Consider the following 109,469-nt stretch of genomic DNA (forward strand, 5'->3'; position numbering starts at 1 on the left):
GAAGACCTATCCCTACTGCAAGACCAATTCCTTTGCCACGAAGATGCTTTCGAGAGCCGTGCTGCTCGCGCCCGGTGTGCGCGACTGATTTTCATTCATTTGTGGAGATTTGCCGTGCGCGCGCCAGCCATACTTTGCGCCTTTCTGCTCGCAACTATTGTGTCATGCACCGGCGCGGAAGCGCAGAGCGCATTCTGCTTCAACTCCCCGGGCAAGCTTAATGCACGCGACACCGCCCAGGGCGATGCCGACCGGACCGTGCGCCTCGCCGGCATGGCATTTCCGCTGAAGGTCGGACCGCAGGCCGCCAATTTCGAGGCCCATCTCAACTCGCAGATCTTCGGCTATGGCGGACAATATGGCCCGGGAGGTTCGCTGAGCGATCCACGAAACTACCAGGGCTGCTGGCAGGACACGTTCTGCGAAGGCAAGCGGACGTGGCCGATGCCGCTGTGCCCGATGAAGAAGGGACACCAGGGCGACGACATCCGACCGAGCGGGCCCGAAGAGGACAAATACGAAGCCGTCGCCTTCCAGGACGGCACCGTCCGCCTCGTCACCAAGAACACCACGCTCATCATGGCGATGGACGATGGCACCGAATGTCGCTACCTGCACATGGATCCAGCCTCCATTCCCGCCGGAATTGTCGGCAAGCGCGTCCAGAAGGGCGTGACCGTGCTCGGGCGGGTTTCGAACTGGATGGGCGGCGTGCACCACGGAACGTCCACACACCTGCACTTCGATTGCAGCCAGACGGTTCGGTTCGGAAGCGGCAAGGCTGCCTTTATCCATATCCCGATCTATCCCTCGCTGATCGTCTCCTACGCGGACGTTTGGCAACTCACCGGGCTGACCGTGCAGAACCACGTGCTGCTTCCCGGAAGCCCATTTGAAAAGTGAGACGCATCATGCGCCGAAGCACAATTGGCCCAACGACGCTCACGCGCCGCGATGCGCTGTTCGGATGCCTTGCCGCCTCGGCATTCGGCCACCTTGCAACGGCCGCGACGGCGGCTGCCGCAAAGCTTCAGCTTCCAGCCATCGCCGACTCGTCGGAGGACGTCACGAGAGCCCTTCCCGCCATCAAGCAAAGCGGCGTCAAGGCGATCGTCAGATACTATGCAGCGGGCTACCAGCCCAGTCTGCCGACCAAGCGCATTACAAAACCGGAGGCCGACGCGATCCTGGGTGCCGGTCTCGCATTGGGCATCGCGTATCAATATAACAACAGCAGCCTTCAGACCTTCACCGCCGATCGCGGCAGATCGGACGCCTTGTTCTCGCTCGATGAGGCCGGCCGGATCGGCCAGCCTGCGCAAACCGCGGTCTATTTCGGTGTCGATGGCGATTGGCCGGACGCGCGCAGCGTCGCAAAGGTGCTGAGCTATTTCGAGGCGGTCAACGACGCATTCCGGCAGCGCGGGACGCTCCGCGTCGGCGTCTACGGCTCCGGCAGGATTTGCAACGAGCTGGGACAGCGCGGGCTCGCCACGCAGTTCTGGCTTCCCGGCTCCATCGGATGGGCCGACACAAGGAGCTTCTACAACAACGCAGGCTGGACGCTCTATCAGCATGCGCTGGAGCTGCCGTGCGGCAATGTTGCACTCGACGTCAATCTGGTCCGGACCGACGCCGCCAGCCTCGGCTTCTTCGATCGCGCGGGACCGTGGACCGCCGCGGACGACCTCACCAGGATCAATCAGTCGCGCATGTTCGTCGTGCAGCCAGGAGCCGGTCTGTTCGCGCAGCCGTCGGCAGGGTCCAACGTGCTCAAATCATTGCGGCGCGGATCGACGGTGACGGTCCTTGAGAGCAAGTCGAGCTGGGTGCGCGTCGCGGCGACCGAAGGGCGCGATGGCTCGGGCTTCTGCCAGGCTGGCCAACTCGCCCCGATCAATCGAATGCCTTGATCGGCCATGAGCGCCCCGCAGTCATCGCGGGACGCGATCAGTTTCCGAACAGACCGCCGAACAACCCGCCCGGCCGCTGCTGCTGGGGCGGCGGAGGTGGCGGCTGCTGCTGGTACTGCGGCAGCGGCTGCGGCGGCGGACGCGGCGCGGCCTGCTTCGGCGGCGCGCGCTTCTGGGCCGGCGGCGGAGGCGGCGTCGGCGCCTTCGGCGGATCGGGCGCGGCGGTCACGATGGTCTGGTCCGGCCCTTTGCAGTCGGTCAGCCAGATGTCGTAGATCGGATGCTCGACGCCGTGCAGGCCGGGGCTCGCCGCGAACATCCAGCCGGAGAAGATCCGCTTCACCTCGCCCTGCAAGGTGATCTCGTCGACCTCGACAAAGGCGTCGGTGTTGGCGGCTTCCGTCGACGGCCTGGTGTAGCAGGCATCGGTCTTCACCCGCAGCGCGCCGAACTGCACGGTCTCGCCGATATCCTCGTCGAAATTGATGATGCGGCCGGTGATCTTGTCGAGGCCGGAGAAGCTCGCCTTCTTGTTGGTGATCTTGGTCGAGGGCGGCTCCTGCACCACCTCGTCACCCGGCTGCAACGTGGCAGGCGTCTGCTGCGGGGCGCCCTGGGGTGCACCCTGCGGCGCGCCCTTGGGACGCTGCCCCGGCGGCAGCGGGTTGGCGCCGGGCGGCGTGTTGGCAACGGCCGGACCGCCGGGCTGCGGCGGCTGCACGGCAACACCGGGCGGAGCGACCGTCGAGCCCGGCGGCGGCGCCAAAGGCTGCGACTGCACGCTGCCGGGCGGCGGCACCGCCTGGCCGGGCGGCAACGCCCGGGGCTGCGTCGGCAGAAGGCGGCCGCGCGGCAATTCCGGCACTTCCTCGTCGTCGTCGCTGGGAGGGGCCACCTGGCCACGCGGGATCGAGCCGGGCGGACGCGGCGCGGGATCGGAGAAAATCGTTCCGATCTGCGCGCGCGCGGGCGGCGCAAGCGAGATGGTTGAGGCGGCAATCAGGGCCGCAAAGCCAGTCAGGGCAACGGTTCGAAGCATCTCGCGCGGCTTTAAAGGGCGAATCGGGCGCGCGACAGTCTACCTTGATATCGGCCGCTCGCAGGCCACCGGTTAACACGCCGAATACGGCGGGGAAAGGGCACCCGGCCACCTCTCCCCCCGCCCTCTGGTCACCCACTGGCTACCCACTGGCTACCCACTGGCCACCCTTGGGAACACGTGTGATAGTCCTCACGCTGAAGGCGCGCCGCAACGCGTGAAAACCAGGAAAATCCGGATCGAACCGGACCAGCCAGAGGAAATCCAACATGCCCGATCGCATCAGGCTCGACGGCCGGGTTGCCGTCGTCACCGAGGCTGCCGGCGTCATCGGAACCGCCACGCTCCATCTGCTCGCCGAACGCGGTGCGCGGATTGTCGCAGTCGACCGTAAGGGGGCCGATCTTGCCGCCGCGATCAAGGACCTGCCCGCCTCGGCCGAGGCCCTGTCGATCACCGCCGACGTCACCGATGAGGACGAGGTCAGGGACTATGTGCGCGCCGCGGTGGACCGCTTCGGCACCATCGACGCCTTCTACAACAATGCCGGCATCGAGGGCGACATCAGGCCGATCTCTGAATATTCATTGGAGAGCTTTCGCCGGGTGCTCGACGTCAATGTCGTCGGCGTCTTCCTCGGCATGAAGCATGTGCTGCCGGTCATGCTGAAGCAGAACAAGGGCAGCATCATCAACACCGCCTCGATCGCCGGCCTCATGGGATCGCCGATGATCGCGGCCTATAGCGCCAGCAAGCATGCGGTGATCGGATTGACCAAGAGCGCGGCCTGGGAATGCACCGGCACCGGCGTGCGCGTCAATTGCGTCTGCCCCGGCATGATCGAGAGCCGGATGTTGAGCACGATCCTGCAGGGCCGCTCCGGCGGCAACGCGCCGCCGCCGGTCGAGAAGGTCGTCGACCGCATCCCGGCGCGCCGGCTCGGGCTCGCAAGCGAGGTCGCCTCCATCGTCGCGTTCCTCGCCTCCGACGAGGCGAGCTACGTCTCCGGCTCCGCCTACACCGTCGACGGCGGCCGCACCGCCGCCTGACGCAACTGTCATTCCGGGATGGTGCGTGAGCACCAGACCCGGAATCTCGAGATTCCGGGTTCGATGCTTTCGCATCGCCCCGGAATGACACCATCAAGCATCACAACAAGGTTTGTCGTCCATGCCCGTCGTTCTCGATCCCGATGCCGCCGCCGTCTACAAGGCCTTCCAGGAGGCCGGCCGTCCCGCCTACGAGACGCTGACCGCACCGGAAGCGCGCGAATATTACCGCGCCGCCCGCATCGTCTCCAATCCCGAGCCGCCCGCGCTTGAATCGAGCAAGGAGCTCGCGATCCCGGCGCCGCACGGCAGCATCCCGGCCCGCATCTACACGCCGAAGACATTGCGCAAGACGGGCGGGCTCGCGCCGTGCCTGGTGTTCTTCCACGGCGGCGGCTGGGTAATCGGCGATCTCGATACCCATGAGGTGGTTTGCCAGAAGATGGCCCATGAGGGCGAGCTGATCGTGATCTCGGTCGATTACCGCCTTGCGCCCGAACATCGCTTCCCCGCCGCGGTCGATGATGCCGTGACCGCGACCCGATGGGTCGCCGCCAACGCAAAAGATCTCGGCATCGACGCCACGCGGCTGATCGTCGGCGGCGACAGCGCCGGCGGCAATCTCGCGGCCGTGGTTGCGCTCACCGCCCGCGACGGCGGACCGAAGCTCGCCGCCCAGCTCTTGATCTATCCCGGCACAGATTTCTCGCGGAAGCATGCCTCGCACCGCGAGCCCGAGACCAGCATCCTGCTGACGCATTCGGTGATCGGCTGGTTCGCCAACCATTATCTGGGCGGCGCCGACAGCACCGACTGGCGCGCCTCGCCCGCACGCGCGAAGAGCTTCGCCGGACTGCCGCCGGCCTATGTGCTGACCGCCGGCGCCGATCCGCTGCGCGACGAAGGCGACGAGTATGCGAAATTCCTGAAAGACGCCGGCGTGCCCGTGACCTACCGGCATTTCCCCGGCCAGTTCCATGGCTTCTTCACCATGGGCAAGCTGCTCAATCAGGCCAATGTCGCGGTGACCGAGATCAGCACGTGGTTGAAGGGACTTGGCTGAAGTCGCTGGGCTGAGCGATCCGATCAAGGACGACGTACGCAGCGACGTCCCGTGGTCGAGGCTCGGGCGCGCATGGTGCGCACAGCTTGCGGCGTTAGCGCGCCTTGCAGTTCTCCGCGCCGCGCGATAGTGCGGCCGGACGCGCCTCACGCCGCCGAGCACTCCAGCCAGCGAGGATCATCTTGCTCACGCCCATCCTCGTCTACGGCATCCCGTTCGACTTCATCCTGTTCGCGCTGACGCTGCTCGGCGTCGCGATCTTCCATCACCATACGCTCGCCGTGGCGTTGACGGGTCTTGCCGCGATCGTTGCCTACAAGCTGATCTTCGCCGGCTTTGCGAAATTCGGCGCGGGCCTGCCCGGTCTCGTGCACCACATGGAGCATGAGTGGGTCACGCTCGCGAACCTGTTCCTGCTCTTGATGGGATTTGCGCTGCTGTCGCGGCATTTCGAGGAGAGCCGCATCCCGGACGAGATGCCGGCGCTACTGCCCGATGACTGGAAGGGCGGACTGATCCTGCTGGTGATCGTGTTCGTGCTGTCGGCCTTCCTCGACAACATCGCAGCCGCGCTGATCGGCGGCACCGTCGCGCGCCACGTGTTCCGCGGCCGCGTCCATATCGGCTATCTCGCGGCCATCGTCGCCGCATCGAATGCCGGCGGTGCCGGCAGCGTCGTCGGCGACACCACGACGACGATGATGTGGATCGACGGCGTCAGTCCGCTCACCGTCGTCGACGCCTATGTTGCCGCCATCGTCGCGATGCTGGTGTTCGCGGTACCGGCCTCGCTGCAGCAGCATCGCTTCTCCCCGATTGTGAAGAAAGCGCCATCCGGCCTGAGCATCGACTGGGCGCGGGTCGCAATCGTCGCGGTGATCCTGCTCGCCGCGCTGACCGCCAACGTCACGGCCAATCTGAAATTCCCCGCGCTGCTTGACGCGCTGCCGGTGCTCGGGCTCGCGGTCTGGGCCGCGATCCTCGTCACCGCGCTGCTGCGGCGGCCGGACTGGCCTGTCATGCCCGAGACGCTCAAGGGCACCGTGTTCCTGCTCGCGCTGGTGACGGCGGCATCGATGATGCCGGTGGAGACGCTGCCGGCCGCATCGTGGCAGACCGCGCTCGGGCTCGGCTTCGTCTCGGCGGTGTTCGACAACATCCCGCTGACCGCGCTGGCGCTGAAGCAAGGCGGCTACGATTGGGGTTTCCTCGCCTATGCGGTCGGATTCGGCGGATCAATGGTCTGGTTCGGCTCGTCCGCGGGCGTCGCGGTGTCCAACCTCTATCCGGAGGCCAAGTCGGTGGTCCGATGGATCACCCAGGGCTGGCCGATCATGGTGGCCTACGTCGTCGGCTTCTTCGTGATGCTGGCCCTCCTCGGCTGGCATCCCGACGCGCCGCATTGACGGAAATGCGGAACTGACCATGTTGCGACGCAACAATCGCGTTGTCTCAAACTTGTGGAAAAGCGAGACAAATCCGTTGACATTGCTAAACTCCATTCGCCGTAACAACTTATGGAGCGTCGCATGAGTGTTAGTGCAGAAGTCCTCGCCCGCGCCCCGTTGGAGAAGACGGAAGGCGAAATCGAAACGGTGAATTCGCATCGACCACGCAGCAATGTCCGGCCTCTCTCACCGATGCCGGACTACGTCGAACACCGCAACGGCGTCAACGAAGTGGGCATGCTGTCGGCCGAGGCGGTCGTGCGCGAATATGAAGCGGCGGTGAAAGAGATCGAGGCCCTCGGATCGGAACTGCAATTGGCCGCCAAGAACTGCGAGGTCATGGTGGCAGGCGTCCACGACATGATCGCGGAGATCAAGGAGTTCGCTGCGGGTTACCGCGATCAGGGCAAGCGCTTTTTCCTGCAGATCGAAGCCGTCTCGTTGATGACTACGGAGGTCAGGGATACCTGCGAAGCACTCAAGAAGAAGATCGCGACCGACACATTGACCCGGTGATCGTTCGGCTCGGGCGCGTTTCGTGCTCCGAGTATCTGTGGATTTTCGACGTGTATTGGTGAATGGCCGCGCCATTCCGGCGCGGCGGAACCGTTAGTTTCTATTCGAGACCAAGTCGCTGGAGACCAAGTCGTTCAACATCCTGCCCCGCTTCGGCGGGGGTTTTGTGCTGCAGCAAACTCTGCGGGCCTCGAATGGCCGGACCGGCGCCAATCATCACTTAACGCACGTCAGGTGCACGCTCAGCCGTGTCCGTTGGCGAAGCCAAAGCGGATATCGGCGACCAGCGGTCGCTAAAATCCTTGGCCGGGAGCGCGTCCATGTCGGAGACGACAACGCCCGCGGTCCGGGGCAAGTGCGACCTCACCGTCGCGGCAGTTGCAGTGACAGCTAGCAGGGCGACGGCGACGAACCCGGTAATCGTTCGATGCTTTGTCATTAGAACCTCCTCGGGTCCCCAACGCCCACTTGACGTGGGTCACGGGAACCGTCGCGCCGGTTCACTACAAAGACAGCATGGATCGGATGAGTTTGGACAATGAACTTGTCCCAAACTCAAATTGCCTCCACCGGCAGTGCCGATGAGTTTGGCGACCGCCCCTCATCGGCGGCAATGTTCGCTTCGCCGTTTTCCAAGGAACTCGCCGGCGTTTCTGCGGCCCACGACCTAGCCCGCGCGCGATGCCCGGCGCAGCGATTGCGGCGGCTGGCCGAAGGCACGGATGAAGGCGCGGCGCATCCGCTCGGGATCGCGGAACCCGGTGATCTCGGCGACGCGCTCGATCGCCTCGCCCGACGACTGCACGCGCTGCCGCGCCACCTCGATCCTCAGCCGCTCCACTGCTTTCGACGGCGTGGTGCCGGTCTCGGCGATGAAGGCGCGGGTGAAATGCCGCGAGCTCATCCCGGCCTTGTCGGCGAGGTCCTCGACCGTCAGCGGCGCGTCGAGATTTTCCCGCGCCCAGGCGAGCAGCGGGCCGAACCTTCCGTTCGGCGTCTTCAATTCCAGGAGCGAGGAGAACTGCGACTGCCCGCCGCTGCGACGGTGATACAGCACGAGCTGACGCGCGGTGTTCTGCGCAACCTCGTCGCCATAGTCCTCGGTGATCATGGCGAGCGCGAGATCGATGCCGGCGGTGATGCCGGCCGAGCTCCAGATGTTGCCGTCGCGGACGAAGATCTGGTCCGGCTCGAGCTTGATCTTCGGATAGCTCTTCACGAAATGCGGCGTGCGCTGCCAATGCGTGGTGGCGCGGCGACCGTCGAGCAGGCCGGCCTCGGCCAGCACATAAGCCCCGGAGCAGACGCTGGCGACGCGGACGCCGCGGCCCGCCATCCGCCGCACGAATGACAGCGTGGTCGGACAGCTCGCAGGCGTCCGCACGCCGTTGCCGCCCGCGATGATCAGCGTCGTGATCGCCGCCGACGGCTTGAGGCCGCGCGCCAGCATCTCGACGCCGGACGAAGAGCGGACCGGCCCGGCCTTGACCGCAATGGTCTTGATACCGGGCGGGTTGTTGGCGAAGCGTGCCGCGATCTCGAACGCCGCGATCGGGCCGGCCGCGTCGAGCAGCTGGAAGTCGGGAAAGATCAGGATGCCGATCATCGCCAAATCCTTTGCGGCAGCCACCTCGTCCGAAAACGAGGGAAATACGCCATTCTTGACAAGAGGCCATCATGGCATCCTGGTTCCGTCAAGCGCTATTTGGAGGCCTCCGATGTCCGAACCCCTGCAGATTGGATTGCTCGTCTTCCCGAAGGTGACCCAGCTCGACCTGACCGGTCCGCTGCAGGTGTTCTCGTCGGTGCCCGGTGCGAAGGTGCATCTGATCTGGAAGCGGATCGAACCGGTTCCGAGCGACTCCGTCATGGTGCTGACGCCGACCACGACCTTTGCCGATTGCCCGCAGCTCGACGTGATCTGCGTGCCCGGCGGCTTCGGCACCGACGACATGGTGGACGACGAGGAGATGCTCGGCTTCCTGCGCAAGCAGGCCGCGGGCGCGAAATACGTCACGTCGGTCTGCACGGGCTCGCTGGTGCTCGGCGCAGCGGGCTTGCTCAAGGGCTATCGCGCCACCACGCATTGGAGCGCGATCGATTTCCTTGCGGGCTTCGGCGCGATTCCGACCAAAACCCGTGTCTGCGTCGACCGCAACCGCTTCACCGGCGGCGGCGTCACCGCCGGCATCGATTTCGCGCTGACGTTGGTGTCCGAGCTGGTCGACCGCAAGACCGCGGAAGCGATCCAGCTCAGGCTCGAATACAATCCGGCGCCGCCGTTCAATGCCGGGTCGCCCGACACCGCGCCGGCCGAGATCCTCGCGTTGATGAAGGAACGGATGGGACCGGCGCACGCGCGCCGCGGCGAATTGATGGGCCGCGCGGCGGCGCGCCTCGCCCAAAGCGGGCCCTCGTGATCGCCCCCGCCGATTGCACCCGTGAGCCAAGACAGAGCTTCAGGGAGCAATCGGCTCCAGTCCCTTGCTCCGTATCGCAGCGGCAGCCGCCGGCGAGTGCAGGAATGCGATCAATTGCGCGACCGCCTTCGGCTCGCCGGCATTGGCGCTGATGCCGACACTGAAGGTGGTGTAGTTCTGCAACTCGTCCGGAAGAACGCCCGCGAGAGTGACGCCCTCGACGCCGATGATGTTCGGCACGGTGATCACCGTCAGCTCCGCCTCGCCGCGCGCGACGGCCTCCACCGGGTTCCGTCCTGCCACGGCCAGGAGCTTCGGCTTCACGTCGTCCGCGATCCCGAGGCGATCGAGCAGATGAAGGAAATAGCTTCCGCTCACGCTCTCGCTTGAATAGGAGATCGATCTCGCCGCCAGCAGCGTTCGCTTCAGGTCCTCGCTGGAGGCGACCTTGGGCGTCGGTGCACCGGTGCGGATCGCGACGCCAGCGGCCGTGCGGGCGATGTCCGATCGAGAGCCCGCGGCTATCTTGCCGAGCCGCGCAAGATCATCGACCGCCGCCGGCAGCAAGACGGCGGCATCGAACTTCTCGCCCGCCTCGATCTGCCGCTTGAGCACTGGCATGCCCTCAAAGGTGAAGGCAAGCGTATGGCCGGTCGCGCGTGCGAACGCGGGCGCAAGCTCGTTGAAGACGCCTTTCATGGTCGGCGTGCTGAGAACCGTGACCTCGGCCGCACCGCCGGCCGTCACGCTCATCGCCAGTACAAGCGCCGTGACCGCGACGCGAATGCCCCTCATCGACGTCTCCTGCATCTCTGGTCCAGGCCGACAGTTCAGCCGGAGCTGGAGTCAGCGCCAGAACAGGAGTATCCACAAGGTCGATTATTCGACAGGCCGGTAGCCGTTTAGGTACGTCATATGCGCTGGGCTGACAGGGTTGGGCGTTTTCTCAAGCCTCGCGACCTCCACGTCTTCATGACGGTGGTCGAAGAGCGCAGCATGGCGAAGGCCGCCGAGCGTCTGGCGATCTCGCGGCCGGTGATCTCGCGCACCATCGCCAATCTCGAACACATGCTCGGCGTGACGCTGCTCGACCGCACGGCGCGCGGCATCGCGCCGACCCTGTTCGGCAAGGCGCTGCTCAGGCGCGGCACCGCGGTGTTCGACGAACTTCGGCAGAGCGTCGAGGAGATCGCGTATCTTGCCGATCCCAAGGCGGGCGAGTTGCGCATCGCCTGCACCGAGGTGTGGGCCGCCGGCCTCGTGCCGGCAGCGATCGAGCGGCTGTCGAAGCGACTGCCGCGGCTGCGCGTCAGGCTGGAGCAAGGCACCGCGCAGCATCAGTTCAACCTGCTGCGGGAGCGTCGATGCGAGATCGTGATCTCGCGGCTGCTGACCGAGACACCGGACTCCGACATCGACATGCAGCCGCTGTTCTACGAGCCGCTGGCCGTCGTCGCCGGCCCGCAAAGCTCCTGGTCGCGCCGCCGCAAACTGACGCTTTCTGACCTCGTCGACGCACCGTGGATCCTGTCGACGCTGGAAGCGGAAGCCGGCTCGCCTTTCGTCGAAGCATTCCGTGTCGCGAAGCTGCCGGTCCCCACCGCAACGATCTTCAGCAACTCGCTCCACCTGCGTATCAGCCTGCTCGCCACCGGACGCTATCTCACACTCGTTCCGGGCTCGGCGCTGCGGTTCGGCCCCGGCGCCGGCCTGCTCAAGGCGCTGCCCGTGGCGTTGCCGCGATGGCATCTGCCGACGGCGATCTTCACCCTGAAGGGCCGCATGCTGAGCCCGGTGGCGCAGGTGTTTGCCGATTGCGTTCGCGAGGTTGCGAGGCCGCTGGCGCAGGGTAAGGCCGAGGCAAGGTAGCGCCCTGACGCTTCGCCTGCCTTGCTACAGAACTTGCCAACAGAAAAAGGCCGCCCGGTTTCCCGAGCGGCCCTTCCTGTCTCACGGTGGCCTCACATTTGCGGGCGATTTCAGGACATCTGTACCGGGGGCCTATCTCCCGGCCGCATCCAACTCGGAGGCCGCTGCTCATCGGGACAGTCGCGATCTGGAGCCCGATCCGACGCGATGGTTTCCCATCTCCGTAAGATGGCTTCATTGAGCCGCGAAGACGTCCGCAACGCAAGCGGGCAGCATCGGCAACGGCCGACCTGTCCCCGCTGTTACCGTTGTCCACAGGCGCGCACTTGCGCTGCCACAGGCAGGCGTGCGCCGCACGCGCGCGATTGCGCACGTGCACGTCAGAAACCGCCATGCGTGAAGGTCAGCTTCCGGGGGTCCAGGCGTGGTAGTCGCCGGTCGCCTTCGGGCGGCGGCCGCTCGCCAGCGTCGAGCCGGACGGACGGTAAGCCTGCGCAGTGCCGGTCATATTCGGCAGATGCGGCTTTTCCCATTCCCGGGCGACGTATTTCTCGTCGGTCGGGGGCACGTCGACCGTGTGGTGCAGCCAGCCGTGCCAGCCGGCCGGGATCCGCGAGGCTTCGGCATAGCCGTTATAGACCACCCAGCGGCGCTCGAAATGCAGCGTCGGGTCGATCTCGCCACCCTTGGTGCGATAGTAGCGGTTGCCCTGCTCGTCCTCGCCGACCAGCTCGCCGAATCGCGAGGTCCACAATTGCGTGCCAAAGGTCTGGCCGTTCCACCAGGTGAAGAATTTCAGCAGGAATTGTTTCATGCGTGGCCGGTCACGGGTTCGAGGCTGTCCGGCTCTGATGCCACCTGAATCCGCAAATGTCCAGCCGCCGCCAAGGTAGCCCGGCACTCCCGGCACGGGTCCCGATCACGAGCCCGTTTGGCGACCAAATGACGCGGTCACGGAGAGTTTTGTTCACCTGCCATACATGCGCCGCCGGCCAAATCAACATGACGGACAATCAATGTCGCGCGCGGGAACGTCCAACCGCAGAAATGGTTAGACATTGTCCGTTTTGATGGAGTCCAAAATGATCAATATGAAGGTTCTGAGCTCCGCCGCGGCGCTGGCGCTTGCGCTGCCGTTGGCTGTGGCGCCGACCGTTTCGTTCGCCCAGTCTGCCGCGCAGATGGGCGCGATGGGCGGTGGCGGTGGTGCACGCGGCGGTGGCGGCGGTGGTGGTGGCTTTGGCGGCGGCCGCGGTGCTGCGATGGGCGGTGGCGGCGGTTGGACCGGCGGTGGTGGCGGCGGCCACTGGGCCGGTGGCGGCGGCGGTGGATGGCGCGGCGGCGGCGGAGGCTGGCACGGCGGCTATCACCGTGGCGGCGGCTTCTGGCCGGGCGCGGTTGCCGGTGCAGTCGTCGGCGGAGCCCTCGCCTCGGGCGCCTATTACGGCTCCGGCTATTACGGCTACGGCCCCGGATACTATGACGACAGCTACGGCTATTACGACGACAGCGCGCCTGTCGCCGTGGAGGCCGCGCCGGGCGGCGACGCGAGCTACTGCGCGCAGCGCTACAGGTCCTACGATCCGGCTTCGGGCACCTATCTCGGCTTTGACGGCCTGCGGCACCCCTGCCCGTAATCACGGCCTGAATTGCTAAAATTGGCGAAGGGCGGCGGCAACGCCGCCCTTTTTCATGTCCGCAACGCCACCGCGACGGCTGCGAAGGTCACAACCAGCGCCGCGATGTCGCTCGCGCTGAGCGGCTCGCGCAGCATGGCCGCTGCGGCCAACACGCCGACCACGGGCACCAGCAGGGTGCCGATCGACGCGGTCGCGGCCGGCAGCCGCTCGAGCGCCGCGAACCAGCAGACATAGCAAAGACAGAACTGGATCAGCGTCATGTAGATCATCGACGCCCAGCCGAGCTGCGACAGCGCGGCGAGCTGCGGCTGCTCGATCAGGACGCCGGCGATCGCGATCGGCACGCAACCGATCGCAAGCTGCCAGGCCGCGAGCGACAGCGGCGGCATAGCGAGCTTATAGAACTTGGTCAGCACCGTGCCGAGCCCGACGCAAAGCGCGCCCGCAAGGGCGAACAGAATGCCCGGCAACTTGCCGAGGCTGGCATCGATCCCGCCGCCGCCGATCAGCGCCGCGATCCCGGCGAGCGCCACCGCGAGTGCGAGCGCACGCGGCAGCGAGACACGCTCGCCGAGCACCCGCCAGGCCACCAGCGCGACCCACACCGGGATCGATATGCCGAGCACGGCCGCCTCGCTGGCGCGCAGCCAGATCAGCGCCAGGCCCATCGAGGCGACCCAGCCGCCGATCGACAGCGTTGATACCAGGGCCAGCCGCAACCACATGCCATCAGGGACGCGCAGCGTCTGCCCTCGCGCGAGCGCCACCAGAGCGAGCCCAAGCGCGCCGACCACGCCGCAGAGCCCGCGCGACGACAACGGCGGCCACTCCGTGAGGAGGAATTTCATGATCGGGAAATTGAGGCCCCAGCCGATCGAGGCGACGACCAGGAATCCGAGGCCGAGCGGTGACAGCGGGGGGCGCGGCCGGCGACGGGAACTGCGGTCATGGACCTGTCGTAATGTGGGCGGACAAATACAGGTGATGGTATCAGGGCTAGCTGGAAATCTGCTTGTCAGCAAACAGCATATGCATTCTATGATACAGACTTTCCATCCAGGTTCCGCCTTAATTGACGGACGGGCCAAGCGAGTCGTCGGCACGCGAGGCCGCAGCAAGAGGATGCATCGTGCCGAGCGTTCTCGTGGTCGATGACGACCCGATGGTGTGCGTTGCCATCGAGGTGTGTTTGCAGCGCCAGGGCTTCGACGTCACCGTCGCGGACGGCGGCGAAGCGGGTATGCGCGCGCTGGACCAGGCCACGTTCGACGTCATGCTGGTCGATGTCTTTATGCCGCATATGCGCGGTTTCGAGGCGATCCGCGTCTTCCACGAGCGCGCCCCCGAGATTCCGGTCATCGCGATGTCGGGTTACGCCTTCGCCAATGCCGACCGCGCACCGGACTTCCTGCGGATGACGATCGAGCTCGGGGCGTCCGCCTGCCTGCGCAAGCCGTTTACCCCGCAGGCGCTGGTTGCCGCCGTTAACGAATGTCTTGCGAAGTCTGCTCCTTCCGCTCGTCTTTCGAAATAATTGCTCGTACTAATCGTCGATGGCTTCCCAGCGTCTCATCCTCGGCAGTGGCCTTGCGATCCTCCTCGTCATCAGCGCGGCGTCGATCGGGCTGGACGTCAAGTCGCGCAGCGAGATTGATTCGGTCGATCGCACGCTCCGAATCCTGAAATGCATTTCGGATGCGCGTCCGCTGCCGCGGGGCGTCGAGAGCGCGGCGCGCGGCTTCGCGCTGACGGGCGATACATCCTTCGCCGACGAGTTTCGCGAGCAGAGCGCCGCCCTCACCGCCGCGTTCGACGAGCTGACGAACGCGGTGAAGTCGGCGCCCGAGGAAGCGCGGCTGATCTCGGGCACCAGGGGACAGGTCGATCGCGCCATCGCGCTCGGCGCCGAACTGATCAGGTTGCGCACGGCGGGCGACACGGCCGGCGCCGCGGCGCTGACCTCAGCCGACGAGAGCCGCTCGCTGATGGAAAAGGTCGGGACCGCGCTCGACCGGCTGGTCACCGAGGAGCGCCGCCTGCTCGGGATCCGCACCGACCAGTCCAAGACCAACGGGCGGCTGCTGCTGGCCATCGACCTCGCGGGCGTCGCGATGATTCTGCTGCTCGCAGTCGCGCTGACGGTGACGGCCCGGCGCGCCAGCCGCGAACTGCAGGGCGCGCTCAGCGCGACCAAGGCGACCAATCTGTCGCTCGAGGGCAAGGTGGCCGAGCGCACCAAGGATCTCGGCGCCGCGCTCGAAGGGCTGCGCCGTTCCACCTCGGTGATGGAAACCACCTTCCGCAGCATGGCGGAAGCGGTGCTGGTGATCGACACCGAAGGCATCGTGCTGCTGTCGAACCCGGCCGCCGAGAAGATGCTGCGCTACAAGCCGGGCATGACGGTCCGGCAGCTGCGCGCCATGAGCAACGTGTTCCAGTCCGACGGCGTCACACCGATGCAGGCGGACGACATGCCCTCGGCCAGGGCGCTGCGCGGTGAGGAATTCGACGGGCTGGAATTCATCGCCAAGCCGATCCGGGGCGCGCCCGTGATGCACCTCGTGGTGTCGGGCCGGCCGCTGCGCGATGGCGACAGCACCATCACCGGCGCGGCGCTGATCTATCACGACATCACCGCCTCGCGCGAAACCGAGCACAAGCTGCAGCAGGCGCAGAAGCTCGACGCCATCGGCAAGCTGACCGGCGGCGTCGCGCACGACTTCAACAACATGCTGACGGTCATCACCGGCACCACCGAGACGCTGGTCGACAGCCTGCGCAGCCAGCCGAAGCTTGCGCAGACCGCCGAGCTGATCGACCGCGCCGCCGAGCGCTGCCGCGAGTTGATCCAGCATCTGCTCGCCTTCGCCCGCCGCCAGCCGCTGGAGCCGCGCACCGTCGACATCAACGGCACCGTGGTCGACATCTCCAAGCTGCTGCGGCCGACGCTCGGCGAGCAGATCGAGATCAATTCGGTGCTCGCGCCCGACGTCGCGAGCGTCCATATCGATCCGTCGCAGCTTGCCAACTCGCTGCTCAACATGGCGATCAACGCCCGCGACGCGATGCCGAACGGCGGCAAGCTGCTGTTCGAGACCAGCAACATCGTGCTCGACGACGCCTATGCTGCTGTTAATCCCGACATCACGCCGGGCCGCTACGTGCTGCTCGCGGTCAGCGACACCGGCACCGGCATGTCGCACGCGGTGCAGGACAAGGTGTTCGAGCCGTTCTTCACCACCAAGGAGGTCGGCAAGGGCTCCGGTCTCGGCATGAGCATGGTCTATGGCTTCGTCAAGCAGTCCGGCGGCCACATCAAGATCTACAGCGAGGAAGGCCACGGCACCACGATCAAGCTCTATCTGCCCCCTACCCGCGGCCAGGTCGAGGTGGAAGCGCCCGCACCGGAGCCGCCGCGGCGCGGCAGCGAAGTCATCCTGGTGGTGGAAGACGACCAGCTGGTGCGCAACTACGTCGTCACGCAGCTCGGCAGCCTCGGCTACAAGACCATCGCGGTGCCCGACGCCCGTGCCGCGCTGGCGCTGGTCGACAAGGGCGAGAAGTTCGACTTGCTGTTCACCGACGTCATCATGCCCGGCGGCATGAACGGCCGCCAGCTCGCCGACGAGGTCGCAAAGCGGCGGCCCGGCATCAAGGTGCTCTACACCTCGGGCTACACCGAGAACGCGATCGTGCATCACGGCCGCCTCGACGAAGGCGTGCTGCTGCTGGCAAAGCCCTACCGCAAGGCCCAGCTCGCCAGCATGCTGCAGCAGGCGCTCGGCGAGTGATATGAGCGCTCGGTAGCGCGCTTGGCGTCTCGCGCAGACGGCCGCGCTGCGCTCTCCCCCGTCATTGCGAGCGAAGCGAAGCAATCCATTTCGCCGCTTGTGGAGACAGTGGATTGCCGCGGCGCTGCGCGCCTCGCAATGACGCGGTGAAGGAAGAAAGAACTTACCTTGTCGCCAGCGCGACGCCGGCCAGCGTGAACAGCAGCGCTGTGATCTGGATCGGCCCGAGCGGCTCGTGCAGCGCGACCGCGGAGGCGATCACGCCGATGACAGGCACCGCCATGGTCCCGATCGCCGCGACTGAAGCCGGCAGCCGCGCAAGCGCGGCGAACCACGCGACATAGGCGACGCAGAACTGGATCAGCGTCGAATAGACCAAGAGCCACCAGCCCACCGTCGTGATGCGGTCGATATGCGTGGTCTCGATCAGGAGGCCGACGATTGCGATCGGCACGCAGCCGAGGCCGATCTGCCAGGCCGCGGCCGGGATCGGCGGCATCACCAGCGGGTATTTCTTCGCCAGCACCGTGCCAAGCGCAAAGCCGAACGCACCGCCGAGCGCCATGATGATTCCCGGCAGCTTCTCCTCGCTCGCGGAAATCCCGTTGCCGCCCATGATCGCGGCAAGCCCCGCGAACGCCATCACAAGCGCGATGGTCCGCAGCAGCGTCGGCCGCTCGCCGAGCACCGGCCAGGCCAGGAGCGAGGCCCACACCGGCATGGTGTAGGCGATCAGCGCGGTCTCGCTCGCCGGCAGCCAGAGCAGCGCCAGCCCCATCAGCACCATCCAGCCGGTGACGTTGAGCGCCGCATATAGCACAAGGCGCGGCCACAGCTTCGCCTCGACATGCAGGCTCTGGGAACGGATCAGCGCCAGCGCGGCGAGCAGCGCGGCGCCGATCACCCCGGTGGTGCCGCGCAGGGTCAGCGGCGGCAGCTCGCTGAGCAGGAATTTGGTGGACGGCCAGTTGAACCCCCAGCCCACCGAGGTGATGGCGAGGAACATCAGGCCGGCGGGCGCAAGGCGCGGCCGCGCGTGAGGCTTCTTATCTGTCATGGAACCCGGCAAGGGGACGAAATGGGTATGAAAAGGAAGTGAGTCGGCCGCACCTTGCCCGCGATTTTGTCGCCCGACCATCACGGCTCTGACATGCCTGATCCGTAGTTTGCCCGTAGGCCTACGTGAGTCCCAAAAATTCAATCCGGGACGGCGAATAAAAACTTCGCCTGTGAACAGCGGGGCGAAACTCCAATCCACAGGTGGAGCGAATTTTTTTGGCTTGGGAATCCCTGAGGACTCACCGATAGTTGGCTCGATCACAGGCGCGGCATCGACCCCTGTTATCCCCCTCCTTCCACCATATTTAGTGTTTGATTCAGAAACTCGTACTAGTCCTTGACGGGCGTGACGGACATGGCCTAGCTTTCAACCTGTTCGGCGCGAGTGTGTTTGGGTCCCCGCCGGTCGCTCCCACAAGGGTTCCAAAATGACCACTCCGCCAGGCCTTCGGGCCGCGGGTGAAGGGCTTTTCTGCCCTGATTTTGGGCCGGTCTTTTAGGCCAGGCTGGGGGACGACAAACGGGCCGAGAAGGACCCGGAAACAGAGGCCGTAACCGGCCCGCGAGAAGCGTACGCGTGATGTGTCGCGTGAAGCGTTTTGGGGCGTTGAATGCATGACCCGGAGGACCCGACCCAGTCGGGCACCCCCCAGGGATTGTGCCGCCGCAGGGCCGGGCCAAACCGGCGCCGAGCGGACGAGAGAACAGGCCGGATCCACCGGCTGAGCTGCGGATGACGGGAGGCGTGCACGCGTGTTCCGAAGTCCGCGAACAGATAACATTCCGGCAACCTGCGGGGAAACGTGGGACCGGGCAGAAGAAGTGACGGGGCTCGACCATGCGAATCGAACGACGCAACACCACCAGCGGACAATCCCCCTACGCAGGGATCAATTTCCGCCTGACCACCTCAGAGATCCGCAATCCGGACGGCTCGGTCGTGTTCCGCGCCGAGAACGTCGAGGTTCCGGAGTTCTGGTCGCAGGTCGCCTCCGACGTGCTGGCGCAGAAGTATTTCCGCAAAGCCGGCGTTGCCGCGCGCCTGAAGAAGGTCGAGGAAGAGACCGTGCCGTCGTGGCTGTGGCGCTCGGTGCCGGACACCGAGGCCCTGGCGTCGCTGCCGGAGAACGAGCGCATCGTCGGTGAGACCAGCGCGAAACAGGTGTTCGATCGCCTCGCCGGCTGCTGGACCTATTGGGGCTGGAAGGGCGGCTACTTCTCCACGGAAGAAGATGCCCTCGCCTTCTTCGACGAGCTGCGCTTCCAACTCGCCAAGCAGATGGTCGCGCCGAACTCGCCGCAGTGGTTCAACACCGGCCTGCATTGGGCCTATGGCGTCGATGGTCCCGGCCAGGGCCACTATTACGTCGACTGGAAGACCGGCAAGCTGACCAAGTCCAAGTCGGCCTATGAGCATCCGCAGCCGCATGCCTGCTTCATCCAGGGCGTCGGCGACGACCTCGTCAACGAGGGCGGCATCATGGACCTCTGGGTGCGTGAGGCGCGCCTGTTCAAGTATGGCTCCGGCACCGGCTCCAACTTCTCGAGCCTGCGCGGCGAAGGCGAAAAGCTGTCCGGCGGCGGCCGCTCGTCCGGCCTGATGAGCTTCCTCAAGATCGGCGACCGCGCCGCCGGCGCGATCAAGTCGGGCGGCACCACGCGCCGCGCCGCCAAGATGGTCGTGGTCGATGCCGATCACCCCGATATCGAGACCTATATCGACTGGAAGGTGAAGGAGGAGCAGAAGGTCGCCGCCCTCGTCACCGGCTCCAAGATCAACCAGAAGCACCTCAAGGCCGTGATGAAGGCCTGCGTCAACTGCGAAGGCTCTGGCGACGACTGCTTCGATCCCGAGAAGAACCCGGCGCTCCGCCGCGAGATCAAGCTCGCGCGTCGCGCGCTGGTGCCCGACAACTACATCAAGCGCGTCATCCAGTTCGCCAAGCAGGGCTACAAGGAGATCTCGTTCGACACCTACGACACCGACTGGGATTCGGAGGCCTACCTCACCGTCTCCGGCCAGAACTCCAACAACTCGGTGTCGCTGAAGGATGACTTCCTCCGCGCAGTGGAAACCGACGGCGACTGGAATCTCGTCGGACGCACCACCAGGAAGGTGACCAAGACGCTGAAGGCCCGCGACCTCTGGGAGAAGATCGGTTACGCCGCCTGGGCCTCCGCCGATCCCGGCCTGCACTTCAACACCACGATGAACGACTGGCACACCTGCAAGGCGTCCGGCGACATCCGCGCGTCCAATCCGTGCTCGGAATACATGTTCCTGGACGACACGGCGTGCAACCTCGCCTCCGCCAACCTGCTGACCTTCTACAGCACCACGACCAAGCGGTTCGACGTCGAGTCCTACGAGCATCTGTGCCGGCTCTGGACCATCGTGCTCGAAATCTCCGTGATGATGGCCCAGTTCCCGTCGAAGGCGATCGCGGAGCTCTCCTACGAGTTCCGCACCCTCGGCCTCGGTTTTGCAAATATCGGCGGCCTGCTCATGACCATGGGCTTGCCTTATGACTCCAGGGAAGGCCGTGCACTGTGCGGCGCGCTGACCGCTGTGATGACCGGCATCTCCTACAAGACTTCGGCGGAGATGGCGGCGGAGCTCGGCACCTTCCCGGGCTACAAGAAGAATGCCGCGCACATGCTGCGCGTGATCCGCAACCACCGCCGCGCCGCCCACGGCAACGCGGGTGGTTATGAAGCACTCGCGGTCAACCCGGTGCCGCTCGATCACGCCTCCTGCCCGCAGGCTGACATCGTCGCGCATGCCAAGCTGGCGTGGGACGACGCGCTCGCGCTCGGTGAAGTGAACGGCTATCGCAACGCCCAGACCACGGTCGTGGCGCCGACCGGCACCATTGGCCTGGTGATGGATTGCGACACCACCGGCATCGAACCCGACTTCGCACTGGTCAAGTTCAAGAAGCTCGCCGGCGGCGGCTACTTCAAGATCATCAACCAGGCGGTGCCGTCTGCGCTGCGCGCGCTCGGCTATCGCGAGAGCGAGATCGCCGAGATCGAGGCCTACGCCGTCGGCCACGGCTCGCTGTCGAATGCACCCGGGATCAACGCCTCGACGCTGAAGGCAAAAGGCTTCACCGATGAAGCCATCGCCAAGGTCGAGAAGGCGCTGCCGACCGCGTTCGACATCAAGTTCGCCTTCAACAAGTGGACCTTTGGCGAAGACTTCATCCGCGACCAGCTCGGCATCGGCGCGGAGGCGATCGCAGCCCCCGGCTTCGACCTGCTCCAGGCCGTCGGCTTCACCAAGCGAGAGATCGAAGCCGCCAACGTGCACATCTGCGGCGCGATGACGGTCGAAGGTGCCCCGCATCTGAAGGCCGAGCACTATCCCGTGTTCGACTGCGCCAATCCCTGCGGCAAGATCGGCAAGCGTTATCTCTCGGTCGAGAGCCACATAAGGATGATGGCGGCGTCCCAGCCGTTCATATCGGGCGCGATCTCAAAGACCATCAACATGCCGAACGACGCCACGGTGGAGGACTGCAAGTCCGCCTACCTGCTGTCGTGGAAGCTGGCGCTGAAGGCCAACGCGCTGTACCGCGACGGCTCGAAACTGTCGCAGCCGCTCAACTCGCAGCTCATCGCCGACGATGAGGACGAGGACGATGCGGTGGAAGCGCTCTACGACAAGCCGATGGCGGCGCGCGCCACCCAGGTCTCGGAGAAGATCGTCGAGAAGCTGGTCGAGCGCATCGTCGTGATGCGCGAGCGCGAGAAGATGCCGGATCGCCGCAAGGGTTACACCCAGAAGGCGGTTGTCGGCGGCCACAAGGTCTATCTGCGCACCGGCGAATATGACGACGGAAGGCTCGGCGAGATCTTCATCGACATGCACAAGGAAGGCGCGGCGCTGCGCTCCTTCATCAACAATTTCGCGATCGCGGTGTCCCTCGGTCTGCAATACGGCGTGCCGCTGGAAGAGTATGTCGACGCCTTCACCTTCACCCGCTTCGAGCCCGCGGGTCCCGTCCAGGGCAACGACTCGATCAAGTACGCGACCTCGATCCTCGACTATGTCTTCCGCGAGCTCGCGGTGAGCTACATGTCGCGCTTCGACCTCGCCCATGTCGATCCGAACGAAAGTGGCTTCGACGCGCTCGGCAAGGGCGTCGAGGAAGGCAAGGAGCCGGATGAGGCCCCCGCCCAGCACCAGGCGACAAAGTACCTGTCGAAGGGCCTGACCCGGTCGCGCACCGACAACCTCGTCGTCATGCGCGGCGGCTCGACCGCAGTCACCGGCAACGCCGACAACGCCCCCGCCGGCGGCAGCCGCGTCACCGCGCTCGCCTCCCACGGCGCAACCGCGCGCGGCGCCTCCGACACCGTCGAAGGCGCAGTCGCCCTGAAGCAGGAAGTCAGCCACGACCTCTCGCCCACCGAGAAGCTCGAGGCCCTGCAACAGTGGAGCAAGCCCGGCACCGCCGCAGCCGTCGCCCCCAGCAAGGCCGAGCGCCGCGCCGAAGCGAAGGCCAAAGGCTACGAAGGCGAGATGTGCTCGGAGTGCGGCAACTTCACGCTGGTGCGGAATGGCACCTGCATGAAGTGCGATACGTGCGGCAGCACGACGGGGTGTTCGTGAGGCGGTAGATCGGAAGACTATCACAAATTAAGAATGAGGGCCGCCCAACGAATGGGCGGCCCTTTTGCTTTCTGCTCGACGCAACCAATACTAACGGTTGTAGTATCCGCCCGTAACCACTCCGATTCGATCCAGCAAGCCGAAACGACACCGGACGACATGACATTTCGCTTCTCAATCCCGACGCCAACTGCTCCGATGAACCTTCAAGTTGATCCGGGCACTTCTATTCTATTCGTCGGTGCAAATGGCGCCGGCAAGACTAGGCTGGCCGTCAACATCGAAAAGAATCTAAACGACAAGGCCCATCGCATCTCCGCGCATCGAGCTCTTAACCTGAATCCTTCAGTACCGAAGCTCAGCGAGCGAGTAGCTACCATGGGACTCAGGACCGGTCACGCCCACGAAGGATCTACTATCGATAACCGCGAAAACGTACGCTGGAACGGCAGCGCAGCGACTTTCTTACTGAATGACTACGATCTCTTAGTGCAAGTTCTCTTTGCCGATCAGGCCAACGTAGCACTTCAAACACATAAGAACGCACGCGCTGGCTCTAACCAACCAGCCTCCCCTACCAAGTTGGAACGGCTCGTCGAAATTTGGGATCGTGTCCTTCCCAATCGAAAACTCGATATTACCGGTGATGATATCCAAGCCATCGTCACCGGAACCGCTCAAAAGTACAGAGCGGGCGACATGAGTGACGGGGAGCGCGCAGTTTTCTATTTGGTTGGACAGACGCTCACGGCAGCTCCATGCAGTGTTCTGATTTTTGATGAGCCTGAACTGCATATCCACCGCTCGATTATGTCCCGCCTTTGGGATGAGCTCGAGGCGGCGCGCCCTGACTGTGCGATGGTTTTCATATCGCACGATCTCGAATTTGTGGCATCGCGTGAAGGCCAAAAGTTTGTCTTGCGGGACTACAGTCCGACGAATGGCTGGACGATTGATGCGGTGCCTGAAGACACAGGGTTTAGCGAAGATATCACGACCCTGATCCTTGGTAGCCGCAAGCCCGTGCTCTTTGTCGAAGGACGGGGACGGAGTCTTGATCAAGCCATTTACCGAGCCTGCTATCCCGATTGGACTGTCATTCCTCGCGGCTCATGTGAAGAAGTCATTCACGCGGTAACCACCATGCGGGCCAACGCCGCACTCACACGCGTAACTTGTGGAGGCATAGTCGATTCCGACGCCTACGACTCCTCGGAGGTTGAGCTGTTGGGAGATAAGGGCATCGCGATTCTGCCCGTTTCGGAAATCGAAAACCTATTTCTTCTGCCCAGCGTCCTTGAGGCGATAGCAAAGGCCGAGGGTTACGCCGATGCGGCCTTACAGACCAAGATGTCCAATGTTCTAGACGAACTATTCGCGCATGCTGCAGACCTCAAAAATCAGGCTCCGATAGTGATGCGATACTGTCGGCGAAGGATCGATCGCATTCTAAAAAAAATCGACCTCAGCGACGCTTCAGACGTGACAGCGCTTTCAGAAGACTACACGGTAAAGACAAGCACGCTAGACGTAACAGGTTTAGCAAGACTGGCGTCTGAAAGCCTTCAAAAAGCCATTGCGGAAAGAAATGCACCCGAACTGCTCAAATGGTACGACAATAAGGGAATATTGAGTATCGCTTGTAAAGCGAAAGACACTTCCAAGGCCTTATTCGAGCAATGGATCGTGCGAGCATTGCGAAACAACATCGCGCCAGACGTCTCAAGTGCGATTCGAACGGTGCTGCCACCGATTGCGGCCAAGTAGCAAGCGTAGCCCGCGTGAGCGAAGCAATATCCGGGCCTTCCCTGGCAACAGTTTCGGCGGGTTCCGCCTTCGCTCAATGAGCTACGGCGGATAATTCGCTAGCCCGCCCTACTCGCTGACAATCAAAACAGCACCGTCTACCGCGAGGCGTGGGCGCGCCTTTCAAGCAGCAGCGTGCGGTCGGCGATGTCCTTCAATTCGAACGCCTGGGAGTCGAGGAACGCGACGGACCCGTTGTTGGGGTCCGCGGCGAGGCGATGGGTTTCGCTGAGATGATGCTTCAGCCAGGCCCGCTGCTCGCCGAGCAATTGCGCGTGAGCTTCGCCCTTCGAGCTGGCGAGAAGGGCCTGATAGGCGGTGTTGAGCCTCGTGTCCCACTGGTCGATTTCGGCCTTGCCGCAATCGAGCATCTTGGCTGACACACCTTCTGCCTTGTCCATGCACGCATCATACGCGGCGCTCTGCTGCGCGCGGACCGGTAAAGTCCCGAGCACGAGCATCGAAGCAACATTGACAAGCCTTCGCGAAAGCATCACCACGTCCAAATCCGCGTTGCGTCTTTCGACAACCATCGCCGCACAAAAGCGTCCGAAATGAGATCAAGGAAATGATGCGCTGGCTATCTGGCGGGGGCTGCTCGGCAAGCGTGGGGCGGATGAGCACTGCTCTCTCCCCGTCATTGCGAGGAGCGACAGCGACGAAGCAATCCATCTATCCGCGTTTGCGGCCCAATGGATTGCTTCGCTTCGCTCGCAATGACGGCTGGCAGCCTCCCAAAAAGAGGAAAGAGCGACTGTGACGCGGTAGAATTGGCCGTGAGCGTAATCCGCCGTTTCGCTGGCAACAGTCGCGGCGAGTTGCGCTTCCGCCTTCGCTCAAACGAGCTACGGCGGACAAGTCGCTAACCCGACCGGCGCAAATAGACGACGCGGCGAGCCAAGCCTACGCCTCCACCAACGCGGCAGCGGACGAAATCCCGCCCGCCTCAACCCGCCGGTTGTTCTCGTCAACGATCACCACACGCGGACGAAACCTGCGCGCTTCCTCGGCGTCGAAGCCGGCATAGGCGACGATGATGACCTTGTCGCCCGCCAGCGCCAGGCGCGCGGCGGCGCCGTTGAGTCCAATGGTGCCGGAGCCCGCTTGCGCCTCGATCACATAGGTCGAGAACCGCGCGCCGGTGTCGATGTTGTAGATGTCGACGCGTTCGTTGATCAGGAAGCCCGCGGCATCGATCAGGTTGCGGTCGATCGAGATCGAGCCCTCGTAGTGCAAGTCCGCTTCGGTGACACGCGCGCGATGAATCTTGCCCTTCATCAAAGTCACTTGCATCGAGGCCATCCCGTATCGTTGCATCGGAATTTTCCGCGCTCGCCAATAAGGATCGCGCGGCTCGCGGTCAATACGCGTCGTGCGGAAGGCGCATCGCGGTGCTTCCGTGCGTCGATAGGTTTATTCTGGGATCGCCGATTGCATTGGATGGATTATGTGGCTGTCGCGGCGCTTCTGAAATAATCGCGCTGCAATTCGCCTTTCAGGGAGCATGACATTATCTTGCCATTGACTGGCCAGCAGCGGGCGCAGGGCGGCTTAAGGCTCTCCGGCGTAATCCGCCATTTCGCCCAGTCGCGGCGGGTTACGCTTCCGCCTTCGCTCAATGAGATCAGGCGGACAAGTCGCTAATCCGCCCTACTCCCTGGTTGCTGATGGAAGCGCACGACGCGCCTCCGCAAACCTCACGCCGCCTTGGCGGTCTTGTCTTCTGCCGGCGCGGTTTCCATCGCTCGCATGTAGAGATCGAGCAAGCTCTCACGCTCGTCGCGCTCGTCCTGGTCCTGCTTGCGCAGCTTGATGATCTCCTTGAGGATCTTCACGTCGAAACCTTCGCCCTTCGCCTCGGAGAAGACTTCCTTCTTCTGCTCGCTGAGTTCCTGCATTTCGGTGTCGAGGTTCTCGATCCGCTCGACGAAGGAACGAATTTTTCCGCCGGGAATGGTGATGTCAGACATGGTGCCTCCTGCTGAATGAGGTCGTGAAAATGAGAGCAAAGAGATGACCAATGTCTTAACCGTGCGGCATCCGCGGCGACTTGTTCATAACTTGAACCATGCATTGCTTCGCTTCGTCGCAACGCGACGAGGAGCACAGCTCGGACAAATCATGGCGCGAGAGCGCGAAGCTGCGCCTCACCCACACCGTCATCGCCCGGCCATGTGCGCAATTGCGCACTAGGACCGGGCGATCCAGTACGCCGCGGCCTTTCGGCTCCAGCACCGGCGTCTCTGGAATACTGGATCACCCGCTTTCGCGGGTGATGACACCGGCCTAGCCGTTTGACAGGGAAATCAGGTCGATCCGTCATCCCCGGGAGCATTGCGCCACACGGCTGAGGTATTTTTGACAACCTCGCAATGGCATCATCGCATCCGTCACACATCACTCAGGCATCGCCCGCCACACGCAGCGTGATCCGCGTCAATTCGGACGGCCGGCCGAGCCGCAAGGCGAAACCCGGCCACAGCGCGGTGCCGTTGTTGACGTAGAGCGTCATCCCGTCGACGTCGTAGCGGCCCGAGACGAAGCCGGCATTGGCGCGCGCGGCCAGGCGGTCGATCCCCAGGATCAATCCGCCATGGGTGTGGCCGGAGAGTTGCAGGGCGACGCCGAGCCGAGCCGCCTTTCGTGCGTCGCTCGGCTGGTGGTCGAGCAGGATGATTGGCGCACCTTTGGGGGCGCCTTCGAGAACCGCGGCAAGGTCGCGGATCGAATGCCCCCGGTGGCGCGACGCGCGGTCGGTGATCCCCGCGATCACCAGGCGGCCGCCGCCGCGCTCGAGCACGATGTGCCTGTTCTCGAGCGAGCGCAGGCCCAACGCCTCATAGTGCGCCATCCAGCCGTCATAGCCGAAGATATATTCGTGATTGCCCGAGATCACGTAGACGCCGTCGGCGGCCACGAGGTCGCGCAGCGGCGCGATGTCGCTCCGCCGCGCATCGATGGTGCCGTCGATCAGATCGCCGGTGATCGCGATCAGGTCGGCGCCGCGCTTGTTCGACCGCGCGACGACCTCGCGCGCCCAGGGCGCGGGAAACAGCCGGCTGATGTGAAGATCGGTCAGTTGCAGGATGGTGTAGCCGTCGAACTCTCGCGGCAGTCCGCGGATGGCGACTTCGATATCGTTCAGCGGCGGAATGCGCATCGCCTGATGGACGCCGATCGCTGCGGCTATGGCCGCCAGCGCTGCAATCGCGTAGCGGACGCCGTCAGGCGCGCCGACGACGCCGCCGTGGATCACCGCGGCAACGACCAGTCCGGCATCGAGCGCCAGTTGCAGCAGCGCCAGCAGCATGATCGCGCCGAACGCCCAGTTGAACAGCGCGACCACCGGACGCGGAAACTCCGGCGAGAATTCCGATCCCGACGACAGCCTGTTCCAGCGGTGAAACTGCAAGGCGACCAGCACCAGCAACGCTGCGACAATCTTTGCCGGGAGCGGCCAATCGAGCGGCCAGATGAAGCGGGCCAGGATCAAGAGGCTGGTCAGGCCGAAAATGAGTTGGGGAATGGGTCTCGCTCCGGATCGGATCGGTTAAGGCTGTGCAGGGCGAAGGTAGGGTGGATCGGCCGCAGGTGTAAGCCGCTTTCATCAGCACATTTTCGGCATGTGGCGGTTCGCCAAGAAGCCCTGCGGAATCGCCGATCAATCTTCGATATCGGCAATGCGCCTGAGCACGATCACGACGCCGAGGACCAAGCCAAGGGCGCCTCCAGCAACTCCGGCCAGACCAGACCCAAAGGCGCCACTCACATCCCGGTCGGATAGAGCGTACGCAACCACTTCAGCGACAAAACCCATGCCCAGCGTCAGGGCAACGATGATGGCGACGGATTTGGAAAATTCGATCGCAAATCGAACTGCGATATCTTCCAACGCGTCGAGCGCGCGGGTCATACGACCGTTCGGACGAGGCGCGGCCGGGCGACGCGCGCTCCAATGCGCTCGGATTGAGGCGCTGGCGGAGGTATTGCCGATCAATCGGTTCGCACGGGGATTGTCGTTGGGATCATCGAGGGCTCTGATGTCCAGTTTGAGCTCTCGCCGCAGAATCAGCGTGACAAACAGCGCAAGACATAAAAGGACGGCCAGGCCAGCCCAGATATTGAAGCTACCTGCCAACAAGACCAGAAAGACGCCGGCCCACCCCAACGCCTCGCCGCAAAAGTAACCCACCGCCCATGTGACGACATCGGCGAAGGACTGCTTTCCCTTGGGGACGAAATCCGTCGGCCTCATCGGTTGCCTCTCAACGCTCCGCTACCTGCACGATCAGCCACTCAATCCACCAAGATGTGGAGCGCCGGCCGCCGGGCGCAATCCTTTCGCACGCCGCGCCGGCTGAGATCACAAAAGTTCTTGCAACGAAACGGCCGTTGCCCATGGCTGAGATGAGGCCCGCCTCGCCTGTCCAGGACGGTCAAAAGCCCCTACGAAATAGAACTTGAACATTGCTCATTTCTCTGTCTATTATTGAACAATGTTCATTTTTCATTGGAGCCGACGATGCAAACCACCTTCCGGATGAACGGTTTGACCGGGTCCGAGCGGCCCGTGAAACCGTGGATGAAAGTCACCCCGGCGATCATCACCGTCGGCATCATCGCGGCATTCGCGGTGCATGGACGCGTCGCACAGCCGGCGCACTACAACGATTTCGCCGACCACTCGGCCCTGTTCGGGATCCCTCATGCAGGCGACGTGCTTTCCAACATCGGCTTCGCGCTGGTCGCGATCTGGGGCTGGCTGACGCTCTGGCCTCACCGCGACGGCGATCAGCTCCGCGCCGGGTGGCCGGGTTATCGCCTGTTCCTGATCGGCCTGTTCCTGACCGCGTTCGGCTCCGCGTTCTTTCACCTCGCCCCCGGCAATGACCGGCTGACCTGGGACATGCTGCCGATCGCGCTCGCCGGCGCGGGCCTGCTCGTCGGCGTCCGCGGCGACACCCAGGGCGGATCAAAGGCGAACATCGAAGCGATCATTCTCGGGCTTTACGCCGCGGCCAGCGTCGCGTGGTGGGTTTATACCGACAGCCATGGTGCGGGCGACCTGCGGCCGTATCTGCTGCTGCAGGTCCTCCCGCTGATCCTGATCCCGCTCTGGCAGTCGATCGATCGCGCGCCGCGCACTGAGCGCATCGCGTTCGCCGCCGCGATGGGGCTGTACGTCGTGGCCAAGGTCACTGAGGTGCTCGACCATCAGATCGCAGACACGCTTGGCTTCGTCAGCGGACACACCTTGAAGCATCTGCTCGCGACGGCAGCCACCGCCGCAATCGTCTGGGGCGTGACGCGACGCTTCGCCGGCGATGGACGGCGAAAGGCGGGCACTCGCACAATTTCGGAATAATGGAAATGTATCGCTGAGTTGCCCGACGGGTCAAGTCGCTTTTTTGGATGCCGGCGGCCGCCTGCTCCTTTGCATGGGGTTGTTTTCGATATTTTGGGGTGACTACCGCTGCTCGTCGCTTCAGCGAGCGTAGGGCAGGGTGCAAAGCCAATTCCGTCATCCTGAGGTGCGAGCGCAGCGAGCCTCGAAGGATGCACGGGCACCAGCCGGGCCGTCGACCCTTCGAGACGCGCTTCGCGCTCCTCCAGCGCAAAGGCAAAGCCTTTGCGCGGGGGTGACGGTGATAGAGCGGTCGGGCCGAACTACGCTTCTGGTCGGCGGATTGACTGGCATGTCGACCGTATCCATATGCATCTGCATGAATCGGCTGCTCCCCGCCGTTTCGCCTCACCAGGACACAGCCTGATACGGCTGCGTCCTTGATGTCCCTCCTCTCGTTCCGGAGCCGCCGTGGCCGCCCTCTCCATCCTCGACCTCGTCCGCGTCACCGAAGAGACCGATGCGCGCGGCGCGCTGTACAATGCGCGCGATGTCGCCCGTCACGCCGAGGCGCTCGGCTATCGCCGCATCTGGGTGGCGGAGCACCACAACATGGCGGGGATCGCCAGCGCCGCGACGTCGGTGGTGATCGGGCATATCGCGGCGGGCACCAACACCATCCGGGTCGGCGCCGGCGGCATCATGCTGCCGAACCACGCGCCTTACGTGATCGCCGAGCAGTTCGGCACGTTGGCGCGGCTGTTTCCCGATCGGATCGACCTCGGCCTCGGCCGGGCGCCGGGCACCGATCAACTGACGCTGCGCGCGCTCCGCCGCACGCCTGAATCAGCCGAGAACTTTCCGCAGGACGTGCTCGAGGTGCAGGCCTTCCTCGCCGCAGCCGGTCCCAACCAGCGCATCCAGGCGGTGCCGGCCGCAGGCACCGACGTGCCGCTGTGGATTCTCGGCTCGAGCAATTTTGGCGCGATGCTGGCCGGCGAGCTCGGCCTGCCCTACGCCTTCGCCTCGCACTTCGCCCCCGAGCTGCTGAACCAGGCGCTGCAGATCTATCGCGCCCGCTTCAAGCCGTCGGAGCAGCTCGCGCAGCCCTACACCATGGTCGGCGTCAACATCATCGCCGCCGACACCGACGCGGAAGCGCGCCGGCTCGCCACCACGCAGCAGATGTCGTTCACCAACATCTTCCGCGGCGCGCGCGGCCTCAGCCAGCCGCCGATCGACGACATCGAGACCTATTGGTCGCCGCAGGAGAAGGTCCAGGCGATGCGGATGCTGGAGCGCTCCATCATCGGCTCGCCCGAGACGGTGCGCGCCGGCATCGATGCACTGGTCGCGGAGACCGGCGCCGACGAATTGATGATCGTGTCCGACGTCTACGATCACCAGAAGCGGCTGCGCTCGTTCGAGCTGATCGCGAAGGCCGGCGGGATCACGCCGTATATGTAGCGACGATCACTTGGGCAGACCCGCAGGCGCCTGCGACTGCGCGAGCTTGCCCACCGTCACGTTGAGCGAGTTCTGTGCATTGTCGCGCACCATCGACAGCTTGACCGATGTGCCCGGGGCCGCCGCATGGACCTTCTTCGTCAGCTCGTTCGCGCTCTTGATCGGCTCGTCATTGACCGAGGTGATCACGTCGCCGCGTTTCAATCCGGCCTTCGCCGCCGGGCCGCCGTTCTGAACGCCGACCACGACCGCGCCGCGCCGATTGTTCGCGCCCAGGCTCTCGGCAACGTCGGGGGTGACTGATTGAACCTCGGCCCCCATCCAGCCGCGCGTCACCGCGCCCTTCTCCTTCAGCTGTGGCACCACCATCTTCACGGTATCGGCGGGGATCGCAAAGGCAACACCGACCGAACCGCCCGATGGCGAGACGATCATGCTGTTCACACCGATCACCTCGCCATTCACGTTGAAGCTCGGCCCGCCGGAATCGCCGCGGTTGATCCGCGCATCGATCTGGACGAAATCCTCCGACGGACCCGTCTCGAGGTCCCGCGCACGCGCGGAGACGATGCCGGCGTTGAAGGTGTTTCCGAGACCGAATGAATTGCCCGCCGCGAGCACCCAATCGCCGGCGCGCGGCGATTGGTCGGCGAGTTTGACATAGGTGAAGTCGGTCCGCCCATCGACCTTGAGCAGCGCCAGATCGCTGACGGAGTCCTTGCCGAGGACTTTCGCCTTGTAGACCTTGTTGTCGCTGGTGCGGATATCGGCCGTATCGCTGCCCGCCAGCAGGTGATTGTTGGTCACCGCATAGCCGTCCGCGGAGATGAAGAAGCCCGAACCGATCGACGTCATCTCGGTCGGCTTCGGCATGTTGCCGCGCCGGCCGGGCCCAGGAACAACCTGCCCCGGCATGTCCTGATCGGATCCGTCCGGCCCAAGCGACCGGTCCGGCGAATCGTCATCATCAGCCGCAACCACCTTGGCGGCAACGCCGATCACGGCCGGCCCGACCTTCTCTGCGAGGTCGGCAAACCCTCCGGGCCCGGCATCGCCATGGTCCGCACCTGAATGCACCGGCTGCGCGTGGGCGAGACTTGTCATCGCCAGCAGTGCCGACGCGAAGGCGGCGCTGGTGACCGACGTGCGAAGCCTGACGAGAGTCGAGTTTCCGTGCATCATCTTCCGCGTCCATGGTTTGGATCAGCCGTCTGCGGGCCGCTCCCCGCAGGCGTGGGGCTGCAATGCCGAGTGACGAATGGCAACAGATAGCCGGGCCGACCGTTCCACCGGCATCTGCGCTCGGCAGCAAACTCGCCAGCCCTGCATTCGATCTGCCGTTTTTCGCGACGAATCGCCGGGTTTTCCCTTGCGTTCCCCGTCTACGACCCTACGGTGCGCCCGGTCACGATGGAGACGATGTCGAGCAATGGACGCCGCAATGAACTGCCCGAAATGCAATTCCGAGCATGCCTATCAGGACGGCGCGCTCTGGGTTTGCCCGGAATGCGCCCATGAATGGAGCGCGGAGGCGATTGCAACTGCCGCGACCTCGCAGGATGCGGGCGTGCGCGATGCGCATGGCAACCCGCTGACCGACGGCGACAGCGTCATCGTCATCAAGGACCTCAAGGTCAAGGGCTCGTCGTCGGTCGTCAAGGGCGGCACCAAGGTCAGGAACATCCGTCTCACCGAGGGGAACGACGGACACAACATCGCCTGCAAGATCGACGGCATCGGCGCCATGAACCTGAAGTCCGAATTCGTCAAGAAAGCCTAGCACGCGCCGAGCCCACCCGCCGACCGCCCGCCTACTTGCTCGCGATCTCGCTCGCCGAGACCAAGATCACATCGCCATCGAGGATCGGCTTCGCCACCTCAAAGAACCGCGCCACGGCCGGCGAATTGTTGTGCCGGTCCATGGCGGCCTGATCGGCGTATCGCTCATAGGTCGCGAACACGCAAGCGTCGGCGGCATCCTGCGAGACGTGATAGCCGACGGTCGACGGCTCGTTGGCCCGGACATGCGCGACGACGTCGAGCAATGCCTGCCGCATCGTGGCCTCGTGGCCCTTCTTGACGCGGATGACCGCGGTGATCGTCAACATGCCGCTTCTCCTGCCCTACGCCTTCACTCACACCCTGCTCAACGCCTGCGCGATGTCCGCCACGAGATCGGATGGATGCTCGATCCCGATCGACAGCCGGATCGTCGTATCGAGCACGCCGATCTTCTTCCTGATATCCGCCGGCACGCCGGAATGCGTCATCGTCGCCGGCAGGCTCGCAAGCGACTCGGTGCCACCGAGGCTCACCGCGAGCTTGAAGATCTGCAGGCTGTTGAGGAATCTTTCCGCGGCCTCTTGCCCGCCGACGATGTCGAACGAGAAGGTCGAACCGGCGCCGCTGCTCTGGCTGGCGAACACACGCCCCGCCGGCGAGGCCGCATCGTGATGCCCGAGATAATGCACCGTCGCTACCTTGGGATGGTCGCGCAGATAGTCGGCGACGATCCGCGCATTGCGGTCGGCCTTTTCCATGCGCAGGCTGAGCGTCTCCAGCGAACGGCTGATCATCCAGCAGGAATGCGGATCGAGCTGGGTGCCGATCGCACCGCGCAGCGCCTTGACGTCCTTCATCAGCTTCTTGGAGCCGAGTGCCGCGCCCGCGATCAGGTCGGAATGGCCGCCGACATATTTGGTCAGCGAGTACAGCGACAGATCGGCGCCGTGCTCGATCGGGCGCTGAAACACCGGCCCGAGCAGCGTGTTGTCGCAGGCGATGATCGGGGTAAAGCCCTGCGCCTTGCCGATCGCGTCGGCGACGCGCCTGGTCAGCGCGATATCGACCAGGCCGTTGGTCGGATTGGCCGGCGTCTCGATGAAGATCATCGCGACGCGGCCCTTCTTCATCGCCTCGTCGGCGGCGGCGCGCACGACGCTTTCGTCGAGACCGTCGGCAAAGCCCACGGCACCAATCGAGAACGCCGCCAGCGTCTTGGTGAACAGCGTCTCGGTGCCGCCATAGAGCGGCTGCGAATGCAGGATCACGTCGCCGGGCCGCGCGAAGGCGAGCACCGTGGTCGAGATCGCCGACATGCCGGAGGAAAACAGCGCACAGCTCTCGGTGCGCTCATAGATCGCAAGCCGGTCCTCGACGATCTCGCTATTCGGATGATTGAAGCGCGAATAGACCAGCCCCGCCCCCATGCCTTCCGGAGGCTCGCGCCGGCCCGCGACGAAATCGAAGAAGTCCTTGCCGTCCTCGGCGGTCCGGAACACGAAGGTCGAGGTCAGGAATACCGGAGGCTTGACCGCGCCCTCCGACAATTGCGGATCGTAGCCGTAGTTCAGCATCTGGGTTTCCGGATGCAGCAGATGGTTGCCGATGTGGGTTTTGGACGGAAACGGTTTTGTCATGGCCGGTCTCCTGTTCGCGAGACCGCCGCGCCGGCGGCGATTCCCGAAAATGATGCGACCGAGCATACCCCAGCTTTATGCCATTCTGCCAAAGCACGGCATCACGCAGTTCTGGATAACGGACGGCCGGCGTGCGCCCTGCGCCGCCGGCCGTCCAGAAATCTCACGCCGCGGTGAAGACGCGGGCTACCAGCCGCGATCCACGTTGCGCACCTCGCCGGTTCGCGCGTCGACATCGACCTGCATCCAGCGGCCGAGCCGGTCGCGGCCCTCGACCTCCCACTCGTCGCCGAGGAATTGGGTGTTGGACACGGTCACGATGCCGATACTGGTCGCGACGTCGAGGGCAGCCTCCATCGAGATCTGGCTGCCGGAATCATAGGCCATCGCCGGCGTCGCTGCGCCGATCGCCAACGCCGCAATGGCGGGAATAATGAATCTTCGCATCAGTCACTCCTCATGGAACGGGATGTCATGCCGCATAAAACGAGCGGCAGACCCGATCAGTTCCAGGAACAGCAACGAGGGAACAGCACGAAACTTCGGCAGTCGCGGCAATTTGGTGGCAGTTCCAATTTCATCGACGCGTGCTCGCCTTGCGCGCTGCCTTCTTCCACATCCGGAAACCGCCCTCGAATGCGTTGGCGTTGTCGCCGAACCTCACCTTGGGCGGCGGGTTGTCGACCTTGTCGGCATTGCCGCCGCCGAGCACGATGTAGTCGGGCTCCAATGCAGCCGACAGCCGCGCGATGACGTCGTCGACGCTCTTGCGCCATTTCTTCCGGCCGCGACGCTCGAGGCCCGCGGTGCCGACATAGTCCTCGAATGTCGCGTCCTTGCGGTAGGGCAAATGACCGAGCTCCATCGGCTCATACACGCCCTCCACGATCATCGCGGAGCCGAGCCCGGTGCCGAGGCCGAGAAACAGCATCCGCCCGCCCTGATAGCTGCCGATCGCCTGCATCAGCGCATCGTTGACGACCTTCACCGGCCGGCCGAACGCGCTGTGGAAGTCGAATCCGGCCCAGCCGCGGCCGAGATTGTGCGGCTCGGCCAGCGGACGGTTGTGAACCACCGGTCCGGGATAGCCGATCGAGATCACGTCATAAGACCAGTCCCGGGTCAACGCCTTGACCTGCCGCACCATCTCGACGGCGGACAGAGTTGGACCTGACTCGAATTCGCGTTTGATGCGCTCCCTGTCGGTCATCACCTTCACATGCGTGCCGCCGATGTCGATCGCCAGCACCGTCCGGCGCGCCGCGGGCCTTTTTACATTCTTGCTCGCTTTCTTTGTCTTGCCGGCCATCGATCCGCTCGCTCATGTGCGCTCCGAGTGGAGCAGAGAAACGTGCTGCGCGCTACAACCGCGTTCATTGTCTGACTCCAATTTGTTCGCGAAGAACGAATCGGAATCAAGAAAATCGGCGCGACTCAGGCGTTAACAATGTGCGTGCACGGACGGCATCCGAGCGATCGATGTTGTGCCATGGTGGGATTATTGCGCTCACTACGCAATGTCGCCGCGCCGTTCAGGCCATTCGGCATGTGCCGACTTCCCGGATCGAGCGCAAAGCAGCACCATCGCCGCGTTCTCCGTTCGATTCCATTTCGTTCGCAGAGAACGAATCGGAATCGAAGAATCGGCGCAAAGCGATTCTTAACAACACGTTTGCACGGATCGAGCGAAGCGCCTGCATGTCGTTTTTGTTGGCCCGCGCGCCGGGCTCCGCGCGTCGCGATCCGTTCCTCATTCGACTCCATTCTGTTCGCAAAGAACGAATCGGAATCGGACAAATCAGCGCAGCGCAATCCTTAACAACACGTTTGCGATTTCGATGCTGAGGAACGCCGCGGCGAATTAGCCGCAAGCGTCATCCGCCATTGTCGGCAAGATGCGACTTCGCATACGCAAGCTCCGGCCGCAGCGCCCGCATCTTCTCCGCGAGCCTGTGGCTTGCCGTCTCCTCCGCGCAGGCGAGGCGGTTGACGAGCGCGACATAGTCGGCATCGCTCTTGTGCTGGTTGAGTTTCGATTGCCCTTCGATCTCGTCGACGACGAGATCGATCACCCTGATCGACGCCAGCATCTGTTCGCGCTTGCCGGGCTCCATCTGCGTGAGGTCCCAGGGCTGCTTCGGCAGCCGCGCCTCGGAGACCGCGAGCAGCGCATCGCCATGGCCGCGGTTGTCGTCGAGCGCGCGCAGATGCGCGACGCCGGACAGATGCACCGCCTCGTAGAGCCAGGTCGAGACGTTGTCGCGCGAGACGTACCAGTCGTTCGAGATGTAGGCGTCGTCACCCGAGACGATCAGCAGGAAGCGCCTGATGCCGTCAGCGAGCTCGACCAGCGGATTCTTCGCGGTCAGATGGAGCTGCACGATTACACGATCGTCGCGCCACACGATCACGAAGGGAACATGGGACGCCCGCGGGCCGCGCGCATCGGCGGCGACGATGGCGCCAAAGCCGCGCGCCGCCGCAAACGCCAGCGCGTGGTCGTCCTCGATGCGAAACTGGGGACGGAGGATGTGCATGGCGGCGGCGCTCGCGGCTGGAGGGAGACGACCCAGCGAAGCTAGCGCAACTTTTGCCGGAGATCACCGCCATGCACCGTCCGGCTCAGCAGATCATGGCGTTGTCGCCGTGATCGCAAACGCCGCCGGGCTGGTCGCGCGGCAGCGTTTCGAACTCGCCGAAGCGCGGCGCCGCCATGCGCGGCGGCCCACCGCCCCAGCGGCCGGTGGCCGCGGCATGTCCTTTCACGAGCGCGGATGGGCCCGCCGCGTGGACCTCGCGCGCCATGGCCGATGCCGTCAGCATGACGAGCGCAACCAGCCCCGCCTCGACACACTTGATCGTGGTCATCGAGCTTCTCCTGTTGGATTCAACAGGATCGGACCATCGCGCCGGCCTGTTGAAGTATTTTCGCTGTAACCATGACGGACGGCACCATCAGATTATTCCACTGCGACCCAGCCAAATTTCGTGTCCTACCGCTCCGTTCGACACATTCGGTTGATCTGAGCGTGACCGGCGCTTGGAAAACCAGGTCGCGAGAATGCGGAACTGCGTCCGACCCACACCTGTCATCGCCCGGCTCGACCGGGCGATCCAGTACGCCGCGGCCTTTCGGCTCAAGCACTGCTGTCTCTGGAATACTGGATCACCCGCTTTCGCGGGTGATGACAGCGGTGGTGTGTGGCAGTGGAATCGAGAACCGCCGTCGTCCTGGGGAACGCAGGGACCCATTACCCCGAATCTCAATTGTTTCGCGACGCTGGGGCCACAGCGCGTTTCAACAATGTAGCCCGGTGGTTATGGGTCCCTGCTTTCGCAGGGACGACGGTGCGGAGGGAGGCTCACTTCGATCTTAGCAGCGGTGTTCGGCCCGTTGAACTGGCGGCACACGGCGGGTTACGCTGTGGCCAATCTCCCGCCCTCCCGCTGGAAGGATCACCATGAACGGCAATCGGTATTACGGCGTCCGCGTCGAGGGTGCGAAATACGGCGTGGGGTTCGGCTCGGCGCTGGCGATTGCGATCTCCTACACCAAGAACCATTCGATCCTGTGGGCGATCATCCACGGTATCTTGGGCTGGCTCTACGTGATCTACGCCGCGCTGTTCGGATGATGCGCACACCATGACCGTCATCTCGATCCAGTCACAGGTCGCCTGGGGCCATGTTGGCAACAGCGCCGCCACCTTTCCGATCCAGCTGCACGGCATCGACGTCGTCGCCGTGCCGACCACGCTGCTCAGCAACCGGCCGGGCTATCCGACCATCCGCGGCCGTGTGCTCGACGTGCAGCTGGTCGCCGACCTCCTGCAAGGCGTCGAGGAGCGCGGCGCGGTCGAGAGCGCCCGGATGATCCTGTCGGGCTATCTCGGCTCGGCCGATATCGGCTTTGATGTCGCCGACTTCGTCGCCCGCGCGAAAGCGGCGAACCCGGCCCTGCTCTATTGCTGCGATCCGGTGCTCGGCGACCGCGACCGCGGCATGTTCGTGCGGCCGGACATCCCGCCGCTGGTGCGCGACCAGCTCTGTCCGCTGGCCGATATCGTCACGCCCAATCATTTCGAGTTCGAGTTCCTCTGCGGCGTGCCCGTGACGACGATCGATGACGTCGTCGCGCGGGCCCGCGCGCTGATGGCGCGAGGTCCCGCGACCATCGTCATCACCAGCGCCGAGCTTGCCGGCACGCCAGCGGCCGAGATCGAGACGCTGGCAATCGAGCGCGCTGCATCCGATGGCATTCGCGCCTGGCGGGTACGCACCCCGCGGGTACCGATCAGCCCGTCCGGCACCGGCGACCTGTTCGCAGGGCTGTTCACTGCCGCGCGCGTGCGCGGCCTGGCGACGCCGGACGCGCTCAGCCACGCCGCATCAGGCATCCACGGCGTGCTGGTGCGCACGGCGGAGAGCGGAACCGAGGAAATGCGCATCGTCGAAAGCGCTGGCGTGATGCTGGATCCGAAGCCGCGTTTCGCGGCGGTCGCGATCCCTGCATCCTGACATCCGGACAGGTTTCATGATCGATACCACCACCCTCCTCACCTACGCCGCCGTCGTGCTCGGCCTGTTCCTGATCCCCGGACCCGCGGTGCTGCTGGTGCTCGCGCGCTCGGTGACCGGCGGACCGCGTGTCGGCGTTGCCACCGGGTTCGGCATCGCGCTTGGCGATCTCGTCCACGCCGCGATGGCGACGTTCGGCCTGTCGGCCGTGCTGATGACCTCAGCGCTGGCATTCTCGATCGTCAAATATGCCGGCGTCATTTACCTGATCGTGCTCGGCGTCCGTGCCCTGTTCGAGAAGAATGACGACCTGCATCTGCCCACGGCGCAGCCGGTCGATCCGAGGCGCGCGTTCCGGCAGGCGATCTGGGCGGAAATGCTCAATCCGAAGACCGCGCTGTTCTTCCTCGCCTTCCTGCCGCAATTCGTGCATCCCGGTCATGGCTCGGCCGTCGCGCAATTCGCGACGCTGGGCCTGATCTTCGTGGTGATGAGCGCGGCCTACACCTCGCTGCTCGCGCTCGCTGCCGGCCAGATCAGCCCGTGGATCCGGCGGAATCGCCGCATCGGGCAGTGGCAGGGCCGCGTGGTCGGCGCGATCTACATCGCGCTCGGCATCCGCCTCGCATTTCAGGAGCGCTGATGTCTCTGCTCAAGCCGCAAGCCACGTATGACGACTTCGCCCGCCTTGACATCAGGATCGGCAAGGTCGTCGAGGTACAGCCATTTCCGCGCGCCCGTAATCCGTCCTACAAGGTCGGCGTCGATGTCGACGCCGGGCGGATCATGTGGTCGAGCGCGCAGATCACGAATTACGAGCCGGCGGCGCTGGTCGGCGCGCTGGTGGTGTGCGTCTGCAATCTGGGTCCGAAGAACATCGCCGGTTTCACCTCGGAACTGTTGATCCTCGGCGCCAGGGACGCCGGCGGCCAGGTAATCGTGCTTGGCCCGCGCAGCGAGGTTGCGATCGGCGAACCGATCTTCTAACGGCCCGCGCTCATCACGGCCGCGTGATTCAAATTGTCTGAAATCCCCGTAGTTTACCGATGGGGGATGATCCGGATTCTCTATGCCCGCGCGCGCTGCTATTCCATCGCGCGAGAATCGCTTCGGCATGGGAATCGGAAGATGTCCGCAGTTTTCTTTCACTGCTCCGACGACAAGCACGTCATCCTGGATCGCATCGGCGTCGCAATGGACCTTTCGGAAGCAAGGGTGCATGCGGAGCAACTGGCGCGCAGCTTTGTCATGACACCGAGCGCGGAGGACTGGCGCAACTGGGCGGTCCACGTCACCGACGACATCGGGACCGAGATCTTCGAGCTGCCGTTCACCGCCGTCCTCGGCGAATTGCACTGAGGGCGTGCCATGAATGCGATGGAACTCGCCCTGCAGCCCCTGCGCCGCCTCCTCGCCCGCCTTGTTGCGTGCTGCGTCGCGCTGCTCGACGGCGTCGTCAACCCCTATCGCCCCGAGCTGTATTACATGCGCGGGCCCGGCCCGAAATGCCGCGCAAGGCGCCAGGCCGTACTGCGCGACTAGCGCCCAAGGAGCCGCCAGGGAGCGCCAAGGAGCACCAAGTGCGTCCGCAGACGAGAAAAGGCCGGCGGGCGTTACGCCACCGGCCTTCTCCTGCAGCTGCCGGTTCCCGGAGTCCGGTTCCGCCGCGATCCACTTGGTCTCAAGCTTGCGCCGACAGTTTTAATCAAATCTTAACGGCATGGCGGTGAGCTGGATCAAAGACTTCTTCGCCGTGCCGCGCGTGTTTGATCGTTCATCGTGCCTGACGCGCTGCACATCGTTTTGTGCGGATCGCTCGACGATTGTGCGCCATGCATCTTAGGGAACGCACGACTCAGTGTTACCCTGTGATGCAAACCGAAAGGGAGATCTTCGGAATGCCGTACTACACCTTCGATCTCGTGGTGGGGGACGAGTTCCGTAATCAAGGAACGATCATCCTCGAAGACATCAGTCTCGCCTCCGATCGCGCCGATCAGCTCGCCAATGAGCTGTCGCAGGTCAAGCCGGAGCTCAAGGCGCGCGGTTGCGCCGTGCGCGTCACCGACATCGACCGGCGCGAACTCTACAGGACGCCGCTCGATCCCGTGCCGCGGTGGCACAGGATCGGCTAGCGTCGGCAAGCCTCAGGTTCTGACGATCGCGCTTGTTGCCGCGCGCTCCTGGTTTTGCTGCGCGCGGCGACCGGTTACTTCTTCAGGTTCAAGCGGCCGATGAAGTCGCGCTTGCCAAGCGGCGCGCCCTTGTGGCGCAGGATGTCGTAGGCCGTTGTCGAATGAAAGAAGAAGTTCGGCAATGAGAACGACATCAGGAATCCTACGGCCGTGAACGGCATCGACCGATCCCCGACCTTGAATGTCACTTCGCGCCCGAGTAGCGCATTGACCGCATCCGGCGTCAGGGCCGACAATTCACTGTGCGCGTCCTTCACCAGCGCCTGCAGTGCGGCATAATCCAGATCGGGCTTGCCGGACGGCGGGACAAACACGCCGTTCTTCGCCGCCTCCATCGCGCCGCGGGAGTGATGCGCGAGCGAGACGACCTGAAAGCGGAACGGCAGCATGTCCGGAAACAGCCGGGTCTCGACGATCTCGGCCGGATCGATGCCGTTGTCCTTGAAATGCGCGAGGCTCTTCTCGAGAAAGCCCGAGGCGGAGCCGAGGATCTGCAGATAGTTGGCAACGGTTGCGTCGTAGAGTGAAAAGGTCATGGCGAATTCCCCCAGATAGAATTTGTCTGCTGCCCGAACAGAGTTCCCGGAATTTCCGGCGAAGGCAAGCGGCTCCGGGGAGTTCGCAAATCGAATGATCCGGCGCACGGCACCGGACTCATTCGATCAGACATAGTGGTTGACGCAATCAGCTCTGATGCGGTCCGCGCATCATCTTCAGGGCGTCCTCGATATGGCGCCAGTCGCGGGCGTCTTCGGTCTCGCCTTTGCGCTCGCAGGCCACCGCGTTCTGCGCCGCCTGCGCAATCGCCTCCGGGCCGTGCTTCAGCAGCATCTGCCGCGCGATGGTGTGGATTTGCATCTCGGCTATCATGGCGCTCTCCTCGGCTGTCGACCGCCGCCGGACGGGCGAATGCGCATCCCGCGGCGCTGACATCAGAAACCGCCGAATGCCGACTCTGGTTCCCGTGCGCGATACAATCAGCGGTTCCCACGCGCTGCGGCGACGGTTACAGAGACGAACTTCATCCCTTTGCCGAGTTGGCGTGCCATGGCGCAAAACATCTATGACGATCCCGGCTTCTTCGCCGGCTACAGCCAGCTCCCGCGGCAGGTCCGTGGGCTGCTCGGCGCGCCCGAATGGCCCGCGATCCGCGCCATGCTGCCTGATGTCGTGGGCAAGCGCGTGGTCGATCTCGGCTGCGGCTTCGGCTGGGTGGCGCGCTGGATGCGCGAGCAAGGCGCCTCCGACGTGCTCGGCGTCGACCTGTCGCAGAACATGATCGCCCGCGCCACCGCCATGACGCAGGATCCGGCGATTACGTACGAGATCGCTGACCTCGAAACGCTGGAGCTGCCGAAGGCCACGTTCGATCTCGCCTACAGCGCCCTCACCTTCCATTACATCAGGGACTTCGATCGGCTGGCGCGCATGCTGTATCGCACGCTCGTCGCGGACGGGCATCTGGTCTTCACCATCGAGCACCCGATCTACATGGCGGCCGCCCATCCTGACTGGGGACAGGATCAGGACGGCCGCAAGACCTGGCCGGTCAACCGCTACTTCATCGAAGGCGAACGGCGGACCGATTGGTATGTGAAGGGCGTGCTGAAATATCACCGCACCATCGGCACCACGCTCAATGCGCTGATAGGTGCCGGCTTCACGCTGCGCCGTGTCGAGGAATTCTCCCCGACGCGCGAGCAGATCAAGGCCATGCCCGAGCTCGCCGACGAACTCGAACGGCCGATGATGCTGCTGGTGTCAGCGCAGCGGTAAAGCATGATCCGAAAAAGTGCGAAGCGGTTTTCCCTCGCGACAAACGCAACACGTTTGCGCTGAGATCATGCTCAAACCACGAGTCTCACGCCGCGAGCAGCTTGTCGAATTCCTCGGGCGGGTATGATTTTCCGTCCTTGTCGGTGATCACCACCTGCCATCCCTCGCTGGCCCAGACCTTGGCCTTGGCGATGATGATGAAGGTGCTCTCCCGCTCGATCCTGACCGTTTCGTTGTCGCGTTCTGCGATCATCTTGTAGGCCAACGCTTGTCCCTCGCCGACATAGTCCATCCGGCGGTGTGTTGGCAGCGGCTTTGGGCCGCATTTCGCTGGGAGTGTGACAATTTGGTGGAAGCCCGCCGCAAGATGCGGCAGAGCGCAATTTGCGGGCGGCTACGCCAACTTGCCCATCAAGGTCGGCATATCCAGCGCCGACGAGTTGACATTGACGCTGCGCGCGAATCGCATCTGCGGTCCCTCGAAGGTGCAGGTCACGGTGTCGCGGAACGCCGATTCGACGAACGTCCAGGTCATCACGAAGGTGCGCAGGTCGCGCGAGCTGCCGCTCGCGACCACGCGCATCACATCGGGCTGGTATTCGTGATGCAGCTTGTTGCCGGTCATCGTCGTGGTGCCCTCGCGCGGCGCGTCGAGACCGACCTCGACCTTGTGCGTGCCTCTGCCATCCTCGAGCGTGAAGGTGCAGGTCTTGTCGGCGAAGCTGAGACTGACCGATTTGATCGCGTCGGCATTCTCGGGCATCTGCCAGGTCTTGCTGGAAATCTGCGCCGCGACCGGCGACGATGCTGGCACCAATGGCGGTAGCAGCTGCAACGCCGCGGTCCGCGCCTTCAGCTTCTCGGCATCGGCATCGTTCTTCGCCGCCGTGGCAGCGAACATTGCCGGAAAATGCCGGAACACCAGCTTGTTGAACCCACTGCGCTGCGGAATGCTGGTCTTGATCGGCCGCCACGCCGACCCCGAGGTCATCGACGCGTGGCCGGTGCGCATGGTCAGAAGATCCTCGAACGGATCGGCCACGCATGGCCGCAAGCAAAAAATCCCGCCTTGGCGGGACAATCCAAGGCGGGGAAAGGTTCGTTGGGTAGAAATCCACGCACCTGCAACATGCCAGCGCGGGGAAGTAGCGGCACCAATTCTATTGGGCTGGGTGGTTCGGACAACAGGATTAAAGCGCGCTCAACGCCGGGACTTTTTCCCGATCGAGCCGGCAAAAATCCCGGACCTGGTCTGCGCGAGGCAGCTCACTGCAGCACGTCGAGCCTGACATTCGCGACGCCTTTGCCGATCATGCCGAGCGACTGTGCCGCGGAATACGAGACGTCGACGATACGCCCGGGGACATAAGGCCCGCGGTCGTTGACGCGCACGGTCACCGAGCGGCCGGTCTTGACGTCGGTGACGCGCAGCTTGGTGCCGAACGGCAATGTCGGATGGGCGGCGGTCAGTTCGCGCGCGTTGAACTTCTCGCCGCTCGCGGTCTCCTGCTCGTCGCTGTAGAAGCTCGCAACGCCCTGCGATGCGATCTTGCTGTCGGTAGTCTTGCGCGCGGCGTAGGGCGCATGACGGTGCGCGGTTGCGAGATGTGTTCGCGTCGCCGATGACGCGGCCCGCGTCGGCTCGGCCGACGCCGGCCGGCTCGCGAGCGCCTGCGAGCGCTGGCTGACGACCGATGACTGTGCGCAGGCCGCAAGCGAAGCTGCGCCGACCGCGAGCGCAAACAGCCGCAGCGGCTTTCGCCCATGAGCCACCACAGCGGCGGGCACTGCACCGCGCGCACGGCCGATAACGTCGACGTACGAAATGACTGCATCGTCGCGTGACATGTTGCATCCCCAACTCGCGCCCCAGCCCAAGCCGAAAATCCAACACCCGCCTAATGAGCCGAATCCAATCGGGGCAGAACGGTGGCGGACCGCAGTCAGACCCGCCGCGCACTGCGCGATTTCCCCTCGGGTGTGGTGGATGCGCCACACAACTCAGGAGATTCCTCCGAAATACAGCCCTGGAGGTTCCTGCCTGTGCGTCCATTCCCGCGGCCTCTGCAGCCGGCTCCGGTTCCCGAAACTCCCCAACCTCTCCACCCTCTCGCCTTGCTTTGGTCAAACCCGGCTGGAGTTGTGGGGACAGGGCCAGGGGTCGATACAGAGCGAAATTTGCCGGCCGCCCATTTGCGGTTTGACCTTGGACTGAAACGGGGACCGCCATGCAATCCACACTGAAAGACGCTGATCCGCACGATATTTTCGCGATCGAACCCAGCTTCGCTCCGGCCCGCCCGGACAATGCCGCTGCACCGGCACCTGCCGGCAAGGCAGCATCGGGGCAGCGCGAGCCCTATTTCGGGTCGAGTCTCGCGCCCGCATCCACGCCATCCATCGCATACGCGGCGGCGGCCGCCTCTGTGCCGCCGGCTGCGCCGATCCCGGTGACGCCGGTGCCGCCGGCCGCGCCGGAATATAGCGCCGCAAGCCATGACGGCAGGCTGGACGACATCCGGCTGGAGCGCGCGCCGCGCCCCACCAACAAATGGGCGATCCGCGCCTTCTGGTTCGTGTTCGCGATCGCCGGCGCCATGGGTACCGCGGCGTGGCAACACTACGGACATCGCGTCAAGCAGCTGGCGGCCGAGTATGTGCCGCAGGTCGAGGCGCTGACGTCACTGCTGCCCGGCAAATCGACCGCCGCTCCCGATCAGGCGAGCCCGCCGGCCGCGCAGGCGGCAACCACCGAGCAGCCCGCTGAGGCCGCTCCGGCCGCTGCGCCACAGGACGTCGCCACGGCCGCGCCCGCTCCTGCCGCCGCAGCACCGGCAGCCGCCGCGGCGCCGGTTGCGCCCGCCATGCCCGCGGCGCCAGCCGCAGCCGCACCTGACCAGACGCAATTGTTGCAGTCGATGGCGCGCGATCTCGCGTCGATGGGACAACAGATCGAGCAGCTCAAGACCAGCATCGATCAGCTCAAGGCCAGCCAGGATCAGCTGGCGCAGCGTGTTGCACGGACGACCGAGACCAGGGCCGTCGAACCTCGGCCGGTCGCGCCGCGCCCGCGCGCCGCAGTCACGCCGCAGGCAATGCCGCATGCGGCCGTTGCTCCCCCGCCGATCCGTCGGCCGGCGCAGGCCTATATCCCGCCGCCGCCTCCGTCGGCATCAGCAGCACCGCTGCCGGCGCCCGTTGCGGCCGCGCCGCAGGCTGCCGCACCGCGCCCGGTGCAACCGCAGCAACAGTCGAACATCGTCGATGCCGATGATGGCGGCCCCGTGGTTCGGCCGCCGATGCCGCTGCGCTAACGGCTAACCAAAGGCCAAAGAAAAAGCGGCCGGTCGCGATGGCGCGATCGGCCGCTTTGCATTTCGAGTGCGAATTACGCGCTCTGTCCCGGCGGCAGCACGACCACCGTCGCGCCCGGCTTGACGTGCTGGTAGAGGTCGATGACGTCGGCATTGTTCATGCGGATGCAGCCCGACGAGATCGCCTGCCCGATATATTCGGGCTGGTTGGTGCCGTGGATGCGGTACAGCGTGTCCTTGTTGCCCTGGTAGAGGTAGATGCCCCGGGCACCCAGCGGATTGGCCGGCCCGCCGGCGACCCGCTTCGGATACGGTCCGAGCCGCTCCTGGATGTCCTGGGTCGGAACCCAATCGGGCCACTCGGCCAGACGGCCGACCGTGGCCACCCCGGAGAAGGCCATCGCCTCCTCGCCGACGGCGACGCCGTAGCGGATCGCCTTGCCGCCGGGCAGCACATAATAGAGGTAGCGCGCGTCGGTATCGACCAGGATCGAACCCGGCTGTTCCTTGCGCCTGTAATCGACAATGTGGCGCTGGAACTGATCCGGGATCCTGGCCTCCGCATAGGGCGGATGCGCCAGCAATTGCCGATCGCGCGGCGTCATCGCGGCATCCGTCACCGGCGACAGCGTCGCCTGCATGCAGCCGCCAAGTGCAAGCGAACCCACCAGCACCGCAGCAAGCCCCAACTTCGACACGATAATTCTCCCCTGCGTCAACTTGTGGCACTTGCTGCCGAAATCGTGCTGAAATCGTGGCAGCCCAGATTGGAACACGGCTGTTTGATCGGTTCCTTCGGGAAGTGTGTCCTTACGGTTGCAGTCGGTTCCCGCGGACGCTAGCCTTGCGGCAAAATGTCTAAAACCTCGGGAGGAATTCGATGCGTTACGCTCTGCTGATCGGCGGCCTGATCGTCGCGGCAACACCGGCCCACGCCGATCCGCGCGCGGCCTATGTGACGATGGTGCTGCAGGCCTTCGCCGCAAAGGTCGAGTGCCCCGGCACCGATCTGGTCTATCAGGACCTCGTGCAGCGGGCGCAGGACATGCACCTGCCCGACGGCACCACCGAGCAGGTGCGCAAGGCGATCGCTTACATGCACACTGGCGGCAAGATGGGCGAGAAGCAGCCCGACGATCTGATGACCGAAGTTGCGATCGCAACGCAGACCACCGACCTCGACCAGCGCCGCGCCGGCAGCATGACGACCTGGTGCCAGGACCAGAAGTCGCGGCTCGCGGGCTACATCAGGACCAAGTAATCGACTTCAATTCTCAATCGAGCTCCGGCGGCGCGAACCAGTTGGTCAGCGACAATCCGCCGTCGACCACGATCGCTGCGCCGGTGACGTAGCCGGAGAGCTTGTGCGAAAGCACGGCGAGCGCCAGCGGCGCAAGATCATCCGCCTGGCCAAGCCGGCCGAGCGGGATGTGCTTTGCCAGCGCGGGATCGGCCACGAAGCCGCCGGCCGCGATCGCGCCGGGCACCAGCGCATTGACCCGGATGCCATGGCGGCCCCAGCTCTTGGCAAGCTCCTTCACCAGCATCGCCATGCCGGCCTTCGCCGTCGAGTAATGCGGCAGGTTGCGCGGCGTGCCGGCATGCAGCGAGGTGAGCAGCAGGAACGAGCCCGGCGTCTTTGCCGCGATCAGCTTGCGCGCCAGTTCGCGCGACAGATGAAAGCCGGCATCGAGATTGACCGCGTGCATCTGCTGCCAGGTCTCTTCGTCGACCGCCATCGCATGATCGGCCTCGCGGCGCGGCGGCGAAGCGCTGTGGACGAAGTGCGTGACCTGTCCGACCGTGTCTTGCGCATGCGCCAGCAGAGCGTCGCACGCATCACGCTGCGCGAGATCGCCGACCCAAGGGACCGCTAACTCGGGACGCGGGGCGGCCTTGATCGCGGCCAGCACCCGATCCTCATGTAGGTCTGCGAACACCGTGCGGACGCCTTCGCCGACCAGGGCCTGCGCGATGGCGCGGCCGATGCCGTTGCCGGCGCCGGTCACCACGGCCGCCTCGCGCGCGGGATCGAAGGGCGATGTGAAGAGGCTCATGGCTCCGAACTCCCGAGCTGGCGGACTTGCGCTCAGTATGGCGGCGCCTTACGCGCCCGCTGTGCCTTGGCGGCTTCGATCCACCAGGTGAAGTCGTCAGCAAAACGTGGAAAGGCGCGTTCGAGCGACTTGCCGCCCTCGCCGATCGGCTTGCCTTCGGCCGACAGCGTCTGCGCGATCGGCCCCGCGCTGATCGTGCTCGACACCACCACCATGCCCATCTCCGACAGCGTGCCGTGCCAGGCAGTCGCGGCGCGCGCGCCGGCAAACCGTCCGGCCGAATAGCTCGCGATCGCCGCCGGGCGCCAGAACCATTCCTCGAGGAAATGATCGGTCAGGTTCTTCAGCCCGGGCTGGATGCCCCAATTGTACTCGCCGGTGACGAACAGGAAGCCGTCGGCGTCGCGGATCTTGCCGGCGAGCGTTTCCAGCACGGCCGGCGCCTGCCCCTTGGGATGCTCCTTGTACATGCGGTCGAGCATCGGCAGGCCGACTTCCTTGGCGTCGATCAGCTCGACGTCGTCGCCGCGCCCACGAAGGCCGTCGATGACGAAGTGGGCCAGCCGGATGCCCATGCGATCCGAGCGATAGGAGCCGTAGAGAACGAGAATGCGGTGGGTCATGGCGCGATGCTACCACGGCGCTGCGACAGCCGTCCTGCAGTCGGCGCGCAGAAGTTAACCGGCATTGCGGCCCGTTTTCACGGCATTAAGCAATTGGTCGCAGGCGCTTCGCCGCGGCCCAAAATCGCCAGATTTCTTTTCTGGATATGGCTCTGCTTCGAGAAGGAGAACCCGACATGCGGATCGCAAAGCTGGTTTTCGCAGGCTCGCTTGCAGCCATCGCTGCCCTGGCCACGCCAGCGCTGGCGAAGAGCGCCGAGCGGCAGAAAGCCGAAGAGAAATCCACCGCCACGACTTCGGCCGGCTGCCAGGCCTACCAGCAGGCCGCCGACGGCACCTGGAACCAGCTGCCCTGCGGCGAAGCGGGCTCGGGTGGCGCCACGCAACACCGCGCCGCGACCAAGGGCGCTGACGACGACGAGCACTGATCGTCGCGCCGCGCGGCTGAGCGACGCGGCGTCTTCGACTTTCGGATAATACGAATGAGCGGGGCCCGTCACGGGTCCCGTATCATAAACCCTGGCTTAATGCGCTCCCGGTACGGTTGAGGCCTCTCCCTCTCCCGTCAAGAAATGGCGCGCATCCCATGAAAATCGGTACTCTCCTGACGGCCGCGATCGTCTCATTGTCCGCGGTCGGCGGCGGCCTCGCGGCCTATGTCGCGGTCACGAAGTACCAGACCATGGACAAGGTCTCGACCGCACAGAGCCGGCTCGAGATCGTCCGCGCCGTCGGCGATATCCCGCGCTACATGAACCCCGAGCGTGGCTACGCCACCAACCTGCTGCTTGGGGGAGCCACGATCGAACCAAAGCAGATCGCCGAGCTCGACCGCCAGCGGAAGCTGACCGACGGGGCCCTCGCCAAGGTCAACCAGGTCCGCGCCACCCTGCCGGGTTCGCTCGATGACGGCGAGGCGGTCGCGCGCGAGATCGACACGCTGAAGGTGAAGTTTGCCGGGCTGCGCGACGCCATTGCCGCTGCGATCGCCGGTCCGGCGGAGGCCCGCCGCGCCGCCGCCGGCAAGATCGTCGCCGACAATTCCGTGTTCAACGCCGGTGTCACCACGCTGCTCGACGAGCAGGTGCGCCGCCTCGCCGGCCTCGACGGCAATGCCTATCGCCAGGCCAGCTACGCCAACGTCGCCTGGATGCTGCGCGATACCGGCGGCCTCAATGCCAGCCTGCACAAGGCGCTGGTCGGCGCCAAGCGCGTCGCGACCGAGCCGGAGAAGATGGAACTCTATCGCTCGACCGGCCGCACCGAGCAGATCCTCTCGACCTTGCAGGAGTTGCGCAACAATCCGGCGACGCCCGCGAACGTCATGACGGCGCTCGGCAAGATGCAGGCCGATTACGTCGAGCGCTTCGGCAAGGCGCTGAAGTTCGCCAAGGAAGGCGCCGTGACCGGCAAGTACGAGCAGGATCTCGACACCTACTATCCGGAATCGCAGATCGGCCTCGCCGCCATCATCACGGTGCGCGACGCGTTCTACGAGAATGCCGAGCAGGTGCTTGCCAGCGCCTATTCGGCGGCGCGCTTCAGCTTCGTGATCGCAATGATCGGGCTGCTCGCGGTCATCGCCGTCAGCGCCGGTCTCATCGTCATGGTCCGCCGCCGTATCCTGAACCCGATCGCCGCCCTCACCGGCCGGATGTCGCGTCTCGCCGCCGGCGAAGTCGCCGAGGCGATCCCGGGCGCCGCGCGCAACGACGAGATCGGCGCGATGGCCGCCGCCGTGCAGGTGTTCAAGGACAACAGGATCGAGGCCGACCGTCTCGCGACCGAGAAGGAAGCCGAGAACGACGTCAAGATGCGGCGCGCCCGGGTGCTCGACGACCTGACCCGCGCCTTCGAGGCCAAGGTCACCGAACTGGTCGGCGGCTTGTCCGCGGCCTCCTCTGTCATGGAGGACACCGCGCAATCGATGTCCGCAACGGCGGCAGCCACCAACCGTCAGGCCGCGGTCGTCGCCGCCGCCTCGGACCAGACCTCGACCAACGTGCAGACGGTCGCGAGCGCGACGGAGGAGCTGACCTCCTCGATCTCGGAGATCGCCCGCCAGGTCGCGACCTCGACCGAGATCGCCGCGCGTGCGGTCGACCATGCCCGCCGCACCGGCGACACCGCGCGCTCGCTGGCCGAGGGCGCGCAGAAGATCGGCGACGTCGTGACGCTGATCCAGAGCATCGCGGCACAGACCAATCTGCTCGCGCTCAACGCCACCATCGAGGCGGCCCGCGCCGGCGAGGCCGGCCGCGGCTTTGCCGTGGTCGCCTCGGAGGTGAAGTCGCTGGCCGGTCAGACCGCCAAGGCGACCACCGAGATTTCCGAGCAGATCACCGCGATCCAGACCGCCAGCGACGAGACCGTGACCGCGATCCGCAGCGTCGTCGACGTCATCACCGAGATCGACCAGATCGGCACCGCGATTGCCGCCGCGATCGAGGAACAGGGCTCGGCGACCAAGGAGATCTCCCGCAGCGTTCAGGAAGCCGCGCGCGGCACGCAAGAGGTCAATTCCAACATCTCCGGCGTGCAGCGCGCCGCCGACGACACCGGTGCCGCCGCGAACCAGGTGCTGGGCGCGGCCGAACAGCTCTCGACGCAGTCCAAGGACCTCGCCGGCCAGGTCAATCGCTTCCTCTCCGACGTGCGGGCGGCTTGAGCGGCCACGTGCCGTCGTCACGGCGTGACGACGGCTCTATCCACGTCATTACAAGCGCAGCGAAGCAATCCATCGTTCCGCAAGTGGAGAGATGGATTGCTTGGTCGCTATCGCTCCTCGCAATGACGCGGATCGCTTAGGGGCTCCGTAGCCCCCTAACCTCCCCGCAGGCCGAGCACGCGGCGGGCGATGGCCTGGCGATGAACCTCGCTCGGGCCCTCATAGACCCGCATCAGGCGGGCCTTCTGCCAGAGCGCGTTGAGCGGCAATTCCAGCGTCACGCCGAGCGCGCCGAGCGTCTGCATGGCGTGGTCGCAGGCGTCATAGGCCATCTCGGTCGCGAACACCTTGATCATCGAGGCTTCGTGGCGGATGTCCTCGCCGCGGTCGGTCTTGTCGGCGGCCTCGCGCACCATCAGCCGGCACGCATGCATGCGCGTGGAGATATCGGCGATCCACCACTGGATTGCCTGGCGCTCGGCGAGCCTGACGCCGAAGGTTTCGCGCTGCTTGGCGTGCTCGCACATCATGTCGAGCGCGCGCTTGGTGATGCCGACGCAGGTCGATCCCATCTCGAGCCGCCGCGTGCGCAGGCGGAGCTGCATCGGTGCGTAGCCCTTGCCGACCTCGCCCAGCACCGAGTCCTTCGGGATGCGGCAATCCTCGAACACGATCTCGTAGGTCGAGCCGCCGCCGACCATCGGGATTTCGCGCTCGATGATGAAGCCGGGCGTACCCTTCTCGACGATGAAGGAGGTGATGCCGCCCTGACGCTGGTCGTTGCCGACGCGCGCCATCACGATGATGAAGTCGGCGGCGCGTGCATTGCTGATCCAGATCTTGCGGCCGTTCAGCACCCATTGCTCGCCCTCGAGCATCGCCCGCGTCTTCATGCCTGCGGGATCGCCGCCGGCGCCGGGCTCGGAGATCGCGATCGCCGACGCCATCCGGCCCTCGATATAGGGCTGCAGGTATTTCTTCTTCTGCGCGTCGGTGCCGACCGCCTGCAGCATGCGCAGGTTCGGCGAGTCCGGCGGCAGCACGAACGGCACGCAGCTGCGGCCGAGCTCTTCATGCACCGCCGCCATCGTGCGCGTCGGCAAATCGTGGCCGCCGAGATCCTCGGGCGCATCGAGGCCCCAGAGGCCGAGCTCCTTGGAGACGTCGCGCAGCCGCTTGCGATGCTCCGGCGTGAGCTCGGGATGATCGCTGCCGGGCAGTTTCGATTTCAGATATTGCGGCTCGAGCGGGATCAGTTCGCGATCGACGAACTTCGCGACGGTCTCGCGGATCATGGCTGTCTGTTCATCATCGCTCATCTGTGATTCCTCGCCTGTGCTGTTTCGTTTCACAAAACAAGTAGCGCATTTTTCATCGGCAGGAATAGCGGAAACGCGCGCTTACGCTCACTGTCGCGCGATGGTTTCACTACGCGGAATTCAATATCCCGCAGCGCGGTCAGCGTACTCAAATGCGCGAGACGTGGCGGCGCGCCAGGCAATCGATCGCGCCGCGAAATCGTTGTCGGCGAGGAAGCGATCGACAATCAGCACTCCGATCGCCGTCGCTTGCTCGCGAAACGGCGCGCAGTCGCGCCTGCAAATGCAGGTGCGCGCGATCCTGCCCCCTACGCTAGTCGGCAAAGCCGACGTAGCGGACGAAGTCGCTGTTGGCCTCGCGGTCCGACCGCACCGCATTGGCGGCAAAGCTGTCGTCGGGGTAGCCCATCGCAACGCAGGTCATGATCGCCTGGTCTTCCGGGATGTTGGCGACCTCGCGCACGATGTCGGAGCGCATGATGCCCTGGCCGTTGATCACGCTGCCAAGGCCGCGATCCCAGGCGGCCAGCACGATGCCGTAGCAGAGCGCGCCGAGATCGAAATGGCAAACCGCGCCGGGATCGAGGATCCGGTCGTAGGCCAGCACCAGCGAGACCGGGGCGTCGAACTGGCGGAAGCCGCGCAGCACCCAATCCTGCCGCATCGGCTTGTCGTCGCGGGCGATGCCCATGGCTCCGAACAGCTTCTTGGCGATGTCGACCTGGCGGCCGCGGTGCACGCCCTGGTACTCGCCATGGCTGACGATGTCGCGCTTGGCCTTCGCTCCGGCGATCATCTCCTCCATGTTGCGGCGGCGGACTTCCTCCAGCGGCTCCCCGGTCAGGACGTGGACGTGCCAGGGCTGGGTGTTCATCGAGGACGGCGCCCGCTTGGCCACCTCGATGATCTCCTCGACGGTCGCCCGGGACACCGGCTGCTTCTTGAACCCGCGCACGCTTTTGCGTGTCTGTACCAGCGTCTCGAATTCCATTCCGCGTTTCCCCCATTTTGTTCCGCGCCGCACACGGAATTTTCCCGCGGCTATCCGGGTATTTTATAGACAAAATCGGCTGTGGGAACTTGATCGGGCCAAGAATCCGATATCCAATCCGGCCACTGGTTTGGTTTAGGGAGAACCCAGATGAAGCGGATTTTCTTGGCGGCCGTGATCGCGACCTTTGCCGCCGGTTCGGCATTTGCACAGGACGCCTCCTGCGAGACTAAGGCGGTCGGCAAGGACGGCAAGGCGCTGGCCGGCGCGGCCAAGACCTCGTTCATGAAGAAGTGCACGATGGACGCCTGCGAAAGCAAGGCGGTCGGCTCCGACGGCAAGAAGCTCGCCGGCGCGGCCAAGACCTCGTTCATGAAGAAGTGCCAGAGCGGCGCCTGAGCCCTTCGCCGGCGCTTATCCAGCCCGCTCTATCGGGACAGACCATCGGGTCGCGCAGGGCGCGGCCCGTTGATTATTGACGGGTCGCGCAGGGCGCGGCCCGAATGGCTATTGATGGGTGGATCGACCTTGATCAGGGCCCAGGGCGCTCAGAACGAGACGCCGACCCGGACGCCCTTGCTCCAGACCCGCCGGCAGCGCTTCCTGGTATTGCCGTGAAACATTTCGAAGCGCTCGGGCAACTGGACCGGTTTTGAAAATTCCAGGCAGGCCCCACCGGCGGAATAGTCCACCAGCCGGCATTCGATCAGCGGCGCCTTCGGTTCGAGCTGAAGCTTGACCACGCTGGACACGCATCCTGACGGACGAACACGGGCAAATCGTCGGGGATGCATTAACGCCGCCTCTGGTGGAATCGTACCAACAGATTCACCGCCGGCCGTTAAGATTCCGTTCAGACCGACTGTTACGAATCATGTCTGGCATCTGACGGATCGGCGCGCATGACGCCAGCCCGGCGCGAGGTCGCCAGCGTCTCCGACGGCGCTTCCCCGAAGTGCGACCGGTAGCTCCGCGAGAAATCGCTGAGGTGCCAAAACCCGTAGGCCAGTGCGCAGGCCTTGACGCTCGGCGCCCCGGCAAGCAGTTGCTGGCGCACCAGCCAGAGCCGGCGCAGCCGCAAATAGCGATGCAGGCTCATGCCCCGGTAGCGCTGGATCGCGTCGTGCAGCGTGCGCACGGACACGCCGATCTGCCTCGCGAGCTCGCCGCTGTAGATCGGATGAGCGACGTCGCCGGCGAGGATGGCGCGCGCGTCGTTGAAGACCTTGAACTGGCGTGTCGTGTTGGCCCGCGTCGCCCACTTCGCCGGCACGATCTCGGCGAACGCGTTGTCGATCGCCGCGAGCAGTGTCTCCTTGATCGACGCACCCGTGGCGAACTCGGCAATCGTCACCTGGTCCGACGTCACGAGCAACACCTGCCTCACAACTTCGCGCAGCCGATCCTGCGCGCGTTGAGAGATCTCGTGGATGCTGAAATGCAGACCGGGGTTCGGCCAACCGCGGTCGACAATCCCGGGCGTGAAGATCACCGAGGCATATTGGCGGGGTGTCTGCTCCACGGAGGTGTAGAACGCACCACCGCCGCCAAGCACGATCACCGCACGATCGCGCTCGACGCCGTTGAACCGCATCGGAACGCCGTCGTCCATCGTGAAGCCGACCGCGGTGCTATGCGGCGCAAGCTGCGCGTCGACGATCCTCGGAAACGACTGCGTGTAATTGAGCTCGCATCCCGGCAAACTCAGGATGACCTGCTCGGCCGAAATCTTCCGCGCAAGCGGCGTGAAATCAACATCCAGATTTCGGATCGAACTCCGGAATGCATCAACATCGTCAAAACGAAAGACTCTCGGCACCAGCAATGGCGCCGTCAAATGACCGCTCCTATGAATTGCTCTTTAAATTTCTTGCAGGGCGTCGCGCCTGGCGCGCCCGCCTCATCGATAATGTCCATGCACCAAATGCGAATCGACTGATGAATTCAATCAGGAAAAATGCGGGCCGTTCGTCGAACCGGACAATCAGGCAAATGATCCCTGCTGCCGAATTTCGATAGTGTTTGCCGGGATATCCACCGTTGGGACCGGCGATCCCATCAAACTCTATACCCCTATTAAAGATTCGGGGAGCAGATTGGCATTGGGAACGATGACGTTCCTCGTCGCGGAACACTTTAGGACCGCAATGACAGTCATTGCCTCGCCCGATCTTATTGCCAAGCTCGACCACGTCTTGAAAGCCGGCTCCCCCGACCTCCGTACGCGCATGCTGCAGGAGGTGGCTGGGCTGTTTCTCGAGGACGCGCATCGCCTCAGCGAACGCCACGTCGAGGTGTTCGACGACATCCTGATCCGCCTGAGCGAGAGCGTCGAGTTGCGGACCCTGACCACGCTCAGCCGCTCGCTCGCCGACCTCCATCTGGTGCCGCGCGAACTCGCACGTCGTCTCGCCAACCATGACGACGCCGACGTCGCCGCTCCGATCCTGCGCGGCTGCGAATGTATCCCGGAGACCGATCTGATCGACATTGCCTGGATGCGCGCCGAGGGACACCTCAGCGCGATCGCAGGACGTAAGGCCGTCAGCCAGGAGCTCACGGATATTCTGCTGATGCGCGGCGACAGCAGTGTGCTTCGCGCGCTCGCGGGCAACCCCGGCGCCGACATGACCAGCGCAGGCCTTGCCATGATGATCGATGCCGCCGAACGCGACGAAGACATCGCCGGCGCGCTGGTGTCGCGCAAGGACCTGCCTCACCGTGCGCTTGCCGACCTCGTGATGCGATCCGCGCCGCGCCAGCAGGCCCGGCTGCTCAAGATCGCACGTCCCGACATCCAGGACGTGATCCGCACCGCCATCGATGCCGCCGCCGCCCGCGCCGCCGCAAGCCCGCCAGCCACGATCGATCCTGCAGAGGCGCGGGCCACGGTGGTTGCGAAGCGATTTCAAGCAGTGTGAGCAGCGTCATGACGTATGGTGACCGCAGGGCGGAGCGCGTCAAGCTCGAGACGCGCCATCCGGTCAATCTGATGGGCGTCGATGGCACGTGGCGACGAGGCTGCATCCTGCTCGACGTCTCGCAGAGCGGCGCCCGGCTCGAGGTCGACGGAACGCTCGATGTGCTGAAGGCCCAGGAGTTCTTCCTGGTGCTGTCGTCACGAGGACTGGCGTTCCGGCGCTGCGAGTTGGTTCGCGTCGACGGCACCGAGATCGGTGTGCGATTCATCGAAGAACGCAAGCGAAAGGGACGCCCCGTCATTCCGAGATGAGGATTGGCGGCAAAACCGGCCCGAGGGGAAGTTGACGACATGACCATGCAGAGAGCCACCAACATCGCGGTATCGACCGTGTCCGCCGTGCCGCTTCGCGGGACGATCGAAATCGACTGCGCGGGGACGGTCGCGACGTTCGAGATCGATGAAGAGCTCGCCCATCGCCTGTGCGCCGATCTCGAACGCTTTCTGACCCAGGTCCCGCGCCGGACCCGCACGGCGCGGTTCTGACACCACTGAGCTCCCGGCTGCCCGCGCCGCCTACTCGCGTTTGAAGCGATAGTCGAAGCGGTCGCCGTCCGCCTTGATCAGGCCGACGGTCGGGGCCGGAAAATGGATCGGCAGGATCAGCGTGTCGGTGCCGGCGACGGAGGCAAAGAACTTCCGTCGCGACACCGCCGATTGCTTCGGATCCCAATCGGGCTTTGCCGACCATTCCGGCTCGCGGCACTGGATCGCGTGGTGCATCAGATCGCCGGCGACCACCGCGCGCTGTCCCTTCGAGAAGATGTTGACGCAGCAATGGCAGGGCGAATGGCCCGGCGTCGGCGTCAGCGTGACGGTGTCGTCGAGCGCATAGTCGTCGTCGACCAGCAGCGCCTGCCCGGCCTCGACGATCGGCAGGCAATTGTCGCGAAACACCGTGCCGGGCGGATTGGCGCCCTTGGCATTCTCCGCCTCCCAGGCCGCATACTCGCCCTTGTGGAAGACGTATTTCGCGTTCGGGAAGGTCGGCACCCAGCGCCCGTCGCGCAACGTGGTGTTCCAGCCGGTGTGGTCGATATGCAGATGGGTGCAGAACACGTAGTCGACCTGCTCAAAGGAGATGCCGAGCGCGAACAGCTCGTTGCGCCAGCGCTCCTTGCCCGGGAAGTCGAACGGCGGCGGGTGCCCCTTGTCCTCGCCGGTGCAGGTGTCGACCAGGATGGTGTAGCGCGGCGTCCGCACCACGAAGGTCTGATAGGTGATCATCATCATGCCGCGCGCGGCGTCGAAGACCTCCGGCTCCATCGCCTTGAGGTGATGCTTGAACACGGCATCGTCATAGGTCGGGAAGAAATCCTGCGGCCGTCGCCACGGCCCCTCGCGCTCGATCACCGCGTCGATCGTGATGTCGCCGATCCTGATCTGTTTCATGCCGTTTCACTCCCGCCTTTTTTTGAAGCGTAGCGGCCGGCGCTGGGCGTCACAAGCCGAGCACCGCGCAGCGTGCCATGCGGCTTTGCATCGCTGGGAACGCGGATGCCGCAAGGCGCGGCGAATTCTCGACCGGGGTCGACGATGCCGACACGTTCCGGCGCCTGCCGGAACGCTATTCCGGCGGCATCTGGACCAACGAGATCGAAACCATCGCCCGCCTCACCGGCCGGTAGATCCGGCGCCGCCTGTCATCTGGCCGTAATAGAAATCGTGCGACTGGAACCGCCCGCCGCATCGAGGACAGATTCATGACTGAACCGAACCCGACCCGCCCCAAGCTTGCCGAAACCGTCATCGAGCCGACGGTCAAGCTGCGGGAAGTGACGGTCGGACGTTGCTGCGAAGTCCTCGGCGACACCGCGATCGAATACACCGAGCTCGGCGACTACTCCTATCTCGGCAGCGGCTGCATCGTCGCCGACGCCGTGATCGGCCGGTTCTGCGCGATCGCGGCGCAAGTCCGGATCGGCGCGCCGAACCATCCGGTCGAGCGCCCGTCGCAGCATCGCTTCACTTATTGCCCCGAATACTACTCGGCCTCCGCCGAGCGCGATCACGGCTTCTTCAGTGATCGGCGCGCGGACCGCGTCGTGATCGGCAACGACGTCTGGATCGGCCATGGCGTGATCGTGCTGCCCGGCGTCACCGTCGGAGACGGCGCGGTGCTCGCAGCCGGTGCGGTGGTCTCGCGCGATGTCGCACCCTACACCATCGTCGGCGGCGTGCCGGCCCGGCCGATCAAGGAACGGTTCAGCCGCAAGATCGCGGCCGAGCTGTCGCAGATCGCCTGGTGGAATTGGCCGGCTGAGATCATCTGGGAGCGCCTGCCGGAGTTTCAGTCCGGCGACGTCGAAGCGTTCTGCGCGCGGTGGCGGGCTTGAGCTAGCCCCGCAGCCCCGGCGCTTCCTGCCCGGTGCGTGCGACGTATTCGGTGTAGCCGCCGCCATATTGATGGATCCCGTCAGGCGTCAGCTCCAACACGCGGTTGGACAGCGCGGCGAGGAAGTGGCGGTCATGCGAGACGAACAGCATGGTGCCCTCGAACTCGGAGAGCGCATTGATCAGCATCTCCTTGGTGGCGAGATCGAGATGGTTGGTCGGCTCGTCCAGCACCAGGAAGTTCGGCGGATCGAACAGCATCTTGGCCATCACGAGCCGCGCCTTCTCGCCGCCCGAGAGCACCCGGCACTTCTTCTCGACATCGTCGCCGCAGAAGCCGAAGCAGCCGGCGAGCGCGCGCAACGAGCCCTGCCCGGCCTGCGGAAACGCATCCTCCAGCGACTGGAACACGGTACGCTCGCCATCGAGCAGGTCCATCGCATGCTGGGCGAAATAGCCCATCTTGACGCTGCCGCCGATCGCGACCGCGCCGTCGTCGGGCTCGGTTGAGCCGGCGACGAGCTTCAGCAGCGTCGACTTGCCGGCGCCGTTGATGCCCATCACGCACCAGCGCTCCCGGCGGCGGATCATGAAGTCCAGCCCGTCATAGATGCGCTTGCTGCCGTAAGCCTTGTGCACGTTCTTCAGGCTGACGACGTCCTCGCCCGAGCGCGGCGCCGGCTGGAATTCGAACGCAACGGTCTGGCGCCGCCGCGGCGGCTCGACCCGCTCGATCTTGTCGAGCTTCTTGACCCGGCTCTGCACCTGAGCTGCGTGCGAGGCCCGCGCCTTGAAGCGCTCGATGAACTTGATCTCCTTGGCGAGCATCGCCTGCTGCCGCTCGAACTGTGCCTGCTGCTGCTTGTCGGAGAGCGCGCGCTGCTGTTCGTAGAACTCGTAATTGCCGGAATAGGTGGTGAGCTGGCCGGCGTCGATCTCGACCACCTTGTTGATGATGCGGTTGATGAACTCGCGGTCATGCGAGGTCATCAGCAGCGCGCCTTCATAGCCCTTCAGGAACTGCTCGAGCCAGATCAGGCTTTCCAAATCAAGGTGGTTGCTCGGTTCGTCGAGCAGCATGACGTCGGGCCGCATCAGGAGGATGCGGGCCAGCGCCACCCGCATCTTCCAGCCGCCGGAGAGCTTGCCGACGTCACCGTCCATCATCTCCTGGCTGAAGCCGAGACCGGCCAGCGCCTCGCGCGCGCGGCCGTCGAGCGCGTATCCGTCGAGCTCCTCGAACTGGTGCTGCACCTCGCCATAGCGCGCGATGATGTCGTCCATCTCGTCGGCCTTGTCGGGGTCGGCCATCGCGGCCTCGAGTTCCCGGAGTTCGGCCGCCACCACGCTGACCGGTCCCGCCCCGTCCATCACCTCGGCGACCGCGCTGCGGCCGGACATTTCGCCGACATCCTGGCTGAAATAGCCGATCGAGATGCCGCGATCGAGCGACACCTGGCCTTCATCGGGGATTTCGCGGCCCGAGATCATGCGGAACAGCGTGGTCTTGCCGGCGCCGTTGGGGCCGACGAGGCCGATCTTCTCGCCCTTCTGGAGCGCCGCGGAGGCTTCGATGAAGAGGATCTGGTGGCCGACTTGCTTGGAGACGTTATCGAGGCGGATCATGCTTTAATGCTGGGGAACTGAGGGTTTGCGGCCTCTTATTCGATCTGGGACGTGGGTGGAAGCCCATTCCGCAGGTTTCGCGCCGTGCTCCCATGCATGCCACGCTCGTTGCCAATCGAATATGACATGAAATAGTCCGGCGATCGGTTTTGGGGCGTCACATGCAAATCTGGTTTCTGTATCTCCTCGCGCTCGGCGCCGGCATCAGCGTCGCCACCCAGCAGGTCCTGAACGGCAATCTCAGGTCCGCCCTCAACTCACCGGCCTGGGCCGGGTTGGTCAGCTATCTCGGCGGGCTCGTCACGATGGCGGTCGTGCTGGTCGCGACGCGCGAACCGGTGCCATCCTGGAAACTGGTGACGGCCGTGCCCTGGTGGGCCTGGAGCGGCGGCATCCTCGGCGGCGTGTTCATCCTGCTGATGATCCTGCTGCTGCCGTCGCTCGGCGCCGCGACCCTGCTGGCGCTGGTGGTCGCAGGTCAGATGATCGCGGGCATCGCGATGGACCATTTTGGCTTATTCGGGCTGGCGCAGCATCCCGTGTCGATTTCACGACTGGCCGGCATCGCGCTGATCATCGGCGGCGTGCTGCTGATCAAGGATTGAGGCAGCTTTCCAGGTCTACGCCCGGCGCATCAGGCGCAATTCGGCTGACAGGCGGAGGCTGCGCTTGCCGGCCAGCGCGATGCCTTCGAGCCCCGCGCCGTCGTCGCGGCAGGTCCCAGCGAAACCGATGCCGATTTCATAGCCGCCGAACACCGGATACTCGCCCTTCGCCGGCGTGTGCTCCTGGTTGACGATCTCGCCCCTCCAGCGGCCATCCGCGGACGAATACGAGCCGAGATAGTAGAAGAACGCGTCGCCGCCGAGGATGCGGCCATCCATCAGCAGCATCACCCCGGTGAGGCCGGCGTCGACACCGTCGAGCGCGCGAAGCTGGATCGCATAGAGCCCGTTGGCGATGCCGCCCGGTCCGACCTCCCCGCGCGGTGGCAAGGCCTCGTCGTCGAGCGGCGCCAGATTCGCCCAGAACACGCCGTCCGGCATGGCATCCGCCTTGCCCTCGAGCAGAATGGTCGAGCCTTCGGTTCGGCCGCGCACCTTGATGACGGCGACGTCGGCGCCCATCAGCGGCTTGAAATTAGGATCGTCGTTGTGACGCTCGGTGATCACGTCGGCGATGATCTCGCCCTTGCTCACCTGATACGTGCCGAGATGGGCGAAGGCCGAATTGCCGCCCATCATCTTGCCGTCGTGCAGGCACATGATGCTGCGCCCGAATGCGCCGTTGATGCCGTACTCGACCTTGTAAAGTCCGTTGAGCACGCAAATAATCCAATAAATAAAATTGATTCTGTTCGCCAGATAGCACCGGGCCGAAAACCGCACCATTGGGTGTTTTGGCGCAGGCAAGCCCGGCAATGTCCGGGTGTCGACACCGGCCGATTCGTCGCTTAGCTGTAGGCGTCCGCCCGCGTCGTGCCGCGTCGCGCGGGATCTACACTCCCTGTTCACTTCTCTCCAGTTCATTGCGTGCAAGCATTTGCGCACTCCGCCAATGATCGCGCGGCCGCATCCGGCCGCGACGTTGGCGCGAGGCTTCGAGGAGCATCACATGATCAATCGATTTCGCCTGGCCGCCGCGCTGGGATTGCTGCTCGCCAGCGGCGGCGCATCGCTGGCCCAGTCGCTGCCCGACTACATGGCACCGATCTCGGGCAAGACGACGTCGACGCCGGCCGATATCGCGACCAAGGACGTGCTCGCGCTCAACACCGGCATGTTCGAGCTCTATGGCGATGCGGCGCGGATCTTCCAGAAGAACGTGCTCGACAAGCACCCGGTGATCCTCGGCCTGTTCTCCGGCGCCGGCGGCCGCCTGATCCTGTACCGGCCGGGCAAGCCGCCGACCGAGGCGCCGCAGGTGCCGGTCGTCTATCAGCTGCTCAAATCGGTCGGCCACAGCACGATGGCGCTGGCCGAGGTGGTCGGCCCCTATGTCAACAATCCCGACGAAAAATCATGGCGCGGGTCGATGCAGGCCTATCGCAGCCGGATGCAATCGGCGCTCGACGGGCTCGATGCCACGCCGATGCAGGCCGACTGGCGCGACAACAACCGCGCCATCCTCACCAACAACATCGCCTTCATGGACGAATGCCTCGCCGCCGGCGCCATCCCGTTCGCAAAGCTCGAAGCATTCGGCAAGAAGCAGGCGCCGCTGCTCGCCAGGAACGTCGCCTGGGCCGCGCAGACCCAGGTCGCGCACTGGATGACCGTGATGGCCGACTGGAAGACCCAGCTCGGCCCCGACTGGGACAAGACCTACGGCGCGAGCAACACGATCTATGTGGCGCGGCAGAACAACGTGATATTCAGCGTGCTGGCGCAATTCTTCGGACCTGACGCCATCAACAGCCGACTGATGCTGATCGAGACCATCTCCTTCACCACGACGCCATCGGACATGCTGGAATCCCTGACCCGGATCATCGCCGATCGCTCGGTCGGCGCGCTGTTCTTCGGCAGCTACCATTTGATGGACTATGAACTGATGGGGGGCGATGCGCGCGAGGCGATCATCGCCGAGACCAAGAAGCGCGGCATGACGGCCTTCCTGCCGCCGCTGGTGCCGTTCGGTTCCAAGCAATGGCCGACCCTGATCACGCCGGGTCCGGGACCGGCCACCATCGCCGACCTCAAGTGAGGCCAAAGCCACGCGTGAGAAGGCTACGACCTATTGCGGCATTGCCGTCGCGCTCGCTTTGCCGCAATACTCCCACGTGCATTGCACAAACTATTAAACCCCGGCGCGATATGCCGTCGAGGTGTCGATGAAAGATCAGACCATGCGGCCTTCGCGACGCGAATTCGTGAAGTGGTTCTCGGCGGGCGGCATCTCGGTCAGCCTGTCGCATCTGGCGCTGGCGAAGGAGCCGGCTTTCGCCAGTCGCGAGACGCTTCCCGGGCGCGGCCATTTCAATCCGGCGGCCAAGGGCGCCGGCCGCGTCGACGGCGTGGCCAAGGTCACCGGCGCAAAGCTCTACGCCTCCGACTTTCGTGCGGCCGACATGCCGGGCTGGCCCGCGACCACCTCGCACGCCATCCTGGTGCGCGCCAATGACGCCACGCATGTCTATGCCGGCATGGACCTTGCCCGCCTCGATGGACCGGCGAAGCCCTCGGTCGTCGTGACCGCTGCCGATCTCGACCGGATCGGCACAAGGGTGCCGGAGTTCTACACCGGGGACCTGTTCTGTCCGGTCGGCAAGACACCGCTCTATCTCGGACAACCGGTCGCGCTATTGATCTTCGAGCAGTTCGACGCCTTCGACCGCGCGCGCCTCGCGCTGCGCGATGTCGGCTTCGTCAAGTTCGGCGACGAGACCGGCCCGGTGAACTTGCCTCACTTTGGCGCGTATCGCTTCACGCGCGTCGCCGGCGCGACGCCCGACGCGCCCGACATCTATTCGCCGGTCCTGGCCGGCTGGGTTTCGCCGAGCCGGATCCAGAACGCGGCGCTGCCGGTCTGGCTGCCGCTCGCCAAGGAGACCAAGGCCGACTACGCCAAGGCCGCGATCCATGGCGAAGCAATCCGCGCCCAACTCGCCAAGGACGAGCCGTCGCAGCTAGTGCTCGACCGCGAGTTCGAGACCCAGTCGGTCGATCCGATGTTCCTCGAACCGGAAAGCGGTCTCGCCTGGTACAGCGACAACAGCGGCAACCTCGAACTGGTGCTCGGCGTGCAGTCGCCTTATGAGGCGACCGAGTCGATCGCTTTCATGCTCGGCAAGGCCAGGCCCCCGTTCCGCCCCTCGCACATCAACGCACAGTTCGCCCATATCGGCGGCGGCTTCGGCGGCCGCGACCACACCCCGTTCGTGCTCTACGTGGCGCTGGCGGCGATGTTCTTTCCGGGACGGCCGGTGCGGCTGGCACACGACCGCTACCAGCAATTCCAGGGCGGCATCAAACGTCACCCGATCAAGATGCGCTCAAAGATCGGCATCGATCGCGCCAGCGGCAAGATCACGGCATTCGTCGCCGATCATGTGCTCGACGGCGGCGGGCTCGCCAACTTCTCCGCCAATGTCGCTACCGTCGCTGCGACCGCCGCGATCGGGATCTACGATGTCCCGAAGGTCGACGTCACCACCGTGGCGGTGCATTCGCGCGGCGTCACCGCCGGCTCGATGCGCGGCTACGGCACGCTGCAGACCATGACCGCGCTGGAAGTCTTGATCGATGAGGCGGCGAGCGAGCTCAAGGTCGATCCGATCGCGTTCCGCCGCAACAACGCGTTGAAGCAGAACGGCCGGACCATGACCGGCAATCCCTACATCGTCTCGGTGCGCACGCCTGAGATCCTCGACAGGCTCGAGAAACATCCGATCTGGCAGCAGCGCGCCGCGTTCAAGCAACAAGCGCCGGAGGGACGGCTGGTCGGCACCGGAGTGGCCTGCGTCACCAAGGATTACGGCGCCGGCGCGGATTGCTCGCTCGGCCGGGTCGAGATCGATCAGGAGGGACGGATCGCGATCCATTGCGATCACGTCGAGATGGGTAATGGCGTCGGCACCGCGCTCGCCAACCGGGTCGCGGGCCATCTCGGCACTGTGGCCGATGAGGTCGCGGTCTCCCGGGTCGACAGCTATGACGCGCTCGGACTCGTCACCTCCGGCGATCCCTACACGATGGATCAGAAGACCCAGGATCTCGCCGAGAAGAACCCGCGCTGGGTGCCGGCGATCAGCTCGGCCACCAGCGCCTCGATCGGCGCCCATGTCGGCACACACTCCGCGGCTGAGGCCGCCCGCGTCATCTACCGCTTCGGCATGTGGCCAGCCGCGCTCGAGCTCTGGAATATCACCAAGGCCGATCCTCGCGCCCGGCAATGGGACAGAGCGCGCTGGCAGGACGGCCAGCTCGTGCTCGACGAGCTCGCACCGCTGCCGTTGCCGCAGCTTGCTGCGACCGCCCATGCGCGCGGCTTCGTCACCGGCGCGGTCGCGCACAGCTTCTCGCGCTGGGCCTGGTCGCGTGCGCGCTTCCCCCTGCACGGCGAGCAGTACCGCGCTGAGATCGATGCACTGGCGATCCGCCGTGGCCGCGGCAGGTTCGAGCGGATCGATCGCGTCAGCGTCAAGTTTCCGCCGACCGACAACAATCGGATCGGCACCGCCTATACCTCGATGTGCGGCACGCTGGTGCGTGTCGAGATCGAGCGCGCGACCGGCATCCTGCGCATCGCCAAGGCCTACAGCGTGTTCGAATGCGGCCAGGCGCTGGTGCCCGAAGTCGTGCTCGGCCAGTCCCATGGCGGTTTCGCCATGGGCGTCGGCTACGCGCTGCTGGAAACCCTGCCGCCATTTGAAGGCGGGCCCGGCAACGGGCAGTGGAATCTCGGCCAGTACCTGATTGCGCGCGGCTCCGATCTGCCGCTGCACCACCTCGAGATCGAGATGCTGCCGCCGCTGACACCGGACGAGCCGCCCAAGGGCATGGCCGAGGTGGTGATGATCCCGATCGTGCCGGCGCTGCTCAACGCCATCAACGATGCCACCGGCCACCGCTTCCGGTCATTGCCGGTGACAACGAGCCTGCTCAAGGGAGCGCTAGCGTGACCACGCTCAACCTCACCATCAACGGCCAGAAGCACGGCCCGATCGAGGTCCGCGACGACCTCTCGATGAACGATTTCCTGCGCGAAATGCTCGGCATGACCGGCACCAAGTTCGGCTGCGGCGCCGCGCAGTGCCTGAGCTGCGCTGTGATCATCGATAATCCCGACGGCACGAGCTACACCACTCCGACCTGCGTGGTGCCGGCGGCGAATTTCGACGGCAAGGCAATCCGCACCGTCGAGGGCCATGCCAAGGACGGCGAACTCTCGGCGTTGCAGCGGGCCTTCATCGACCATTTCGCGTTCCAGTGCGGCTACTGCACGGCAGGCTTCCTCAACGAGGGCCAGGTGCTGCTCGAACTGCTCGCAAGAGAGCCGGTGGCGCGGGACCAGCTCGAGACCGTCATCGCGGACGCGCTCGACGGCCATCTGTGCCGCTGCACCGGCTACATCAAATATCATCAAGCCGTGCGCGACGTGATCCTCGCCGATTCCAAGCGCTATCTGACCGCCAACAAGTGAGCCCGCGCGCGATGACATCGGACACGCGGTTTCGGATCATGGCAGTCGTGACGGCGCTCGCGACCAGCCTGTGCGCCGGCTACGCAGCGTCGGAGAGCGCAAGCCACGCCCTCGCCTCGCCGGAAAGCTTTGCCGGCATCGAGAATGTCGAGCAGCGCTCCGCGGCGATCTTCACCGAGCTCGGCAAGGTGCTGACCCATCCGCGCTGCACCAATTGCCATCCCGCCGGCGACAGCCCGCGTCAGGGCGACATCAGCCGCATTCACCAGCCGCCGGTCACGCGCGGCGCCGATGGCCACGGCACCAACGCGATGCGCTGCTCGATCTGCCACCAGCACGCCAATTTCGATCCGGGCCGCGTACCGGGCCACCCGGAATGGCACCTCGCGCCGCGCGAGATGGCGTGGGCCGGCAAGACGGTCGGCGAAATCTGCGCCCAGATCCAGGACCCCGCGCGCAATGGCGGCCGCAAGGTCGAGGAGCTGATCGAGCATATCGGCAAGGACACGCTGGTCGGCTGGGCCTGGCATCCCGGCTTCGGCCGCGCGCCTGCGCCGGGCACGCAGGCGCAGGCCGGCGCGCTGGTCGAGGCCTGGGTGAAGACCGGCGCGGCCTGCCCGGCGCCGTGAGCGTCCGGGAACGCTATCGCTCTTTGGCTTTTTGTTTGAGCATGATCTTTTCGGAAAACCGCTTCACACTTTTCCGGATCATGCTCTAGTGGCGCTTGAAATACTGCACGTCGCGCTCGTGCTTCTCGGCCGCCGCGCGCGACTTGAAGGTGCCGAGATTGCGGCGCTTGCCGGTCTTCGGATTGACCTTGCGGGAATACAGGCGGTACTCGCCGGAACGCAGCTTGCGGATCATGACATCGCCTCGCCAGTGCCTTTCGCACGTCAACGACACGCGTGCGCGAGCGTTCCTAGAAGCAGAGGTTGGTCACGGCGTTGCCGCGCTTGTCCTTGATGACATACGGACAGCGGGCGCGCTCCAGCGCCTTCTTGGCGTCCTCATCGCCGAGTGCGGCAGCCCGCTCGTAATAGGCCTTGGCCGCATCGCTGTCCTTCGGTCCGCCGCGGCCGGCCTGCGCGAAGGCGCCCATCCGCTCCAGCGCACCGGGATGGTTCTGCGCCGCAGCCTTCTCGAACAGCGCCCGCGCGCCGGCATCGTCCTGCGCGCCGCCCTTGCCTTCCGCTAGCATCAGACCGAGCTGGTACTGCGCTTCGGCGTTGGTCTCGGCGGATTTGGCAAGCAGTTCACGCGCGCGTGCCGGATCGGATGCCGTGCTGCCGCCGAGCGCTGCAAGATTGCTGACGCCGCGCGCATTGCCGGCCTGCGCCGCACGCTCGAACAATTTGCGTGCCTGCGCCTCGTCCTTGGCGACGCCGGTGCCGTTGCCATAGAGCACGCCGAGTTCGACCATCGCCGATGTCGAGCCCTTGTCGGCCGCCTTGCGCCAGGCGGCTGCCGCTTCCGCGGTCTGCCGATTGGCGGCATAGGTGCGGCCGAGCTCATACATTGCGCGGCGCGACGACTTTGCCGCCACCGCGCAATACTTGATCGCGGTCGCGATATCGGCCGCCGCAATATCGCCCACGCCCTTCACGTCGGCCGGCTTGTCGGGATCAGAGGGATCGGCGGCGAGCCGATCGCACAGCACGAGGTCGGCCGATTGCGCGTGGGCGAGCACGGGCGCGGCCAGCGCTGCGATGACGACAAAGGCTTGGAGAGATTTGGACATGACCAGCAGGTTGCGTCGCGGTGCAGGCAAATTCAAGGCTCGAGCCCGGTCTCGCGCAGCACTGGCGCGACCTCGGGTGACGACAGATAGCGCAGCAGATGCTCGGCGGCCGCGGCACGCTGCGAGGCCGTCATGCGGCCTGCCGAGAACACCGCCGGCGTCTGCAAATTGAGAGGAATTGGCCCGACCACCTCGATGCCGTCGACCTGCTTCAACTCGCTGATCTGCTGGATCGCAAGGTCAGCCTCGCCGGTGACGAGCTTTTCCGCGGTGAAACCCATGGGAATGATCACTGCGCGCGCGGTGATCGCCTCCGCGATGCCGAGCCGCGCGATCAGCTGCGCGAACAGGATGCCGCTGGCGCCGAGCCGCGAATAGGCCACCGCGCGAGCACCGAGCAAGGCCTCACGCAATGCGGCTTCGCTCGCGATGTCAGGATGCGCAGCGCCCGCCTTCACCGCGACGCCGACATAGGAGCGCGCCAGATTGACTGCACTTTGCTGCGCCACGCGCACCTCGCCGATCATCTCCTCGAGGCCTTCGCGGGTCAGGATCACCACATCGGCTACCTCGCCCTCGCGCAGGCGTTCGAGCAGCGCCAGCGTCGGCGCAAAATCGGCATCGATCGCAACGCCGCTTGCCGCCTGGTAGGCCGCTGCAAGGCGCGCGACCGCGCCCTTCAGCGCCAGCGTCGAGAGCACGCGAACCGAATGGTCCATCCCGCTTACGCCCGCCGCATCAGCTTGAGCGCGGCGGTCAGCCGGAGGCTGCGCTTGCCGGCAAGTGCAGTCGCTTCGAGCACGGCGCCCTCCGCATCGCAGGTGCCGGCGAAGCCGATACCGACCTCATGGCCGCCGAAGATCGGGTTCTCGCTCATCGCCGAGGTGTGCTCCTGGTTGAGGATCTGGCCCTTCCAGCGGCCCTTCTCGGAGGTGTAGGTGCCGAGGTAGTAAAAGAACGCATCGCCGCCGAGGATGCGGCCGTTGTTCAGCAGCATCACGCCGGTGAGGCCGCCGTCGACCCCGTCGAGCACGCGGATGTCGATCGAATAGAGCCCGTCGATAATGCCGCCCTCGCCGACGCCGCCGGCGATCGGGACTTCGTCCTCGGTGATCGGCGTCATCACCGACTGGAACGGCACGCCGGGCAATTCCTTCAGCTCGCCCTTGAAGCGATAGAGCTCGCCATCGGGCGCACCCTTTGCAATGAGCGTCGCGTCATCGGTGCCGGCCATCGCGCGGTAGTTCGGATCGGGGTTGTGGCGGACGGTCTGGATCTCGACCGCGACCTCGTCACCGTGCTTTTCGTAGGTGCCGATATGGGCGAAGGCCGAGTTGCCGCCGAGCATCTTGCCGTCGCCGACATACATCACGCTGCGGCCGACAGCGCCGCCCAGTTCGAACCGGACCTTGTAAAACCCTTCAAACAAGCGCCGTGTCCCCGGCAGCCAAGATGCAATCGTTATCTAGCGCGGTTCATAACGCAGCGAAACCGCTTTCGGCGGCAAGCTGCCCGCAAACACTTTGGCTAAAAAGCAAGGGTCCGCCAAGGCAGTCGCCCTGGCGGACCCGATTGCGGGACCGGATGGCTCCATCCGGATCCGGAAGCTGCTTAGGCCGCAGCCGCTTAAGCTGCAGCCTTGGCGCCGGTCGGCACCTCGGCGATCGTCTTCAGGATCTGCGAAGCGATCTGGTAGGGGTCGCCTTGGGAGTTCGGGCGGCGGTCTTCCAGATAGCCCTTGTAGCCATTGTTGACGAAGGAGTGCGGAACGCGGATCGAAGCACCACGATCAGCCACGCCGTAGCTGAACTTGTTCCACGGCGCGGTCTCGTGCTTGCCGGTCAGACGCTTGTCATTGTCCGGGCCGTAGACTGCGATGTGGTCCATCAGGTTCTTGTCGAAGGCCTTCATCAGGCTTTCGAAATAGTCCTTACCGCCGACTTCGCGCATGTACTTGGTCGAGAAGTTGGCGTGCATGCCCGAGCCGTTCCAGTCGGTGTCGCCGAGCGGCTTGCAGTGGAATTCGATGTCGATGCCGTAGCTCTCGGTGAGACGCAGCATCAGATAGCGGGCCATCCACATCTGGTCAGCGGCGGTCTTGGAGCCCTTGCCGAAGATCTGGAATTCCCACTGGCCCTTCGCCACCTCGGCGTTGATGCCTTCGTGGTTGATGCCGGCGTGCAGGCAGAGATTCAGATGCTCTTCCACGATCTTGCGGGCAACGCTGCCGACGTTCTTGTAGCCGACGCCGGTGTAGTACGGACCCTGCGGAGCCGGATAACCCTGCTCCGGGAAGCCGAGCGGGCGGCCGTCCTTGTAGAAGAAGTATTCCTGCTCGAAGCCGAACCAGGCGCCTTCGTCGTCCAGGATGGTGGCGCGCTTGTTGGACACATGCGGGGTCTTGCCATCGGGCATCATGACTTCGCACATCACCAGCACGCCGTTCTCGCGCGCACCGTCGGGATAGCAGGCGACCGGCTTCAGCACGCAGTCAGAGCTGTGGCCTTCAGCCTGCTGGGTGGACGAACCGTCAAAGCCCCACAGCGGAAGCTGTTCGAGGGTCGGGAACGACGCGAATTCCTTGATCTGCGTCTTACCGCGCAGGCTCGGCGTCGGCGTATATCCGTCGAGCCAGATATACTCGAGCTTGTACTTGGTCATTGAACCTCTCTGTTGATGATGCAAAACCGTGAGGAACCGAAAGCCAGTCGGCCGCCGCACGCGTACCCGGCCACCATCGGCCGGCTCTTACTAAGCAATTAAAATGCCAGTCGCTGCACTGCGGCACCGCCGAGCCTGCGGATGTCCACAGCGGACATCGCATTTTTAGCTGCGACAAAGCAGCGCGGCTGGCATGCGCCGCCGTCAGCCAAAATCTTCTCTCCGCCCCCTCCGCCGCCCGTTTCTGCAGCAAATTTGGCTACGGCAAGCATCCACCGATTAATGCGGCGGCAGCGCCATGTGACAGTTCGTGCCCAAGCATCGGGTGCCCGGCAACCATTGCCTCGGCCCAAGCGTTGGTCAGCCGCCCCCTGCCTCACAGGAAGCAAACCCGGATTTGCCTACTAATTAGACAACACCTGACTATTTCTTAGTCACTTGCACCCTGCCAGGCCCGGACCGATGTTGAAAGCACGGTAACCGCACACGAATGAGTCGGGCGCACCATGGAGGCTCGCACCGGCCAAAGGAGACTTTGACATGATCACCACCGGCCAAAATCAGGGATCGGCAACGATCTATCAATTCCCGGCAGGGGGCCGCGCGGCTCTCGGCGGACGTCGCTATGGCGAGGCGCGGACGGTGCGCGATCTTGCCGCTGAGGTCGAGACCTCGGCATGCAGCGAGAGCTGGTACCACCAGGCCGCCATCGACGACGCCAAGCCGAGCCGCGATCACTGATGTCGATCGGGCGGAGAGGCGTGACGCACAAGCGTCAGACAACAGCAGGATCGTAAGAGAGGGTCGGAACGAAGCGTTTCGGCCCTTTTTCATGCCAGCTCGCAGGCCGTCACCGGCCGCTTCGCATGCCGCAGCCTGGTCAGCCCGGACCGCGTGATCTCGAGCGTGACGCCACCGCCTTTGTAACGCGTCCCCGTCAGCGACAGCCGCTTCGTCAACGTCACCGCCTTGCCGTCGACCTGCAGATGCGCGCGCGTGTCGCCATTGAAGAACGCCGCGATGAACTGCGTGCCGTCGGCACAACGATAATTCCGGAACGCGGACTGCGCCGGCGCCGCCGAGGAACCAAAAACCTCGAAAAGAATTGCGCCGATGAGAATGGCGCCCCCGCGATAAGTCATATTCTCCCCCCGAGAGGCCGGTTATAGACCTGTCTGCGCCGATACTCCCGCGCCAGGACGTGCTGAATCAAGACGTCATGAATCAAGACCGCAACAGCTGCAACAGGCCCGCCGATGTCAGAAGCCCCTGCCCGTCACCTCAATCTCGCCGGCGCCAGCAATTTCCGCGACCTCGGCGGCTACCAGACGCGTGACGGCCGGACGGTGCGCTGGCGGCAGATCTTCCGCTCCAACCATCTTGCGCATCTCACCGAGCAGGACGTGGCCGTGGTGCGCGGCCTCGGGGTCAGAAGCGCGTTCGATTTCCGCGGCGTAGCCGAGCGCGCCGAGGCGCTGTGCGGCATGAGCGACGTGACCGTGCATTCGCTCCCGGTCGAGCCGACGGTGGTGGCCGCGCTGCGTGAGATCGCCAGCAACCGTCACCTCTCGGAAGCCGATGCGATCGACGTGATGCGGGATTCCTATCGCGGCTACGTGCAGGACAACACGCCGCGTTATCGCACGTTGTTTGCCCATCTGCTCGAAGACCGCGCGCCGCTGGTGATCCACTGCACCGCAGGCAAGGATCGCACCGGCTTTGCCTGCGCGCTGATCCTCCACGCGCTCGGCGTATCCGATCAGGTGATCGCGGACGACTATCTCCTGACCAACCAGTACTACAAGCGCGATCCGGCCCACAGCACCGAGCTGCCCGATGACGTCAAGCAGGTGCTCGGCACCGTGCGCGCGGCGTTTCTGGAAGCGTCGTTCGCTGCGATCGATGCCGACTATGGCGGCCTCGACGGTTATTTCCGCGAAGGCCTCGGGCTCGGCCCGGCCGAGCGCAAGGCGCTTGAAGGCCGCTATCTGCAGGCCTGATCCGTTCGCTTGATCAGTACACTTGGCTCAGGCCGCAGCGGCCTCGAGCTCGAGCTCCGCGTCGAGATCGGCGATCACGTCCTCGAAGGCCGAGATGGCCTGCTGGATCGCCGCGATCTGCATCAATTCCCAGCTGCCCACCGGCCCCTTGCGATTCTGTAGTGCTACGACGAGATCGCGCCGCTGTTCCTTAAGCTGAACGAGCGGTAAACCGTGATCCGGAAGATTTCCCATTGCAAAAACCCCTACCTTGGCTGGTGTTCCGCTTCTACGGAAAGGGTTCTGCAAACGACTTACGGAACTGCCGCAAATTTTATCCAACTGGCCCTCCCCCGTAGTCTTACGTAGTCAAGACGACGAGTTCGCGCTGCGTGCCACCGCATCGTTGATCGCACCGAGCAATGCTTGAGTGACGCAATCGGTCGCCCACTCGCTCGTATGGAGATGCTCCTGCGCACCATCGTCGAGTTCGGAGAGCGGAATTCCGGCATCGACCCATTGCTTCATCAGCGCAAAGCGGCGGAACAGGTTGACTTTCCTGCTTACGGCAACGTCGGCGATCATCGGCATGAACTGGTTGGCGAGCTTGAGCACGTCTGGCGTGCCGATGATGGCCTGGGTGTACTGCGAATCCATCACCACGACGTCCAGCGGCAGCCCGGCAAGCACATCGAGTCCTGCCTCGAATGTCGCTTGCACCTGATCGAAGTTGTAGTTCCTGTACACGGCGTTGGTGCCGACCTGCCAAATCACCATCGCCGGTGCTTCGGCGATGACATCGGATTCGATGCGCGAGAACTCTTCCGGCGCCTCTTGCCCGCCGATCCCCCGGTTGATGATATCGATCATCCGGCCGAAGGACTGCTTCTGGCTTCGCCACAGGATCTCCAGCCGCGGCGGAAATGGGAGAACTCTATCGGCTCCCGCGGTCGATGATGATCCGAGGGCAACGATCTTGACCTTGCGTTCGCGCGCGAGCGCTTGCGCAAGATGCGGCAATCCGTAACTGAACTTGACGAGCTCGAGATGGGTTTCGCACGGCCTTGGTGTCGGCATCGCAAACATCCTTGAGGCGAATGAACTGATGAATACGCGCAGTAGGAGATGAAATCGGCGGCATTGCAAATGAAATCCGCCTGATCATAGTGGGTGGCAGCCTGTTGCTGATACGGAGACCGCCATGAACGGAAAAGCCATCGTCATCACCGGCGCCCTTGGCGCGCTTGGCAAGGTGGTCGCCGAAGAAGCCCTCGCGCGTGGTGCGCGCGTCGCCGGCATCGATCATGCGTCATCGCAGTTCGCGGCAACGGCCGACCGTATCGAGCTCGGCGGCGTCGACCTCACCGACACCACGCACGCGACAGCTGCGATCGACAAGGCGGCGGCGCATTTCGGCCGGCTCGACGCACTGATCAACATTGCCGGCGGCTTCACCTTCGAGGCGGTCAGCGACGGCGATCCCGCGACCTGGCAGCGCATGTATGCGATGAACGTGATGACCGCCTTCAACACCTCGCGCGCGGCGATCCCGCATCTCGCAAAGTCCGGCGCCGGACGCATCATCAATATCGGCGCACTTGGCGCCTTGCAGGCCGCCTCGGGCATGGGCCCCTACGCCGCCTCGAAGGCCGGTGTGCACCGCCTCACCGAGTCTCTCGCTGCCGAGTTGAAGGGCAAGGTCACGGTCAACGCAGTGCTGCCCTCGATCATCGACACCGCCGCCAATCGCGCCGCGATGCCGAAGGCCGATATCTCCAAATGGGTGACGCCGAAGGAACTGGCCGAGGTCATCCTGTTCCTCGCCAGCGACGCCGCAAGCGCCGTCACCGGCGCGCTGCTGCCGGTCAACGGGCGGGTTTAGACACGCCACCACTTTTTCGACGCCTTTCCGGTCGATCTGGCCGGTGTTATATGTTGGTCATGACGACTGCAGAAGACATCGAAAAGGCCGTCGAACAGCTACCTCCTCGTGAGCTGGCCCGTTTTCGCGCCTGGTTCGAAACGTTCGATGCCGAGCGTTTCGATGCAGCGATCGAACGGGACGCAAAGGCCGGGAAACTCGACGCGTTGGCGGACGAAGCGCTGGCAGCGCATCGCGCCGGGCAGTCGCGCGACTTGTGAAGCACTCAGCCTCCCCCAAATTCTGGGCAGCGTACGAGCAATTGCCGGTTCCAATCCGGGACCTTGCAGACGCGAACTTTGCGCTGTTAAAGCGCAATCCACGTCATCCATCTCTCCAGTTCAAGAAAATCGGACGATTTTGGTCGGTTCGGGTCGGTCTGCGTTATCGCGCGCTCGCTGTCGAAACGGACGAAGGATACCTCTGGTTCTGGATCGGCTCTCACGCAGAGTACGATCGCCTGATCGGCTGACGCTGCAATCCGGCCGGCATCGGTCAGTTTAGTCCGCAACCAGGAGCCGCAGCTTCGACCGGAAGCGGATGCTCTGCTTGCCGGCGAGCGCCATGCCGTCGCCCTCGGCGGTCTGATCGGTGTAGGTGCCGGTGAAGCCGATGGTGACCACCTTGCGTTCCCAGACCGGGCGCTCGCCATAGGTCGGCGAATGCTCCTCGTTGGTGACCTCGCCCTTCCACTTGCCGCCCGCCGCGGTGTAGCTGCCATAGGCGTAGAAGAACGAGTCGCCGCCGCGCATCTGGCCGTCGCGCAGCACCATGACGCCCTGGTTGCCGCCAGAGACGCCGTCGAGAAATTCGACGGTGATGTGATAGAGCCCGTTCCGGATCATGCAAATGGTCGCGCCGTTGTCCCCGGCCCAACATAACCGCTTGGCCCCGCATTGGGCAAATTCGATCCGCCTCGATGGGGGCAATTCCGCGCTATGCTGGCGCACCGAGTCGCGGCCGGATGCCGCAGGAGCCTGCCCGTTGGAAACCGCGCTTTATCTGCCCGTCAAACGCTTCCTCGAAAAGCTCGGCTTCACGGTGAAGGGCGAGATCGGCGGCTGCGACCTGGTGGCGCTGAGCGGCGATGATCCACCGGTCGTCGTGATCGGTGAACTCAAGCTCGCCTTCAATCTCGAACTGATCCTGCAGGCGGTCGACCGCGCCGGCGCCGCCGATGAGGTGTGGATCGCGGCCAAGGTCTCGGCCCGCGGCAAGGGCCGCGAGAGCGACGCGCGCTATCGCAATCTGTGCCGGCGGCTCGGCTTCGGCATGCTCGGCGTCACCGACCGCGGCGACGTCGAGGTGCTGGTGCCGCCGCCGACCGCGGCACCGCGCCGCAATCCGAAGAAGCGCTCGCGTCTGATCACCGAGCATCAGAAGCGCAAGGGCGATCCCGCCATGGGCGGATCGACACGCGCGCCGATCATGACGGCCTACCGGCAGCAGGCGCTGGCCTGCGCCTGCGCGCTCTCGGATGGACCCCGGCGCGTCAAGGACCTGCGGGCCGAGTGCCCCGACGCCGGCAAGATCCTGCAGCATAATGTCTACGGCTGGTTCGATCGCGCCGAGCGCGGCATCTATGTGCTGACCGATGCCGGTCGTGCGGCGCTGAAGCGCTGGCCGCAGCAGCCGAATGGTGCGTCAGGGGCACAAGCTGCCCGTAACTAACCAACTGGGGGAGATCATGATCGTCGTCACCGGCAGTGTCACCGCCCGCCCCGACTCTTTCGAAGAGGTGCGGCGATTGAGCCTCGAGCATGTCCATCGCTCGCGCACCGAGCCCGGCTGCATCTCGCACACGGTCCATGTCGACTGCGAGAATCCGCTCAGGCTGGTGTTTTTCGAGCAATGGGCCGACCGCGCCGCGCTGGCGGCGCATTTCGCCGTCCCCGCGTCACGCGATTTCGTCCGCTCCTTGCAATCTCTGGCGGCCGCAGCGACCACCATCGAACTTTATGATGCTCACAAGATTGAGAGACTCTAGCTGCATGGCTGGATTGCCATCTCATATTCATATTGCAATGCAACATTGGGGACCTTACGTATCTCCCGCGATTCAAAGATGAGGCGGCGATGAGCGGAGACTGGAATACCAAGTATGGCACCCGGCGCGTGCGGCATGATCCGCCGACGCTGGAGGAGGCAATCTTCGCGGCCATCGGCATCACCGATGACGTGGAGGCCCAGGCCGAGATCGCATCGTCCCTGATGGGGCTGCCTTTTGACGAGGTGCTGGCCGAGGTGAAGAAGACCGCGCGCGTCAGCGCCCGCACCGGCACGGCAACCCGCGTGATCGCCGGCGAACAGGGCGCGCAGCGTTCTGTCGTGGTCGAGCGCCGCGTGGTCCGCCGTCTCGCGCCGGCCAAGCGCACCGGCACCTGAACAACGACATCCAGCTACTTAAAGAAAAAGGGCAATCCGCTGAGCGGATTGCCCTTTTTGTCTTTGAAGTGAGTTCTGAGCTTAGGCGGCCCGGCCCCAGCCGGACATCTGCATCACCATTCGCCAATAGGCGCGGTTCATGTCGACGATCGCGCGCGCCGCCGCGATCGGCGTCACCGGAGCGATCGGCGGCGAAGCCGTAGCCGGCGCCTGTTTTAGCTGGTGCTGCTCGGTCAGGTCGATACTGCCGGTGGACTCACCATGACGGAAGGTCAGCTGCGCACCGAACTTGGTGGCGAGCGCACGCATCGCGTCGTTCTGTGCGCCGGTGGTGATGCGCAGGCTGCCGTAGCCCTTGGCATGCGCCTCGGTGATCAGCTTGCGGAACAGCGTGCTGCCGACGCCCTTGCGCCGCGCCGACCGCTCGACGCTGAAGGCGATCTCGGGCTGCGCATCCGGCGACTGCTCCGGCGGATGCAGCTCGGCGGCGCCGCGGACCATGCCATCCTCGAAATAGGCGATGATGACCGTGCCGTCGTTGGCGCAGCGCTCGGCGTAGCGGCGGATGAAGCTGTCGTCGATGAAGCCATGAAAACGATCATGACGGCTGGTTCGATCCAGCCTCAGCAGATGATCGCGCAGCAGAGGAAGCTCCTCTTGCTGGCTCAACGTCCGCACGGTGCCCCGGGCAGATGTCGAACTGATGGAATCGTGGTTCATTTCATAACTCCTCTTGGTAGCCCTCGAGGAGGCGTCGACTCCCTAACGGTCCCTATATTGTGCGACGCACCATATAATTCAAGTACTGAGATTCATTTAAGTAAACAATGATGTGATCGGAAAATCACATCATCGCCCCATCATAATACCAGCTGGGTTTGAGTGACGACGGCAACCAGCTTCCCGTCCTCCGTTTCCAGCCGGGTCTGCCAGACCTGGGTGCGTCGACCCCGGTGAACCGGCGTCGCCGTGGCGATCACGGTGCTCCCCTCCTTGGCGCCGCCGATGAAGTTGGTCTTGCTCTCCAGCGTCGTGGTGCCCTTGGCGTCCTCGGGCAGGTTGATCACGGTGGCGGCGGCACCGACCGAGTCCGCAAAGGCCATCACCGCGCCGCCGTGGATCGTGTTCCGCAGGGTACAGAGGTCCGGCCGCACCACCATCTTCGCGACCACGCGATCCTGGCCGGCCTCGGTGAAGGTGACGCCCTTCAGTTCCGCAAACGGCATCTTCATCGACTGGATCTTTTCGAGCGGCGTCATGGGCACTCCCTGGCTTGTGCGGGCTTCTTTGAGGTTGGTGCCGGCATGATGGATTGCCTGACCGGGCCCGGCAATGACCTCCGAGGTAATCAAGCGGATGACGTCATGGCGCCGTGACAACCCTTGGCGAGTCTGCATACCGTCTGTGATGCGTGACTTCCCTCCCCGCCGGATCGTCTGCCTGACCGAGGAGACGGTCGAGACGCTCTATCTGCTCGGCGAGCAGGACCGCATTGTCGGTGTCTCCGGCTACGCCGTGCGGCCGCCGCAGGTCCGCCGCGAGAAGCCGCGGGTGTCTGCCTTCATCTCCGCCGACATCCCGAAGATCCTGGCGCTCGATCCCGATCTGGTGCTCGCCTTCTCCGACCTGCAAGCGGACATCGTTGCCGATCTCGTCCGCGCCAGTGTCACGGTCCATGTCTTCAATCAGCGCGATGTCGCCGGCATTCTTGCGATGATCCGCAGCCTTGGTGCGATGGTCGGCGCCCCCGATCGCGCTGAACGGCTCGCGCAAAGCCTCGAACAACGGCTGGCCGCGATCGCGGCTACGCCGCGCCCGGGGCCGCGGCCGAAGGTCTATTTCGAGGAATGGGACGATCCGCTGATCAGCGGCATCGGCTGGGTGTCCGAACTGATCGAGATCGCCGGCGGCGAAGACGCGCTGCCGCATCTGCGCGCGCATAAAGCTGCTAGGGATCGCATCGTCACGCCTGGTGCCGTGCGCGCGGCGATGCCCGACGTGATCCTGGCATCCTGGTGCGGCAAGAAGGTCGTGACCGACCGCATCAGGGCCCGTGACGGCTGGAGCGACATTCCGGCTGTCCGCAACGATCGCATCGTCGAGATCAAGTCGCCGATCATTTTGCAGCCCGGCCCCGCCGCGCTGACTGATGGGCTCGATGCGATCGTCAATGCGTTGTGGTCGCGACACCCATGATTGCTCGCCGCAGTCACCATGAGGCTTCGGGATAACGCCCGTTGCTCACGTCACCGCATTCACGACCTGATATTCTGGCCGGCGCCACACCTCGCCATTGATCACCTCCTCGATGATCTCGGCGGCCTTCAGCACCTCGGGTTCGCCGATATACAGCGGCGTGATCCCGAACCGAATGATATCCGGCGCCCGGAAGTCACCGATCACGCCGCGGGCAATCAGCGCCTGCATGGCGGCATATCCGCCGGCGAAGGCGAACGACACTTGCGACCCGCGCTGCGCATGCGCCCGCGGCGTCATCAGTCGCAGCGACGGACAGCGTCGCGCGATCTCAGCGATCAGCAAATCGCCGAGCGCGAGTGAGCGTGAGCGGACTTCGCCGATATCGACACGATCCCAGATGTCGAGCGATGCCTCCAGCGCGGCCATCGCCAGCACCGGCGGTGTGCCGACACGCATGCGCTCGACGCCATGAGCAGGTCGATAACCGAGATCGAAGGCGAACGGCTTGGCGTGCCCCATCCAGCCCGACAACGCGGCGCGCGCCTGATCAGCATGCCGCGGCGCGACGTAAAGGAAGGCCGGCGCGCCGGGGCCCGCGTTAAGATATTTATAGGTGCAGCCGGCGGCGAAATCGGCGCCGACGCCGGCAAGATCGACCGGCAGCGCGCCGGCCGAATGGGCGAGATCCCAGACCGTGACGATGCCGAGCGCATGCGCCTTCGCGGTCAGGCTCCGCATGTCGTGGCGACGGCCGGTGCGGTAGTCGACCTCCGTCAAATAGAGCACCGCAATGTCGTCCGACAGCGATGACTCGACCTCCTCCGGGGCCGCCAGCCGCAATTGATGGCCGCGCCCGAGCGTCGCGATCAGCCCTTCCGCCATATAGAGATCGGTCGGGAAATTACCGGTATCGGACAGAACGACCTTGCGCTCCTGGTTCATCTCGAGCGCGGCCGCAAGCGCCTGATAAACCTTGAGCGACAGCGTGTCGCCGATCATCACCGTGCCAGGCGCGGCGCCGATCAGGCGAGCGAGGCGGTCGCCCACGCGGCGCGGCTGCACGTACCAGCCGGCGCTGTTCCAGGCGCGAATGAGCTCATCGCCCCACTCGGCCGTGATGACATGCGCAACGCGTTCGGCAACGCCCAGTGGCAGCGCACCAAGCGAGTTGCCGTCAAGATAGATGACATCCGCGGGCAGATGGAACATTGCCTTGGTGTCGTCGTAGACGCGCAGTTGCGATTTGGCTTCGATCATGACACCTCGCCTAGAGGACGGTGCGGACACGCCACAGTTCGGGAAACAGCTCGACCTCGAGCATCCGCTTGAGATAGCTGACCCCACCAGTACCGCCGGTGCCGCGCTTGAAGCCGATGACGCGCTCCACCGTCGTCACGTGATTGAAGCGCCAGCGGCGAAAATAATCCTCGAAGTCGACCAGTTTCTCGGCGAGCTCGTAGAGCGTCCAGTTGGCTTCGGGAGCTTCGTAGACGCGGCACCAGGCTTGCATCACGCCCTCGTCGAAGTGATGGGTCTCGTGGACGTCGCGTGACAGGACGGCCGCGGGCATGGTGAGCCCCTTGCGGTCGGCAAGCCGGAGCACCTCGTCATAGAGGCTCGGCGTCGCAAGCTCGGTCTTGAGCAAGGCCGTCACCTCGGGGTCATGGGCGTGCGGTTTCAACATCGCGCCATTGCGATTGCCGAGCAGATATTCGATCAGCCGGTATTGATAGGACTGGAGGCCCGAGGATTGTCCGAGCCGCGAGCGGAAATGGGTGTATTCGCTGGGCGTCATGGTGCGCAGCACGTCCCAGGCGTTGTTCAACTGCTCGAAGATGCGGGAAACGCGCGCGAGCATCTTCATCGCCGGCGACACCTCTTCGCGTGCGATGGCATGACGGGCGGCGCGGAGCTCGTGGATGGCGAGCCGCATCCACAGTTCGGAAGTTTGATGCTGGATGATGAAGAGCATCTCGTCATGCGCGTCCGAAATCGGGTGCTGGGCGCCGAGCAGCGCATCGAGTTGCAGATAGTCGCTATACGACATTTTCCGGGCGAAATCGGTCTCGGCGCCCTCGACCGCGGGATCGTAGTCGTTGCTGCTCATGACACATCCTCTCGATCGATCCCCGCCTCAAACAAGGCCCAGAAGGCGCCTCGTGATGGCCGAGGATGGATCTTTCAGCCCATCGACAACAGTAAAATGGTTATGCCCGGGGTCGACGACGAGGTGCGTAGGCACGTCGAATCCGGTCCAGATGTTCGCCATCAGCTCTGCCTGACGGATGAACTCGGGTCGCTCGCTACCGCCGACCCAGGTGGTCAGCGGCGACTTGCCCCGTGGCAGATGCAAGGCGGCGCTTTCGAGCGCTGCCTCGCCCATGTTCATCCGGAGCGTCTCGTTCATCACGGTCTGCAGGAGCGGTCGCAGGTCGTGTAGACCGCTGATCGACAGCGTCGCCACTACTCTGTCGTAGATCTCAGGTTCGAGACGGCCGTCGTCGCACAGCATGCGCGTAACGAGATGGCCGCCTGCGGAATGGCCGGCCAATCGAATAGGCCCGGAGACCTGGGCAGCAGCCGAAGCAATCGCGACCGCGATCTCGGCCGTGATGTCAGAGATGCGCGCGGCCGGTGTCAGCGTGTAACTTGGCAGCGCAACCGTCCAGCCGTGGCTTCGCGCGCCCTCGGCGAGGTCGGTCCATGACGATTTATCGAAGCGCATCCAGTAACCGCCATGCACGAAGACGACGAGACCCTTGCTGTCGCCGTCCGGCAGGATCAGGTCGAGACGCTGCCGCTCTCCCGATCCATAGGCAATATCCGGCTTGAATGATTTGAGTCTGGCGCGATAGGCGGCTGCTCGCTCCGCCCACCGCGCCGGCAGCTCATCCGATCCCGGCACGTGGGCCGAATTGGCGTAGGCATCATCCCAGTCGCGCATCGTGGCTCCTCGAAGATTCGCCGTCGATCGGACGCCATTTTGCCACCGGCGGGGCTGTTCGCCCAGCCTTTATTTTAAACTTAAAGCATCTGGCTATCCCTCGCCCGAGCCTTCCCCGGCAAGCGGAGCGATAGCGCGCCGAGCCCGCAACGCAAAAGGGCTACGCCTTCTCCACCCCGCACCATTCCGCGATGAACAGCGCCATGGCCTTGGTCGATTGCCGCAGCGAGTCCAGATCGACATATTCGTTGAAGCCGTGCATCGCCGCGCCGCTGGCGCCGAAGCAGAGGCTCGGAATGTCGTAGTTCAGGCCGTAGAAGCGCGTGTCGGTCAGCGCGGTGAAGGCGCGGTCTTCCACCGCACCGCCATAGACTGCCTGATGTGCCTTGGCGAAGGCGGCCTCCGGAGCCTCGGAGTTCACCAGCTCATAGCCTTCCGACAGGAAGCCGGACCACTCCACCTGCGGCGGATTGTTGGAAAGGAAACGGTGGTCGCGCGCCGCGGCCGCAACGCAGGCCAAAATCTCCTTCTGGCATTCGGCGATCGACCATCCCGGCAGCACCGCGATACGGCAGTCGACGTCACACCAGGCCGGCACGCTGGACGCCCAGTCGCCGCCCTTGATGATGCCCGGGTTGAAGTTGATCGGATGATTGACGTCCTTGAAATGGCGGTCGGCCTTGGCGCGCTCGTTCCAGGCGATCTCGAGCTTCTCCAGCGCATGCACCAGATGATACGCCGCCATGATCGCGTTCGAGCCGGCACCGGCCTCGAACACATGCACCGGGAAGCCTCGCACCTTCAGTCGGAACCAGATCACGCCGACCTGTGAACGGATCATCTTGCCGTTGGTCGGCTCCGGGATGAAGCAGGCATCGGCGCGATAGCCGCGCTGCAAGGTCGAGAGCGCGCCGACGCCGGTGCTCTCCTCTTCGATCACGGACTGGAAGTGAATCCGCGCGGTCGGCTTCAATCCGGCCTTCCTGATCGCATCCAGCGCATACAGCGCGGCGATGGTGCCGGACTTCATGTCGCAGGCACCGCGGCCATACATCCTGCCGTCCTTGATCACAGGCGAGAACGGCGGCGTCTCCCACATCTCCAATGGGCCGGTCGGCACCACGTCGCAGTGGCCCTGCAGGATCAGCGATTTGCCGGCATTGGTCGCCGGGCGGTAGGTACCGACCACCGTGCGCGCCTTGGAGAAATCATGCTCGATCGGGCCGAAGCCGCGCAGATCCTTGAGCTCGTCGAGATTGATGTGCCAGTCGTCGACCTCATAGCCGCGCTCGCGCAGCAGATCGCCGATCATGTCCTGGCACGGCCCCTCGGCGCCGCGGGTCGAGGGGATCGCGACAAAGGCCTGCGTCGTCGCAAGCTGCGCATCGAATCCCTCGTCAACGGCGCTAAGGATTCGTTGTTGCGTCTCGGCAGTCATGCGGCAGCTCCATGGGGGACATCAGACAAGGTGGGAGCCGTAGCGTAACCTGATTTCACTCCGCCGGGTATTGCGCAAAATAGGCATCCCGCAATGCATCTTCGAGCAGGCGGCCTTCCGAATAGCCATCGAGCGTAGCAGGCCGCGTCACGCCGTCGAGCAACCGCGGGCACGGCTCTGGCGCGCCGAGCACGGTGCGTACCGGAATCCGCTCGGCATAGATCGGCAACTCGTAATCCTCGTCGTCGTCGGCGACGCCCTTGGCGCGCACCTTTGCCGAGGCCTCCTCGATCTCCATCGCGATGAATGAGGTCGCCTTGATCTCCTGCTTGTTGCTGGCGCGCAGGCTCGCGGTGCGCTCGGGAAAGAAGCGGTCGACCATCGCGACGATCGCCCGCTCCTTCTCCTCCGGGTCGGTCACGAGATAGGCTGACCCAAACGCCATCACGGCGCGATAGTCGGCCGAGTGGTTGAAGCCGCAGCGCGCCAGCACCAGGCTGTCGAGATGGGCGACCGTCAGGCACACCCGCTGCCCCTCCGACTGGTTCTCCAGCATCCGGCTTGCGCTCGAACCGTGCCAGTAGAGCCTGGTGCCCTCGCGCCAGAAGAAGGTCGGCGTGCAATAGGGCTGGCCGTCGATCACGTAGGAGACGTGGCACAGCATCGAGGCGTCGAGGATCTTGTGCACGTTGGCGTGGTCGTAGAAGCCACGGTCATGGCGGCGCTTCACCCGGTTACGGGATGACAGCGGATAGGACGGAGTGGATGCACCTTCGGTCACGGCAAGCCTCGCGGGATTTGGAATCTTTCAAGAGTTGTAGCGGGTCATTTGGTCTGCGATAGTGCCAATTCCATGCGAAAAATTCCGACCAATTCCCGCAAGCCCGCGGCGCGCAAGCCCGAGCTGCCGCTCGACCTCACCGGCCCGCATGTCACGGCCGGCGCGGCCTCGCAGCAGCGGCTCTATCAGGCGCTGTGCCACACCATCGTCGGCGGCCTGGTCAAGCCGGGCGAGCCGCTGCCGCCGTCGCGCACGCTCGCGAGGCAGACCGGCTTCCGCCGCAACGCGGTCACCACGGCCTATGAGCGGCTGATCGCCGACGGCTTTGCGGTGGCGACCACCGGCTCCGGCACGTTCGTCGCCGCGCGCATTCCTGCGCAGGCCGGCACGCCGCGACGTGCGAAGATCGCGATCGAGCCGCCGCAGCACGATGCGCTGTCGCTCGGCTGCACCCATATCGACGAGCGCGCGCTGCAGCGCTTCCGTGCCTTTGCCGGTCGGAGGCTGCGCGCCTTCGGCTCCGAGCATCTGCATTACGGCGACCCCCGCGGCAGCAGAGAGTTGCGCGCCGCGATATCGGACCATCTGCTCACGGCGCGCGGGCTGCGCTGCGACCCCGACCAGATCATGCTGGCCTCGGGCACGCTGCACGCGCTGCGCATCGTGCTCGGGGCCATCCTCAAGCCCGGCGACCAAGTCTGGTGCGAGGATCCCGGCTATCCGGCGGCACGCCTCGCCATCGAGCATTGCGGCTATCGGCCGGTGTCGGTGCCGGTCGACGCGTCCGGCATGTGCGTCGACAAGGGGCGCGTCTCCGCGCCGCGGGCACGCGCGGCCTATGTCACGCCGTCGCACCAGTTCCCGCTCGGTGTGCAGATGTCGATGCCGCGCCGGCTCGAATTGCTCGACTGGGCAAGAGCTGCCGGCGCCTTCGTGTTCGAGGACGATTACGACAGCGAGTTCCGCTATGACGGCGCGCCGCTGCTGTCGCTCGCCGGCATCGATCATCTGCGCCGCGTGATCTACATGGGCACGTTTGCGAAGACGCTGTTTCCGGGACTGCGGATCGGTTACTGCGCCCTGCCCGAGGCCTTGATCGGCCCGGTGACCGAAGCGCGCGCCGCGCTCGACCGTTTTCCCGGCACATTGATGGAAGGCGCGGTCGCCGACATGCTGAACTCCGGCGCCTTCGCCGCCAATCTGCGCAAGTCGCGAAAACTCTATCGCGAGGCGCGCGACGTCCTGGCGTCGACGCTAGCGAGTGCATCCGAGGGCGAGCTCACAGTTCCCGTGCCGTCGCAGGGCCTGCATCTCGTGGCGCGGCTCGATCCCGCGACCGACCCTTTGATTGCCGCGCAGGCCAAGGCGAGTGCCGGCGTCGGTGGCTGGCTGCTCGCCGAGACCTATCATCGCGCGCAGCCATTGCCCGGCTTCGTGCTGGGATTCTCCGGTCATCCGGTTCCGCAACTCGTCACGGCGGCGGAACAACTGGCGAAGACAACGCTGAGCGCGCTACGCGCAACGCGCAAGATATCCGTCAAGGCATCCGCCAAGCCACCACGCTCTAGGAGAATCGCAGCCGCCTGACTAAGGTCGCCCGCGTTGAGTCGTTGAGTCAGTGTCCGCTTAAGGAGATACCGGATGCCCAATCGCAACGTCCTGTATCTCGTGATCGGCGCGCTGGTCGTGATCGCAGGCATGCTCGGTTACAATCTTTACCAGGCGAAGAAGCAGCCCGAAGGTCTGCAGATCAATGTCGGCCCCGACGGGCTCAAGATCCAGAACAAGTGAAGGAGGCCGCGATGTTGCGCACGGGACTGGTTGCGCTGGTCGGCATCGCAGCACTTGGCGCGATGGTTCACTCCGCCGCCGCAGAGCAGTCCTTCATGCGCGAGGGTGACATCGTCGACCTCAGGGTCGGTCAGCGCGTCTTCGTCGATGATGGCTCGTGCCCCGCCGGGCAGATCAAGCAGGTCGTCGGTTCCAGACTGAGCGAGAACGGCGTGGTGCGCACCCGCAGCTGCGTGCCGCGCCTCGCCAAAAAATAAACGCCCCGCTGTCGCGAGGCGCCTGCTTCATCGCTGCGTTGACGCCCTGCTCAGTTCGAGATCGGCTCGAACATGCATTGCAGCGTCGGCTTGGCGATCTTGGTGAAGGTCGGGCCGATCTCGCCCTGCTTCGACGGCGGCACCCAATCGGTCTCGATGGTCGGCACGCCGGTCTCGCTGATCCCGCGCAGCAGTGCCTGGCGGAGATCGGGATCGTCCACCGTCGCAGCGGCATGATCGTGCAGGCAACCGCACACTGCCTCGGGATGGGCCCAGCGGCCGAGCATATGCGGCGCACACTGGCGCACGAATTCGTCGCGCGGCTCAGGCACCCGGTACAGCGACCGGATCTGCATCGACTCGAGCGGGAGTTGGGATTGAGCCTGCGCGGAACCCGCCAAAGGGCCGATCGAGGCGAGCGATGCGAGCATCGCGGCGAAACAGATTCGGAGCAACATGGGGAGCCTTTACCGGCGTTTCTGTTTTTACGTCGCGATCAGTTGGCCTGCGCCACCACCATCGGGGCCGAGGTGACGACCGGCGAGCCGTTATAGGAGAAGGTGCCGATGCCGGGCAAACCGGTGTCGGGGGATCCAGCCATCGTCGAACCGGCCATCACGAAAGCGAAGGCGAGGATCAGGCTCATGGTCCGCATCTGACAGTCTCCGTCATTTCGGGGTCGGCGCCCGGCGCCGTTGTGTTGACGGTTTGATAACGATCTGCCGTTTCTGGAGTTCTGCGGAACAAGCCGAAAATGGTTTCGTTGGGACGAGAATTGTTTCGTCGGCGGGCGATCCACGAAACATTCAGCGGAAAACCTCAATGTTTTCAGCGGCCGCGGTGCAGGAACCATCCTGCTCAAGATTTCGCGGGCTCAACCTGCGCGCCTGTGGATAGTTGGAATATGCAAGCAGACTGAGCGCTCTAGCGCGCTTTCTTAACTTTCCTCTGCTGAGACAGGAAGCAGTCCAGCAAGGACGGCATGAACCGGGCGACGGTTCGGCCGACTCATCTGGGCGCCGTGCAACCAACTCCGCGGTGGCACGTTGTCGTGATCCCGATCCAACGGTTGTTGAGATCAATCCAACGAAGGATGTCCGTCGTGGGCAATGGCAACACCGGTGTTGGCAATGATTCCGCGGCCCGCAAATCCGGCCAGCAGCAACAGATGACGGCCGCGATGCCGCAGCAGGGCGCTTATGTGATGGGCGACAATGAGTGCGCGCCGCAGAAGCTGGTCCGCCTCGTCGGCTGCCGCGACTCGAAGCTCAAGCCGGGCTTCAGCGTTGGCACGAAGCAGTTCGGGCAAACCAAGCGCTAGCTCTCCCGCTGCTTCAACCACCGGAGCCAAGCCCCTGCTCCCGCTACTGAATGAACTCGCCGCACTTCTGCACCGCGGTGGCATCGGCCGCGCCCCATGGCATGATCGGCACCGACGACGTCGAGTTCTTCGGCGAGCCTTCGATCAGCTTGTCCGAATAGACCATGTAGACCAGCACGTTGCGCTTGGCGTCGCAGCCGCGCACGATCTGCATCTTCTTGAAGAACAGCGACCGGCGCTGCCGGAACATGTCGTCGCCCTGGCCGAGCTTGTTCTTGAAGCGGATCGGCCCGATCTGCCGGCAAGCCAGCGAAATATCAGAGACTTCCTCGGCAAGGCCGAGCCAGCCCTTGAAGCCGCCCTTCTCCGGCACCGTGAAGTGACAGGCAACGCCCTCGACCTCGGGGTCGTCGACGCCGTAGGTCGCGAGCTTGTCGTTGGGGCTCACCCATTTAAACACCGTCGAGCGGCGGAAGATCAGGTCCGGCTCGTCGGCCGCCGCCGCAGGCGTTGCCTGCCCCAAGGTCGCCAATGAGGCGAGCAACATCAGCAGCGCCGCGCACCCCCATCGAGACAGCAGTCGCACATCACACAGGCTCACAGTTCTCGATGTCATTGAGGTCTCCGCGGGGTAGGTCCCGCCTATGTAGTGCGCAAACGCCGCACAGGAAGGCGCTGACAGTTCGGTGATCGCGCCCGGCGCTTTAACCTCTTGTGAGGCTTTTTTGTTACTCTTTCGTCGAAAATTCGCCCCTCACGGAAGGGTTAGATCGCTTGCGCTGGTGAACGCGTACCGCGTCTGCGACAACCAATAGATAGTTTGGACTGGGATTCGGAATATGCGCGCGAGCGGTCGTCGGATTTCGATTTTTGATTCTGCGAATGGGCGGTTCTGGCAGTTTGCAATTCTGACGGCGGCCGGCACCGTGGCCGCCTCGTCACAGGCCGATGCGGCGCTGTTCTACTGGAATCGCGACTCCGCCTATTACGGCGATGTCGAGCCGATGCCGCAGCCGGTTCGGCCGAAGCCGAAGCGCAATCTCGCCAAGAAGGCTCCGGCGATCGAGAAGGAGGCCGGCAGCAAGCCGCAGGGTCCCCTGATCATCTCGGTCTCGATCGACCAGCAGCGGGTCAGGATCTACGACGCCAACGGCCTCTACGCCGAGAGCCCGGTGTCGACCGGCATGAAGGGGCACTCGACCCCGATGGGTGTCTTCAGCGTCATCCAGAAGCAGAAGTACCATCAGTCCAACATCTACAGCGGCGCGCCGATGCCGTACATGCAACGCATCACCTGGTCGGGCATCGCCATGCACGCCGGTGTGCTGCCCGGCTATCCGGCCTCCCACGGCTGCATCCGCATGCCGATGTCGTTTGCGGTCAAGATGTACAACTGGACGCGGATGGGCGCCCGCGTGTTCGTCACGCCGGGCGCGATCTCTCCAGAGAATTTCTCGCATCCGCTGCTGGTGACGCAGAAGGTCGCGCCGCAGCAGCCGGTGGCCGACGAGATTCTGAAGATGGATGCGCCGCTCGGCGTGAAGAGCGACAAGGGCGCGGACAAGCCGCAGACCGAACTCGATTTGCGCAGCAGCGTCGGCCACGCCGCCGCCGCGTCGCTGCGCGACAACACCCACACCGCCGACGCCAGCGGCGCGAGCGCGTCGGTGACGATGTCCGATGCGTCCTCCGCCGCGAGCGATCCCATCGCCGACAAGCGTGCAGCCGACCCGTCACAGCCGACAAAGCCCGGGATCGCCGCGGCCGACCAGCCGGCCGAGACCAATTCCGCCGGCAACGGCAGCGTCGCCACCGACGACAAGTCGGCCAGCGAAACCACCGGCAGCACCGACACGCCGAAGTCGGAGGTCTCCGCGAACGACCCGGTGAAGGCCGAAGCCAAGGCCGACGAACCGAAGGCGGATGCCGCCAAGCCTGAGGTCGCCGAGGCGCCCAAGGTGGATGCGCCGAAGGCCGATGCGGCCAAGGACGCCGCCAAGGCGGCGGATGGCGTCAAGACCATCGACAAGCCCGCCGAAGCCGCAACTGCGGCCGACGCGCCCGACGCCAACAAGGACCTAGCCAAGGATCCGGCGCGGTTGCCGGGCATCGCCAAGATCGACGTGTCGAAGCGCGCCGGCCAGATCGCGGTATTCATCAGCCGCAAGGATTCCAAGCTCTATGTGCGGCAGAACTTTGCGCCGCTGTTCGAGGTGCCGGTGACGATCGCGGCCGGCGACCGGCCGCTCGGCACGCATGTGTTCACCGCGGAAGCCGACAAATCAGATGCCAACCTGCTGCGCTGGTCGGTGGTGACGCTGCCGACCCGCAACGCCGCCCGCATCGACGTCGAGGACCGCACCTCGCATCGTCGCAAGGTGGCGGCCGCAGCGCCGGTCGAGGTCAAGCCGCAGCCGGCGACCAACAGCCCGGCCGAAGCGCTCGACCGCATCTCGATTCCGGCTGACGTGATGGCGCGGATCAACGAAGCGCTCGGCACCGGCGGATCGATCATCGTGTCCGACCTCGGCGTCAACCAGGGCGAGACCGGCGAAGGCACCGACTTCATCCTGCCGCTGCGCTAAGCCCGCTATAACGCCTTCTTGAAAGCCTGCGCCTGCCCGCTGGATTATGATGCAAGCCGCATCTGTTCCGGGGACGAGACCATGATGGACCGCAGGACACTGATCGCGGCGGCCTTGGCCGCGGCCGCAGGCTCCCGTGCGCTGCATGCGCAGCCGCCCGCGATGAGCCGGATCACCGCCTACGCCTTCTCATTCCCGGCACTCGACGGCGGCGACATCCGCCTTGCCGACTATGCCGGCCATCCCCTGATGATCGTGAACACGGCGTCGCTCTGTGGCTTCACGCCGCAATATGCCGGCCTGCAACAATTGTGGACCGAGTTCCGCGATCGCGGCTTCGTCATCATCGGCGTGCCCTCCGATGATTTCGGCGGCCAGGAACCCGGCGGCCCGACCGAGATCGCCGAGACCGCGCAGCATCAATATGGCGTCACCTTTCCGATCGCGGCGAAAGCGGTGGTCCGCGGCACGAGCGCGCATCCGTTTTACCGCTGGGCCGCGGAGGCGCGACCGAAGGACGTGCCGCGCTGGAATTTCCACAAATACCTGATCGGCCGCGACGGCTACATCGCGGATGTCTTCCCTGAGTCGGTCACGCCCGACGACACCCGCATCAAGACCGGGATCGCACGGGCATTGGCGGCGGCCTGAGAAGCGGCGATAATCCCCGGAATTAACTGATCCGACGAGGATTTTGGACACGAGCCCGCCACGTTCATTGCCTTGGCGTCGCGACTGCGACTAGGGTACGATCGGATGGGGGCGAAAGCGGTCCGGCCGCGGCGATGCCGCGACCTGGAGCGCGATCAGCAGGGAACACACCATGCGCATTGCGGCAGGTCTGATTTTCGCAGGGACCGTATCGTTGCTCGCGTCGAGCGCAGCTTGGTCGCAGACGCCGCCCGCCAAGGGCGCTGCCACAGCGCCGGCAGCCGCACCAGCGGCCGCGGCTCCAGCGCCTGCACCTGCCGCAGCGGCCGCTCCGGTGCCGCCGAAGCAGCCGCCGCAGCCCGCGCGCGCCGCCTGCACCAATCCGAACGCGCTCGGCGTTGCCCGCACCGTCGAGATCGACACAACGGGCGGACCGGGCTTCGGCTTCGAGCATTTCAAGCAGCTCGACTTCCTGCGCGACCATGAAGTGGTGCTGACCTTCGATGACGGTCCATGGCCGGGCAACACGCCGGCGGTGCTGAAGGCGCTCGCGGATGAATGCACCACGGGCATCTTCTTCCCGATCGGCAAGCACGCCACCTATCACCCCGAAATCCTGCGTCAGGTCTATGCCGCCGGCCACACCGTCGGCTCGCACACCTGGTCGCACGAGAACCTGAACAACAAGAAGCTCACCGAGGATCAGAAGAAGGACGAGATCGAGCGCGGCCTCGCCGCGGTGAAGTGGGCGCTCGAGACCTCACCCTCGCCGTTCTTCCGCTTCCCGGCGCTGCAGCATCCGCCCGAGATGGTCACCTATCTCGGCAACCGCAACATCGCGATCTTCTCCTGCGACCTCGATTCCTTCGACTTCAAGTCGAAGAACTCGCAAGCCGTGATCGACACCGTGATGAAGAAGCTTGCCAAGCTCGGCAAGGGCATCATCCTGATGCACGACTTCCAGAAGCACACCGCGGAGGCGCTGCCGACGCTGCTGACGCAGCTCAAGGCCGGCGGCTACAAGGTGGTCGCGATGCGCGCCAAATTCCCGGCGACCGTGCTGCCGCAATACGAGCAGGAGCTCGCCAAGGACGTCAAGCTGCCGACCGTGAGCTCGCGGCCGGTGAACAGCGTCGTCACCACGGTCGATCAGTAAGCGCGCCGGCCAAGTCTTGGTGTCTGGATTGCGTATCGAGGGTTTCGTCATCGTCTCCGCCGATGGCCGGTTGGCGAACGCGCGGAATGTCATGCCTGACGATCTCAAGATCGAGGGCGACAAGCGGTTCTTCACCGCTGCCCTCGACCGCGCCGATCTCGTCGTCCATGGCCGCCACTCCCAGGAAGAGCAGCCGAACGCACCGAAGCGGCGCCGCCTCATCCTGACCGGCAAGGTCGCGGCAATCGCGCCCGACCCGAGCAATCCGAAGGCGCTGCTGTGGAATCCCGCCGGCTGCCCGTTCGAGACCGCGAGCCGCGAGGCCGGCGTGACCTCGGGCATGGTCGCCATCATCGGCGGCCCCGGCGTGTTCGGCATGTTCATGGACCGCTACGACACGTTCTGGCTCTCGGTCGCAGCCAAGGTGCGCATCCCCGACGGCGAGCCATGCTTTCCTGACGTCCCTGCCCGCACCCCGCAGCAGGTGCTGTCAGCGCACGGCCTTCACGCCGGTGCGCCGCAGCTGATCGACGAGGAGCAGGACGTCAGCGTCACGCCGTGGCGGCGGATGGGTTGACGATTGATCGAAGTCAGCAGGATGGGTAGAGCGAAGCGAAACCCATCGACCTATACCCGCGGCGCCGATGATGGGTTTCGCTACGCTCTACCCATCCTACGCCGTACAGCCTACACGTCCCCATACGCCGGGTCGTCGCGGCGCGGGCCGCGGCCGTAGCCGGCGATGATGAACAGCGCGCCGATCAGCGACAGGTTCTTCAGCGCGTCGATCAGGGTCCTGAGATTGTCGGGTGCCGGCTGGTTCCAGAAATCATGGAAGTAGAAGGTGACGACGCACACATAGATGATCAGGAGGAGCGCGAAGAACCGCGCCAGCACGTTCACCGCGATCATCAGCCCGGCGAGGATCTCGAAGCCACCGACCACAATCGCCAGCAGCTGCATGAACGGCATGCCGACGACGGTTTCGATCTGCTGGGTATACGGTGCGGCGATGGCCGGGATCGTCAGCTTCGCCGCGATCACATCCGCGGTCGCCTGGATGCCGAACAGCTTGCTCGCTCCCGAGTAGAGGAACAGCACGGCAAACAGAATCCGTCCGAAGGTGATGAACGCTGGCATGGGTCGGCCTCACTGGATGGCAGAAGTCGGACGAAGCAGGCGCAGCGATTATGGTCGCTCCGCCTGCTTCGATCAAATCGAATCCATCTCGGCTCGCGTACGATGCGGAAAACCGCGCTGCGGTTCTCCGAACATAACGTGCTCAAACAACGCCCGTCAGCCGAACAGCGTCGGCTGCGCGCGGCCGGCGCGCTCCTGGGCCTCGACCGCGGCGACCGCGGTCATGTTGAGGATGCCGCGCGCCGTCACGCCGGGGGTGAGGATGTGCGCCGGGCGCGCCGGACCGATCAGGATCGGCCCCACCGGCAACGCGTTGGCCAGCGATTTGATCATCTGATAGGCGATGTTGGCGGCGTCGAGGTTCGGCATGATCAGGATGTTGGCCTCGCCCTCCAGCCGCGACTGCGGCAGCACCAGGCGCCGCGCCATGGCCGACAGCGCGGTGTCGCCCTGCATTTCGCCGTCGGCCTCGATCTCCGGATGCTTGTCCTTCAGGAGCTGGGTGGCCCGCCGCATCTTGCGCGAGGAGTCCGTATCATAACTGCCGAAGTCGGAATGTGACACGAAGGCGACCTTCGGCTTGAAGGCGAAGCGCTGGACGTGGATCGCCGCGAGCGAAGCCACTTCGGCGAGCTCCTCCGCGCTCGGGTTCGGCCGCACCTGGGTGTCGGCGATGAAATGCGCGCCGGTGGACGTGATCATCAGCGCCAGCGCGGCGTAGTCGCTGACCCCCGGCAGGAAGCCGATGATCTCGCGGACGTGGCGCAGATGGCTCATGTAGCGGCCCTCGACGCCGCACAGCATCGCGTCGGCCTCGCCGCGCGACACCGCGAGAGCCGCGATCACGGTGTTGTTGGTGCGGACCACGGTCCGCGCCGCCTCCGGCGTCACCCCGCGGCGGCCGGCGACGTCGATATAGGACTGCACATAGGACCGGTAGCGCGGATCGTCCTCGGGATTGACCAGATCGAAATCGCGGCCGGCCTTGATCGACAGGCCGAAGCGCTTGATCCGGGTCTCGACCACCGACGGCCGGCCGACCAGGATCGGCCGCGCCAGCTTCTCCTCCAGCACCACCTGGGTGGCGCGCAGCACCCGCTCATCCTCGCCTTCGGCGTAGATCACGCGCACCGGCTGGGTCTTCGCCTTGGCGAACACCGGCTTCATGGTGAGGCCGGAGCGGAACGCGTAGCGCTCGAGACTGGCGGTGTACTCGTCGAAATTGGTGATCGGCCGGGTCGCGACGCCAGACTCGATCGCGGCCCTGGCCACGGCCGGCGCGATGCGCAGGATCAGACGCGGATCGAACGGGCTTGGAATCAGCGAGCCCGGGCCGAAGCCCTGAGTCTCGCCGGTATCGAAACCATGGGCCACCGCATCCGACGGCGGATCGCGCGCGAGCTGCGCGATCGCGTCCACCGCGGCGTGCTTCATCGCCTCGTTGATCGCGGTGGCGCCGACGTCGAGCGCGCCGCGGAAGATGAAGGGGAAGCACAGCACGTTGTTGACCTGGTTCGGGAAGTCCGACCGTCCTGTGCAGATCATCGCATCGGGACGCGCCAGGCGCGCCTCGTCCGGCATGATCTCGGGCACCGGATTGGCAAGCGCCATCACCAGCGGCTTGTCCCCCATCTGCTTGACCATCTCGGGCTTCAGCACGCCCGGCGCCGACAGTCCGATGAAGATGTCCGCGCCCGGAATGACGTCGGCCAGCACGCGTGCGTCGGTCTTCTGGGTATAGACCGCCTTCCAGCGATCCATCGTGGTGTTGCGGCCGTCATAGACCACACCGTCGATGTCGCAGACCCAGATGTTCTTGCGCTGCGCGCCCATCGACACCAGCAGATTGAGGGTCGCGATTGCGGCGGCGCCGGCGCCGGAGCAGACGATCTTCACGTCGGACAATTGCTTGCCGTTCAGCAGCAGCCCATTGACGATCGCGGCGGCGACGATGATGGCGGTGCCATGCTGGTCGTCGTGGAATACCGGGATCTTCATGCGCTCCTTGAGCTGGCCCTCGATCTCGAAACACTCGGGCCCGCGGATGTCCTCCAGATTGATGCCGCCGAAGGTAGGCTCCAGCGCGGCGACGGTCTCGACCACGCGCTCGATCGTGTCGGCCTTGATCTCGATGTCGAACACGTCGATGCCGGCGAACTTCTTGAACAGCACCGCCTTGCCTTCCATGACGGGCTTGGAGGCCAGCGGGCCGATATTGCCGAGGCCGAGCACCGCAGTGCCGTTCGAGACCACCGCGACGAGATTGGCACGGGCCGTCAGCGTCGCCGCCTCGGCCGGGTTCTTGGCGATCTCGGTGCAGGCGGCGGCAACGCCCGGCGAATAGGCCAACGCCAGGTCGCGCTGGTTGGCGAGCGGCTTGATGGCCTGGATCTCGAGCTTGCCCGGACGCGGCAGCCGGTGATAGGCGAGCGCGGCGTTATGGAGTTCTTCAGACGATGACGACATACGTGCTCCCCGCGTTTCCGGCCCAAATTTCTTGTTTCTGTGCTAATCCAGGCAAAGGTCAGTTGTCCGGTAAATCGAGCTGGATGTGAAGCATGTCCGGCCGCTTGGATGCAACATCCGATAATACCCCCGTCAACAGGCCTGGACGGCCCAGTTCACCGATGCTGCACCGTTCGGCCGCAGCTTGGCAATTTTTTTCCCTTGATGATCCGGAGTTGACCGAATGAAGAAAATTCTGCTCGGCCTGATCGCGGTCGTCGTGATTGCGATCGGCGGCTTCTTCGGCTTCGACCTGTATACCCAGCGGCGGATCACAAGCGCCGTGGAGGCCGTATTCGACCAGGTCCGCGCCGAAGGTGGCACGGCGAGCCATGGCCGGATTTCTTTCGACCTGATGCAGCGCACCCTGACCATCGGGGATATCGCCGTCGAAACCGGCACGCAGCCGCCGTTCAGGCTGAAGGCGGCGACCGTGATGGCCTATGGCGTCGACCGATCCGACACCTCGCGCTTTTCCGCCGCGAGCCTTGAGGCCCGCGACGTCGAGATCGATGCCACGATGGGCGACAAACAGGCCGTCACGCTCAACTACAAGGTGCCGCAGGTCACGGTGAAGGATTTCACCGGCCCGACCGGTGTTCGTCAACTTCGGAAGTCGGCATCACTATTCGATCTCTACGGGTTCGGCCTCGCCTATCTAGCCGGCGTCAGCGCCTCGTCGGTCACGGCCCCCAGCCTGACCGGAACGGTCAAGACCGCCACATCAGGTGCCGACAGCATGAGCGGCGAATACACTTACTCGAACGTTGTGCTCGACAACATCAAAGACGGGAAGATCGCGTCCAGCAAGACCGACGGCGCCGTCTTCACCTTCAACTCCCAACCCGGGGGCAAGCCACTCAAGACAACCGGCGAGCTCTCGAACATTGTCGCGACAGATATCGACGTCGGCGCGATGGCGGCGATATTCGATCCCGCCAAGGCCAACGACGACCGCGACTACCGGGTCCAGGGACATGTTTCGGCCGGTCCCTACATCATCAACGCCACGCCCGGCCTGAATACGCGGATCGACGGTGTGAGGATCGATGACGTCAGGATCAACCCGTCACGGATGCAGCTGCCGTCGTTGTTGGCAATGATCCCGCCACCGGGGAGTCCGCCGCCATCTCCGGCCCAGGCGCGCGAACTGCTGGATAAAATCGCCGGCCTCTACGCGGGCTTCAGCATGGGAAATGTCGAGTTGCACGGGTTCTCAATGGAGACGCCTCAGACACCGCAAGCGCGGCTAACGCTCGCCTCGATGCGGTTCAACTTTGATCACGGTAAGGTCGGCGAGTTCGCGGTCGAGGGGCTGGATGGAAATGGACCCAAGGGCGCCCTCAAGGTCGGACGCTTCGCGCTGAAATCGCTCGATGTCGCGAATTTCATGCGGCTTTCGTCACAGTTCGCAGGCCAGAAGCCGTCGGCCGAACAGACACTGGCGCTGTTTCCCCTGATCGAGGGCGTCGAGATCAAGGGCGTCACGGCGCCCTACAAGGCCACCGGCAAGCCGGTCAACATCGACGTCCTCAGCCTCGATTGGGGCCAGTTCGTCGGCACGATCCCGAGCAAGCTGCGGCTGGTCGCGAAGATGGCTGCACCGCTGGATGCAACGGATCCGCAGCAGCAGGCACTCGTCGCAGCCGGCATCGACCGGATGGCCGTCGATGCCGATCTCGGCGCTGCCTGGACCGAGACGTCACGGTCGTTCGCGCTCGAGCCGGTCAAGCTCGACATGGCGGGCCTGCTCAATGCATCGGCGAAGCTCACGCTCGGCAACGTGCCGCGCGAGGCATTTTCGGTCAGCGCCGCGGAAGCGATGGGCGCGGCCGCGCAGATCGAGGCCGGCACGATCGAGCTTGTGGTCCACGACCTCGGCGTCATCGACCTCGCGGTCGCCCAGTTCGCCCGCACCCAGAACGTCGGCCGCGACGAGGCGCGCACGGCCATCCTCGACAGCATCAAGGCGCAGGGCGACGCGATCGGCGGAGGCAATCCGGATGCGACCGCCCTCGTCACCGCGATCAGCCAGTTCATCGAAACGCCGGGGCAGACGCTGGTCATCAAGCTGACCCCGCGCGCCAAAGCACCGGCGCTTCAGCTGATACAGCTGCTCAAGACCGATCCGCAATCGGCGCTGGCGCAATTCAAGATCGAGGCCTCGACGGGGCTGTGACGCCTCTTCTCCCTCGCCCCGTTCTTACGGGGAGAGGGTTGGGGTGAGGGGCTGCCTCCGCAAATTCGAAAGACGAGTTTGCGCTGAGAGAGGCCCCTCACCCGGATTGCTTCGCAATCCGACCTCTCCCCGCAAGCGCGGGGCGAGGTGACTTCAAAGGCTAGCCCTTGGCCGGCAGGTTGGTCTTGATGTGCAGCTCCTTGAGCTGCTTCGGCGTCGCTTCCGACGGCGCGCCCATCAGCAGATCCATGGCCTGCTGGTTCATCGGGAACAGCGAGATCTCGCGCAGATTGTTGGTGCCGCAGAGCAGCATCACGATGCGGTCGAGGCCGGCCGCCATGCCGCCATGCGGCGGAGCGCCGTACTGGAACGCGCGGTACATGCCGCCGAAACGGTCGATGACTTCCTGCTCGCCATAGCCGGCGATCTCGAACGCCTTCACCATCGCTTCCGGCTTGTGGTTGCGGATGCCGCCGGAGGCGATCTCGTAGCCGTTGCAGGCGATGTCGTACTGGAACGCCTTGATCGTCAGCGGGTCCTGCGACTTCAGCGCGTCGAGGCCGCCCTGCGGCATCGAGAACGGGTTGTGCGAGAAGTCGACCTTCTTGTTCTCCTCGTCATACTCGTACATCGGGAAGTCGACGATCCAGGCGAGCTCGAAGCGGTCCTTGTCGATCTGGTTCAGCTCTTCGCCGAGCTTGGTGCGCGCGAGGCCCGCGAACTTCCAGAATTTTTCCGGATCTCCGGCAACGAAGAACGCGGCATCGCCTTCCTTGAGGCCGAGCTGGTCGCGGATCGCAGCCGTCCGCTCCGGGCCGATGTTGTTCGCAAGCGGACCCGCGCCCTCACCGCCCTCGCGCCACATGATGTAGCCGAGGCCAGGCTGGCCCTCGCCCTGCGCCCAGGAGTTCATGCGGTCGCAGAACGCGCGCGAACCGCCGCCGGTGCCCGGAATGGCCCAGACCTGGTTCTTCGGGTCTTCCAGCATCCGCGCGAACACCTTGAAGCCGGAGCCGCGGAAGTGCTCCGAGACTTCCTGCATGACGATCTTGTTGCGCAGATCGGGCTTGTCGGAGCCGTATTTGCGCACGGCTTCCGCGAATGGAATCCGCGGCCAGTTCTTGGTGACCGGCTTGCCCTTGGCAAAGTCCTCGAACACGCCGGTGATAACGGGCTCCATCGCCGCGAACACGTCGTCCTGGGTGACGAAGCTCATCTCGACGTCGAGCTGATAGAACTCGCCCGGCAGGCGGTCGGCGCGCGGGTCCTCGTCGCGGAAGCACGGCGCGATCTGGAAGTAGCGGTCGAAGCCCGACATCATCAGGAGCTGCTTGTACTGCTGCGGCGCCTGCGGCAGCGCGTAGAACTTGCCGGGGTGGATGCGCGAGGGCACCAGGAAATCGCGCGCGCCTTCCGGCGAGGACGCCGTCAGGATCGGGGTCTGGAATTCGAAGAAGCCCTGCTCCTTCATCCGCTTGCGCATGGAATCGACCACCGCGCCACGGGTCATGATGTTCTGGTGCAGCTTCTCGCGACGCAGATCGAGGAAGCGGTACTTCAGCCTGATGTCCTCAGGATATTCCTGCTCACCAAACACTGGCAGCGGCAGCTCAGCCGCCGGGCCAAGCACCTCGATCTCCTTGATGTAGATCTCGACCATGCCGGTCGGCAGTTCGGGATTGTCGGTGCCGGCGGGGCGGCGGCGGACCTTGCCGTCAATCCGCACCACCCATTCCGAACGGAACTTCTCGACCTCGGCGAAGGCCGGTGAGTCCGGATCGGCCACGCACTGGGTGATGCCGTAATGGTCGCGCAGATCGACGAACAGCACGCCGCCATGGTCGCGGACCCGGTGGACCCAGCCTGAGAGCCGGACCGTCTGGTCGATATCGCTCTCACGGAGCGCGCCGCATGTGTGTGACCGGTAGCGATGCATTTTCGTTCCAAAACTGATGTCGGAGGGTCGAATCGCGACAGGGCCAAAATGCCCCGTCCGAAGTTGCGGAGGGTTTACCCGACGAGGCCGGGTGCGGCAACCAATGGAACGCCGCCTTTTCGGGCCAAACCGCAGATTTTCCGCACCGGCGGCGCCAATCGTTTGCCTATTCGGCCCGCGGGCCTATCTTCCCGATATGACCATCCATTTCCCGTTCCAGAACACCTATTCGGCGCTGCCGGCGAACTTTTTCGCCCGCGTCGCGCCGACCCCGGTGGCCTCCCCCCGGCTGATCAAGCTGAACCGGCCGCTCGCGGTCCAGCTCGGGCTGGATCCGGACCTGCTCTCGACGCCGGAAGGCGCCGAAATCCTCGCCGGCAAGCGGCTGCCTGACGGCGCCGACCCGATCGCCATGGCCTATGCCGGCCACCAGTTCGGGCAGTTTGTTCCCCAGCTCGGCGACGGCCGCGCCATCCTGCTCGGCGAGGTGATCGACCAGGACGGCGTCCGCCGCGATATCCAGCTCAAGGGATCCGGCCCGACCCCGTTCTCGCGCCGCGGCGACGGCCGCGCCGCGCTCGGCCCGGTGCTGCGCGAATACATTGTCAGCGAGGCGATGTTCGCCTTGGGCATCCCGACCACCCGTTCGCTCGCAGCGGTCGTGACCGGCGAGCCCGTGATGCGCGAGACCGCGCTGCCAGGCGCGGTCTTGACCCGGGTCGCCTCGAGCCACATCCGCGTCGGTACCTTCCAATTCTTCGCCGCCCGCGGCGACACCGACGGCGTGCGCGCCCTCGCCGACCATGTCATTGCGAGGCACTATCCCGAGCTCAGGGATGCCGCGCAGCCCTATCACGCGCTGCTCGCCGGCGTCGTGGCGCGGCAGGCCGCGCTGGTCGCGCGCTGGCTCCTGGTCGGCTTCATCCACGGCGTGATGAACACCGACAACACCTCGATTTCGGGCGAGACCATCGACTACGGTCCCTGCGCCTTCCTTGACGCCTACAACCCGGCGCAGGTGTTCTCCTCGATCGACGAGATGGGCCGCTACGCCTACGCCAACCAGCCGCGCATCGCGCTGTGGAATCTGACCCGGCTCGCCGAGTGCCTGCTGCCGCTGTTCGACAGCGAGCAGGAGAAGGCGATCGAACAGGCGCAGACGATCCTCGGCGAATTCCCGGAAAAATTCACCGCGGCCTATCAGGCCGGGCTGCGCGCCAAGGTCGGCCTGTTCACCGCGCGCGACGGTGACGAGGCACTAATCCAGGACCTGCTCGACGTGATGGCCAAGAACGCAGCCGACTTCACCCTGACCTTCCGCCATCTCGGCGACGCCGCGGCCGATAGCGCCGCCGACGTCCGCGCGCAGTTCACCGATGCCGCAGCGTTCGACGAATGGGCCGCCCGCTGGCGCACCCGCCTCGCGCTGGAGCCGCAAACCGCAGCCGAGCGCAAGGCGGCGATGGGTGCCGTCAATCCAGCGTTCATCCCGCGCAACCACCGCATCGAGGCGGTGATCCAGGCGGCGGTCAACAACGACGACTACGCGCCGTTCGAGGAGCTGCTGACGGTGCTGGCGAAGCCTTACGAGGATCAGCCGCAGTTCGCCGCCTACACCGACCCACCCCTGCCCGAGCAGATGGTGACGCAGACATTCTGCGGGACGTGAGGCACCGGCGTCATTGCGAGGAGCTCGCGACAAAATTGCAAAGCAATTTTGCGCTGAAGCGACGAAGCAATCCATCTTCCGCATGTGCGGGCCGACGGATTGCTTCGCTTCGCTCGCAATGACGTGGGGAGACTGCCCTCACACCGTCACCACGATCTTGCCGAACTGCACGTTCGACTCGAGGAAGCGGTGCGCCTCGACGATCTCTTCGAACGGAAACGTCCGCGCGATGATTGGCTTCAGCGCGCCGTCTGCCAGCCCGTCGAGGATGAACGCCTTCGCCGCGGCGAGCCGCGCGGGATCCTGAACAATCTCGTGCACGCGGTAGCCGCGCAGGATCAGGCTCTTGCTCAGCACCGTGAACAGCGGAAACGGCGTCGGCGCCTCGCTAAGCCCGCCATACTCGATCAGGATGCCGCCATGCGCCATCGCCTTTGTCAGCGGCACGAAGACGGGGCCGCCCACGGGATCGAGCACCACGCGGACGCCGTCGGGACCCGCGATCTGCTCCAGCCTTGATTGCAGGTCCTCCTCCGCGGACGCGATCACATGTGCCGCACCGGCGTCGCGCAGCGCCTGCGCCTTGGCTGAGCTGCGCGTGACCGCGATCGGGATCGCGCCGACGCGATTGGCGATCTGGATCGCGGCGAGCCCGACGCTGCTCGATGCCGCCGTGATGACGACGAACTCCCCGCGGGCAAGCTTCGCAATGTCGATCAGGGCGCCATACGCCGTGAGGTATTGCATCCACACCGCGGCCGCCGTCTCGAGCCCCAGCGACGGCGGATGCCTGACGACCAGCTCGGCCGGAAACGCCGCGAGCTCGGCATAGGCCGGCCATCGCGCCATCGAGATCGGCGGCACGATGCTGACGGCATCCCCTGGCGCGAAATCGCCGACACCCTCGCCGATCGCTTCGACAAGGCCGGCGGCTTCGAGGCCGAGGCCGGACGGCAGCGGTGGCGTCTCGATATAGGTCCCGCTGCGCATCAGGGCCTCGGCACGGTTCAGTCCGAGCGCCTTGATCCGGATCTGGACCTCGCCGCGCGCCGGCGGCGCGATCGCAATATCCTCGATGCGCAGCACCTCGGGACCCCCAATTTGATGAAAGCGAACGACACGAGTCATCGGCAACACTCCAAAACAGTTGAATTGAATGGAGCTATGCCAAGGCCAGTTCAGCGGATAAATCGTCCCGCAGACTGAACAGTCAAAAATGGGAGTTTCGAATAATGGACCGCCTGACCAGCATGGCCGTCTTTCTCAGGGCGGTCGAACTCGGCTCCTTCGCCGCCGCTGCGGAGGTGCTCGAGATGTCCGGCCCGATGGTCGGCAAGCATGTCAGATTCCTCGAACAGCGGCTCGGCGTTCGCCTGATCCACCGCACCACGCGGCGCCAAAGCCTGACCGAGTTCGGCCACGCCTATTACGAGCGCTGCCGCGCCGTGCTTGCCGAAGCGGAGGCCGCCGACGCCATCGCGGCCGACGCGTTGTCCGAACCGCGCGGCCGGCTCAAGGTGACCATGCCGGCGCTGCTCGGCCGGCATTGCGTGGCGCCGCTGCTGCTCAAGCTGGCGCAAAAGTATCCGGCGCTGGAGCTCGATCTTTCGTTCGGCGACCCGGTCGCCGATCTGATGGAGGGCGGCTACGACCTTGCGATCAGGACCGGCGATCTCAGCGAGCAGGCCAATGTGATCACGCGGCGCATCGCGCGCCAGCGCATGGTGGTGTGCGGCTCGCGCGCCTATCTGAAGGCCCACGGCCGGCCGCGCACGCTCGACGAACTCGGCCAGCACCAGGCGATCGTCTATCGCCGGCTGGGGCGCGCGCGCCCGTGGCTGTTCCCGCGCGACGGTGCGCCGCCGCGCGAGGTCTGGCCGGCCGGGCGGCTCAGGCTCGACGATCTCGAAGCCATCGCCGACGCCGCGGCGCGCGGCATGGGGCTGGCGTGGCTGCCCTCCTGGCTGGTGCGCGAACGTCTCGAGCGCGGCGCGCTGGTCCGCGTGCTCGGTACCGAGGGCGAGCTGCCCTACGACTGCCACGCGCTGTGGCTGCCGACGCCGCGGCTGCCGCTCAAGGTCCGCCTTGCGGTCGATGCGCTCGCCGCCGCGCTGCCGGAGCTCGTGGCCTAGCACCGCACCACAGCACCTACGAGACTTGTCCCAGCAACGCGCCATGTGAGCGTTAACTCACCCTCCACCATGCCGGGAGGCTCGCGGCGGTAACCATAAGGCTTAACACCGCGTCAACGCTCCCCCAACAAGTCTAACTGTTTCTGATGGGGGAGAACGGCCCGTGGACGCATTTGCATTTGAATTTATGGGATTGGCGATGATCGCGCTGTGTCTCGTCGTGCTGGCGATGCCTGCGGCGCGCCGGCCGTCGAAGAACATGCGCTACGAGTGAGCCATCGCGACGGCCACAGGCATGTCGGACGCGCCGCGCCCTCCGATCTCGCTGTAACCAGATAATATCGCGCTCAGGCGTCACCAAATCGCGATATCCTTGCCCTGATGAGTCCTGACGCGGGACGCAAGCCAGGGAACTGACGGCGCTTGAACGAGACCGACGTCCAGCACTCCAACACGACGCCCTCCGCCGCGCATTCGCCGCGCGAGGTGCTGCTGATTTTCCTCAAGCTCGGCGTGACCTGCTTCGGCGGTCCGATCGCCCACATCGGCTATTTCCGCGACGAGTTCGTCACCCGCCGGCGCTGGCTTGCCGAACAGGCCTATGCCGATCTGGTCGCGCTCTGCCAATTCCTTCCGGGCCCGGCGAGCAGCCAGGTCGGCTTTTCGCTCGGGCTGATGCGCGCAGGCTATCTAGGGGCGCTCGCGGCCTGGACCGGGTTCACGCTGCCGTCGGCGATCGCGCTCGTGCTGTTCGCCTTTGGCGCCAGCGGATTGAGCGGCCCTGCCGGCGCAGGCCTGGTGCATGGCCTCAAGCTGGTCGCGGTGGCGATCGTGGCGCAGGCGGTCTGGGGCATGGCGCGCTCGCTCTGCCCCGACCGCGAGCGCGCGTCGATCGCGACGGTGGCGGCGCTGATGATCCTCGCCAGTTCGTCGTCGATCGCGCAGATCGGCGCCATCGTGCTCGGCGCCGTCGCCGGACTCTGGTTCTGCCGGGCGCAAATGGCCAACGGCGTCACGCATATCGCGATGCCGGTGTCGCGCCGCGCCGGCGTCGCCGCGCTGATCCTGTTCCTCGCCCTGCTGGTCGGACTGCCGCTCCTCGCCCGGACCTGGCCCGGCCTCGGCCTGTTCGAGGCGTTCTACCGCTCCGGCGCGCTGGTGTTCGGCGGCGGCCATGTCGTGCTGCCGCTGCTGCGCGAAGCGGTGGTGACGCCGGGCTGGATCGGCGACGATGCGTTCCTCACCGGCTACGGCGCCGCGCAGGCGGTGCCGGGCCCGCTGTTCACCTTCGCTGCCTATCTTGGCGCCGTGATCGGCGGCGTGCCGGGTGCGGTCGTCGGCCTCATTGGCATCTTCGTGCCGGGAATTCTCGTCCTGCTCGCAGCGCTGCCGTTCTGGGATCAATTCCGCAAGCAGCCGGCGGCGCAGGCGATGATGCGCGGCGTCAATGCCGCCGTGGTCGGCATCCTCGGCGCCGCGCTCTACAATCCGGTGTGGACCAGCAGCGTGCAGCGGCCGCTCGATGTCGGCATCGCGCTGGCCGGCTTCGTCCTGCTCACGGCATGGCGGGCACCGCCACTCGTCGTGGTCGTGCTCAGCGCGGCCGCCGGCGTCGCCACCGGGCTCCTGCAATCGTGAACAGCCCTCAGCCGTTTCGCCGGCCGGATTAAGGACGCCTTCACGGCTGACGGCCAAAATATCGGCCTATGCCAAATTTTTCTAAACATGCGGATTCGACCCGTGTTCCCGTGCTGGACCTGCTGCGGCTCGCCGCGGTCGGGGCCGTGATCCTGTATCATTACGGCTTCTGGGGGACCGCATCGCACGGCGTGCAAAAGGTGGCGTTGCCGTATCTCGCCCCGGTCGCCCAGTACGGCTTCCTCGGCGTCCCCGTGTTCTTCGCGATCTCCGGCTTCGTCATCGCCTATTCGGCGGAAGGCCGCACGCCGGTCGGTTTCGCGATCGCCCGCTTCAGCCGCATCTATCCGACCTTCGTCATCTGCATGACGCTGACCTTCCTTGCGACGCTGCTGCTCGGCCACGCCTGGTTTCAGGTGACGTGGGGACAGTGGCTGGCGAACCTGTTCATCGCAGCGCCGATGCTCGGCCAGCCCTACATGGACGATGCCTATTGGTCGCTGGTGATCGAGGTCGTGTTCTACGCCTGGGTCGCGCTGCTGCTGGCCTGGGGCATCTTCCCGCGGCGGATCGACACCATCATCGTGGCGTGGATCGCGATCACCTTCGCCAACGAGCTGACACTCGACGTCCCATTGTTCGAGAAGCTCTTCATGGCCGACGACAGTGGCTTCTTCGCCGTTGGCCTGCTGATCTACGAACACTACCGCGGACGGCGCGACATGAGGCTCTACAGCCTGCTGACGCTGGCGATGGGCACCGCGACGTTCCAGGCCGTCCACAAGCTGGAGCGGCTCGGCGTCCACACCCATGGCAGCTTCGATCCGCGCGTCGTGACGGCGATCTGCATCGTCTCGCTCGGCATCGTGTTCGCCGCCACCCGGATCAAGTCGGTGCCGCTGCCCGATAGCGTGGTCAGGGCCGTGGGTGGCATCACCTATCCGCTCTATCTGCTGCATCTGCAGCTCGGCTACGTGATCCTGCTCCTGATCACGCCAACGCCGGACGCGTTCTCGACCGCGTTCGTCGTGGCGTGCATGGTCGCACTGGCGTGGTTCGTCTGGCGCTTCCTCGAAGCTCCCGCGCACTACCTCGTCAGAGACAGGCTCACGATGCTGGCCTCACGGCACGGATGGCCCTCGCGCATTCGCGCGGACGAGGCGCGGATCGATCCGGGCCACATCTCCGCACCGGTCGAGGCCGGACGGATCGCCAATCATTGAGTTGCCTGACGGCGCAAGTTGCCGGGACAGCAGGCAAACGCCCTCATCCGCTAAGCCAGCCAACGCTTGCGGCGCTTGTAGTGCTTCACATCGCGATATGATTTTCGCTTATCGCCGGCGACGCCAAGATAGAATTCCTTGACGTCGGCGTTTGCGGCGAGCGCAGGCGCTTCGCCGTCCATCACGACGCGGCCATTTTCGAGGATGTAGCCGTGGCTGGCATATCTGAGCGCCATGTTGGTGTTCTGTTCGGCGAGAAGGAATGAAACGCCTTCCTTGATGTTGAGGTCCCTCACGATTTCGAAGATCTCCTCCACGATCTGCGGCGCGAGGCCCATCGAGGGTTCATCGAGCAGGATCATCTTCGGGCGCGACATCAGCGCGCGGCCGATCACGCACATTTGCTGTTCGCCGCCCGACGTATAACCGGCGGTGGAACCGCGCCGTTCGCGGAGGCGCGGGAAATAGGCGTAGACCCGTTCGAGATCCTGCGCGATAGCTGACTTGCCGTCCCTGCGCGTGAAGGCGCCGGTCAGGATATTCTCCTCGACCGTCAGATGAGCGAAGGCACGCCGCCCCTCCATCACCTGAATGCAGCCGCGCCGCACCAGATCATTTGGCGACAAGGACTTCACCTCGACGCCATCGAACAGGATCGAGCCCTTGGTGACCTCGCCGCGCTCGGCGTGCAGCAGATTGGAGACCGCCTTCAGCGTCGTGGTCTTGCCGGCGCCATTGGCGCCGAGAAGCGCAACAATGCCGCCCCGCGGCACCTCAAGCGATACCCCCTTCAACACGAGGATGACGTGATCATAGACAACCTCGATATTGTTGACCGACAGAACCAGCGCCGCTTCCGTCGTCAGGGCGACCTTGGCAGTTGACACGCGCAGACCTCCAAATGGTTGCACCTTCCGCGATCCGGGAGCAGGCAAACCTGCATCCCGGATCGCTCACGCGTGCTCAGGTTTCTTTCGCGCAGTCGCGCGGCTTGATCTTCTTCTCCGCGGCATACTTCGCGGACACATCGGCGACGAGCGGCTCGATGAGAGATTCGTCGGCCGTGTACCAGTCCGAGATGATTTTCCAACCCTTGCCATCCCACTGCTGGACGCGCCCGTAGCGGGCGCCCTCGTGGTCGGAGCAGGAAATGCTCACCGGCTTCAACATCCCCTCGAAGCCGAGTTCCTTGATACGTGCATCGGTGAGGATGAGGTTCTCAAGCCCCCAACGGACCTGCTCGCCCGTCAGCGGTTTCTTGCCGAATTTTTCCTGCGCCTTGCGGATCGCCTCCACGCCGAGCATGGCATTCGCCAAGCCGCGGTTGTAGAGAACTTCGCCGATCTTGCCAGGCTCGGTTGAACCTTTGCCCTTCGCGTAGATGTATTTCTCCAGGTCGGCATGCACGGGAAACTTGCCGGCGCCATGCTGAAGCATCAGTGACTTGTAGCCGGCGGCCTGATCACCTGCCGGCGTCACATCCGGCTCTGCGCCCGACCACCAAACACCGATCATCTTGTCGCGCGGATAGGCAACAGCCGCTGCTTCCTTGATCGCAGTGCTGTTCATGACGCCCCAGCCCCAGACCAGGACATAGTCCGGCCGCTGCTGGCGGATCGCCAGCCATTGCGACTTCTGCTCGACACCGGGGTGCGTGACCGGGATCGGGGTGAACTCAAAGCCGTACTTCTGCGCCAGCACCTGCAGCATCGGGATCGGCTCCTTGCCATATGGGCTGTCGTGGTACAGCAGCGAAATCTTCCGGCCTTTCAATTTGTCGAACCCGCCGAGTTCCTTGGCGATGTGCTGGATCGCGATATCGGCCGCGGACCAGTAAGTGCCGAGCAACGGGAAGTTGTACGCGAACACCGCACCGTTCTTGGAATCGGCGCGGCCGTAGCCCATCGTGATGATCGGGATCTTGTCGGTCGCGGTCTTTTCGGTCAGTGCGAAGGTGATGCCGGTCGACAGCGGGTTGATAAACGCCGCCCCGGTCGGCCCTTTGCTCTTGAGGCGCTCGTAACACTCGACGCCCTTGTCGGTCGCGTAAGCCGTCTCGCATTCTTCGAACAGAATCTTGACGCCGTTGATGCCGCCGTCACGCTCATTGATCAGATTGTAGTAGTCCACAACGCCGTTCGCGTAGGGGGCGCCGTTCACAGCGTACGGTCCGGTCCGGTAGGACAGAATTGGAACGAACTGCTCGTTTTGCGCTGCGGCCGGTGCGCTGAACG

The 109,469-nt window shown here is 64.8% G+C and carries 119 protein-coding genes and 1 pseudogene (1 of these 120 running past the window's edge); 61 read left to right on the forward strand and 59 right to left on the reverse strand.

Features of this window, described 5'->3' with window-relative positions; genetic code table 11:
• Together QMZ05_RS04235 and QMZ05_RS04240 are read left to right on the forward strand one after the other, a co-directional pair.
• The coding region (locus QMZ05_RS04235) for a M23 family metallopeptidase (protein ID WP_353699638.1) at positions 1-903 on the forward strand (903 nt) is incomplete at its 5' end.
• 8 nt (positions 904-911) lie between these two features.
• Positions 912-1,913 carry a glycoside hydrolase domain-containing protein gene (locus QMZ05_RS04240; RefSeq protein ID WP_353699639.1) on the forward strand — a complete coding sequence of 334 codons (1,002 nt, stop codon included), beginning with the start codon at positions 912-914 and terminating at the stop codon, positions 1,911-1,913.
• 37 nt (positions 1,914-1,950) lie between these two features.
• Here the strand turns inward: QMZ05_RS04240 and QMZ05_RS04245 are convergent, their stop codons facing one another.
• Positions 1,951-2,952 carry a DUF2155 domain-containing protein gene (locus QMZ05_RS04245; RefSeq protein WP_353699640.1) on the reverse strand — a complete coding sequence of 334 codons (1,002 nt, stop codon included), beginning with the start codon at positions 2,950-2,952 and terminating at the stop codon, positions 1,951-1,953.
• A gap of 269 nt (positions 2,953-3,221) precedes the next feature.
• Between QMZ05_RS04245 and QMZ05_RS04250 the strand changes: the two genes are divergently transcribed.
• From QMZ05_RS04250 to QMZ05_RS04265, 4 genes are all read left to right on the forward strand, one after another.
• The gene (locus QMZ05_RS04250) at positions 3,222-4,001 is read left to right on the forward strand and encodes an SDR family oxidoreductase (RefSeq protein ID WP_353699641.1); all 780 of its coding nucleotides are present in this window, start codon (positions 3,222-3,224) and stop codon (positions 3,999-4,001) included.
• A 121-nt stretch (positions 4,002-4,122) separates the two neighbouring features.
• Entirely contained in the window at positions 4,123-5,064 is a 942-nt protein-coding gene (locus QMZ05_RS04255; protein WP_353699642.1) for an alpha/beta hydrolase, read from the forward strand.
• A gap of 182 nt (positions 5,065-5,246) precedes the next feature.
• The gene (locus QMZ05_RS04260) at positions 5,247-6,470 is read left to right on the forward strand and encodes a citrate transporter (protein ID WP_353699643.1); all 1,224 of its coding nucleotides are present in this window, start codon (positions 5,247-5,249) and stop codon (positions 6,468-6,470) included.
• A 123-nt stretch (positions 6,471-6,593) separates the two neighbouring features.
• The gene (locus QMZ05_RS04265) at positions 6,594-7,028 is read left to right on the forward strand and encodes a hypothetical protein (RefSeq protein ID WP_353699644.1); all 435 of its coding nucleotides are present in this window, start codon (positions 6,594-6,596) and stop codon (positions 7,026-7,028) included.
• Between the two features lie 667 nt (positions 7,029-7,695).
• On the opposite strand, the gene QMZ05_RS04270 is transcribed toward QMZ05_RS04265, so the two are convergent.
• Complete coding sequence (locus QMZ05_RS04270; RefSeq protein ID WP_353699645.1) at positions 7,696-8,634, reverse strand: GlxA family transcriptional regulator; 939 nt, start codon at positions 8,632-8,634, stop codon at positions 7,696-7,698.
• Positions 8,635-8,746: 112 nt separating this feature from the next.
• Here QMZ05_RS04270 and QMZ05_RS04275 point away from each other — a divergent pair, with 112 nt between their 5' ends.
• Positions 8,747-9,448: a DJ-1/PfpI family protein gene (locus QMZ05_RS04275; RefSeq protein ID WP_353699646.1), complete on the forward strand. Its 702-nt coding sequence runs from the start codon at positions 8,747-8,749 to the stop codon at positions 9,446-9,448.
• Positions 9,449-9,487: 39 nt separating this feature from the next.
• On the opposite strand, the gene QMZ05_RS04280 is transcribed toward QMZ05_RS04275, so the two are convergent.
• Positions 9,488-10,243 (reverse strand): substrate-binding domain-containing protein, encoded by a 756-nt coding sequence (locus QMZ05_RS04280; protein ID WP_353699647.1) that lies wholly within the window; start codon positions 10,241-10,243, stop codon positions 9,488-9,490.
• A gap of 120 nt (positions 10,244-10,363) precedes the next feature.
• Between QMZ05_RS04280 and QMZ05_RS04285 the strand changes: the two genes are divergently transcribed.
• Entirely contained in the window at positions 10,364-11,317 is a 954-nt protein-coding gene (locus QMZ05_RS04285; RefSeq protein ID WP_353699648.1) for a LysR family transcriptional regulator, read from the forward strand.
• Between the two features lie 403 nt (positions 11,318-11,720).
• On the opposite strand, the gene QMZ05_RS04290 is transcribed toward QMZ05_RS04285, so the two are convergent.
• Positions 11,721-12,131, reverse strand: coding sequence for an NADH:ubiquinone oxidoreductase subunit NDUFA12 (locus tag QMZ05_RS04290; protein ID WP_050420199.1), 411 nt, complete (start codon positions 12,129-12,131; stop codon positions 11,721-11,723).
• A gap of 268 nt (positions 12,132-12,399) precedes the next feature.
• Between QMZ05_RS04290 and QMZ05_RS04295 the strand changes: the two genes are divergently transcribed.
• A complete protein-coding gene (locus tag QMZ05_RS04295; RefSeq protein WP_353699649.1) occupies positions 12,400-12,954 on the forward strand; it encodes a BA14K family protein in 555 nt (184 codons plus the stop codon).
• 53 nt (positions 12,955-13,007) lie between these two features.
• Here QMZ05_RS04295 and QMZ05_RS04300 read toward each other — a convergent pair whose 3' ends face one another.
• Complete coding sequence (locus QMZ05_RS04300) at positions 13,008-13,805, reverse strand: DMT family transporter (RefSeq protein ID WP_353699650.1); 798 nt, start codon at positions 13,803-13,805, stop codon at positions 13,008-13,010.
• A gap of 281 nt (positions 13,806-14,086) precedes the next feature.
• Between QMZ05_RS04300 and QMZ05_RS04305 the strand changes: the two genes are divergently transcribed.
• Together QMZ05_RS04305 and QMZ05_RS04310 are read left to right on the forward strand one after the other, a co-directional pair.
• On the forward strand, positions 14,087-14,491 hold the full coding sequence (locus QMZ05_RS04305) for a response regulator (RefSeq protein ID WP_353699651.1): 405 nt from the start codon (positions 14,087-14,089) through the stop codon (positions 14,489-14,491).
• A 19-nt stretch (positions 14,492-14,510) separates the two neighbouring features.
• Positions 14,511-16,748, forward strand: a complete 2,238-nt coding sequence (locus QMZ05_RS04310; RefSeq protein ID WP_353699652.1) for a CHASE3 domain-containing protein — start codon at positions 14,511-14,513, stop codon at positions 16,746-16,748.
• 163 nt (positions 16,749-16,911) lie between these two features.
• Here QMZ05_RS04310 and QMZ05_RS04315 read toward each other — a convergent pair whose 3' ends face one another.
• Positions 16,912-17,805, reverse strand: coding sequence for a DMT family transporter (locus QMZ05_RS04315; RefSeq protein WP_353699653.1), 894 nt, complete (start codon positions 17,803-17,805; stop codon positions 16,912-16,914).
• 840 nt (positions 17,806-18,645) lie between these two features.
• On the opposite strand from QMZ05_RS04315, the gene QMZ05_RS04320 reads away from it, so the two are divergent.
• Together QMZ05_RS04320 and QMZ05_RS04325 are read left to right on the forward strand one after the other, a co-directional pair.
• A complete protein-coding gene (locus tag QMZ05_RS04320; protein ID WP_353699654.1) occupies positions 18,646-22,425 on the forward strand; it encodes a vitamin B12-dependent ribonucleotide reductase in 3,780 nt (1,259 codons plus the stop codon).
• Between the two features lie 159 nt (positions 22,426-22,584).
• Positions 22,585-24,192: an AAA family ATPase gene (locus tag QMZ05_RS04325; protein WP_353699655.1), complete on the forward strand. Its 1,608-nt coding sequence runs from the start codon at positions 22,585-22,587 to the stop codon at positions 24,190-24,192.
• A 137-nt stretch (positions 24,193-24,329) separates the two neighbouring features.
• On the opposite strand, the gene QMZ05_RS04330 is transcribed toward QMZ05_RS04325, so the two are convergent.
• The 5 genes from QMZ05_RS04330 to QMZ05_RS04350 form a co-directional block, all read right to left on the reverse strand.
• On the reverse strand, positions 24,330-24,731 hold the full coding sequence (locus QMZ05_RS04330) for a lysozyme inhibitor LprI family protein (protein WP_353699749.1): 402 nt from the start codon (positions 24,729-24,731) through the stop codon (positions 24,330-24,332).
• A 403-nt stretch (positions 24,732-25,134) separates the two neighbouring features.
• Positions 25,135-25,524, reverse strand: a complete 390-nt coding sequence (gene panD / locus QMZ05_RS04335; RefSeq protein ID WP_353699656.1) for an aspartate 1-decarboxylase — start codon at positions 25,522-25,524, stop codon at positions 25,135-25,137.
• A gap of 404 nt (positions 25,525-25,928) precedes the next feature.
• Entirely contained in the window at positions 25,929-26,201 is a 273-nt protein-coding gene (locus QMZ05_RS04340; protein WP_353699657.1) for a DUF2312 domain-containing protein, read from the reverse strand.
• Positions 26,202-26,632: 431 nt separating this feature from the next.
• Positions 26,633-27,757: a metallophosphoesterase gene (locus QMZ05_RS04345; RefSeq protein ID WP_353699750.1), complete on the reverse strand. Its 1,125-nt coding sequence runs from the start codon at positions 27,755-27,757 to the stop codon at positions 26,633-26,635.
• 135 nt (positions 27,758-27,892) lie between these two features.
• Positions 27,893-28,486: a hypothetical protein gene (locus QMZ05_RS04350; protein WP_353699658.1), complete on the reverse strand. Its 594-nt coding sequence runs from the start codon at positions 28,484-28,486 to the stop codon at positions 27,893-27,895.
• 327 nt (positions 28,487-28,813) lie between these two features.
• Between QMZ05_RS04350 and QMZ05_RS04355 the strand changes: the two genes are divergently transcribed.
• Both QMZ05_RS04355 and QMZ05_RS04360 read left to right on the forward strand, forming a co-directional pair.
• Entirely contained in the window at positions 28,814-29,596 is a 783-nt protein-coding gene (locus QMZ05_RS04355) for a hypothetical protein (protein ID WP_353699659.1), read from the forward strand.
• Positions 29,597-30,046: 450 nt separating this feature from the next.
• Positions 30,047-31,042 carry an LLM class flavin-dependent oxidoreductase gene (locus tag QMZ05_RS04360; protein WP_353699660.1) on the forward strand — a complete coding sequence of 332 codons (996 nt, stop codon included), beginning with the start codon at positions 30,047-30,049 and terminating at the stop codon, positions 31,040-31,042.
• Between the two features lie 6 nt (positions 31,043-31,048).
• On the opposite strand, the gene QMZ05_RS04365 is transcribed toward QMZ05_RS04360, so the two are convergent.
• A complete protein-coding gene (locus QMZ05_RS04365; RefSeq protein ID WP_353699661.1) occupies positions 31,049-32,224 on the reverse strand; it encodes a trypsin-like peptidase domain-containing protein in 1,176 nt (391 codons plus the stop codon).
• A gap of 247 nt (positions 32,225-32,471) precedes the next feature.
• Between QMZ05_RS04365 and QMZ05_RS04370 the strand changes: the two genes are divergently transcribed.
• Positions 32,472-32,822, forward strand: a complete 351-nt coding sequence (locus QMZ05_RS04370; RefSeq protein ID WP_353699662.1) for a zinc ribbon domain-containing protein YjdM — start codon at positions 32,472-32,474, stop codon at positions 32,820-32,822.
• Positions 32,823-32,853: 31 nt separating this feature from the next.
• On the opposite strand, the gene QMZ05_RS04375 is transcribed toward QMZ05_RS04370, so the two are convergent.
• From QMZ05_RS04375 to QMZ05_RS04400, 6 genes are all read right to left on the reverse strand, one after another.
• Positions 32,854-33,150 (reverse strand): putative quinol monooxygenase, encoded by a 297-nt coding sequence (locus tag QMZ05_RS04375; protein WP_353699663.1) that lies wholly within the window; start codon positions 33,148-33,150, stop codon positions 32,854-32,856.
• A 27-nt stretch (positions 33,151-33,177) separates the two neighbouring features.
• Complete coding sequence (locus QMZ05_RS04380; protein ID WP_353699664.1) at positions 33,178-34,461, reverse strand: cystathionine gamma-synthase family protein; 1,284 nt, start codon at positions 34,459-34,461, stop codon at positions 33,178-33,180.
• A gap of 186 nt (positions 34,462-34,647) precedes the next feature.
• On the reverse strand, positions 34,648-34,908 hold the full coding sequence (locus QMZ05_RS04385) for a PepSY domain-containing protein (protein ID WP_353699665.1): 261 nt from the start codon (positions 34,906-34,908) through the stop codon (positions 34,648-34,650).
• Positions 34,909-35,038: 130 nt separating this feature from the next.
• The gene (locus QMZ05_RS04390) at positions 35,039-35,770 is read right to left on the reverse strand and encodes an ROK family protein (protein ID WP_353699666.1); all 732 of its coding nucleotides are present in this window, start codon (positions 35,768-35,770) and stop codon (positions 35,039-35,041) included.
• Positions 35,771-36,335: 565 nt separating this feature from the next.
• On the reverse strand, positions 36,336-36,998 hold the full coding sequence (locus tag QMZ05_RS04395) for an FMN-binding negative transcriptional regulator (protein ID WP_353699667.1): 663 nt from the start codon (positions 36,996-36,998) through the stop codon (positions 36,336-36,338).
• Positions 36,999-37,083: 85 nt separating this feature from the next.
• Positions 37,084-37,329, reverse strand: a complete 246-nt coding sequence (locus QMZ05_RS04400; protein ID WP_353699668.1) for a hypothetical protein — start codon at positions 37,327-37,329, stop codon at positions 37,084-37,086.
• 593 nt (positions 37,330-37,922) lie between these two features.
• Between QMZ05_RS04400 and QMZ05_RS04405 the strand changes: the two genes are divergently transcribed.
• The 7 genes from QMZ05_RS04405 (at position 37,923) to QMZ05_RS04435 (ending at position 41,114) form a co-directional block, all read left to right on the forward strand.
• Positions 37,923-38,096 (forward strand): hypothetical protein, encoded by a 174-nt coding sequence (locus tag QMZ05_RS04405; protein WP_016840760.1) that lies wholly within the window; start codon positions 37,923-37,925, stop codon positions 38,094-38,096.
• Between the two features lie 10 nt (positions 38,097-38,106).
• Complete coding sequence (gene pdxY, locus QMZ05_RS04410) at positions 38,107-38,979, forward strand: pyridoxal kinase PdxY (RefSeq protein ID WP_353699669.1); 873 nt, start codon at positions 38,107-38,109, stop codon at positions 38,977-38,979.
• A gap of 16 nt (positions 38,980-38,995) precedes the next feature.
• Positions 38,996-39,622 (forward strand): LysE family translocator, encoded by a 627-nt coding sequence (locus QMZ05_RS04415; RefSeq protein WP_353699670.1) that lies wholly within the window; start codon positions 38,996-38,998, stop codon positions 39,620-39,622.
• Positions 39,622-39,966 (forward strand): tRNA-binding protein, encoded by a 345-nt coding sequence (locus QMZ05_RS04420; RefSeq protein WP_353699671.1) that lies wholly within the window; start codon positions 39,622-39,624, stop codon positions 39,964-39,966. The genes QMZ05_RS04415 and QMZ05_RS04420 overlap by 1 nt, the downstream gene beginning before the upstream one ends.
• Before the next feature lie 141 nt (positions 39,967-40,107).
• Positions 40,108-40,338: a hypothetical protein gene (locus QMZ05_RS04425; protein WP_050422148.1), complete on the forward strand. Its 231-nt coding sequence runs from the start codon at positions 40,108-40,110 to the stop codon at positions 40,336-40,338.
• Between the two features lie 9 nt (positions 40,339-40,347).
• Entirely contained in the window at positions 40,348-40,521 is a 174-nt protein-coding gene (locus tag QMZ05_RS04430; RefSeq protein ID WP_353699672.1) for a hypothetical protein, read from the forward strand.
• 356 nt (positions 40,522-40,877) lie between these two features.
• Complete coding sequence (locus tag QMZ05_RS04435) at positions 40,878-41,114, forward strand: hypothetical protein (protein WP_353699673.1); 237 nt, start codon at positions 40,878-40,880, stop codon at positions 41,112-41,114.
• A 74-nt stretch (positions 41,115-41,188) separates the two neighbouring features.
• Here the strand turns inward: QMZ05_RS04435 and QMZ05_RS04440 are convergent, their stop codons facing one another.
• Entirely contained in the window at positions 41,189-41,710 is a 522-nt protein-coding gene (locus QMZ05_RS04440) for a DUF1993 domain-containing protein (RefSeq protein ID WP_353699674.1), read from the reverse strand.
• 148 nt (positions 41,711-41,858) lie between these two features.
• Positions 41,859-42,044 carry a hypothetical protein gene (locus QMZ05_RS04445; protein ID WP_128970955.1) on the reverse strand — a complete coding sequence of 62 codons (186 nt, stop codon included), beginning with the start codon at positions 42,042-42,044 and terminating at the stop codon, positions 41,859-41,861.
• A 177-nt stretch (positions 42,045-42,221) separates the two neighbouring features.
• Between QMZ05_RS04445 and QMZ05_RS04450 the strand changes: the two genes are divergently transcribed.
• Positions 42,222-42,950 (forward strand): class I SAM-dependent methyltransferase, encoded by a 729-nt coding sequence (locus QMZ05_RS04450; RefSeq protein WP_353699675.1) that lies wholly within the window; start codon positions 42,222-42,224, stop codon positions 42,948-42,950.
• An 85-nt stretch (positions 42,951-43,035) separates the two neighbouring features.
• On the opposite strand, the gene QMZ05_RS04455 is transcribed toward QMZ05_RS04450, so the two are convergent.
• From QMZ05_RS04455 to QMZ05_RS04465, 3 genes are all read right to left on the reverse strand, one after another.
• A complete protein-coding gene (locus QMZ05_RS04455) occupies positions 43,036-43,242 on the reverse strand; it encodes a hypothetical protein (RefSeq protein ID WP_353699676.1) in 207 nt (68 codons plus the stop codon).
• 102 nt (positions 43,243-43,344) lie between these two features.
• The gene (locus tag QMZ05_RS04460) at positions 43,345-44,004 is read right to left on the reverse strand and encodes a hypothetical protein (protein WP_353699677.1); all 660 of its coding nucleotides are present in this window, start codon (positions 44,002-44,004) and stop codon (positions 43,345-43,347) included.
• 212 nt (positions 44,005-44,216) lie between these two features.
• On the reverse strand, positions 44,217-44,798 hold the full coding sequence (locus QMZ05_RS04465) for a septal ring lytic transglycosylase RlpA family protein (RefSeq protein ID WP_353699678.1): 582 nt from the start codon (positions 44,796-44,798) through the stop codon (positions 44,217-44,219).
• A gap of 380 nt (positions 44,799-45,178) precedes the next feature.
• On the opposite strand from QMZ05_RS04465, the gene QMZ05_RS04470 reads away from it, so the two are divergent.
• Positions 45,179-46,264: a hypothetical protein gene (locus tag QMZ05_RS04470; RefSeq protein WP_353699679.1), complete on the forward strand. Its 1,086-nt coding sequence runs from the start codon at positions 45,179-45,181 to the stop codon at positions 46,262-46,264.
• Positions 46,265-46,338: 74 nt separating this feature from the next.
• Here QMZ05_RS04470 and QMZ05_RS04475 read toward each other — a convergent pair whose 3' ends face one another.
• A complete protein-coding gene (locus QMZ05_RS04475; protein ID WP_128970976.1) occupies positions 46,339-46,905 on the reverse strand; it encodes a L,D-transpeptidase in 567 nt (188 codons plus the stop codon).
• A 239-nt stretch (positions 46,906-47,144) separates the two neighbouring features.
• On the opposite strand from QMZ05_RS04475, the gene QMZ05_RS04480 reads away from it, so the two are divergent.
• Positions 47,145-47,525: a hypothetical protein gene (locus tag QMZ05_RS04480; RefSeq protein WP_353699680.1), complete on the forward strand. Its 381-nt coding sequence runs from the start codon at positions 47,145-47,147 to the stop codon at positions 47,523-47,525.
• Positions 47,526-47,538: 13 nt separating this feature from the next.
• Here the strand turns inward: QMZ05_RS04480 and QMZ05_RS04485 are convergent, their stop codons facing one another.
• Together QMZ05_RS04485 and QMZ05_RS04490 are read right to left on the reverse strand one after the other, a co-directional pair.
• Positions 47,539-48,321, reverse strand: coding sequence for an SDR family oxidoreductase (locus QMZ05_RS04485; RefSeq protein ID WP_353699681.1), 783 nt, complete (start codon positions 48,319-48,321; stop codon positions 47,539-47,541).
• Between the two features lie 32 nt (positions 48,322-48,353).
• Entirely contained in the window at positions 48,354-48,944 is a 591-nt protein-coding gene (locus tag QMZ05_RS04490) for an NAD(P)H-dependent oxidoreductase (RefSeq protein WP_353699682.1), read from the reverse strand.
• 176 nt (positions 48,945-49,120) lie between these two features.
• Here QMZ05_RS04490 and QMZ05_RS04495 point away from each other — a divergent pair, with 176 nt between their 5' ends.
• Both QMZ05_RS04495 and QMZ05_RS04500 read left to right on the forward strand, forming a co-directional pair.
• Positions 49,121-49,372 (forward strand): hypothetical protein, encoded by a 252-nt coding sequence (locus tag QMZ05_RS04495; protein WP_353699683.1) that lies wholly within the window; start codon positions 49,121-49,123, stop codon positions 49,370-49,372.
• 158 nt (positions 49,373-49,530) lie between these two features.
• Entirely contained in the window at positions 49,531-51,612 is a 2,082-nt protein-coding gene (locus QMZ05_RS04500; RefSeq protein WP_353699684.1) for a HAMP domain-containing methyl-accepting chemotaxis protein, read from the forward strand.
• 155 nt (positions 51,613-51,767) lie between these two features.
• On the opposite strand, the gene QMZ05_RS04505 is transcribed toward QMZ05_RS04500, so the two are convergent.
• The 3 genes from QMZ05_RS04505 to QMZ05_RS04515 all read right to left on the reverse strand — a co-directional run bounded on the left by QMZ05_RS04505 (position 51,768) and on the right by QMZ05_RS04515 (position 53,922).
• A complete protein-coding gene (locus QMZ05_RS04505; RefSeq protein ID WP_353699685.1) occupies positions 51,768-52,931 on the reverse strand; it encodes an acyl-CoA dehydrogenase family protein in 1,164 nt (387 codons plus the stop codon).
• Between the two features lie 29 nt (positions 52,932-52,960).
• On the reverse strand, positions 52,961-53,158 hold the full coding sequence (locus QMZ05_RS04510; protein WP_353699686.1) for a hypothetical protein: 198 nt from the start codon (positions 53,156-53,158) through the stop codon (positions 52,961-52,963).
• Between the two features lie 86 nt (positions 53,159-53,244).
• A complete protein-coding gene (locus QMZ05_RS04515) occupies positions 53,245-53,922 on the reverse strand; it encodes a nitroreductase (RefSeq protein WP_353699687.1) in 678 nt (225 codons plus the stop codon).
• Between the two features lie 150 nt (positions 53,923-54,072).
• Between QMZ05_RS04515 and QMZ05_RS04520 the strand changes: the two genes are divergently transcribed.
• Positions 54,073-54,321: a hypothetical protein gene (locus tag QMZ05_RS04520; protein ID WP_279706080.1), complete on the forward strand. Its 249-nt coding sequence runs from the start codon at positions 54,073-54,075 to the stop codon at positions 54,319-54,321.
• Between the two features lie 149 nt (positions 54,322-54,470).
• Here the strand turns inward: QMZ05_RS04520 and QMZ05_RS04525 are convergent, their stop codons facing one another.
• Positions 54,471-54,716, reverse strand: a complete 246-nt coding sequence (locus QMZ05_RS04525; RefSeq protein ID WP_074126694.1) for a PilZ domain-containing protein — start codon at positions 54,714-54,716, stop codon at positions 54,471-54,473.
• Between the two features lie 71 nt (positions 54,717-54,787).
• Positions 54,788-55,759 (reverse strand): helix-turn-helix domain-containing protein, encoded by a 972-nt coding sequence (locus QMZ05_RS04530; RefSeq protein ID WP_353699688.1) that lies wholly within the window; start codon positions 55,757-55,759, stop codon positions 54,788-54,790.
• A gap of 181 nt (positions 55,760-55,940) precedes the next feature.
• Here QMZ05_RS04530 and QMZ05_RS04535 point away from each other — a divergent pair, with 181 nt between their 5' ends.
• The 3 genes from QMZ05_RS04535 to QMZ05_RS04545 are packed head-to-tail and all read left to right on the forward strand — an operon-like array spanning position 55,941 to position 57,388.
• On the forward strand, positions 55,941-56,843 hold the full coding sequence (locus QMZ05_RS04535) for a DUF2336 domain-containing protein (RefSeq protein ID WP_353699689.1): 903 nt from the start codon (positions 55,941-55,943) through the stop codon (positions 56,841-56,843).
• An 8-nt stretch (positions 56,844-56,851) separates the two neighbouring features.
• Positions 56,852-57,154 carry a PilZ domain-containing protein gene (locus tag QMZ05_RS04540; RefSeq protein WP_353699690.1) on the forward strand — a complete coding sequence of 101 codons (303 nt, stop codon included), beginning with the start codon at positions 56,852-56,854 and terminating at the stop codon, positions 57,152-57,154.
• A 39-nt stretch (positions 57,155-57,193) separates the two neighbouring features.
• The gene (locus QMZ05_RS04545) at positions 57,194-57,388 is read left to right on the forward strand and encodes a hypothetical protein (protein WP_353699691.1); all 195 of its coding nucleotides are present in this window, start codon (positions 57,194-57,196) and stop codon (positions 57,386-57,388) included.
• Between the two features lie 30 nt (positions 57,389-57,418).
• Here QMZ05_RS04545 and QMZ05_RS04550 read toward each other — a convergent pair whose 3' ends face one another.
• Entirely contained in the window at positions 57,419-58,294 is an 876-nt protein-coding gene (locus QMZ05_RS04550; RefSeq protein WP_353699692.1) for an MBL fold metallo-hydrolase, read from the reverse strand.
• A gap of 122 nt (positions 58,295-58,416) precedes the next feature.
• Between QMZ05_RS04550 and QMZ05_RS04555 the strand changes: the two are divergent.
• Positions 58,417-58,530, forward strand: a pseudogene (locus QMZ05_RS04555) (glycerophosphodiester phosphodiesterase); the annotation flags it as partial.
• Between the two features lie 75 nt (positions 58,531-58,605).
• Positions 58,606-59,238, forward strand: coding sequence for a DapH/DapD/GlmU-related protein (locus QMZ05_RS04560; RefSeq protein WP_353699693.1), 633 nt, complete (start codon positions 58,606-58,608; stop codon positions 59,236-59,238).
• A gap of 1 nt (position 59,239) precedes the next feature.
• Here QMZ05_RS04560 and QMZ05_RS04565 read toward each other — a convergent pair whose 3' ends face one another.
• Positions 59,240-60,862, reverse strand: a complete 1,623-nt coding sequence (locus QMZ05_RS04565; RefSeq protein WP_353699694.1) for an ABC-F family ATP-binding cassette domain-containing protein — start codon at positions 60,860-60,862, stop codon at positions 59,240-59,242.
• 161 nt (positions 60,863-61,023) lie between these two features.
• Here QMZ05_RS04565 and QMZ05_RS04570 point away from each other — a divergent pair, with 161 nt between their 5' ends.
• Positions 61,024-61,467: a DMT family transporter gene (locus tag QMZ05_RS04570; RefSeq protein ID WP_353699695.1), complete on the forward strand. Its 444-nt coding sequence runs from the start codon at positions 61,024-61,026 to the stop codon at positions 61,465-61,467.
• 15 nt (positions 61,468-61,482) lie between these two features.
• Here QMZ05_RS04570 and QMZ05_RS04575 read toward each other — a convergent pair whose 3' ends face one another.
• Positions 61,483-62,187: a GrlR family regulatory protein gene (locus QMZ05_RS04575; protein WP_353699696.1), complete on the reverse strand. Its 705-nt coding sequence runs from the start codon at positions 62,185-62,187 to the stop codon at positions 61,483-61,485.
• A gap of 289 nt (positions 62,188-62,476) precedes the next feature.
• Between QMZ05_RS04575 and QMZ05_RS04580 the strand changes: the two genes are divergently transcribed.
• The 4 genes from QMZ05_RS04580 to QMZ05_RS04595 all read left to right on the forward strand — a co-directional run bounded on the left by QMZ05_RS04580 (position 62,477) and on the right by QMZ05_RS04595 (position 67,635).
• A complete protein-coding gene (locus QMZ05_RS04580; RefSeq protein ID WP_353699697.1) occupies positions 62,477-63,568 on the forward strand; it encodes a hypothetical protein in 1,092 nt (363 codons plus the stop codon).
• Positions 63,569-63,710: 142 nt separating this feature from the next.
• Entirely contained in the window at positions 63,711-66,485 is a 2,775-nt protein-coding gene (locus QMZ05_RS04585; RefSeq protein ID WP_353699751.1) for a molybdopterin cofactor-binding domain-containing protein, read from the forward strand.
• On the forward strand, positions 66,482-67,006 hold the full coding sequence (locus tag QMZ05_RS04590) for a (2Fe-2S)-binding protein (RefSeq protein WP_146984265.1): 525 nt from the start codon (positions 66,482-66,484) through the stop codon (positions 67,004-67,006). The genes QMZ05_RS04585 and QMZ05_RS04590 overlap by 4 nt, the downstream gene beginning before the upstream one ends.
• An 11-nt stretch (positions 67,007-67,017) precedes the next feature.
• A complete protein-coding gene (locus tag QMZ05_RS04595) occupies positions 67,018-67,635 on the forward strand; it encodes an Isoquinoline 1-oxidoreductase subunit (protein ID WP_353699698.1) in 618 nt (205 codons plus the stop codon).
• 85 nt (positions 67,636-67,720) lie between these two features.
• Here the strand turns inward: QMZ05_RS04595 and QMZ05_RS04600 are convergent, their stop codons facing one another.
• The 5 genes from QMZ05_RS04600 to QMZ05_RS04620 all read right to left on the reverse strand — a co-directional run bounded on the left by QMZ05_RS04600 (position 67,721) and on the right by QMZ05_RS04620 (position 71,405).
• A complete protein-coding gene (locus QMZ05_RS04600; protein ID WP_016843021.1) occupies positions 67,721-67,870 on the reverse strand; it encodes a hypothetical protein in 150 nt (49 codons plus the stop codon).
• 55 nt (positions 67,871-67,925) lie between these two features.
• On the reverse strand, positions 67,926-68,744 hold the full coding sequence (locus QMZ05_RS04605) for a tetratricopeptide repeat protein (RefSeq protein ID WP_353699699.1): 819 nt from the start codon (positions 68,742-68,744) through the stop codon (positions 67,926-67,928).
• A 32-nt stretch (positions 68,745-68,776) separates the two neighbouring features.
• On the reverse strand, positions 68,777-69,463 hold the full coding sequence (locus QMZ05_RS04610; RefSeq protein ID WP_353699700.1) for a substrate-binding domain-containing protein: 687 nt from the start codon (positions 69,461-69,463) through the stop codon (positions 68,777-68,779).
• A gap of 5 nt (positions 69,464-69,468) precedes the next feature.
• Positions 69,469-70,173, reverse strand: a complete 705-nt coding sequence (locus tag QMZ05_RS04615; RefSeq protein ID WP_353699701.1) for a GrlR family regulatory protein — start codon at positions 70,171-70,173, stop codon at positions 69,469-69,471.
• A 197-nt stretch (positions 70,174-70,370) separates the two neighbouring features.
• A complete protein-coding gene (locus QMZ05_RS04620; protein WP_353699702.1) occupies positions 70,371-71,405 on the reverse strand; it encodes a glutamine synthetase beta-grasp domain-containing protein in 1,035 nt (344 codons plus the stop codon).
• 540 nt (positions 71,406-71,945) lie between these two features.
• Between QMZ05_RS04620 and QMZ05_RS04625 the strand changes: the two genes are divergently transcribed.
• Positions 71,946-72,146 carry a DUF2735 domain-containing protein gene (locus QMZ05_RS04625; RefSeq protein WP_353699703.1) on the forward strand — a complete coding sequence of 67 codons (201 nt, stop codon included), beginning with the start codon at positions 71,946-71,948 and terminating at the stop codon, positions 72,144-72,146.
• Between the two features lie 89 nt (positions 72,147-72,235).
• Here the strand turns inward: QMZ05_RS04625 and QMZ05_RS04630 are convergent, their stop codons facing one another.
• Positions 72,236-72,547, reverse strand: a complete 312-nt coding sequence (locus QMZ05_RS04630; RefSeq protein ID WP_353699704.1) for an MliC family protein — start codon at positions 72,545-72,547, stop codon at positions 72,236-72,238.
• Between the two features lie 114 nt (positions 72,548-72,661).
• Here QMZ05_RS04630 and QMZ05_RS04635 point away from each other — a divergent pair, with 114 nt between their 5' ends.
• Positions 72,662-73,405 carry a tyrosine-protein phosphatase gene (locus QMZ05_RS04635; protein ID WP_353699705.1) on the forward strand — a complete coding sequence of 248 codons (744 nt, stop codon included), beginning with the start codon at positions 72,662-72,664 and terminating at the stop codon, positions 73,403-73,405.
• 27 nt (positions 73,406-73,432) lie between these two features.
• Here the strand turns inward: QMZ05_RS04635 and QMZ05_RS04640 are convergent, their stop codons facing one another.
• Positions 73,433-73,639: a hypothetical protein gene (locus QMZ05_RS04640; protein WP_035634033.1), complete on the reverse strand. Its 207-nt coding sequence runs from the start codon at positions 73,637-73,639 to the stop codon at positions 73,433-73,435.
• A gap of 114 nt (positions 73,640-73,753) precedes the next feature.
• Positions 73,754-74,470 (reverse strand): SGNH/GDSL hydrolase family protein, encoded by a 717-nt coding sequence (locus QMZ05_RS04645; protein ID WP_353699706.1) that lies wholly within the window; start codon positions 74,468-74,470, stop codon positions 73,754-73,756.
• 115 nt (positions 74,471-74,585) lie between these two features.
• On the opposite strand from QMZ05_RS04645, the gene fabG reads away from it, so the two are divergent.
• Genes fabG through QMZ05_RS04660 form a run of 3 tightly spaced genes read left to right on the forward strand, consistent with a single transcriptional unit; the run spans position 74,586 to position 75,777 of the window.
• Positions 74,586-75,266: a 3-oxoacyl-ACP reductase FabG gene (gene fabG, locus QMZ05_RS04650; RefSeq protein WP_353699707.1), complete on the forward strand. Its 681-nt coding sequence runs from the start codon at positions 74,586-74,588 to the stop codon at positions 75,264-75,266.
• Positions 75,267-75,325: 59 nt separating this feature from the next.
• Complete coding sequence (locus tag QMZ05_RS04655; protein WP_353699708.1) at positions 75,326-75,526, forward strand: hypothetical protein; 201 nt, start codon at positions 75,326-75,328, stop codon at positions 75,524-75,526.
• The gene (locus QMZ05_RS04660; RefSeq protein WP_353699709.1) at positions 75,523-75,777 is read left to right on the forward strand and encodes a hypothetical protein; all 255 of its coding nucleotides are present in this window, start codon (positions 75,523-75,525) and stop codon (positions 75,775-75,777) included. Before QMZ05_RS04655 ends, QMZ05_RS04660 begins: the two co-directional genes overlap by 4 nt.
• A gap of 28 nt (positions 75,778-75,805) precedes the next feature.
• Here the strand turns inward: QMZ05_RS04660 and QMZ05_RS04665 are convergent, their stop codons facing one another.
• Positions 75,806-76,150: a hypothetical protein gene (locus QMZ05_RS04665; protein WP_353699710.1), complete on the reverse strand. Its 345-nt coding sequence runs from the start codon at positions 76,148-76,150 to the stop codon at positions 75,806-75,808.
• Positions 76,151-76,289: 139 nt separating this feature from the next.
• On the opposite strand from QMZ05_RS04665, the gene QMZ05_RS04670 reads away from it, so the two are divergent.
• The 3 genes from QMZ05_RS04670 (at position 76,290) to QMZ05_RS04680 (ending at position 77,690) form a co-directional block, all read left to right on the forward strand.
• Positions 76,290-76,976, forward strand: coding sequence for a DUF2161 family putative PD-(D/E)XK-type phosphodiesterase (locus tag QMZ05_RS04670; RefSeq protein ID WP_353699711.1), 687 nt, complete (start codon positions 76,290-76,292; stop codon positions 76,974-76,976).
• 16 nt (positions 76,977-76,992) lie between these two features.
• Positions 76,993-77,292 (forward strand): putative quinol monooxygenase, encoded by a 300-nt coding sequence (locus tag QMZ05_RS04675; RefSeq protein ID WP_353699712.1) that lies wholly within the window; start codon positions 76,993-76,995, stop codon positions 77,290-77,292.
• A gap of 89 nt (positions 77,293-77,381) precedes the next feature.
• Positions 77,382-77,690, forward strand: a complete 309-nt coding sequence (locus QMZ05_RS04680) for a hypothetical protein (protein ID WP_353699713.1) — start codon at positions 77,382-77,384, stop codon at positions 77,688-77,690.
• A gap of 81 nt (positions 77,691-77,771) precedes the next feature.
• On the opposite strand, the gene QMZ05_RS04685 is transcribed toward QMZ05_RS04680, so the two are convergent.
• Entirely contained in the window at positions 77,772-78,410 is a 639-nt protein-coding gene (locus QMZ05_RS04685; protein ID WP_353699714.1) for a GNAT family N-acetyltransferase, read from the reverse strand.
• Between the two features lie 140 nt (positions 78,411-78,550).
• Positions 78,551-78,949: a PaaI family thioesterase gene (locus QMZ05_RS04690; RefSeq protein WP_050627638.1), complete on the reverse strand. Its 399-nt coding sequence runs from the start codon at positions 78,947-78,949 to the stop codon at positions 78,551-78,553.
• A gap of 148 nt (positions 78,950-79,097) precedes the next feature.
• Here QMZ05_RS04690 and QMZ05_RS04695 point away from each other — a divergent pair, with 148 nt between their 5' ends.
• Positions 79,098-79,886 (forward strand): cobalamin-binding protein, encoded by a 789-nt coding sequence (locus QMZ05_RS04695; protein ID WP_353699715.1) that lies wholly within the window; start codon positions 79,098-79,100, stop codon positions 79,884-79,886.
• A 45-nt stretch (positions 79,887-79,931) separates the two neighbouring features.
• On the opposite strand, the gene kynU is transcribed toward QMZ05_RS04695, so the two are convergent.
• The 5 genes from kynU to QMZ05_RS04720 form a co-directional block, all read right to left on the reverse strand.
• The gene (gene kynU, locus QMZ05_RS04700) at positions 79,932-81,146 is read right to left on the reverse strand and encodes a kynureninase (RefSeq protein WP_353699716.1); all 1,215 of its coding nucleotides are present in this window, start codon (positions 81,144-81,146) and stop codon (positions 79,932-79,934) included.
• Positions 81,147-81,156: 10 nt separating this feature from the next.
• The gene (kynA, locus tag QMZ05_RS04705) at positions 81,157-81,996 is read right to left on the reverse strand and encodes a tryptophan 2,3-dioxygenase (RefSeq protein WP_353699717.1); all 840 of its coding nucleotides are present in this window, start codon (positions 81,994-81,996) and stop codon (positions 81,157-81,159) included.
• A 27-nt stretch (positions 81,997-82,023) separates the two neighbouring features.
• A complete protein-coding gene (locus tag QMZ05_RS04710; protein ID WP_353699718.1) occupies positions 82,024-82,833 on the reverse strand; it encodes an alpha/beta hydrolase in 810 nt (269 codons plus the stop codon).
• A gap of 160 nt (positions 82,834-82,993) precedes the next feature.
• Complete coding sequence (locus QMZ05_RS04715; protein ID WP_353699719.1) at positions 82,994-84,271, reverse strand: ArgE/DapE family deacylase; 1,278 nt, start codon at positions 84,269-84,271, stop codon at positions 82,994-82,996.
• 55 nt (positions 84,272-84,326) lie between these two features.
• A complete protein-coding gene (locus QMZ05_RS04720) occupies positions 84,327-85,052 on the reverse strand; it encodes a pyridoxamine 5'-phosphate oxidase family protein (RefSeq protein ID WP_353699720.1) in 726 nt (241 codons plus the stop codon).
• A 72-nt stretch (positions 85,053-85,124) separates the two neighbouring features.
• On the opposite strand from QMZ05_RS04720, the gene QMZ05_RS04725 reads away from it, so the two are divergent.
• From QMZ05_RS04725 to QMZ05_RS04735, 3 genes are read left to right on the forward strand one after another with little or no spacing between them, the layout of a single operon-like run.
• Positions 85,125-86,639 carry a PLP-dependent aminotransferase family protein gene (locus tag QMZ05_RS04725; protein ID WP_353699721.1) on the forward strand — a complete coding sequence of 505 codons (1,515 nt, stop codon included), beginning with the start codon at positions 85,125-85,127 and terminating at the stop codon, positions 86,637-86,639.
• A gap of 54 nt (positions 86,640-86,693) precedes the next feature.
• Positions 86,694-86,843, forward strand: a complete 150-nt coding sequence (locus QMZ05_RS04730) for a hypothetical protein (protein ID WP_021079695.1) — start codon at positions 86,694-86,696, stop codon at positions 86,841-86,843.
• An 11-nt stretch (positions 86,844-86,854) separates the two neighbouring features.
• Positions 86,855-87,100: a DUF6719 family protein gene (locus QMZ05_RS04735; RefSeq protein WP_353699722.1), complete on the forward strand. Its 246-nt coding sequence runs from the start codon at positions 86,855-86,857 to the stop codon at positions 87,098-87,100.
• A gap of 50 nt (positions 87,101-87,150) precedes the next feature.
• On the opposite strand, the gene QMZ05_RS04740 is transcribed toward QMZ05_RS04735, so the two are convergent.
• Positions 87,151-87,558 carry a hypothetical protein gene (locus tag QMZ05_RS04740; RefSeq protein ID WP_353699723.1) on the reverse strand — a complete coding sequence of 136 codons (408 nt, stop codon included), beginning with the start codon at positions 87,556-87,558 and terminating at the stop codon, positions 87,151-87,153.
• 38 nt (positions 87,559-87,596) lie between these two features.
• Entirely contained in the window at positions 87,597-87,755 is a 159-nt protein-coding gene (locus tag QMZ05_RS04745; protein ID WP_353699724.1) for a hypothetical protein, read from the reverse strand.
• A gap of 438 nt (positions 87,756-88,193) precedes the next feature.
• Between QMZ05_RS04745 and QMZ05_RS04750 the strand changes: the two genes are divergently transcribed.
• Positions 88,194-88,421 carry a hypothetical protein gene (locus QMZ05_RS04750; protein ID WP_353699752.1) on the forward strand — a complete coding sequence of 76 codons (228 nt, stop codon included), beginning with the start codon at positions 88,194-88,196 and terminating at the stop codon, positions 88,419-88,421.
• A 43-nt stretch (positions 88,422-88,464) separates the two neighbouring features.
• Here QMZ05_RS04750 and QMZ05_RS04755 read toward each other — a convergent pair whose 3' ends face one another.
• Positions 88,465-88,968 (reverse strand): CreA family protein, encoded by a 504-nt coding sequence (locus tag QMZ05_RS04755; protein ID WP_353699753.1) that lies wholly within the window; start codon positions 88,966-88,968, stop codon positions 88,465-88,467.
• A gap of 292 nt (positions 88,969-89,260) precedes the next feature.
• On the opposite strand from QMZ05_RS04755, the gene QMZ05_RS04760 reads away from it, so the two are divergent.
• From QMZ05_RS04760 to QMZ05_RS04775, 4 genes are all read left to right on the forward strand, one after another.
• Entirely contained in the window at positions 89,261-91,006 is a 1,746-nt protein-coding gene (locus QMZ05_RS04760; RefSeq protein ID WP_353699725.1) for a L,D-transpeptidase family protein, read from the forward strand.
• A gap of 81 nt (positions 91,007-91,087) precedes the next feature.
• Positions 91,088-91,657, forward strand: a complete 570-nt coding sequence (locus QMZ05_RS04765; RefSeq protein WP_353699726.1) for a glutathione peroxidase — start codon at positions 91,088-91,090, stop codon at positions 91,655-91,657.
• A gap of 172 nt (positions 91,658-91,829) precedes the next feature.
• The gene (locus QMZ05_RS04770) at positions 91,830-92,813 is read left to right on the forward strand and encodes a polysaccharide deacetylase family protein (protein ID WP_353699727.1); all 984 of its coding nucleotides are present in this window, start codon (positions 91,830-91,832) and stop codon (positions 92,811-92,813) included.
• A 91-nt stretch (positions 92,814-92,904) separates the two neighbouring features.
• Positions 92,905-93,390: a dihydrofolate reductase gene (locus QMZ05_RS04775; RefSeq protein ID WP_353699728.1), complete on the forward strand. Its 486-nt coding sequence runs from the start codon at positions 92,905-92,907 to the stop codon at positions 93,388-93,390.
• Positions 93,391-93,500: 110 nt separating this feature from the next.
• Here the strand turns inward: QMZ05_RS04775 and QMZ05_RS04780 are convergent, their stop codons facing one another.
• Together QMZ05_RS04780 and QMZ05_RS04785 are read right to left on the reverse strand one after the other, a co-directional pair.
• Complete coding sequence (locus QMZ05_RS04780) at positions 93,501-93,953, reverse strand: DoxX family protein (RefSeq protein WP_050425049.1); 453 nt, start codon at positions 93,951-93,953, stop codon at positions 93,501-93,503.
• Between the two features lie 156 nt (positions 93,954-94,109).
• Positions 94,110-96,419 carry an NADP-dependent malic enzyme gene (locus tag QMZ05_RS04785; RefSeq protein ID WP_353699729.1) on the reverse strand — a complete coding sequence of 770 codons (2,310 nt, stop codon included), beginning with the start codon at positions 96,417-96,419 and terminating at the stop codon, positions 94,110-94,112.
• A gap of 223 nt (positions 96,420-96,642) precedes the next feature.
• Between QMZ05_RS04785 and QMZ05_RS04790 the strand changes: the two genes are divergently transcribed.
• Positions 96,643-98,637: a hypothetical protein gene (locus QMZ05_RS04790; RefSeq protein ID WP_353699730.1), complete on the forward strand. Its 1,995-nt coding sequence runs from the start codon at positions 96,643-96,645 to the stop codon at positions 98,635-98,637.
• Positions 98,638-98,797: 160 nt separating this feature from the next.
• Here QMZ05_RS04790 and aspS read toward each other — a convergent pair whose 3' ends face one another.
• Positions 98,798-100,573 (reverse strand): aspartate--tRNA ligase, encoded by a 1,776-nt coding sequence (aspS, locus tag QMZ05_RS04795; RefSeq protein WP_353699731.1) that lies wholly within the window; start codon positions 100,571-100,573, stop codon positions 98,798-98,800.
• A gap of 196 nt (positions 100,574-100,769) precedes the next feature.
• On the opposite strand from aspS, the gene QMZ05_RS04800 reads away from it, so the two are divergent.
• Positions 100,770-102,242 (forward strand): protein adenylyltransferase SelO, encoded by a 1,473-nt coding sequence (locus tag QMZ05_RS04800; RefSeq protein WP_353699732.1) that lies wholly within the window; start codon positions 100,770-100,772, stop codon positions 102,240-102,242.
• A 138-nt stretch (positions 102,243-102,380) separates the two neighbouring features.
• Here the strand turns inward: QMZ05_RS04800 and QMZ05_RS04805 are convergent, their stop codons facing one another.
• Positions 102,381-103,370 carry a zinc-dependent alcohol dehydrogenase family protein gene (locus QMZ05_RS04805; protein WP_353699733.1) on the reverse strand — a complete coding sequence of 330 codons (990 nt, stop codon included), beginning with the start codon at positions 103,368-103,370 and terminating at the stop codon, positions 102,381-102,383.
• Positions 103,371-103,474: 104 nt separating this feature from the next.
• Here QMZ05_RS04805 and QMZ05_RS04810 point away from each other — a divergent pair, with 104 nt between their 5' ends.
• From QMZ05_RS04810 to QMZ05_RS04820, 3 genes are all read left to right on the forward strand, one after another.
• Positions 103,475-104,374, forward strand: a complete 900-nt coding sequence (locus tag QMZ05_RS04810) for a LysR family transcriptional regulator (RefSeq protein ID WP_353699734.1) — start codon at positions 103,475-103,477, stop codon at positions 104,372-104,374.
• A gap of 423 nt (positions 104,375-104,797) precedes the next feature.
• Positions 104,798-106,012 (forward strand): chromate efflux transporter, encoded by a 1,215-nt coding sequence (gene chrA, locus QMZ05_RS04815; RefSeq protein WP_353699735.1) that lies wholly within the window; start codon positions 104,798-104,800, stop codon positions 106,010-106,012.
• 110 nt (positions 106,013-106,122) lie between these two features.
• A complete protein-coding gene (locus QMZ05_RS04820) occupies positions 106,123-107,235 on the forward strand; it encodes an acyltransferase (RefSeq protein WP_353699736.1) in 1,113 nt (370 codons plus the stop codon).
• Positions 107,236-107,285: 50 nt separating this feature from the next.
• On the opposite strand, the gene QMZ05_RS04825 is transcribed toward QMZ05_RS04820, so the two are convergent.
• Both QMZ05_RS04825 and QMZ05_RS04830 read right to left on the reverse strand, forming a co-directional pair.
• On the reverse strand, positions 107,286-108,122 hold the full coding sequence (locus tag QMZ05_RS04825) for an ABC transporter ATP-binding protein (RefSeq protein WP_353699737.1): 837 nt from the start codon (positions 108,120-108,122) through the stop codon (positions 107,286-107,288).
• A gap of 76 nt (positions 108,123-108,198) precedes the next feature.
• A protein-coding gene (locus tag QMZ05_RS04830; protein WP_353699738.1) for an ABC transporter substrate-binding protein crosses the window boundary here: on the reverse strand, positions 108,199-109,469 show its 3' portion. 55 nt of this gene lie beyond the right edge of the window; the window shows 1,271 of its 1,326 coding nt (coding positions 56-1,326); its start codon lies off the right edge, out of view; its stop codon occupies positions 108,199-108,201.

The organism is Bradyrhizobium sp. INPA03-11B (assembly GCF_040446015.1).
Taxonomy (GTDB): Bacteria; Pseudomonadota; Alphaproteobacteria; order Rhizobiales; family Xanthobacteraceae; genus Bradyrhizobium; species Bradyrhizobium macuxiense_A.

Coding starts and splice junctions, on each gene's coding strand:
- QMZ05_RS04340 (WP_353699657.1), bottom strand. CDS start 26,201: ATGTCTGACATCACCATTCCCGGCGGAAAAATTCGTTCCTTCGTCGAG.
- QMZ05_RS04645 (WP_353699706.1), bottom strand. CDS start 74,470: ATGTTTGCGATGCCGACACCAAGGCCGTGCGAAACCCATCTCGAGCTC.
- QMZ05_RS04495 (WP_353699683.1), top strand. CDS start 49,121: ATGCGGATCGCAAAGCTGGTTTTCGCAGGCTCGCTTGCAGCCATCGCT.
- QMZ05_RS04320 (WP_353699654.1), top strand. CDS start 18,646: ATGCGAATCGAACGACGCAACACCACCAGCGGACAATCCCCCTACGCA.
- QMZ05_RS04365 (WP_353699661.1), bottom strand. CDS start 32,224: ATGATGCACGGAAACTCGACTCTCGTCAGGCTTCGCACGTCGGTCACC.
- QMZ05_RS04565 (WP_353699694.1), bottom strand. CDS start 60,862: ATGATCCGCCTCGATAACGTCTCCAAGCAAGTCGGCCACCAGATCCTC.
- QMZ05_RS04665 (WP_353699710.1), bottom strand. CDS start 76,150: ATGATCCGGAACGGGCTCTATCACATCACCGTCGAATTTCTCGACGGC.
- QMZ05_RS04620 (WP_353699702.1), bottom strand. CDS start 71,405: ATGACCAAGTACAAGCTCGAGTATATCTGGCTCGACGGATATACGCCG.
- QMZ05_RS04310 (WP_353699652.1), top strand. CDS start 14,511: ATGGCTTCCCAGCGTCTCATCCTCGGCAGTGGCCTTGCGATCCTCCTC.
- QMZ05_RS04440 (WP_353699674.1), bottom strand. CDS start 41,710: ATGACCTTTTCACTCTACGACGCAACCGTTGCCAACTATCTGCAGATC.
- QMZ05_RS04490 (WP_353699682.1), bottom strand. CDS start 48,944: ATGACCCACCGCATTCTCGTTCTCTACGGCTCCTATCGCTCGGATCGC.
- QMZ05_RS04785 (WP_353699729.1), bottom strand. CDS start 96,419: ATGTCGTCATCGTCTGAAGAACTCCATAACGCCGCGCTCGCCTATCAC.
- QMZ05_RS04635 (WP_353699705.1), top strand. CDS start 72,662: ATGTCAGAAGCCCCTGCCCGTCACCTCAATCTCGCCGGCGCCAGCAAT.
- QMZ05_RS04245 (WP_353699640.1), bottom strand. CDS start 2,952: ATGCTTCGAACCGTTGCCCTGACTGGCTTTGCGGCCCTGATTGCCGCC.
- QMZ05_RS04250 (WP_353699641.1), top strand. CDS start 3,222: ATGCCCGATCGCATCAGGCTCGACGGCCGGGTTGCCGTCGTCACCGAG.
- QMZ05_RS04355 (WP_353699659.1), top strand. CDS start 28,814: ATGAAAGTCACCCCGGCGATCATCACCGTCGGCATCATCGCGGCATTC.
- QMZ05_RS04605 (WP_353699699.1), bottom strand. CDS start 68,744: ATGTCCAAATCTCTCCAAGCCTTTGTCGTCATCGCAGCGCTGGCCGCG.
- fabG (WP_353699707.1), top strand. CDS start 74,586: ATGAACGGAAAAGCCATCGTCATCACCGGCGCCCTTGGCGCGCTTGGC.
- QMZ05_RS04400 (WP_353699668.1), bottom strand. CDS start 37,329: ATGACCACGATCAAGTGTGTCGAGGCGGGGCTGGTTGCGCTCGTCATG.
- QMZ05_RS04450 (WP_353699675.1), top strand. CDS start 42,222: ATGGCGCAAAACATCTATGACGATCCCGGCTTCTTCGCCGGCTACAGC.
- QMZ05_RS04680 (WP_353699713.1), top strand. CDS start 77,382: ATGAGCGGAGACTGGAATACCAAGTATGGCACCCGGCGCGTGCGGCAT.
- aspS (WP_353699731.1), bottom strand. CDS start 100,573: ATGCATCGCTACCGGTCACACACATGCGGCGCGCTCCGTGAGAGCGAT.
- QMZ05_RS04475 (WP_128970976.1), bottom strand. CDS start 46,905: ATGCAGGCGACGCTGTCGCCGGTGACGGATGCCGCGATGACGCCGCGC.
- QMZ05_RS04540 (WP_353699690.1), top strand. CDS start 56,852: ATGACGTATGGTGACCGCAGGGCGGAGCGCGTCAAGCTCGAGACGCGC.
- kynU (WP_353699716.1), bottom strand. CDS start 81,146: ATGATCGAAGCCAAATCGCAACTGCGCGTCTACGACGACACCAAGGCA.
- QMZ05_RS04280 (WP_353699647.1), bottom strand. CDS start 10,243: ATGAGGGGCATTCGCGTCGCGGTCACGGCGCTTGTACTGGCGATGAGC.
- QMZ05_RS04600 (WP_016843021.1), bottom strand. CDS start 67,870: ATGATCCGCAAGCTGCGTTCCGGCGAGTACCGCCTGTATTCCCGCAAG.
- QMZ05_RS04655 (WP_353699708.1), top strand. CDS start 75,326: ATGACGACTGCAGAAGACATCGAAAAGGCCGTCGAACAGCTACCTCCT.
- QMZ05_RS04790 (WP_353699730.1), top strand. CDS start 96,643: ATGAAGAAAATTCTGCTCGGCCTGATCGCGGTCGTCGTGATTGCGATC.
- QMZ05_RS04800 (WP_353699732.1), top strand. CDS start 100,770: ATGACCATCCATTTCCCGTTCCAGAACACCTATTCGGCGCTGCCGGCG.
- QMZ05_RS04380 (WP_353699664.1), bottom strand. CDS start 34,461: ATGACAAAACCGTTTCCGTCCAAAACCCACATCGGCAACCATCTGCTG.
- QMZ05_RS04500 (WP_353699684.1), top strand. CDS start 49,531: ATGAAAATCGGTACTCTCCTGACGGCCGCGATCGTCTCATTGTCCGCG.
- QMZ05_RS04780 (WP_050425049.1), bottom strand. CDS start 93,953: ATGCCAGCGTTCATCACCTTCGGACGGATTCTGTTTGCCGTGCTGTTC.
- QMZ05_RS04625 (WP_353699703.1), top strand. CDS start 71,946: ATGATCACCACCGGCCAAAATCAGGGATCGGCAACGATCTATCAATTC.
- QMZ05_RS04485 (WP_353699681.1), bottom strand. CDS start 48,321: ATGAGCCTCTTCACATCGCCCTTCGATCCCGCGCGCGAGGCGGCCGTG.
- QMZ05_RS04525 (WP_074126694.1), bottom strand. CDS start 54,716: ATGCATCCCCGACGATTTGCCCGTGTTCGTCCGTCAGGATGCGTGTCC.
- QMZ05_RS04385 (WP_353699665.1), bottom strand. CDS start 34,908: ATGCGAAGATTCATTATTCCCGCCATTGCGGCGTTGGCGATCGGCGCA.
- QMZ05_RS04520 (WP_279706080.1), top strand. CDS start 54,073: ATGAAGCGGATTTTCTTGGCGGCCGTGATCGCGACCTTTGCCGCCGGT.
- QMZ05_RS04325 (WP_353699655.1), top strand. CDS start 22,585: ATGACATTTCGCTTCTCAATCCCGACGCCAACTGCTCCGATGAACCTT.
- QMZ05_RS04445 (WP_128970955.1), bottom strand. CDS start 42,044: ATGATAGCCGAGATGCAAATCCACACCATCGCGCGGCAGATGCTGCTG.
- QMZ05_RS04775 (WP_353699728.1), top strand. CDS start 92,905: ATGCCTGACGATCTCAAGATCGAGGGCGACAAGCGGTTCTTCACCGCT.
- QMZ05_RS04760 (WP_353699725.1), top strand. CDS start 89,261: ATGCGCGCGAGCGGTCGTCGGATTTCGATTTTTGATTCTGCGAATGGG.
- QMZ05_RS04715 (WP_353699719.1), bottom strand. CDS start 84,271: ATGACTGCCGAGACGCAACAACGAATCCTTAGCGCCGTTGACGAGGGA.
- QMZ05_RS04725 (WP_353699721.1), top strand. CDS start 85,125: ATGCGAAAAATTCCGACCAATTCCCGCAAGCCCGCGGCGCGCAAGCCC.
- QMZ05_RS04610 (WP_353699700.1), bottom strand. CDS start 69,463: ATGGACCATTCGGTTCGCGTGCTCTCGACGCTGGCGCTGAAGGGCGCG.
- QMZ05_RS04370 (WP_353699662.1), top strand. CDS start 32,472: ATGGACGCCGCAATGAACTGCCCGAAATGCAATTCCGAGCATGCCTAT.
- panD (WP_353699656.1), bottom strand. CDS start 25,524: ATGCAAGTGACTTTGATGAAGGGCAAGATTCATCGCGCGCGTGTCACC.
- QMZ05_RS04395 (WP_353699667.1), bottom strand. CDS start 36,998: ATGCACATCCTCCGTCCCCAGTTTCGCATCGAGGACGACCACGCGCTG.
- pdxY (WP_353699669.1), top strand. CDS start 38,107: ATGACCGTCATCTCGATCCAGTCACAGGTCGCCTGGGGCCATGTTGGC.
- QMZ05_RS04480 (WP_353699680.1), top strand. CDS start 47,145: ATGCGTTACGCTCTGCTGATCGGCGGCCTGATCGTCGCGGCAACACCG.
- QMZ05_RS04630 (WP_353699704.1), bottom strand. CDS start 72,547: ATGACTTATCGCGGGGGCGCCATTCTCATCGGCGCAATTCTTTTCGAG.
- QMZ05_RS04315 (WP_353699653.1), bottom strand. CDS start 17,805: ATGACAGATAAGAAGCCTCACGCGCGGCCGCGCCTTGCGCCCGCCGGC.
- QMZ05_RS04375 (WP_353699663.1), bottom strand. CDS start 33,150: ATGTTGACGATCACCGCGGTCATCCGCGTCAAGAAGGGCCACGAGGCC.
- QMZ05_RS04270 (WP_353699645.1), bottom strand. CDS start 8,634: ATGATCGGCATCCTGATCTTTCCCGACTTCCAGCTGCTCGACGCGGCC.
- QMZ05_RS04805 (WP_353699733.1), bottom strand. CDS start 103,370: ATGACTCGTGTCGTTCGCTTTCATCAAATTGGGGGTCCCGAGGTGCTG.
- QMZ05_RS04685 (WP_353699714.1), bottom strand. CDS start 78,410: ATGAACCACGATTCCATCAGTTCGACATCTGCCCGGGGCACCGTGCGG.
- QMZ05_RS04765 (WP_353699726.1), top strand. CDS start 91,088: ATGATGGACCGCAGGACACTGATCGCGGCGGCCTTGGCCGCGGCCGCA.
- QMZ05_RS04585 (WP_353699751.1), top strand. CDS start 63,711: ATGCGGCCTTCGCGACGCGAATTCGTGAAGTGGTTCTCGGCGGGCGGC.
- QMZ05_RS04405 (WP_016840760.1), top strand. CDS start 37,923: ATGAACGGCAATCGGTATTACGGCGTCCGCGTCGAGGGTGCGAAATAC.
- QMZ05_RS04455 (WP_353699676.1), bottom strand. CDS start 43,242: ATGGACTATGTCGGCGAGGGACAAGCGTTGGCCTACAAGATGATCGCA.
- QMZ05_RS04465 (WP_353699678.1), bottom strand. CDS start 44,798: ATGTCACGCGACGATGCAGTCATTTCGTACGTCGACGTTATCGGCCGT.
- QMZ05_RS04810 (WP_353699734.1), top strand. CDS start 103,475: ATGGACCGCCTGACCAGCATGGCCGTCTTTCTCAGGGCGGTCGAACTC.
- QMZ05_RS04690 (WP_050627638.1), bottom strand. CDS start 78,949: ATGACGCCGCTCGAAAAGATCCAGTCGATGAAGATGCCGTTTGCGGAA.
- QMZ05_RS04550 (WP_353699692.1), bottom strand. CDS start 58,294: ATGAAACAGATCAGGATCGGCGACATCACGATCGACGCGGTGATCGAG.
- QMZ05_RS04425 (WP_050422148.1), top strand. CDS start 40,108: ATGTCCGCAGTTTTCTTTCACTGCTCCGACGACAAGCACGTCATCCTG.
- kynA (WP_353699717.1), bottom strand. CDS start 81,996: ATGAGCAGCAACGACTACGATCCCGCGGTCGAGGGCGCCGAGACCGAT.
- QMZ05_RS04255 (WP_353699642.1), top strand. CDS start 4,123: ATGCCCGTCGTTCTCGATCCCGATGCCGCCGCCGTCTACAAGGCCTTC.
- QMZ05_RS04390 (WP_353699666.1), bottom strand. CDS start 35,770: ATGGCCGGCAAGACAAAGAAAGCGAGCAAGAATGTAAAAAGGCCCGCG.
- QMZ05_RS04300 (WP_353699650.1), bottom strand. CDS start 13,805: ATGAAATTCCTCCTCACGGAGTGGCCGCCGTTGTCGTCGCGCGGGCTC.
- QMZ05_RS04415 (WP_353699670.1), top strand. CDS start 38,996: ATGATCGATACCACCACCCTCCTCACCTACGCCGCCGTCGTGCTCGGC.
- QMZ05_RS04740 (WP_353699723.1), bottom strand. CDS start 87,558: ATGTTGCTCCGAATCTGTTTCGCCGCGATGCTCGCATCGCTCGCCTCG.
- QMZ05_RS04770 (WP_353699727.1), top strand. CDS start 91,830: ATGCGCATTGCGGCAGGTCTGATTTTCGCAGGGACCGTATCGTTGCTC.
- QMZ05_RS04695 (WP_353699715.1), top strand. CDS start 79,098: ATGCGTGACTTCCCTCCCCGCCGGATCGTCTGCCTGACCGAGGAGACG.
- QMZ05_RS04470 (WP_353699679.1), top strand. CDS start 45,179: ATGCAATCCACACTGAAAGACGCTGATCCGCACGATATTTTCGCGATC.
- QMZ05_RS04580 (WP_353699697.1), top strand. CDS start 62,477: ATGATCAATCGATTTCGCCTGGCCGCCGCGCTGGGATTGCTGCTCGCC.
- QMZ05_RS04750 (WP_353699752.1), top strand. CDS start 88,194: ATGTCCGTCGTGGGCAATGGCAACACCGGTGTTGGCAATGATTCCGCG.
- QMZ05_RS04640 (WP_035634033.1), bottom strand. CDS start 73,639: ATGGGAAATCTTCCGGATCACGGTTTACCGCTCGTTCAGCTTAAGGAA.
- QMZ05_RS04420 (WP_353699671.1), top strand. CDS start 39,622: ATGTCTCTGCTCAAGCCGCAAGCCACGTATGACGACTTCGCCCGCCTT.
- QMZ05_RS04710 (WP_353699718.1), bottom strand. CDS start 82,833: ATGCGCGACTGGGATGATGCCTACGCCAATTCGGCCCACGTGCCGGGA.
- QMZ05_RS04265 (WP_353699644.1), top strand. CDS start 6,594: ATGAGTGTTAGTGCAGAAGTCCTCGCCCGCGCCCCGTTGGAGAAGACG.
- QMZ05_RS04285 (WP_353699648.1), top strand. CDS start 10,364: ATGCGCTGGGCTGACAGGGTTGGGCGTTTTCTCAAGCCTCGCGACCTC.
- QMZ05_RS04560 (WP_353699693.1), top strand. CDS start 58,606: ATGACTGAACCGAACCCGACCCGCCCCAAGCTTGCCGAAACCGTCATC.
- QMZ05_RS04735 (WP_353699722.1), top strand. CDS start 86,855: ATGTTGCGCACGGGACTGGTTGCGCTGGTCGGCATCGCAGCACTTGGC.
- QMZ05_RS04295 (WP_353699649.1), top strand. CDS start 12,400: ATGATCAATATGAAGGTTCTGAGCTCCGCCGCGGCGCTGGCGCTTGCG.
- QMZ05_RS04350 (WP_353699658.1), bottom strand. CDS start 28,486: ATGAGGCCGACGGATTTCGTCCCCAAGGGAAAGCAGTCCTTCGCCGAT.
- QMZ05_RS04240 (WP_353699639.1), top strand. CDS start 912: ATGCGCCGAAGCACAATTGGCCCAACGACGCTCACGCGCCGCGATGCG.
- QMZ05_RS04435 (WP_353699673.1), top strand. CDS start 40,878: ATGCCGTACTACACCTTCGATCTCGTGGTGGGGGACGAGTTCCGTAAT.
- QMZ05_RS04595 (WP_353699698.1), top strand. CDS start 67,018: ATGACATCGGACACGCGGTTTCGGATCATGGCAGTCGTGACGGCGCTC.
- QMZ05_RS04430 (WP_353699672.1), top strand. CDS start 40,348: ATGAATGCGATGGAACTCGCCCTGCAGCCCCTGCGCCGCCTCCTCGCC.
- QMZ05_RS04730 (WP_021079695.1), top strand. CDS start 86,694: ATGCCCAATCGCAACGTCCTGTATCTCGTGATCGGCGCGCTGGTCGTG.
- QMZ05_RS04745 (WP_353699724.1), bottom strand. CDS start 87,755: ATGCGGACCATGAGCCTGATCCTCGCCTTCGCTTTCGTGATGGCCGGT.
- QMZ05_RS04290 (WP_050420199.1), bottom strand. CDS start 12,131: ATGAAACAATTCCTGCTGAAATTCTTCACCTGGTGGAACGGCCAGACC.
- QMZ05_RS04545 (WP_353699691.1), top strand. CDS start 57,194: ATGACCATGCAGAGAGCCACCAACATCGCGGTATCGACCGTGTCCGCC.
- QMZ05_RS04515 (WP_353699687.1), bottom strand. CDS start 53,922: ATGGAATTCGAGACGCTGGTACAGACACGCAAAAGCGTGCGCGGGTTC.
- QMZ05_RS04505 (WP_353699685.1), bottom strand. CDS start 52,931: ATGAGCGATGATGAACAGACAGCCATGATCCGCGAGACCGTCGCGAAG.
- QMZ05_RS04675 (WP_353699712.1), top strand. CDS start 76,993: ATGATCGTCGTCACCGGCAGTGTCACCGCCCGCCCCGACTCTTTCGAA.
- QMZ05_RS04275 (WP_353699646.1), top strand. CDS start 8,747: ATGTCCGAACCCCTGCAGATTGGATTGCTCGTCTTCCCGAAGGTGACC.
- QMZ05_RS04755 (WP_353699753.1), bottom strand. CDS start 88,968: ATGTTGCTCGCCTCATTGGCGACCTTGGGGCAGGCAACGCCTGCGGCG.
- QMZ05_RS04570 (WP_353699695.1), top strand. CDS start 61,024: ATGCAAATCTGGTTTCTGTATCTCCTCGCGCTCGGCGCCGGCATCAGC.